The organism is Aurantibacter sp., assembly GCF_039941195.1.
GTDB lineage: Bacteria > Bacteroidota > Bacteroidia > Flavobacteriales > Flavobacteriaceae > Aurantibacter_A.
On record NZ_JBDVFA010000098.1, the window covers coordinates 57,672 to 173,014 of the forward strand.

General features: G+C 34.6%; 93 protein-coding genes and 1 tRNA gene (2 of these 94 cut by a window edge). 36 read left to right on the forward strand and 58 right to left on the reverse strand.

Annotated features, from left to right (window positions below; all coding sequences use genetic code 11):
* The 3 genes from ABJF52_RS16665 to ABJF52_RS16675 form a co-directional block, all read left to right on the forward strand.
* On the forward strand, window positions 1–522 hold the 3' portion of the coding sequence (locus ABJF52_RS16665) for a hypothetical protein (RefSeq protein WP_348152850.1). 225 nt of this gene lie to the left of the window's left edge; the window shows 522 of its 747 coding nt (coding positions 226–747); its start codon lies beyond the left edge, outside the window; its stop codon occupies window positions 520–522.
* A gap of 32 nt (window positions 523–554) precedes the next feature.
* Window positions 555–1,181, forward strand: coding sequence for a Pycsar system effector family protein (locus tag ABJF52_RS16670; RefSeq protein WP_348152852.1), 627 nt, complete (start codon window positions 555–557; stop codon window positions 1,179–1,181).
* Window positions 1,182–1,553: 372 nt separating this feature from the next.
* Complete coding sequence (locus tag ABJF52_RS16675; protein ID WP_348152855.1) at window positions 1,554–4,970, forward strand: ATP-binding protein; 3,417 nt, start codon at window positions 1,554–1,556, stop codon at window positions 4,968–4,970.
* Window positions 4,971–4,974: 4 nt separating this feature from the next.
* On the opposite strand, the gene ABJF52_RS16680 is transcribed toward ABJF52_RS16675, so the two are convergent.
* From ABJF52_RS16680 to ABJF52_RS16700, 5 genes are all read right to left on the reverse strand, one after another.
* Window positions 4,975–8,403 (reverse strand): 4Fe-4S binding protein, encoded by a 3,429-nt coding sequence (locus ABJF52_RS16680; RefSeq protein ID WP_348152858.1) that lies wholly within the window; start codon window positions 8,401–8,403, stop codon window positions 4,975–4,977.
* 83 nt (window positions 8,404–8,486) lie between these two features.
* A complete protein-coding gene (locus ABJF52_RS16685; RefSeq protein ID WP_348152860.1) occupies window positions 8,487–9,038 on the reverse strand; it encodes an OsmC family protein in 552 nt (183 codons plus the stop codon).
* A gap of 176 nt (window positions 9,039–9,214) precedes the next feature.
* The gene (locus ABJF52_RS16690; protein WP_348152863.1) at window positions 9,215–11,065 is read right to left on the reverse strand and encodes a sigma 54-interacting transcriptional regulator; all 1,851 of its coding nucleotides are present in this window, start codon (window positions 11,063–11,065) and stop codon (window positions 9,215–9,217) included.
* 354 nt (window positions 11,066–11,419) lie between these two features.
* A tRNA-Ala gene (locus ABJF52_RS16695) sits at window positions 11,420–11,496 on the reverse strand.
* Between the two features lie 69 nt (window positions 11,497–11,565).
* Window positions 11,566–12,363: a universal stress protein gene (locus tag ABJF52_RS16700; RefSeq protein WP_348152866.1), complete on the reverse strand. Its 798-nt coding sequence runs from the start codon at window positions 12,361–12,363 to the stop codon at window positions 11,566–11,568.
* Window positions 12,364–12,419: 56 nt separating this feature from the next.
* Here ABJF52_RS16700 and ABJF52_RS16705 point away from each other — a divergent pair, with 56 nt between their 5' ends.
* Genes ABJF52_RS16705 through ABJF52_RS16725 form a run of 5 tightly spaced genes read left to right on the forward strand, consistent with a single transcriptional unit; the run spans window position 12,420 to window position 16,768 of the window.
* Window positions 12,420–12,920 carry a GNAT family N-acetyltransferase gene (locus tag ABJF52_RS16705; protein ID WP_348152869.1) on the forward strand — a complete coding sequence of 167 codons (501 nt, stop codon included), beginning with the start codon at window positions 12,420–12,422 and terminating at the stop codon, window positions 12,918–12,920.
* Between the two features lie 7 nt (window positions 12,921–12,927).
* The gene (locus ABJF52_RS16710) at window positions 12,928–14,262 is read left to right on the forward strand and encodes an MATE family efflux transporter (protein WP_348152872.1); all 1,335 of its coding nucleotides are present in this window, start codon (window positions 12,928–12,930) and stop codon (window positions 14,260–14,262) included.
* Between the two features lie 21 nt (window positions 14,263–14,283).
* Complete coding sequence (locus tag ABJF52_RS16715; protein WP_348152875.1) at window positions 14,284–15,051, forward strand: enoyl-CoA hydratase/isomerase family protein; 768 nt, start codon at window positions 14,284–14,286, stop codon at window positions 15,049–15,051.
* Window positions 15,052–15,053: 2 nt separating this feature from the next.
* Window positions 15,054–15,545 (forward strand): DUF4199 domain-containing protein, encoded by a 492-nt coding sequence (locus ABJF52_RS16720; RefSeq protein ID WP_348152878.1) that lies wholly within the window; start codon window positions 15,054–15,056, stop codon window positions 15,543–15,545.
* 14 nt (window positions 15,546–15,559) lie between these two features.
* Window positions 15,560–16,768, forward strand: coding sequence for a histidinol-phosphatase (locus ABJF52_RS16725; protein ID WP_348152880.1), 1,209 nt, complete (start codon window positions 15,560–15,562; stop codon window positions 16,766–16,768).
* Between the two features lie 45 nt (window positions 16,769–16,813).
* Here the strand turns inward: ABJF52_RS16725 and ABJF52_RS16730 are convergent, their stop codons facing one another.
* The 6 genes from ABJF52_RS16730 to ABJF52_RS16755 are packed head-to-tail and all read right to left on the reverse strand — an operon-like array spanning window position 16,814 to window position 23,239.
* Window positions 16,814–18,274, reverse strand: a complete 1,461-nt coding sequence (locus ABJF52_RS16730) for a neutral/alkaline non-lysosomal ceramidase N-terminal domain-containing protein (protein ID WP_348152882.1) — start codon at window positions 18,272–18,274, stop codon at window positions 16,814–16,816.
* Window positions 18,271–19,389, reverse strand: coding sequence for a membrane dipeptidase (locus ABJF52_RS16735; RefSeq protein ID WP_348152885.1), 1,119 nt, complete (start codon window positions 19,387–19,389; stop codon window positions 18,271–18,273). The genes ABJF52_RS16730 and ABJF52_RS16735 overlap by 4 nt, the downstream gene beginning before the upstream one ends.
* The gene (locus ABJF52_RS16740; RefSeq protein ID WP_348152888.1) at window positions 19,386–20,372 is read right to left on the reverse strand and encodes a 3-hydroxyacyl-CoA dehydrogenase family protein; all 987 of its coding nucleotides are present in this window, start codon (window positions 20,370–20,372) and stop codon (window positions 19,386–19,388) included. Before ABJF52_RS16740 ends, ABJF52_RS16735 begins: the two co-directional genes overlap by 4 nt.
* A 44-nt stretch (window positions 20,373–20,416) precedes the next feature.
* Complete coding sequence (locus ABJF52_RS16745) at window positions 20,417–21,733, reverse strand: aspartate aminotransferase family protein (RefSeq protein ID WP_348152890.1); 1,317 nt, start codon at window positions 21,731–21,733, stop codon at window positions 20,417–20,419.
* A gap of 1 nt (window position 21,734) precedes the next feature.
* Window positions 21,735–22,847, reverse strand: coding sequence for a D-TA family PLP-dependent enzyme (locus ABJF52_RS16750; RefSeq protein ID WP_348152893.1), 1,113 nt, complete (start codon window positions 22,845–22,847; stop codon window positions 21,735–21,737).
* On the reverse strand, window positions 22,847–23,239 hold the full coding sequence (locus ABJF52_RS16755) for a Rid family hydrolase (protein WP_348152896.1): 393 nt from the start codon (window positions 23,237–23,239) through the stop codon (window positions 22,847–22,849). Before ABJF52_RS16755 ends, ABJF52_RS16750 begins: the two co-directional genes overlap by 1 nt.
* A 215-nt stretch (window positions 23,240–23,454) precedes the next feature.
* Between ABJF52_RS16755 and ABJF52_RS16760 the strand changes: the two genes are divergently transcribed.
* The gene (locus ABJF52_RS16760) at window positions 23,455–24,330 is read left to right on the forward strand and encodes an AraC family transcriptional regulator (RefSeq protein ID WP_348152899.1); all 876 of its coding nucleotides are present in this window, start codon (window positions 23,455–23,457) and stop codon (window positions 24,328–24,330) included.
* Between the two features lie 14 nt (window positions 24,331–24,344).
* Here the strand turns inward: ABJF52_RS16760 and ABJF52_RS16765 are convergent, their stop codons facing one another.
* On the reverse strand, window positions 24,345–26,519 hold the full coding sequence (locus tag ABJF52_RS16765; RefSeq protein ID WP_348152902.1) for an alpha/beta hydrolase family protein: 2,175 nt from the start codon (window positions 26,517–26,519) through the stop codon (window positions 24,345–24,347).
* Window positions 26,520–26,780: 261 nt separating this feature from the next.
* Between ABJF52_RS16765 and ABJF52_RS16770 the strand changes: the two genes are divergently transcribed.
* The 3 genes from ABJF52_RS16770 to ABJF52_RS16780 are packed head-to-tail and all read left to right on the forward strand — an operon-like array spanning window position 26,781 to window position 28,836.
* On the forward strand, window positions 26,781–27,521 hold the full coding sequence (locus tag ABJF52_RS16770) for an SDR family NAD(P)-dependent oxidoreductase (protein ID WP_348152905.1): 741 nt from the start codon (window positions 26,781–26,783) through the stop codon (window positions 27,519–27,521).
* Between the two features lie 36 nt (window positions 27,522–27,557).
* On the forward strand, window positions 27,558–28,358 hold the full coding sequence (locus ABJF52_RS16775) for an SDR family oxidoreductase (protein WP_348152907.1): 801 nt from the start codon (window positions 27,558–27,560) through the stop codon (window positions 28,356–28,358).
* 4 nt (window positions 28,359–28,362) lie between these two features.
* On the forward strand, window positions 28,363–28,836 hold the full coding sequence (locus tag ABJF52_RS16780) for a hypothetical protein (protein ID WP_348152910.1): 474 nt from the start codon (window positions 28,363–28,365) through the stop codon (window positions 28,834–28,836).
* Between the two features lie 30 nt (window positions 28,837–28,866).
* Here the strand turns inward: ABJF52_RS16780 and ABJF52_RS16785 are convergent, their stop codons facing one another.
* A complete protein-coding gene (locus ABJF52_RS16785) occupies window positions 28,867–30,249 on the reverse strand; it encodes a hypothetical protein (protein WP_348152912.1) in 1,383 nt (460 codons plus the stop codon).
* An 18-nt stretch (window positions 30,250–30,267) separates the two neighbouring features.
* Window positions 30,268–31,551, reverse strand: a complete 1,284-nt coding sequence (locus tag ABJF52_RS16790) for a sugar MFS transporter (protein ID WP_348152915.1) — start codon at window positions 31,549–31,551, stop codon at window positions 30,268–30,270.
* Window positions 31,552–31,917: 366 nt separating this feature from the next.
* Here ABJF52_RS16790 and ABJF52_RS16795 point away from each other — a divergent pair, with 366 nt between their 5' ends.
* Together ABJF52_RS16795 and ABJF52_RS16800 are read left to right on the forward strand one after the other, a co-directional pair.
* Complete coding sequence (locus tag ABJF52_RS16795; protein WP_348152917.1) at window positions 31,918–32,367, forward strand: 6-carboxytetrahydropterin synthase; 450 nt, start codon at window positions 31,918–31,920, stop codon at window positions 32,365–32,367.
* 32 nt (window positions 32,368–32,399) lie between these two features.
* On the forward strand, window positions 32,400–33,167 hold the full coding sequence (locus ABJF52_RS16800; RefSeq protein ID WP_348152920.1) for a UDP-2,3-diacylglucosamine diphosphatase: 768 nt from the start codon (window positions 32,400–32,402) through the stop codon (window positions 33,165–33,167).
* Window positions 33,168–33,320: 153 nt separating this feature from the next.
* Here the strand turns inward: ABJF52_RS16800 and recJ are convergent, their stop codons facing one another.
* From recJ to ABJF52_RS16830, 6 genes are all read right to left on the reverse strand, one after another.
* Window positions 33,321–35,009 (reverse strand): single-stranded-DNA-specific exonuclease RecJ, encoded by a 1,689-nt coding sequence (recJ, locus tag ABJF52_RS16805; RefSeq protein WP_348152922.1) that lies wholly within the window; start codon window positions 35,007–35,009, stop codon window positions 33,321–33,323.
* Between the two features lie 35 nt (window positions 35,010–35,044).
* Window positions 35,045–35,461, reverse strand: coding sequence for an OsmC family protein (locus ABJF52_RS16810; RefSeq protein WP_348152925.1), 417 nt, complete (start codon window positions 35,459–35,461; stop codon window positions 35,045–35,047).
* 95 nt (window positions 35,462–35,556) lie between these two features.
* On the reverse strand, window positions 35,557–36,126 hold the full coding sequence (locus ABJF52_RS16815) for a uracil-DNA glycosylase family protein (RefSeq protein ID WP_348152928.1): 570 nt from the start codon (window positions 36,124–36,126) through the stop codon (window positions 35,557–35,559).
* A gap of 10 nt (window positions 36,127–36,136) precedes the next feature.
* Window positions 36,137–36,478 (reverse strand): HopJ type III effector protein, encoded by a 342-nt coding sequence (locus ABJF52_RS16820; RefSeq protein WP_348152930.1) that lies wholly within the window; start codon window positions 36,476–36,478, stop codon window positions 36,137–36,139.
* Window positions 36,479–36,482: 4 nt separating this feature from the next.
* The gene (rsmI, locus tag ABJF52_RS16825) at window positions 36,483–37,154 is read right to left on the reverse strand and encodes a 16S rRNA (cytidine(1402)-2'-O)-methyltransferase (RefSeq protein ID WP_348152933.1); all 672 of its coding nucleotides are present in this window, start codon (window positions 37,152–37,154) and stop codon (window positions 36,483–36,485) included.
* Between the two features lie 68 nt (window positions 37,155–37,222).
* A complete protein-coding gene (locus tag ABJF52_RS16830) occupies window positions 37,223–37,909 on the reverse strand; it encodes a hypothetical protein (RefSeq protein ID WP_348152936.1) in 687 nt (228 codons plus the stop codon).
* Window positions 37,910–38,012: 103 nt separating this feature from the next.
* Between ABJF52_RS16830 and ABJF52_RS16835 the strand changes: the two genes are divergently transcribed.
* The 7 genes from ABJF52_RS16835 to arfB all read left to right on the forward strand — a co-directional run bounded on the left by ABJF52_RS16835 (window position 38,013) and on the right by arfB (window position 45,202).
* Window positions 38,013–38,660, forward strand: a complete 648-nt coding sequence (locus tag ABJF52_RS16835; protein ID WP_348152937.1) for a thymidine kinase — start codon at window positions 38,013–38,015, stop codon at window positions 38,658–38,660.
* Window positions 38,650–39,756: an alanine racemase gene (gene alr, locus ABJF52_RS16840; protein WP_348152940.1), complete on the forward strand. Its 1,107-nt coding sequence runs from the start codon at window positions 38,650–38,652 to the stop codon at window positions 39,754–39,756. The genes ABJF52_RS16835 and alr overlap by 11 nt, the downstream gene beginning before the upstream one ends.
* Before the next feature lie 86 nt (window positions 39,757–39,842).
* Window positions 39,843–40,244: a large conductance mechanosensitive channel protein MscL gene (gene mscL, locus ABJF52_RS16845; RefSeq protein ID WP_348152943.1), complete on the forward strand. Its 402-nt coding sequence runs from the start codon at window positions 39,843–39,845 to the stop codon at window positions 40,242–40,244.
* Between the two features lie 220 nt (window positions 40,245–40,464).
* The gene (locus tag ABJF52_RS16850) at window positions 40,465–41,454 is read left to right on the forward strand and encodes an aspartate-semialdehyde dehydrogenase (protein ID WP_348152946.1); all 990 of its coding nucleotides are present in this window, start codon (window positions 40,465–40,467) and stop codon (window positions 41,452–41,454) included.
* A 173-nt stretch (window positions 41,455–41,627) separates the two neighbouring features.
* Window positions 41,628–43,703, forward strand: a complete 2,076-nt coding sequence (locus ABJF52_RS16855; protein WP_348152949.1) for a prolyl oligopeptidase family serine peptidase — start codon at window positions 41,628–41,630, stop codon at window positions 43,701–43,703.
* 117 nt (window positions 43,704–43,820) lie between these two features.
* Window positions 43,821–44,795 (forward strand): ABC transporter ATP-binding protein, encoded by a 975-nt coding sequence (locus ABJF52_RS16860; protein WP_348152951.1) that lies wholly within the window; start codon window positions 43,821–43,823, stop codon window positions 44,793–44,795.
* Window positions 44,796–44,797: 2 nt separating this feature from the next.
* Window positions 44,798–45,202 (forward strand): alternative ribosome rescue aminoacyl-tRNA hydrolase ArfB, encoded by a 405-nt coding sequence (arfB, locus tag ABJF52_RS16865; RefSeq protein ID WP_348152953.1) that lies wholly within the window; start codon window positions 44,798–44,800, stop codon window positions 45,200–45,202.
* 55 nt (window positions 45,203–45,257) lie between these two features.
* On the opposite strand, the gene ABJF52_RS16870 is transcribed toward arfB, so the two are convergent.
* The 10 genes from ABJF52_RS16870 to eat all read right to left on the reverse strand — a co-directional run bounded on the left by ABJF52_RS16870 (window position 45,258) and on the right by eat (window position 60,894).
* Window positions 45,258–47,024 (reverse strand): RagB/SusD family nutrient uptake outer membrane protein, encoded by a 1,767-nt coding sequence (locus tag ABJF52_RS16870; RefSeq protein WP_348152955.1) that lies wholly within the window; start codon window positions 47,022–47,024, stop codon window positions 45,258–45,260.
* Between the two features lie 18 nt (window positions 47,025–47,042).
* Window positions 47,043–50,033, reverse strand: a complete 2,991-nt coding sequence (locus ABJF52_RS16875) for a TonB-dependent receptor (protein ID WP_348152957.1) — start codon at window positions 50,031–50,033, stop codon at window positions 47,043–47,045.
* Window positions 50,034–50,290: 257 nt separating this feature from the next.
* Complete coding sequence (locus tag ABJF52_RS16880; RefSeq protein WP_348152958.1) at window positions 50,291–52,051, reverse strand: alkaline phosphatase; 1,761 nt, start codon at window positions 52,049–52,051, stop codon at window positions 50,291–50,293.
* A gap of 175 nt (window positions 52,052–52,226) precedes the next feature.
* The gene (locus ABJF52_RS16885) at window positions 52,227–53,309 is read right to left on the reverse strand and encodes a phosphoglyceromutase (protein WP_348152960.1); all 1,083 of its coding nucleotides are present in this window, start codon (window positions 53,307–53,309) and stop codon (window positions 52,227–52,229) included.
* The gene (locus tag ABJF52_RS16890; protein WP_348152963.1) at window positions 53,306–54,895 is read right to left on the reverse strand and encodes a fibronectin type III domain-containing protein; all 1,590 of its coding nucleotides are present in this window, start codon (window positions 54,893–54,895) and stop codon (window positions 53,306–53,308) included. The genes ABJF52_RS16885 and ABJF52_RS16890 overlap by 4 nt, the downstream gene beginning before the upstream one ends.
* Window positions 54,896–54,926: 31 nt before the next feature.
* On the reverse strand, window positions 54,927–56,291 hold the full coding sequence (locus ABJF52_RS16895) for an aldehyde dehydrogenase family protein (RefSeq protein WP_348152966.1): 1,365 nt from the start codon (window positions 56,289–56,291) through the stop codon (window positions 54,927–54,929).
* Between the two features lie 14 nt (window positions 56,292–56,305).
* The gene (locus ABJF52_RS16900) at window positions 56,306–57,043 is read right to left on the reverse strand and encodes a gamma-glutamyl-gamma-aminobutyrate hydrolase family protein (protein ID WP_348152968.1); all 738 of its coding nucleotides are present in this window, start codon (window positions 57,041–57,043) and stop codon (window positions 56,306–56,308) included.
* A gap of 9 nt (window positions 57,044–57,052) precedes the next feature.
* On the reverse strand, window positions 57,053–58,195 hold the full coding sequence (locus tag ABJF52_RS16905) for an iron-containing alcohol dehydrogenase (protein WP_348152971.1): 1,143 nt from the start codon (window positions 58,193–58,195) through the stop codon (window positions 57,053–57,055).
* A gap of 11 nt (window positions 58,196–58,206) precedes the next feature.
* Entirely contained in the window at window positions 58,207–59,562 is a 1,356-nt protein-coding gene (locus ABJF52_RS16910) for a glutamine synthetase family protein (protein ID WP_348152974.1), read from the reverse strand.
* 9 nt (window positions 59,563–59,571) lie between these two features.
* The gene (gene eat / locus ABJF52_RS16915) at window positions 59,572–60,894 is read right to left on the reverse strand and encodes an ethanolamine permease (RefSeq protein WP_348152977.1); all 1,323 of its coding nucleotides are present in this window, start codon (window positions 60,892–60,894) and stop codon (window positions 59,572–59,574) included.
* Window positions 60,895–61,081: 187 nt separating this feature from the next.
* Here eat and ABJF52_RS16920 point away from each other — a divergent pair, with 187 nt between their 5' ends.
* Window positions 61,082–61,552, forward strand: coding sequence for an Lrp/AsnC family transcriptional regulator (locus ABJF52_RS16920; RefSeq protein WP_348152980.1), 471 nt, complete (start codon window positions 61,082–61,084; stop codon window positions 61,550–61,552).
* 1 nt (window position 61,553) lies between these two features.
* Here the strand turns inward: ABJF52_RS16920 and ABJF52_RS16925 are convergent, their stop codons facing one another.
* From ABJF52_RS16925 to pdxA, 9 genes are all read right to left on the reverse strand, one after another.
* Window positions 61,554–62,003: a 3-oxoacyl-ACP synthase gene (locus tag ABJF52_RS16925; protein ID WP_348152983.1), complete on the reverse strand. Its 450-nt coding sequence runs from the start codon at window positions 62,001–62,003 to the stop codon at window positions 61,554–61,556.
* A gap of 18 nt (window positions 62,004–62,021) precedes the next feature.
* The gene (locus ABJF52_RS16930) at window positions 62,022–62,651 is read right to left on the reverse strand and encodes a hypothetical protein (protein WP_348152986.1); all 630 of its coding nucleotides are present in this window, start codon (window positions 62,649–62,651) and stop codon (window positions 62,022–62,024) included.
* Window positions 62,652–62,891: 240 nt separating this feature from the next.
* Window positions 62,892–64,007: an FAD-dependent oxidoreductase gene (locus ABJF52_RS16935; protein ID WP_348152989.1), complete on the reverse strand. Its 1,116-nt coding sequence runs from the start codon at window positions 64,005–64,007 to the stop codon at window positions 62,892–62,894.
* A gap of 108 nt (window positions 64,008–64,115) precedes the next feature.
* Window positions 64,116–65,468 (reverse strand): acetyl-CoA carboxylase biotin carboxylase subunit, encoded by a 1,353-nt coding sequence (accC, locus tag ABJF52_RS16940; RefSeq protein WP_348152991.1) that lies wholly within the window; start codon window positions 65,466–65,468, stop codon window positions 64,116–64,118.
* A gap of 95 nt (window positions 65,469–65,563) precedes the next feature.
* Entirely contained in the window at window positions 65,564–66,049 is a 486-nt protein-coding gene (gene accB / locus ABJF52_RS16945; RefSeq protein WP_348152994.1) for an acetyl-CoA carboxylase biotin carboxyl carrier protein, read from the reverse strand.
* Window positions 66,050–66,070: 21 nt separating this feature from the next.
* Window positions 66,071–67,066 carry a beta-ketoacyl-ACP synthase III gene (locus ABJF52_RS16950; RefSeq protein ID WP_348152997.1) on the reverse strand — a complete coding sequence of 332 codons (996 nt, stop codon included), beginning with the start codon at window positions 67,064–67,066 and terminating at the stop codon, window positions 66,071–66,073.
* Window positions 67,067–67,271: 205 nt separating this feature from the next.
* Window positions 67,272–67,469: a 50S ribosomal protein L32 gene (rpmF, locus tag ABJF52_RS16955; RefSeq protein ID WP_153756337.1), complete on the reverse strand. Its 198-nt coding sequence runs from the start codon at window positions 67,467–67,469 to the stop codon at window positions 67,272–67,274.
* A gap of 6 nt (window positions 67,470–67,475) precedes the next feature.
* Window positions 67,476–68,006: a DUF177 domain-containing protein gene (locus tag ABJF52_RS16960; RefSeq protein WP_348153093.1), complete on the reverse strand. Its 531-nt coding sequence runs from the start codon at window positions 68,004–68,006 to the stop codon at window positions 67,476–67,478.
* 127 nt (window positions 68,007–68,133) lie between these two features.
* Entirely contained in the window at window positions 68,134–69,180 is a 1,047-nt protein-coding gene (gene pdxA / locus ABJF52_RS16965) for a 4-hydroxythreonine-4-phosphate dehydrogenase PdxA (protein WP_348153001.1), read from the reverse strand.
* Between the two features lie 47 nt (window positions 69,181–69,227).
* On the opposite strand from pdxA, the gene ABJF52_RS16970 reads away from it, so the two are divergent.
* Window positions 69,228–69,812 (forward strand): riboflavin synthase, encoded by a 585-nt coding sequence (locus ABJF52_RS16970; protein ID WP_348153004.1) that lies wholly within the window; start codon window positions 69,228–69,230, stop codon window positions 69,810–69,812.
* Window positions 69,813–69,843: 31 nt separating this feature from the next.
* Here ABJF52_RS16970 and ABJF52_RS16975 read toward each other — a convergent pair whose 3' ends face one another.
* Genes ABJF52_RS16975 through ABJF52_RS16985 form a run of 3 tightly spaced genes read right to left on the reverse strand, consistent with a single transcriptional unit; the run spans window position 69,844 to window position 73,363 of the window.
* Window positions 69,844–70,455, reverse strand: coding sequence for a hypothetical protein (locus tag ABJF52_RS16975; RefSeq protein WP_348153007.1), 612 nt, complete (start codon window positions 70,453–70,455; stop codon window positions 69,844–69,846).
* A gap of 2 nt (window positions 70,456–70,457) precedes the next feature.
* Window positions 70,458–71,543, reverse strand: coding sequence for a heparan-alpha-glucosaminide N-acetyltransferase domain-containing protein (locus tag ABJF52_RS16980; RefSeq protein WP_348153010.1), 1,086 nt, complete (start codon window positions 71,541–71,543; stop codon window positions 70,458–70,460).
* An 11-nt stretch (window positions 71,544–71,554) separates the two neighbouring features.
* A complete protein-coding gene (locus tag ABJF52_RS16985; protein WP_348153012.1) occupies window positions 71,555–73,363 on the reverse strand; it encodes a sodium:solute symporter family protein in 1,809 nt (602 codons plus the stop codon).
* A 76-nt stretch (window positions 73,364–73,439) separates the two neighbouring features.
* Here ABJF52_RS16985 and ABJF52_RS16990 point away from each other — a divergent pair, with 76 nt between their 5' ends.
* From ABJF52_RS16990 to ABJF52_RS17000, 3 genes are all read left to right on the forward strand, one after another.
* The gene (locus ABJF52_RS16990; protein WP_348153015.1) at window positions 73,440–74,195 is read left to right on the forward strand and encodes a sulfite exporter TauE/SafE family protein; all 756 of its coding nucleotides are present in this window, start codon (window positions 73,440–73,442) and stop codon (window positions 74,193–74,195) included.
* A gap of 57 nt (window positions 74,196–74,252) precedes the next feature.
* On the forward strand, window positions 74,253–75,635 hold the full coding sequence (locus ABJF52_RS16995) for an AGE family epimerase/isomerase (protein WP_348153017.1): 1,383 nt from the start codon (window positions 74,253–74,255) through the stop codon (window positions 75,633–75,635).
* A 157-nt stretch (window positions 75,636–75,792) separates the two neighbouring features.
* Complete coding sequence (locus ABJF52_RS17000; RefSeq protein ID WP_348153020.1) at window positions 75,793–78,369, forward strand: zinc-dependent metalloprotease; 2,577 nt, start codon at window positions 75,793–75,795, stop codon at window positions 78,367–78,369.
* A 24-nt stretch (window positions 78,370–78,393) separates the two neighbouring features.
* Here the strand turns inward: ABJF52_RS17000 and ABJF52_RS17005 are convergent, their stop codons facing one another.
* Together ABJF52_RS17005 and ABJF52_RS17010 are read right to left on the reverse strand one after the other, a co-directional pair.
* A complete protein-coding gene (locus ABJF52_RS17005) occupies window positions 78,394–79,620 on the reverse strand; it encodes a multiheme c-type cytochrome (RefSeq protein WP_348153022.1) in 1,227 nt (408 codons plus the stop codon).
* 95 nt (window positions 79,621–79,715) lie between these two features.
* Window positions 79,716–80,732 carry a kelch repeat-containing protein gene (locus ABJF52_RS17010; protein ID WP_348153025.1) on the reverse strand — a complete coding sequence of 339 codons (1,017 nt, stop codon included), beginning with the start codon at window positions 80,730–80,732 and terminating at the stop codon, window positions 79,716–79,718.
* Window positions 80,733–80,862: 130 nt separating this feature from the next.
* On the opposite strand from ABJF52_RS17010, the gene ABJF52_RS17015 reads away from it, so the two are divergent.
* On the forward strand, window positions 80,863–82,131 hold the full coding sequence (locus tag ABJF52_RS17015; RefSeq protein WP_348153027.1) for a PQQ-dependent sugar dehydrogenase: 1,269 nt from the start codon (window positions 80,863–80,865) through the stop codon (window positions 82,129–82,131).
* A 69-nt stretch (window positions 82,132–82,200) separates the two neighbouring features.
* Here the strand turns inward: ABJF52_RS17015 and ABJF52_RS17020 are convergent, their stop codons facing one another.
* Window positions 82,201–83,061: a glycerophosphodiester phosphodiesterase family protein gene (locus tag ABJF52_RS17020; RefSeq protein WP_348153030.1), complete on the reverse strand. Its 861-nt coding sequence runs from the start codon at window positions 83,059–83,061 to the stop codon at window positions 82,201–82,203.
* A gap of 41 nt (window positions 83,062–83,102) precedes the next feature.
* Window positions 83,103–85,304: a hypothetical protein gene (locus tag ABJF52_RS17025; protein WP_348153032.1), complete on the reverse strand. Its 2,202-nt coding sequence runs from the start codon at window positions 85,302–85,304 to the stop codon at window positions 83,103–83,105.
* A gap of 339 nt (window positions 85,305–85,643) precedes the next feature.
* Here ABJF52_RS17025 and ABJF52_RS17030 point away from each other — a divergent pair, with 339 nt between their 5' ends.
* Together ABJF52_RS17030 and ABJF52_RS17035 are read left to right on the forward strand one after the other, a co-directional pair.
* Window positions 85,644–87,614, forward strand: a complete 1,971-nt coding sequence (locus tag ABJF52_RS17030) for a hypothetical protein (RefSeq protein WP_348153035.1) — start codon at window positions 85,644–85,646, stop codon at window positions 87,612–87,614.
* A gap of 26 nt (window positions 87,615–87,640) precedes the next feature.
* Complete coding sequence (locus ABJF52_RS17035; RefSeq protein ID WP_348153037.1) at window positions 87,641–88,774, forward strand: TlpA disulfide reductase family protein; 1,134 nt, start codon at window positions 87,641–87,643, stop codon at window positions 88,772–88,774.
* A 109-nt stretch (window positions 88,775–88,883) separates the two neighbouring features.
* On the opposite strand, the gene ABJF52_RS17040 is transcribed toward ABJF52_RS17035, so the two are convergent.
* From ABJF52_RS17040 to ABJF52_RS17060, 5 genes are all read right to left on the reverse strand, one after another.
* The gene (locus ABJF52_RS17040; protein ID WP_348153040.1) at window positions 88,884–91,136 is read right to left on the reverse strand and encodes a two-component regulator propeller domain-containing protein; all 2,253 of its coding nucleotides are present in this window, start codon (window positions 91,134–91,136) and stop codon (window positions 88,884–88,886) included.
* Window positions 91,137–91,312: 176 nt separating this feature from the next.
* On the reverse strand, window positions 91,313–92,713 hold the full coding sequence (locus tag ABJF52_RS17045) for a metallophosphoesterase family protein (RefSeq protein WP_348153043.1): 1,401 nt from the start codon (window positions 92,711–92,713) through the stop codon (window positions 91,313–91,315).
* Between the two features lie 88 nt (window positions 92,714–92,801).
* Window positions 92,802–93,794, reverse strand: a complete 993-nt coding sequence (locus ABJF52_RS17050; RefSeq protein WP_348153046.1) for a Gfo/Idh/MocA family oxidoreductase — start codon at window positions 93,792–93,794, stop codon at window positions 92,802–92,804.
* 15 nt (window positions 93,795–93,809) lie between these two features.
* A complete protein-coding gene (locus ABJF52_RS17055; RefSeq protein ID WP_348153048.1) occupies window positions 93,810–95,294 on the reverse strand; it encodes a sodium/solute symporter in 1,485 nt (494 codons plus the stop codon).
* A gap of 6 nt (window positions 95,295–95,300) precedes the next feature.
* Window positions 95,301–96,218, reverse strand: coding sequence for a dihydrodipicolinate synthase family protein (locus ABJF52_RS17060; protein WP_348153051.1), 918 nt, complete (start codon window positions 96,216–96,218; stop codon window positions 95,301–95,303).
* Between the two features lie 139 nt (window positions 96,219–96,357).
* Here ABJF52_RS17060 and ABJF52_RS17065 point away from each other — a divergent pair, with 139 nt between their 5' ends.
* On the forward strand, window positions 96,358–97,206 hold the full coding sequence (locus ABJF52_RS17065; RefSeq protein WP_348153054.1) for an AraC family transcriptional regulator: 849 nt from the start codon (window positions 96,358–96,360) through the stop codon (window positions 97,204–97,206).
* Between the two features lie 35 nt (window positions 97,207–97,241).
* On the opposite strand, the gene ABJF52_RS17070 is transcribed toward ABJF52_RS17065, so the two are convergent.
* The 7 genes from ABJF52_RS17070 to ABJF52_RS17100 all read right to left on the reverse strand — a co-directional run bounded on the left by ABJF52_RS17070 (window position 97,242) and on the right by ABJF52_RS17100 (window position 108,991).
* Window positions 97,242–98,519: a hypothetical protein gene (locus ABJF52_RS17070; protein ID WP_348153057.1), complete on the reverse strand. Its 1,278-nt coding sequence runs from the start codon at window positions 98,517–98,519 to the stop codon at window positions 97,242–97,244.
* Between the two features lie 11 nt (window positions 98,520–98,530).
* Window positions 98,531–100,300, reverse strand: coding sequence for a TIM-barrel domain-containing protein (locus ABJF52_RS17075; protein WP_348153059.1), 1,770 nt, complete (start codon window positions 100,298–100,300; stop codon window positions 98,531–98,533).
* Window positions 100,301–100,305: 5 nt separating this feature from the next.
* Window positions 100,306–101,742, reverse strand: coding sequence for a PHP domain-containing protein (locus tag ABJF52_RS17080; protein ID WP_348153061.1), 1,437 nt, complete (start codon window positions 101,740–101,742; stop codon window positions 100,306–100,308).
* A 19-nt stretch (window positions 101,743–101,761) separates the two neighbouring features.
* Window positions 101,762–102,673, reverse strand: a complete 912-nt coding sequence (locus tag ABJF52_RS17085) for a dihydrodipicolinate synthase family protein (protein WP_348153064.1) — start codon at window positions 102,671–102,673, stop codon at window positions 101,762–101,764.
* 238 nt (window positions 102,674–102,911) lie between these two features.
* A complete protein-coding gene (locus ABJF52_RS17090) occupies window positions 102,912–104,570 on the reverse strand; it encodes a SusD/RagB family nutrient-binding outer membrane lipoprotein (protein WP_348153066.1) in 1,659 nt (552 codons plus the stop codon).
* 22 nt (window positions 104,571–104,592) lie between these two features.
* Window positions 104,593–107,991 (reverse strand): SusC/RagA family TonB-linked outer membrane protein, encoded by a 3,399-nt coding sequence (locus ABJF52_RS17095; protein WP_348153069.1) that lies wholly within the window; start codon window positions 107,989–107,991, stop codon window positions 104,593–104,595.
* A 52-nt stretch (window positions 107,992–108,043) separates the two neighbouring features.
* Window positions 108,044–108,991 (reverse strand): PKD domain-containing protein, encoded by a 948-nt coding sequence (locus ABJF52_RS17100; protein ID WP_348153071.1) that lies wholly within the window; start codon window positions 108,989–108,991, stop codon window positions 108,044–108,046.
* A gap of 232 nt (window positions 108,992–109,223) precedes the next feature.
* Here ABJF52_RS17100 and ABJF52_RS17105 point away from each other — a divergent pair, with 232 nt between their 5' ends.
* The 6 genes from ABJF52_RS17105 to ABJF52_RS17130 form a co-directional block, all read left to right on the forward strand.
* Window positions 109,224–110,525 carry a hypothetical protein gene (locus ABJF52_RS17105; RefSeq protein ID WP_348153074.1) on the forward strand — a complete coding sequence of 434 codons (1,302 nt, stop codon included), beginning with the start codon at window positions 109,224–109,226 and terminating at the stop codon, window positions 110,523–110,525.
* 6 nt (window positions 110,526–110,531) lie between these two features.
* Window positions 110,532–111,917, forward strand: a complete 1,386-nt coding sequence (locus ABJF52_RS17110) for a PhoPQ-activated protein PqaA family protein (protein ID WP_348153077.1) — start codon at window positions 110,532–110,534, stop codon at window positions 111,915–111,917.
* Window positions 111,904–112,818 carry an alpha/beta fold hydrolase gene (locus ABJF52_RS17115; RefSeq protein ID WP_348153078.1) on the forward strand — a complete coding sequence of 305 codons (915 nt, stop codon included), beginning with the start codon at window positions 111,904–111,906 and terminating at the stop codon, window positions 112,816–112,818. Before ABJF52_RS17110 ends, ABJF52_RS17115 begins: the two co-directional genes overlap by 14 nt.
* Before the next feature lie 9 nt (window positions 112,819–112,827).
* Window positions 112,828–113,847, forward strand: coding sequence for a polysaccharide deacetylase family protein (locus ABJF52_RS17120; protein ID WP_348153081.1), 1,020 nt, complete (start codon window positions 112,828–112,830; stop codon window positions 113,845–113,847).
* A 95-nt stretch (window positions 113,848–113,942) separates the two neighbouring features.
* Entirely contained in the window at window positions 113,943–114,803 is an 861-nt protein-coding gene (locus ABJF52_RS17125) for a bile acid:sodium symporter family protein (protein ID WP_348153083.1), read from the forward strand.
* Between the two features lie 49 nt (window positions 114,804–114,852).
* On the forward strand, window positions 114,853–115,343 hold the 5' portion of the coding sequence (locus ABJF52_RS17130) for a sialidase family protein (RefSeq protein WP_348153086.1). The gene runs 589 nt beyond the window's last position; only the first 491 of its 1,080 coding nucleotides appear in the window; it begins with the start codon at window positions 114,853–114,855; the stop codon falls past the right edge of the window.

Here is a 115,343-nt window from a genome sequence, read left to right on the forward strand (position 1 = left end):
ACTCATGATGAAATTATAAAGTGGATAACTGAGATTACCAAAAATTTATCCCCTAATAAATCTTATAAATACAATTTACATTATGAACTACCTTATGAAAAAATAACGGATGGTTTTATTTTTTCGAAACCTCAAGTAAACGAATTAAACAAAATGCTGAGCTATAGAACAATTGCGCAGCACGTATTGGAGGATGTTGTAGACAAAATGAAAATGAAAACCACCTTTCGCATTTGGCCTCATCATTTTGATACTGGGGGTTATGAAAGTTTTAATTCTGACAACAATATAAGTGTAGGCTGTGGCATGGCTATACCAGACAATATGATTAATGATTTTTATCTATATACCGCAGGCTACAAAGGGCATGATGGAATTGACATCTCTAAATTTGAACCTCTTACTATCGGCAATTGGATGAACGAAGGATTTAAGGGTGCTGTGCTAAACATGAAAGATGTAGACGAAACTAAAGCCAAGAACTTTTTTAATGAAAGTATTGAAAAATATAGTGTCTTATAATACGACATTTTGAAAACCTTTAATTCCATGTAATGAGTGATAAGAAAACGGAAAAACGAATTGATGAATACCTATTAGACAAATTGAATATTGATAAGGACAAATTAAAATCATTAAAGAAAAAGTTAGCGAAAATCGAACCGCGTTCTGAACGCGGTGCCGAAACTCTCTTCCGTTTGGTTTCGAAAAATCACTACACTCTAAATGTAATGATTGATAGAAAATCAAATATTTTAATATCCATTAACGCCTTAATTCTATCTATAATTCTTGGTGGTGTTTTAAGCCAATTAGACAAAGATCCACATTTAATTTTTCCTGCAGTAATGATGCTTTTTACTAATTTAATTTCAATAACATTTGCAGTATTAGCAACGAGACCGGAAATTAAGCACGGAAATAATAATAGTGACAATTTATTGTACTTTGGAAATTTTCAAGATATGGAGGAAAAGGAATACACTAACCAATTAACCGATTTAATTTACAAAGGTGATGATTTATATAAATCAATTGCAACTGACACTTTTTACCTTGGAAAATCTATTACTAGAAAACACAGGCTTTTACGAAAGTCTTTTGATGTTTTTCTCATAGGCATCATACTTTCTGTATTGGCTTTTATTGCATGTCACGTATTTTTTGGTGGAATGATCTAGTTTTTTGATTTCTTCAAATTCATAATTGAATTAACCCTAAATCCTCTTTTAGATTTAGATAAAGACATTCACAAATAGTCACAAAATTTTGATTTGGGAATAAAAGTATAAATCCTGACAAAAAATAGTTCAAGGTTTAGCATGGCTTAATTTATTAATGCTGAGTATTACCTTACAATTCCGTCTCAGAAACAGTTCATTTCAATACAATCTTTTATTTGACGTAAAGAATCAGTGTGAATGTTAGATAAAATAAAGCTTTCATTTAAAAGAAATTTCAAATAGCTAATTATATACAAATCCTGCTTTTTGCAGTTTCAAGTATAAATATTAAATTTAATGTAATAAGCTGATTAATAACCACCAAACGAGATGAAAAGGTTTTTATTTATACTTGCTTCGGCACTATATTTTTCTGCCTTTGCCCAAACCACCAAAATTGACAGCCTTCAGCAAGCTCTAAAAAATGTTGATTCTGATAGCCTAAAAATTCAAATTTTAGGAAACTTATCGTGGGAATATTTAAATAGTAGATCCAATCCTAAATTGGCTAAAAAGTATATTGATAGTTTATATTCTTATAGCATAAAGAATTATAATCAAAATAAAATTGCAACCTCTAATTATCAATATGGTGTTTTAGAACGGCAAAAAGGAAATTACGATTTGGCCTTATCATATTTAACCAAATATCTTAACTATCACGAAAGCCAAGGCAATAAAAGAGATATAGCTAATGGTTTATATCAAAACGCCCTTATTTATGACGATAAAGGTGAATATGACAAAAGCTCTGAAATATATTACAACATTTTAAAAATTTATGAAGAACTAAAAGACACATACAGTATCGCAACCATACAAAATGCTTTGGGTGACTTATTGAAGAAGAATAATAAGTTAGAAGAGGCGATGCTCAATTACTCCGAAGCACTTGAATCATTTAAAGATTTAAATGCCAAAGGCGATATTGCGAATGCTTATTTCAATATTGGAGGTGTTCATCAAAGAAAAAAAAACTATAACCAAGCTCTAAATTTTTATAATAAAGCACTTGCAGTAGACAAAGAAATCGGTAGCCTATGGGGAACGGCCTATGATTACGAATCGATTGGAGAAGTACATAATTTACAACTAAACTTTAACAAAGCTTTACAAGTACATTTAAAAGCCCTAAAAATTCGTGAAAAACTTCAACAAAAAAGGGAACTAGCTGAATGCCACACCCATGTTGGCAATGATTATTTAATGCTCAAGGACTACCGAAAAGCAAAATTTCATTTAGAAACGGCTATACAACTTTCAGAAAATATAGGAGCTAAGTCTGCAGCACAAAATGCTTATGAAAAAATGTCTCTAGTATATGCTGAACTCGGTGATTACAAAAACGCATTATTTCTAAAGGATAAGTACATTTCAGTAAAAGATAGTTTATTCGACGAGGCCAAATCCAAACAACTTCAAGAATTACAGGTTAAGTTCGATACTGAAAAGAAGCAAGCGGCCATTGCGACTCTACAAAAAGATGCAGAAATTAAAGATCTTCTTTTAGAAAGACAAAATACGATTAGGAACGTAATCATAGGTATTTCTATTCTAATTTTATTGTTCACATATATTCTTTTTAATCGATATAAAAGAAAACAAAGAGAGAGAAAAGAAACAGAAAAAAAGCAACGCTTAATCGATGATGAAAGACAAAAGACCCAAATCGAAAAACAACGTGTCGCTGAACTTGAAAAGATAGATAAGCTAAAAGATGAGTTTCTGGCAAATACCTCCCACGAACTTCGGACTCCCCTTAACGGTATCATCGGGCTTTCAGAATCGCTAAAAGACGGGGCAGCAGGAAAATTAACACCTAAGGCCTTTGAAAATCTTGACATGATTGCGAATAGCGGTAAACGCCTTTCCCATTTGGTCAATGACATTCTCGATTTTTCTAAACTAAAGAATAGCGATTTAGAATTGGACCTTAAACCAGTAGATGTTCATGCCGTCACTGATATTGTTTTGAAACTGTCTCGACCATTAATACAAGACAAGAATTTGAAGCTGATAAACGCTATTCCGAAGAACATTCCTCTGGCCGAGGCTGATGAAAACAGGCTACAACAGATTCTGCACAATCTCATCGGAAATGCAATTAAGTTTACTAAAAAGGGGCAAGTTGAAATCAACGCCATTGAAAAAGATGATCAACTTTCAATTTCTATATCAGACACTGGAATTGGCATTCCCGAAGAAAAATTTGAATCTATTTTTGAATCTTTTGAGCAGATTGATGGCGCTACTGCCCGAGAATATGGAGGAACAGGATTGGGACTTTCGGTGTCAAAACAACTGGTACAACTGCATGGAGGCACTATTGAGGTGCATTCCGTAGTGGGTAAGGGATCCACTTTTAATTTTACGCTTCCCCTCAGTAATAAAAAACGGGAAGATTTCTCCGCACAAAGTAAACCATCCTTCGAAAATATATCACAAGTCCAGCTTGATATAGAGGAACAGTACAATGAAAAAACTACAAAGCAAACTGTAACTCAAGTGGGCAAAATACTTATTGTTGATGACGAACATATAAATAGAAGAGTTCTTGAAAATCATTTGTCCGTAGCCGGTTACGCAATTTCAGAAGCAAAAAATGGACAAGAGGCATTGGAACTTTTAGACAATGGTGCTGCATTTGATTTAATTCTTTTAGATGTCATGATGCCTGGTTTATCAGGTTATGAGGTGTGTGAAAAAATTAGGGAAAATCAAATGGCCAGTGAACTTCCCATCGTGTTATTGACCGCCAAAAATAGGGTAAGCGATTTGGTTGCCGGATTTACCGTTGGTGCCAACGATTACTTGACCAAACCTTTTTCGAAAAATGAGTTGTTAAGTAGAATAAAGATGCATTTGAACCTTAATGGCATCCATAAAGCTACAAATAAATTCGTTCCGACCCAATTTATAAAGTCTATAGGAAGGGAAACTATTACAGATATAGTTTTAGGTGATCATGTTGAAAAAGAAGTTACGGTACTTTTCAGCGATATAAGAGGCTACACCCACTTAGCCGAGAGCATGACACCGAAACAAACCTTTAAATTCGTCAACTCATTTGTTGGTAAAATGGGACCATTGATTCAAAATAATAGAGGTTTCGTCAATCAATATTTAGGCGACGCGATCATGGCGCTTTTTCCGAATAAAGCGGAGCATGCCCTAAAATCGGCAATTGAAATGCAAAAAGCAGTTCAAGATTATAACAGCCAAAGAATTTCTGAAGGAAACGAGCCAATATCCATTGGTATCGGTCTTCACACAGGGCCTTTGGTGATGGGTATCATTGGCGATAGTAATAGAAATGACCCCGCGATAATTTCTGATACAGTAAATACCGCTTCTAGAATGGAAGGTGTGACCAAACATTTTGGCGCAAAAATCATCATTAGTGAAGATAGCCTGAGTACCGTGGCGAACAAGAAATCTTTTCGATTACGCTATTTGGGGAAAGTACAGGTAAAAGGAAGGCATAAAGTAATCGGTATTTATGAGTGTTTTGATGCCGATGAAATAAAATCAGTTGAACTCAAAACAAAAACACTAAAAGATTTTAAAAAAGGATTGGATTTCTTCTTTGCCAAAGAATTCCCGAGAGCTTCTGCAGCCTTCGACAAGGTGTTGAGTAAGAACCCCAACGATTCAGTAGCCAAATATTTTGTGACAAAATCTGCGGAATATACAATTTCAGGAACGCCAAAAGACTTAGAATTCGTGAACACCATGCACGAAAAATGAACCTTCAGACAAGAATGTTTGCCGGTAATGTCATCGCCAAATATTTCTGATATCGCTTGTTTACTTGTTTTTGCAGTTGGTTTATTTCGTCAAAATGTTGTGTTTCGGTCTTAAAGACTTTCTCAAAACGTCTTTCCAATTGTAAATATTCTTCGATTGCAATTGTAGGTTCAGGGCAATCTAGTTGTAACGTATTTTCTCCATTATTTGCTCTTCTTGGGTCGTTTCGGTACAACAACCACTGCCCGGAGGCCACCGCAGCTTTATGATACTGTTTCGGTTGCTTCATATCAATGCCATGGGCAGGACTATGACAATAGGCAATAATAAGGGATGGACCGTCATAACTTTCTGCCTCCAAAAAGGTTTTTAAGGTTTGTTCTTGATCTGCGCCCATAGCGACCGTAGCAACGTACACATCATCGTAACACATGGCCAGTAGGCCTAAATCTTTCTTTTGGCTTTGCTTTCCTTTTGCTGCAAATTTTGCAATTGCTCCCAAAGGAGTTGCTTTCGACATTTGAGCTCCGGTATTGGAATATACTTCATTGTCCAAAACCAAGATATTGACATTTTTTCCTGAAGCCAGAACGTGGTCCAATCCCCCATATCCAATATCGTAGGCCCAACCATCGCCTCCAACAATCCATACGCTCCGCTTCACCAAACTGTCAGCGACCATAATTAATCTTTGCGCATCAGGCGAAGCGATGGTGGCTAGGTGGACCTTTAATCTTTTTATTCTTTTTTGTTGTTCGGTAATTTGTGGTTCTGTTTGCTGCTCCGCATTCATTATTTCATAAACCAAATCAGAATCAATTTGATCATCCAGCTTTTTAATAAGGCCTTTCGCCTGTTGCTCCTGTTGGTCAAGTGACAATCGAAACCCCAAACCAAACTCGGCATTATCCTCAAAAAGGGAATTTGCCCAAGCTGGTCCCCTACCCTGTTTATTTCTAGACCACGGCGTCGTTGGTAGAGCACCCCCGAAAATCGAAGTGGCTCCCGTTGCATTTGCCACTAGCATTCTATCACCGAATAGTTGAGACATCAATTTTAGATAGGGAGCTTCGCCACAACCATCAACACTAACTGAATATTTAAACAAAGGCTTTTGCAATTGTTGCTGACTAACTTTGGCAACATCAATTTTAGATCTATCCATTTCAGGAATGGTTTCAAAATAATCCCAGTTATTTTTTTCAATTTGACACTGTGATGCCGCATCGACCATTTTCAAAGCCTTTACCGAACATGCATCGATACAGATGTTACAACTTTTACATTGATTAGGGTTTATTTGAAGGGTATAGTTCAACAAATCGATTTCCCATTCTGGCTCTATAGCTTTCGTTGCTTTTAGATTTGAAGGTACCTTGCTCAAATAAGAATCATCATAAACCTTGATACGAATGGCTCCTTGCGGACAAGCCATGCTACAAGCACCACATTGTGTACAGGCATCTAAATCCCATTTGGGTAAAGTGTCTGCTGTTCTATCCCTAGTGAATTTTGAGGTGTCGGTTACATAGGTACCATCGACGGGGAATGCACTTACAGGAAGCTCATTGCCCTTTCCAGCTAGCAATTTTCCTAAAAACGAATTGGTAAAATCATCATCAGATTTGCTACCGTTTGAAATATTACTTTCGAAAATTTCTACTTTGAAAATAGATTCCTTGAGAAGATCAAGGGTTTCATCAACACTAAAATCTTTGTTTAAAGCTAAGAAACAGCTTTGCAAACCATTGACCATAAACTCTTCCACTACATAGTTCATCGAAATAGAATTCAAGTTTACGGTATAAAGGAAAATCTTATTACTATAAATCCGCTGTTGAACCTTGGTCGAAAGTGATTGTCGAAAATCATTGTTATTCAATGTTGTATGAACTAATAGCGTTCCGTTAGGTTTGATACGGTCCAGTACGTTGTCCCTTTCAAGAAATTCTACGGAATCACAACCAATAAAATCTGCATTTTCAATCAAATGAGGTGCTTTTATGGGATGCGAACTTATTCTCAGATTGGAAATACTTCTGGAACCCGATTTTTTATAATCGATTTCCGTATAACCTTGCACGCATTGGTCTCCTACAGCCAGAAGATGTAAAGCGTTTTGAAAACTTGAAACAGAACTTTTGGATTTGGTTTCGTAAAAAAGGACCTGATAATTCTGATTTTGAATGTGAAGATCATCCGAATAGGATAAGCTGAGATTGGTGATATCATCGGTAATCCCTATTGAAAAATTATTCTTGGGATGCTCCTGTTCGAGGTTCTCGATGATGGCCTTGACCATATTTGGAGTAAATTCCTTTGAAGAAAGCCCATAGCGGCCACCAACGATTTTTGGAAATGTAGCGTAGGTATCCCTTACCGACATTAGCGATTGTACGATATCAAGATATAAAGGTTCACCAGTAGCCCCAGGCTCTTTTGTTCTGTCTAGAACAGCAATCGCTTTGCAAGATTGTGGCAACATTTTTAAAAGATGATCTGTACTAAAGGGTCTAAACAATCGTACTTTAATGAGTCCGATCTTTGCTCCTTCAAAATTTAAATGCTGAATAGTTTCTTCAATGGTCTCGGTACTTGATGCCATTGATATGATTACTTGCTCCGCTTCGGGATGGCCCACATAATCAAAAAGCCGGTATTGTCTTCCGGTTAAGTTGGCAAACTTATCCATCTGTTGCTGTACAATATGAGGACAAGCGTTGTAATAGAAATTAACGGCTTCCCGACTTTGAAAAAAAACATCGGCCCCTTGTGCCGTCCCTCGTATTACCGGGCTATTCGGATTCAAAGCCCTATTGCGATGGGCTTGAATTACACGGGTGTTCATCATAGAATTCATCACATAATCGGAAACCACTTCAATTTTAGATGTTTCATGTGATGTTCTGAATCCATCGAAAAAATGAACAAAGGGAATTCTAGATTCTAAAGAAGCTGCTTGGGAAATCAAAGCGAAATCCATTGCCTCTTGTACTGATGCCGCCCCTAAAAAGGCATAGCCCGTATTTCTGACCGCCATAATATCGCTATGGTCTCCGAAAATCGATAGGGCATGTGTTGCGACAGATCTTGTGGCCACATGAATGACATTGGGAGTCAATTCACCAGCTATTTTGTACATATTGGGCATCATCAATAAAAGCCCCTGAGACGCTGTAAATGTCGTTGCCAATGAACCCGTTTGTAAAGCACCATGTAGAGCTCCGGCAACACCGGCCTCGCTCTGCATTTCAAAAACCGTTGGCACGCCACCATAAATATTTTGTTTTTGTTCTGTACTCCAGTCCGCCACTAGTTCAGACATTTCCGAAGATGGTGTAATAGGATATATGGCGCAGAATTCGTTGGTTTTATAGGCTATCTGAGCTGTTGCCCTATTGGCATTTGTGACGATGAATTTTTTGGTGTCCATTTTGTGTTGATGAGAAAGTACTTGAATGAAAAAAATAAAAGACCGCCCCGATTCAATTTTGAAGGAGCGGCCTTTTATTGGTACTACTTTACAATTTCAATTGAAACTGGTGTAGGATTGGTAATCATATCGAATACCGGAGAGAATTTCGCCAAATTCTCCAATTGCTCGACAGAAGAATTGGATTTCACTTTGATTCTTACTTTAATACCGTCGAAACCTTTTCGTACCTCGGCATCCAATCCGAGAAAACCGTGCAAGTCAACTCCGCCTTTTAAAGAAGATTCGGCACCTTCTATTTCGATTCCGTTGGCCGCGGCATGATAGACCATAGCCCCTGTTAGGCAAGAGCCTAAAGCGTGAAGTACAACCTCTGGTGGCGTAGCGGCTTCATCCTTTCCTAATAAAACGTTAGGATGGTCACACTCCATTGTGAAAATCTCCTGTCGAGATGTGTCCTCGGCTCCAACTCCATAAAAGCTCTTGATACTTGAAACACAATGTCCCCCTTCGATCCAGTTGTTTTTTGATCTAAATTCGAATTTTGCCAATTCAGGATTTTCTTGAACTGCTCCAATAGTTTCTACTAATTGGTCTACGTTTACTCCGTTTTTAATGTTTGCTGTTGTAATCATTTTTAATAAGATTTAAATTATTAGCATTATTGCTGCTAGGTTTAATGCATTTGCCGTGCCAAAACATTTAAACAGCTGATTAACAATTACTTATAACAGTTAGTGTATGATAATAAACTAACGATATTCCGTTAATTAACGGAATATCGTTAGTTTATTTACGAGATTTCGTAAAATCAGATGGGACGCACTATATCAAGTGCTCTCATTTTTGATGAAAGCGTGGTAGGTCGTAGTTTCAATAAAGCTGCGGCTCCGTTTTTTCCCGATATTTTCCAATGGGTCTTTTTTAAAGCGCGAAGAATATTTTCTTTTTCCAATTTAGTCAGCTGGTCTGAAGTCAAGATATTTTCTGAAGTGCTTTGCGCATTCAATGGAATATTCTCTGTTGAAGAGGGTATAATGGCCTGCCAATCAATATTTCCATTTTGTGACACAATTATCGCACGTTCCACCAAATTTTGAAGTTCTCGCACATTACCCGGCCAATGATAGGACAATAGGAGGTTCTTGTCCGATTCCGACAGCTCAACTACGGTCTTGTTGAGTTTGGCAGCAAATTGTTGGATCATTTCTTGTGCGATAAGGCAGACATCTGTTCCCCTGTCCTTTAAAGCCGGTATCTCAATCGGAAATACGTTTAGGCGATAGTATAGATCCTCACGAAACTTTCCTTTCCCTGCATAATCCAAAAGATCTCTGTGGGTAGCCGCAATGATTCTAACATCAACCTTTATAGTTTCAGAACTGCCTACGGGGTCAAACTCTCCTTCTTGAATTACCCGAAGTAATTTAGGCTGTAAATCCAAAGGAAGTTCGGCAATCTCATCTAAAAAGATTGTGCCCTTTTCAGCCAAAAGAAAACGTCCTTTCCTACTAGCCGTTGCTCCGGTAAAGGCACCTTTCTCATGTCCGAAGAGTTCACTTTCTATTAAATTGGTCGGAATCGCACCACAATTAATCCGTATCAAAGGTTTATCATTTCTTGGACTTGCCTGATGAATGGCCCTGGCTACGAGTTCTTTTCCCGTTCCCGTTTCACCATTAATTAAAACGGTAGCGTCGGTATGGGCCACCTGTTCAATAAGATTTAGCACATTAATCATGCCTTTATCTTCTGCCAAAATCCCGTAATTACGGGTAAGTTCTTTAATTTCTTCTTGTAGGTATCGGGTTTGATTGGTTAAAAAATTTATCTGATCTTCGGCTAACAAACGTGCTTCAATATCTCTGAGAATGAGCGTATAGAAGGTTTCTTGGTCACTTCCGTACTTACTTATGGTTCCCTCATTAAGGGTTTCCTTATCATTACTGCCAATTACCTTGACACTATTGGGCAAGAACTTATTGAGTGTATTTGAATGATTGTTCAAACTCGATTTTACCAACGACTCGATTAAAGCGGCACTTACTTCATCAAAGAAAAATAAAACATTGCGTTGTATCACATCATCGTTTTGCAATAATCTATTTGCGGATGGATTCGTCAAAATAATTCTATACTTTGAATCAAACATAATAATGGCATCCATGGCACCATTGATAAGACCGCTCATTTTGGCATTCGCCAACTCGATTTGTTTTTTTGAAGCTGCCAAACTTCTTTGAATGTCATCAACCTCTCGGTGACGTTTGATCAGAACTGATAGAATTCCTTTCGCAAAAGCATTATCATTGGACATCAAATCGATAAAATGTGGGCGTTCAATTTTTAAGACCGAAGTTTCTTCTTCTGCTGTTACCGACGCGGATCTCGGCTGATTATCGATTAAGGCATATTCACCAAAACATTCCCCTTTGCCCAAAAACCCATAAACATGTCGATGTTCATGAATTTTCACTCTTCCCTCAAGAATTATGTACATGGCATTACCTGCCTCATCCTTTTCGAAGATGGAATCTCCTTTATAAAATGTTTCCGCATTTAAATCCTGGCAAAGATGCCTAAGGGATGCATCGGATACTTCCGAAAAAAAAGAAACCTGAGAAAGAAATTTTGTAATTTGTTTTAGCTCGATTTTGTCCATTGGTTGACTATTATTGCTTCCAATTGAATATATAAGATTTGAATTTAATTCAAATCGATTGGATTATCAAAAAGAAGCTTTATAAATAGTAAATAAGACCAACTTTAAAATGCTCACAAAATATATTAAACCAAAATTCTATTTTGTATAAGATTCACAAAACAGTTACCCTTATAAAGAAAATTCGTTTTTACAATTCTAGTCAATTTAATTTTAAAAGTTAAAGCAATGTATAATTGCATTAATAAATTGATAACATTTCATTTTTATCAATTTATTAATGCAAATTTTTATAAAGAAAATTTGAATAAAAAAAGCTTCAAAAGCTAAAAACTCTTGAAGCCCTATCATACTTGGTGGAGAATACCGGAGTCGAACCGGTGACCTCTTGCCTGCCAGGCAAGCGCTCTAGCCAGCTGAGCTAATCCCCCAAATTACAAGCACAAAGGAAATGTATTTTAATATGTAATCAAAATACATAATAGTGCACTTACTGTTTCTTAATCTTTCTTTACACGCAAAACCAATACCGGAATTGGAGCAAAGAACTCAGCTTTTAATATGGTACTTTTCTCCCATAATTTTTTAAAGAAACCTCTTTTTCTTCTAAATACAACCAACAATTCAGGTTTATGAGATTGAAAGTGCTCCAAAACTCCTAAATAAGTAGTAGGGTTTTCAGTCACCGTAAGTTTCGAACATAAATCCATTAAAGCAGTATTCACTTTTAAATCGTCTTCCGTATAACCCGGAGTTTTCACCATTAATAAATTAATAGTGGTATTGAATTTTTGCTGAATAGTAACCAACGGATCTAAAATGCGTTTTCTCTTTAATATTCCTGATTTAAAAGCTGTTAATGCCGTATTGTAAGGTTTAAATTCTGTTCCTTTAGGAACTATAAGTGCTGGTATATTTGTCTTTTTAATAATGCTTCCTGTAGTCTTTCCTAAGTAAACTTCTTCCTTTATATCATTACTTCTAGGAGCTAGGATAATTAAATCAATACCCAATTCGCGATCAATTTCTTTTAATCCATCGGTAATTTCCCCATTATAGGTTGCTATTTTTATTGAAACTCCATTAGCATCAACTTTATCAATAACTTCTTTCAAACGATCTTTACTACTTTGCGCTACTTTCTCACTAATATTGGCCAAGCTTCCAGCTTTTGCGGAGACAGTAAAAACATCCATAACAAAAATGTCTGCCGAAAATGCTCTAGCAAAATCTACCGCATATTGTAACGTGTGTCCTTTATTGGAACTAGTACCAATTGGTACAAGAATATTTTTCATGGGAAGTATAATATTGATTAATAATTTAAATTTACAATTAAATTGGTCATTAAAGAATGATTAGACATGCAAAGATATCGGATATTCCCGACATTCTTCACATTACAAAGGCTTGTGCCATTCATATGATAGAAAAAAGAATCTATCAATGGAATGTAGACTACCCATCGCGTAGGCATTTTGAAAACGATATTAATCGTAAAGAACTTTATATATTATTAGTTGAAAAGATAATAATTGGAACGATAGTTTTGTCTTCTTTAATGGATGAAGAATATAAAAATGTAAAATGGCGCTCCAAAAACGACAATAATTTATATATACACAGGCTTGCGATACATCCAGATTTTCAAGGCAAAGGTTATGCGCAAATGCTTATGTCATTTGCTGAAAAATATGCCAAAGAAGAAGATTATAGTTCTATTAGACTAGATACTTTTAGTCAAAACAAACGAAATCAAAAATTCTACGAATCTAGAGGATATCAAAGATTAGATGATATATTTTTTCCGAAACAAAGCAAAGATCCTTTTCATTGTTATGAACTTTTGATATAAGACTTATTTGGCACAAACAATAAATTTTAAGAGTATTAATAAATTGGCAATACCGGCTACAATAGCTGGTATAGCTGAGCCTCTGCTCTCCATTACCGACACAGCTATCGTAGGTAACATTCCTGTTGATGGACTAGAATCTCTTGCAGCTGCAGGCATCGTAGGGTCTTTTTTATCGATGCTAATATGGGTTTTAGGTCAAACGCGAAGTGCTATTTCTGCAATTATTTCTCAATATTTAGGAGCTGGTAAACTACATAAAGTTAAAACCCTACCTGCCCAGGCAATATACTTGAATATTGGGTTGAGCATCCTTATTTTACTATCAACCATTTTTATTATAGAAGAAATTTTCATGTTTTTAAATGCTTCGGGGAAAATACTCAAATATTGCGTTTCATATTACGCCATTCGTGTATGGGGATTTCCTTTAACGCTTTTTGTTTTTGCTGTAATGGGTATTTTTAGGGGGCTACAAAATACCTATTGGCCAATGTTAATCGCAATTGTTGGCGCCCTCTTAAATGTTGCTCTAGATTTAATTTTCGTTTATGGTATTGAAGGTTTATTAGAACCAATGTATCTCCAAGGCGCAGCATGGGCTAGTTTAATTTCGCAAGGAATTATGGCGATAATGGCATTTGTACTTTTAGTTACCAAAACGGATATTAGTCTAAAATTAAAACTACCACTACACCATGAGTTAGGAAGGTTAGTAATAATGAGTTTGAATTTATTTGTTCGCGCAATTGCATTAAATACTGCATTAATTTTAGCCGTCCGTGAAGCGACCGCCTTAGGCGATCGTTATATTGGTGCTCATACAATAGCCATAAATATTTGGCTATTTTCTGCCTTTTTTATTGATGGTTTTGGAGCTGCAGGTAATATTATGGGCGGTCGCCTACTTGGTGCTAAAAATTACAATGGACTATGGCTCTTAGCTAAAAAGATTATGGGATATGGCTTTTTAGTTAGTATAGTTTTAGTAATTATAGCCTTTGCTTTTTATAGACCTATTGGAGCTCTTTTTTCTAATGACACTATTGTTCTAAACACATTTTACAGCATTTTTTTCATCGTTATTATATCATTACCTCTGAATACATTGGCCTTTGTTTTTGACGGACTATTTAAAGGGTTAGGTGAAATGAAATATTTAAGAAATGTGTTATTATCAGCAACGTTCTTAGGTTTTGTTCCAATGCTTTATTTAGGAAAATCAATGAACTGGGGGCTAACCGGAATTTGGCTGTCTTTTGTTGTTTGGATGTCAATTCGCGGCATTTCATTAGTGGTTAAATTTAGAAGAAAATTTATGCCATTGCTACAAAACCACTAATTTTGAGAAAAACACAGCTACATGGCAACAAACCGACCGAATGGAAGTATTTATACCAAAATTGATAAAAACATAGCCACAATAGAATTTGGTCACCCTGCCAGTAATTCATTTGTTGCCGAAATGCTAGATCGTTTAACTGATGAATTTAATAAGTTAGCTTCCAACACTTCCATTTCAATAATCGTTTTAAAATCTGAAGGAGAACGTGCCTTTTGCGGTGGTGCATCTTTCGATGAATTATTGGCTGTTTCAACTATTGAAGAAGGGCACATATTTTTCTCTGGCTTTGCAAATGTTATTAACGCAATGCGAAGTTGTAATAAAGTAATTGTTGGTAGAGTTCATGGAAAAACGGTTGGAGGTGGCGTTGGTTTGGCAGCAGCTTGTGATTATGTATTTGCAACTGTAAATGCTCCGATTCGTTTATCTGAACTCACAATTGGTATAGCTCCATTAGTTATTGAGCCTGCCGTTGAACGAAAAATAGGAGTCGCTGCAATTTCAGAAATGTCATTGGCACCAACAGCATGGAAAAATGCGTATTGGGCTCAAGAAAAAGGACTGTATTCGAAGGTTTTTGAAACAACTAACGAATTAGATGATGAGATGTACTTTTTTACTCAAAAATTAGCCTCGTACAATACTGAAGCTTTGGCTGAATGGCGTAAAATTCTATGGAAAAATACGGACCACTGGAGCACTTTGCTTTCAGAGAGAGCATCAATTACTGGGCGACTTGCCATATCAGAATTTACTAAAACAGCCTTGTCAAAATTTAAAAAGTAGTAATGATCAACTATAAAATTGAAATTAAATGGGCTGTTAGATACTCTTTCATATTATTAATATGGATGTTCGTTGAAAAATCAATAGGACTACATGATGAGTTAATTGACAAGCATGCCATCTATACAAATTTGTTCGGCATAATAGCTATAATAGTTTATTTCTTCGCCATAAAAGATAAAAAAGAACACTTTTTTAAAAACAAAATGACATGGAAAGAAGGTTTTGTTTCAGGCATTGTATTAAGTGTTGTTATTGCCTTATTAAGTCCAATTAATCAATACATCATTAATACATACATAACTCCCGATTATTTTAAAAATGTTATTGCATATGTTGTTGAAAACAATCGGATGACCCCTGAAAATGCCGTTGGCTATTTTAACCTTAAAAGTTATATGTTACAAAGCGCATTCGGCGCATTAGCTATGGGAGTATTTACAGCAGCAATAGTTGGATATTTTTTAAGATCTAAAGACACTAAAACAAACTAAAAAACTTAAAGGTTATGAAGTCCGTACAAATTTTAATGCTCTTTTTATTCATCGTGGTATTTAGTTGTAAAGATCAAAATTCGAAAACTGAACAATCAAGTTCAAAAAAGTGGTATAAAGGCAATCTACATACCCATTCGTATTGGAGTGATGGTGATGAATTTCCTGAGGTAATCTTAGACTGGTATAAGGAAAGAGACTATAATTTTATGGCACTTTCTGATCACAATACAATTGCAAATGGAGAAAAATGGATTACTATTAAAAACGATTCCATGTACCAAACTGCCTTTAAAAACTATTTAAAAAAATATGGGGAAGAATGGGTAGACTATAAGATTGATTCGAATAGGACTAAAGTTAAATTAAAGACATACGATGAGTATCGAAACCTAACTGAAGAAACCGGCGAGTTTTTAGTGATTAAATCAGAAGAAATTACCGATAAATTTGAGGACAAACACATTCATATGAATGCGACAAACATCCAAAACCTAATTGATCCAATAGGAGGAACAAGTGTTCTGAATGTTTTACAAAATAATATTAATCAAGTTCTTGAACAAAGAGAAAAAACAGGAGTGCCAATTATGCCTCATGTTAATCATCCAAATTTTTTCTATAGTGTAAGTCTTAATGATATGATTCAGCTCAAAGGTGAACGTTTTTTTGAAGTTTACAATGGACATCCAATGGTGCACAATATGGGTGATTCAGTCAATGTATCAACTGAAGAAATGTGGGATTTAATCAATATATCTTATTTAGAAAGCAACAAACCTCTAATGTATGGTCTCGCTACTGACGATTCGCACAGTTATCATCAAAAAGGAACAAAATGGAGTAATGCTGGCCGAGGTTGGGTTATGGTACAAGCCGATACTTTATCTGCCAATGCGTTGATAAATTCCTTGGAAAATGGAGATTTTTATGCCACAACTGGTGTGAATTTAGATGCTATAGAAGTAAAAAATGGAACCTATTCTGTTAGTGTTTTGGACGAACCAGGAATATTCTATAAAATTACTTTCCTAGGTAGTAAGAAAGAAAATACAAATCCTGTAGAATTCAAAACCGTTGAAGGAACTTCAGCAAGCTTCAAATTAACTGATGATATCTTGTTTGTTCGGTGCAAAATAACTTCCACAAAACTTCAAGATAATCCGATTGAAGAATTATTATATGAAATGGCTTGGACACAACCGGTTACTGTAACTGAATAAATTAGTTTGTTATGTAATACATAGCTAATTTAAAACAATCTCGTATTATTTATCGAATAATGAATTCAGTTGTTTAACAGCAGATTCAGCCAATTTTTCTCCAGCACCAATGTCATATGTGGTCGTTCCAGGTGTTGTTTCATAGCCCGTAATCATAGGTTTAAATCCTTTTGGACCTTGAGTAAAAGAAATTTCAGTTGGAAAATAATTATAATCTCCATTAGTAAGACCGACTACTAAAGTATTTTTAAAGGGTGAATTTGCTTTTATATACACTCCAAATTCATTGAAAATTTCACCGGGCAGGCCTACAATTGCAACATCTCCTATCTGCACGACCATAACTTCCAACAAATCAACTTCATTTTGCACCTTGTGCATATCAGCCCACCACTTTGCATATAATTCCTCAGGTATTCCGTCTGGTTGTAAAGCTGGCATACCCTCTTTTTCTACTCTTTTTAATACTGTATTTGCCCATTGAAACTGTTCATCAGTTATAGTCATTTTTTTGATTGAAACTTCTTCTCTCGAAATTTCTACCACACCTGAACCTGATGCAGGTTCCGATTTATTCATAGCCTCTAATGCCGCTACGCCTAAAAGATATCCTATCCGTTGACACTCTTGAAAAGTGTCCAAAAAACCAACTTTATGGTCAACTTGAGTTACGTTTCCAGAAGGAGCGTTTAAAAATAGTACACCAAAATCTTCGCCCTTTACTTTCTGAACTGACTCGGTTAAATATCCAGGATAATCTGCAGTATACAACCAATTATTTCCTGTTAGTGTAGTGGGGTGACAACCAAAATTCACCATTGTTCCCGTTATTTTTCCGCTTTGTTGTACACTTACCGTAATCAATTCGGGATCTTTTCCACCTAAAGATTTCTCTATAAAGCCAGGTTCAAATTTTTCCCAAACCATATGTGTAGTCCCATCAGTAGCTTTTAATCTTCTATTATGTGAAACTCTATCTTCTTGAGCACGTCCAACCAATAGTTCAGCTGGTTCTAGATTCTTATTTGCCTCAACAATTGCACTCGCTGCTTTCTGCAAATAATCTTTTGCTTCAGGAGCTTCTATATGAGATTTTGGGCCGCTATGAGTATGGGTAGCATGAATAAAAATATCTTCAGCTTTTATATCAGAAACTGATTGAACATACTCTCGCATCATATCAATAGACGCCACAGGTATATTGCAAATATCAACAGATAAGATTGCTGTTTTTATTCCATTACTACCCTGTGCAACCATTGCCTTACCGTATAAAGAATCATGAATACCACGTGATGCATAGTCATCTCCACGATAATTACCAACTAAATCGAGACCAATTCTTGGTGTGTAATTCACTTCGGCATATCCTATTTTGAGTCCGGAACTCTCTTGATCATTCACAGTTTCATTTTTTTTACAAGACTGAAATATTAAGGCGAGCGCTAATATTAAAAATACTGTTCCGCAATAACTAATATAATTTTTACATAAGTTTATTTTCATGATAGTATGCGATTTAAAGTTCGTAACCAATTTCCAAAAAAGATATTATCTCTATCTTTTTTAGTGTATCCTCGTTTTCCTAGAATAGCATCGAATTTCTGTAAATCTGCTATTGTATTAATATCATATGGTGTTTGTTCAAGCCCAAAAAGCCCATCTAAATCACTACCAAATCCAATATGATTACTATTACCAGCCATCTGACAGATATGATCAAAATGGTCAACCAAAAGTTCCATATGTATGTTGCATTCTTTAGGGTTGTCTTTACCTAATTTGAAATCAGGATAAAGCATCCAAGTGTCCAACGCACCACCGAGCATACCATCCCTTTCTATAATACATTTTATCTGATCATCTGAGAATTGACGTTCTCCGGGAACGATACTTCTACAATTTTGATGACTTGCAATTACTGTACCTTGAAAAATATCCAAGGCTTCAAAAAAACCTTTATCAGTAAGATGGGTCAAATCTAACTGCATAGGCAACTGATTCATTTCTTTCAATAATTCCTTTCCAATAGCCGTAAGACCGCTACCATCAGAATGCGTTCCTGCTGCATATCTTCCAGGACCGAAATGAGAAATACCAATAGAACGAAGCCCCTGCTCATGAAAAGTATGTAAATAATCTAAATTAACTATTGAATCAGCCCCTTCTAGTGCTAGAATATAGCCTACAGGTTTTTTTTGAAGACCATCAGTACTTTCCGTCCACATTGTAAAATGAGATGCTAATCCTTCTTTGGTTGTTATTTGTACCATTTCTCCCAATGCTTCCATTTCGTGATACCATGCCAATTGACATTGCGCATGAGCGAATGCTTGTTGAGGCGAATGCCAACCAGGAAGAGCCATAGTATGTAACGGACTACCATTTTCAGAATACCGCGAAATCATTGTAGCTAAAACCAGTCCAAGATTTCCTTCACGCAGTTCAGGAAGAGAAACCGTTCCATTACCGCGATCTTGATAATCTTTCCATCCTAATTCACTTTCCTTATCCCTAATTTCTTGTACCGATTTAGTTAAATCACGGTTCATGGTCATGGCATTAGTAGCCAAATCTAAATGGGCATCTATAATAAAAGGCACGCTTGAAGAATCTTTCATTCTGTAATTTTTGTTGAGGATATATTAGCTATAGTCTCGTTATAACTTGAGGTTAATCGATGAATATCAAATGAGAATTTTTCAAATGTTTCTTCCCATTTTTTTGCTTCTTCTGGCGTATAATCATAAAATCCTTTACCATTAAAAACGCCATTTCCATCTGCTTTTGCAATGTCATCTATAAGCTTGGGTACAGTTTTTTGATTACTTAATTCTGGAAACAAATCCTTCATAACCGCATGGTAAGCTTGTAATCCCGTTAAATCCATATAACGAAAAAGACCACAAAAAGCCATCCAATGACCACCGTCATTTTTACATGCACGATCAACATCTTCAACGGTTGCATAACCGTTTTCTACTAAATGAAAAGCTTCACGATACATGGCATACATAATTCTATTAGTAATAAAACCCCGTATATCTTTCCGTACAAGAGTGGGTTCCTTACCCCATTCTTTTGCAATAGTATGTAGCTGTTCTCCAATTTCAATTGGACTTTTTTCACCACATACAATCTCTAAAAAAGGTGATGTATAAGAAGGTTCAGCCCAATGCATTCCAAAAAAACGTTCTGGAACTTTAAAATGATTTTGCAACATACTTATGGGCATTGCTGAAGTGTTTGAAGTAATGATAACCTCATCGGATACACAAGACTCTATTTTTTTAAATACATCTTGTTTTATTGCCAAGTTTTCAAAAACACATTCCATTACTAACCAACATTTTTTTAAAAGGCTATAATCCGATGTAAAAGTGATATTTGCTAATAGTTCATCAGGTTTTTCAACAGTAAGACCTTGAGCATAACACTCCTCCAAGGAATGTCGGATACGATTCGGTGCCGATTTGTCTATCTCAGAGACTATTGGCGAAACAGCAACAACTTTTTGTCCATTTAATAATAATGCTGCCGCAATACTGCTACCCATTAAACCAAGACCAACTATTCCGAGAGTTTCGTTATTTATCAGTTTCATAGGTTTATAAGTTTTTCCCAATTCTTCATATTATTATATATTCTTTACTTCAGTTCTAAGAGGGTTTCTTTTGCCATCGCTATTGCAAAATCTATATGTTCTTCTTCATGCACGGCACTTATATACCAAAGACCTCTTCCTATTATTCGAACACCCCTTTGTTGCATCCCTTGGATAAACATCTTCGATTTAGGTTGTTCATAAGCAATAATACCTCTAAAATCTTTTATGCTATCTACATTTGCGAAGCCAGAATGAAACATTGGCCCCAAACCTTGTACTAATAAATTTTGCCCAGTTTCTTTTGCTACTTTTCGCAATCCATTCATTAATCGATGGCCCAAAGCAAAAATTCGCTTATGAGTACCATCTTCTTCTAAAACTTCAATGGTTCCCAGAGCCGCTGCTATTAATGCACAAGCTGAATTCATTGTTCCTGCATGAATTACTTTACCTTCCGCTATTAATTGCATCCATTCTTTTTTTCCTACTATGGCAGAAATTGGATATCCACTTGCCAGAGCTTTTGCAAAAACGGAAAGATCAGGAGTTATATTAAAGTACTTTTGAGCTCCTCCTAACCCAGTTCGAAAACCAGTGATTACTTCATCAAAAATTAAAGCTGAATTATATTTTGTACAGATTTCTCTTAAGCCTTTTAAAAACCCTTCTTCGGGTAAAATGCAGCCGCTATTACACATTATTGGTTCTGTTATTATAGCCGCTATATCCTTATAATTTTCATTCATGATTTTTGCAACGAGTTCTAAATCGTTCCATGGTAGAACTATAAATTCTTGTTCAATATTATTAGCAATTCCACTGGTCCAAGGTAGCGAATTCGGATTTTCTCTAGTTCCCATTTTTTCTTCATCCAAGGTCAATCCCCATGAAACATTATCTAACCATCCGTGATAATGACCTTCAAAGCGAATAAACTTATTACGACCTGTTTTTGCCCTTGCAACGCGTAGTGCTGTCTGTATTGCCGTTGAACCATCCAAACAAAACCGCATCAAATCTGCAGAAGGAATATATTTATTTAGCTTCTCAGCTAACTCAATTTCTAATATATGCTGTCCAGCAAATAATTGCCCTTTTTCAGAATACTCTTGTACACGTTTCAAAACATGTGGATGTGAATGTCCAACAATCATAGGACCTTGACTTAATGTAAAATCGAGATATTTATTCCCATCAACGTCATACGTATAAACGCCTTCTGCATGGTCGTAAAACAAGGCATGAGGATGATTAAATTTTCGAAATTCAGATGAAACACCACCAGCCAAAACCTTCTTAGAACGCTCTAATAAAACAGCCGATTTGCTATGATCTAATTGCATTTTTATATCCTGCATGTTAAATAGTTATTTTTCGATTTCTTGCTAATACTTCCCAATTGTTTGAAACAATATTATCTTTTATTACTACAAGTTCTTCATATAAATTAACTGTCGGACAAATATGATATGGAATAGCTAAAAAAGGTTCACCTATTTGATATATAGAAGTATCAGGAACGCGCACTATTAAATGCTCCTCAAATTGATTAACGACAACTCCGTTTTCTAAGTTCAAAATTTCGACTCGAGGCAATGGCGGATCCGATGCAGTAGCTTTTGTACCCAAATCAAAGCACATTGTTGTTTTATTAATTATAGAGATAACCCGAGTTAAAATTGTTGCCGCTGGTGTGAAAGGCATCTCAGCGAAGGAAGAACCATAACCTGCATCCCAAAAAAAGAAAGTTCCCGGACTACACTCTACTTCCTCCTGTTTTGCATAAAAAGGAAAAGAAGGAGAACCTCCAATTACCATTGTTAATTTTCTATTTATTTGCTTTTCGGTATTTTTCCGTAATTCGCTAACATCGTTAAATATCGCATCGGTTTGACTCTTTCTAACTTCTATTTGAGAAGCATGAACGTGCCCATCATATATATGAAGACCTTTTATTTGTATTCCTTGAAATTTATCGATTTCCTTAATTAGTTCAAATGCTTCATTTGTTTTTATTCCTGTACGATCCATACCAACATTAACATCGATAAAAACAGTTAATGGTTCTTTTTCAAAGAAATTTGAAAGCATTTTTGCAGATACACTATTATCAACAAGGGCAGAAAAATTGGTTTCAGGAAATTTTTGTCTTAATGCTGAAAAACGATTAGCCTTGGTTTTAGAAAGTTGATAACTCAATAAAACATCTTTTGCACCTGCCAAACCTAAAAGTTCGGCTTCTGCAATAGTACTGCATTTAAATCGGTCGACTCCCTTAGATAAAGCCATTCGAACTACTTCAATACATTTAACAGTCTTTATATGCGGTCTAAGAAATGTATTTTTGGAGCTAGAAACCATATGTAAGGCATTATCAATATTCTTTTCTACAATCTCTGGAAAAACCAATAAAGCAGGTGAATCGATTGCCGAAACTTCTTTAATTTTATAAAGTTTTGAATTTGTAATCATTAACTATTTGGCAATTTAAATACGATATCAATTTCTACTTTAATATTCTCACCTAATACAGACTGAACTGTAGTGCGTGCTGGTTTTATACCCTTAAAATAGTTGGCATATACTGCATTAAATTTATCGAAATCTGCAATATCTTTTAAATGAACAGTACTTTTTAGAGCATCATCCATAGTACCACCAGCAGTTTCTACTATTTGTTTTATATTATCTAATGTTCTTTTTGTTTCTTCTTCTATACTCCCGAGCACAAATTTGCTAGAAGCAAAATCAACAGAGGCCTGTCCGCTTAAAAAAAGCATTCCATTATAGGCAACACCATCGGAGTACGCTCCAGTAACAAATTCTGGATCACGTTCTGGATGAGTAATTTTTATTTTTTCCATAAGTGTCTAAATCGTTTTTAATTAAAACTATAAAATTATTTATCCTAATAAATTCTGAAGTACAATGACTTCATTTTCAAATTTATTTTAAAACAATCAATTTTAGTGATACCAAAAACTGATATTCTAATACAAATAATTATATTTAGCCTGCTAATGATATGATATCAAACAATAATTAGGAGGAAGAGTATCAACTGTGTTATATTAATCCCATGGAAACTACTGAAATTCGATTATTTAAAGAATCTAATCAATCCTTTATCTATCATATTGAAGAAAAAGATTTTGGCATCTATCATCACCATCCAGAATATGAATTAGTTTATATAAAGAAAGGAAAAGGTGTTCGAATTGTTGGTGATAATATTAATGAATTTTCAAAAAACGACCTCGTATTTTTAGGTCCTTATTTACCACACGTTTGGCGTTGTGATGATTCGTATAATAATGCGGATGGCTCGTTTTCCGGTAAAGGTTATGTAATTCAGTTTTTAAAGGAGTTCTTAGGAAAACAATTTTTGCAATTAACGGAAAATCAAAAGCTATCAACCTTTTTTTCCAAAAGCTTTAGGGGCTGTAAATTTTATGGAGATACTAAGAAAAAACTTGTAGGCATAATTATTTCAATGCAAACAATGACTCCAACACAACGTCTTTATGCTTTATTGTCCATTTTAGAAATTTTAGGTACAACTGAGGAATACGAATTTATTTGTAGTCCTGCGTTTTACATAACCGATAAATCATTGAAAAATAATCCTTTGCATGAAGTTGTGGAATATATACTAAAGAATTTTAAAGAAGATATTAAATTAAAAGATGTTCTTGAAATTGCTAACATGTCGAACACCCAGTTCTTTTTAGCATTTAAAAAAACGTATAGAATGCCTTTTAAAAGTTATTTATTAAAGTTACGTATCGGTTATGCTTGCAGATTATTGGCCGACCCACTACGCAATGTTTCTCAAATTGCTTACGAATCTGGATTTGAAAACCTTTCTAATTTCAATAGACACTTCAAGTCGATTAACCAATGTACGCCTACAGCCTACAGAAAGAAGCTCGAGCGAAAAGTGTTAACAAATTAAAGCTACCTCAAACTCTAATTAATCCATTCTGCATATAACTCATCGTATTTGGCATTAGGCAATAGCGGTTTAATAACAAATTGTTCCTTAGCTATATTCATGTTATAAACCTTCTTTATAAATGTGATTTCTCTACTTAATTTTTTATTAAGAATTTGCCCCCCAGCACCATTGGTTTCGCCAATCATCAGTAGTTTTCTAGGTACCAAAGTTGCTCTTAAATCTGGCAAATCGTATGCTGTTAAAGCTCCAGGAACTAAGCTATTTACATATTTTGGAGCATACATACGCGTAGAAGCTATAGTTGCATAAGAACTATAAGGTTGAATAAGTGCTATTCGTTCAATAGAAAGATTGAACGCAGAAGCATGAAGTAGTGTTGGGCACAATGTTCCCTTAGCTACTCCATAAATTTTAGTAGTAGGGTCGTTGAACTCCAACAACTTTATAAGTCTATTTACATCACCAGCTTGAATACCAACAATACTCCTACCTATAAGGACAGAACCAAACCAAACGTTATAATTGATTCCTTCAAGTTCGGAATCCATTCTAAAATTAACTGGTCCTACCTCACCTACTCCAAGTAAGTCAGGAGCCAAAACTGTAAATCCATTCTTTACAAACCATTCTATTTCACGGCCCTCGTCCGCCTCGGCAGACTTTCCTGAAGGATTCAGATATACTAAAGATTTGCCATTGGACACATCTGGTTTAAATAAAAGATAAGGAATTACATAATCCCCTTCTCCTTTTACAAATTTCATATCAATCGTATATCCTACACGGTTTATACGCCCTGTAAGCACAGGTTTATCAATTTCGGTAGGCTCTACGTACCCAGAAAGTTTTTTTGCAACATTTAACACTGATGAAAGATGGTCCTTAAGGTTGTTTCTTTCTTGATTAAGTGTGTCTATTAATCTATCAACATTTTTCTTATTCAGGCTAAAAATCGTTTCTCCTGTAAAAGAAGTGGAGACCTGTCCTGTATCAGTAACCTGCATTTCTTCGGGACTTAAGAATTCTACCTCTAAATCTTCTGAGCTTCCTGGGTTATTCAAATATTTTTGAAAAAAAGCATACATAGCCTCCCTATTATTCTTAGTACTTTTATGTGCCGGAAAAACATCTACAGTAAAATTAAAACTGTCCGATTTTCCATAAGCATTATAAATATTGGATACCTCATCGGCAGTTTCTTGAAATCCCTGAACACTAAAAAAATCACCCGTTGTAGCTAAAATAAGTGCTGGTTTTGGAGCTCTTACAGCTAATAGATCTGCATGGTCTAATCCACGAGCAATACCACTAAAGAGGTTCTGCTCCCCATCTTGTGGGCCAATAGATTGAAATAATCTCGTGTAATTTGTGATATAATTTTCAGGTGCAACAGCTAAAATACGTTCGTCAAAAGCGGCTATTTGTGATGCTTGTGTACCACCACCGGAGCGACCCGTAATTCCAATTCTCTCAGAATCAACTTCCTTCCTACTTAGAAGGTAATCAACAGCTCTAATACCATCCCAAATCATATAACTTGCTTGTGAACTACCTGTTATAAAGGCTTGTGCTCCTGAATAAGAATGACTCTTTGTAGTAACATAAGATTTTGATTCTGGTTGATCAAAATATTCCTGACGTTCTCCCTGCCCAACCGGATCAAATGCAAACACTATGAATCCTTTTTTTACGAGGTTCAATATAATTTGTTGGTAAGCTGCATGATACCCATCTTTCGTATGTCCACTAGTGTAAATTATTGCTGGTGCTTTAGTTCCTTTTTTAATCCCTTTTGGAAGAAACAAAGAAGAAGAAACATAAAACTTTGGTTGCGATTCGAAAATAACATGCTCAACACTGTAGTCAGTTTTATCTACCTTTCTTATAATTTTAGCATTCAATGCTGTTTTTTTTGGAAAAGGACCCACAATATCTAGTAATGTCTTTTTTACAATGGTTTGTCTTGCTTTCCATTCAGATAATGTATTTAAACTAGCGATGTTTTCTTCCCGCTTTTCAAGCTGCTTATAAGCCTGTTCTGCAATATGAAAATATTGAGCATTTGGAGCATCTTTATAAGTGATCCAATTTTTTATCACTGAAATATTTTCTTGAGCATAAATTCCTCGAATCGACACCATTACTATAAATACAATTGAACTAAAATACAGCTTAAAATTTCTCATTGATATTATTAAATTTCATATCAAATTAAAATTATATTTCTTCAAAAACAAAGTTATATTCGAATCATACAAAAAGCTATCAATTACTTATAAAAAAAGGTTTTTGTCAATAAAATTATTAAGTTTAAAAGCTATTAAATTACATGAGAATTATAGAATAAATTATCTTTAACTTGTACGAAAATAAATGAGTTAATAAATTAAATTCGAGTTAATTATTAATCTTTAAAAATCTAATTAAACATTCAAAATGACGAAATATTGAAAAGATTTGAGAATCAAATTGCAGTAATTGTTGGGGGAGCACGGGGAATTGGTCGTGCTATTGCTGAACGTATTATAAGTGAAGGAGGAATTGTGTGTGTATTAGACGTATTACAAACAGAATTGGATGAATTAATTGAACAAAAAGCAGTACAACAAGCATTTGCTGTTGACATTACTAACGAAAGCTTATTGGCAGAAACTATTCAAAATATTATTGAATTGCACGGCAGATTGGATATATTAATAAATAGCGCAGGAATTGTAGGGCCAACTGCCACAAAAATCGAGAATTATAGTTCAATTGATTTTCAAAAAATCGTAAACATTAATCTAAATGGGGCTTTTAACGTAACTAAAGCAGTAATACCACAAATGGTCCAACAAAATTATGGAAGAATATTACATGTAGCCTCAATTGGTGGCAAAGAAGGTAATCCTGGTATGGTAGGTTATACCGCAAGTAAAGCCGGTTTAATGGGATTAGTAAAAGGCGTAGGAAAAGAATATGCGGAGACGGGAATAACCGTTAATGGTTTGGCTCCGGCTGTAATTGCAACTCCAATGAACAAGGATACCAATCCGGAAATGCTAAAATATATGACTTCTAAAATTCCGATGGGTCGATTGGGCACCGTAGAAGAAGTTGCTTCATTGGTGTGTTGGATAGTGTCTAAAGAAGCGACTTTTAACACAGGTTTCATATTTGATATCTCCGGTGGTCGCGCAACATTTTAAATAGTAGTATTTTTAATTTTAAGAATTATAGTAAACATGTTACAAATAGATTTTAGTAATAAACGATACTTAGTTACCGGTGGTGCAGGAACAGGAGTAGGGTCTGGAATTTGTGAAGCTATTGCTGCCAGCGGAGGGCAAATATTACTCAATGATATAAATTTTGAAAAAGCCAAAATCGCAGCTCAGAAATACGAAAATGCTTTTCCAGTACCAGGTGATGTTAGCAGCCAAAAGGAAGTCGAAGAAATGTTTGCTTTAATTCAAAAAGAATATGGTCCAATTCATGGGTTAATTAATAACGCAGGGGTTGGTCTTCGTAAAGAAGCGCACATTGCAGAAGAATCTGATTTTGACCATCTTTACAATATCGATGTTAAAGGTGTATGGATGATGGCAAAAGCGTTCGTCAATCAATTAAATCGAAATAAAATAAAAGGTCATATAGTTAATATATCTTCAGTTCATGCACATGAAACTTTAACTAAATATGCCATCTATGCTAGTGCCAAGTCAGCGGTTGAAGGTCTTACCAAAGGCATGTCGATAGAATTAGGCGAATTTGGAATACGCTGTAATGCAATAGCACCAGGTTATGTTGATTCACTACAGAATTGGGATGCAGCTGCATCTTGGACAGACGACCCTAAAGGTTTTTTCGAAGAACAACAAAATGATTATCAAAGCCTAAAACACGCTATAAATGCAAGAGATTGTGGAAATACAGCTGTATTCTTACTTTCAGAATTAGCCAACTCAATTACAGGGCAAACAATAATTGTTGATGCTGGTTTAACCAATTTATTGCATGCAAATAGTTTTATACAAGATAAATAATATTATGAAAAAAAATCCATTCGAAAACGACGCCGATAGAAATTACCTTTGGGAAATGCTTGTAAATAGAGATATAAAAGCTTTTGTTCTTCAAGACTGGAAAATGGTTGAAAATGATTTTTTAACTGAAGGGTTCATGGGTATTGATGCGGGGAAAAACTACAATGTAGATAAATGGGAACTTAAATATCCTAATCTAGAGGCCTACAAAAACGAATGGTTATCACAGGCCCAAGACTTTTCGAAAATGGAACTAACAGAAGACAAAGAAGAAGCTTTTCATAGGGTTACCGATATGCTCGATATCGAAATAAAAGAAGGTGTTGCCTTGCTTCATAAAAAATTCAGTGGCTCTTTTATTAAAAATGATGGTGAAGAAATACCCACAGATTGGCGTACGTTATATCGTTGCCAAAAAATAGAAGGTACTTGGAAAATTGTCGGATTTACTGGTTATATGCCACTAAATTTAAAATAGTTATTAATTAAAATAGAACTCATGCTTATGTTATAGTATGTTTTCAACTATTTTTAATAGAGCATTCTTTATTTTACTTTCTGCATTCACTTCTAAAAAACTACTTCTAGCTCTCCACGTTTCGTAACCCCCTTTATCTATTTCGTGAGCAGGAGGAACGTAACCATCATAGGTGTTTGCCAAACATATTGTAAAGTAATTTTTCCCTTGAAGCTGCTTTTTAAGCCACAAACCAGTTTCAGTAAATATTTCTCCACCTAAAGCACCGATTATTTGGTCTCCAATTTTCACAGCCTGTAAGGCTGCTACATGTTTATTAGGATATTCATTTAAAAGAATTTGCTCTCTTGCATAGACCATAGCTATCCCGTGTTCATCTATTTCAAGAGCATCAAATTTATTTTTTGCCAATATATTTTCTGCTAATTGTAATTGCTCCTGATTTGGCTTTCTAATAGATAGTTCTACTTCATTATATTCAATTTTCAATTCAGGAGAATCATCCCATACCAAAGAATCAATTTGTTCATAAATTACTGACGCAAGGTCTTTCCCCATCATTTCGGTCTTAGCAAATTCTACATTAGGAAATTTGTTGGGTTTCTGGAAGTCCCAAGTATTTACATCAGCCCCAGTACCATAACTCATAATAGGTACAAAGTCATCTCCTACTCCAAAATTCTTCTTTAAGTACTTTGCAAAAGTTCCATAAAAATCTGCTGTAATAGTGTCAACATCCCAATCTCCCGCATAATGCGAATTATAGTTCCCTAAAATTGAAATCCATTCATCATCAAGACTTTTAACCGCCAGAAAACCGACCTCAGGATCAACTGGAGCAGCAGAAGAGATAATTTGATTTTCAGCGCCAAAAGGATTCGTTTTAATTTTATCTAATTTTTGAGTAACCGGATTATTAGCTTCAAAACCATCCGTCATTAAATATCTTCTACATAATTGATATCCCGATAAACTAGCTTTACCTGAAGCGATTTTCGCAGGCTTCATTTTTTCCAAAGCATCTACAACTGATTTTACAATTAAATCTGGTAATAAATTCCTATAATTGATATCGACAGCTCCTCCTAATAATCCTGCCACGTTGCCAGCACCATGGGTATGGGTGCAGGCCAATGTTATATGTTCCATTTTTATTCCAGTTTTATCTGTTATCTTATTTTTCACAAGATTTAAAAGGTCTGATGGCATAATACATATATCCACCATAACAAGGGCATATAAGGTTTGTTCTTGTTTAAACACTAAAGATTTAGAAAACAAATGATCATGAATAAATCGGGCATAATGAGAGAAAAAATCCACACCGATTATTGTTCCTTTCACAGGTGTAATATCTGTCTGGGCTACTCCGGCATAAAATAAAGACTTTTTATGTACAACTGAATTTTTCATACTTCTACTTTTAAATAATCAACCAATCTTTGCAGTTTTCCAATAATCGGTTCGATAACCTTTTATTGAATAATAGAGGATAAAGAGATAACATGGTAGTAGTATTAAAACAGAGACTTGTGGATTTGAAGCATAGGTATCTAATAATTCTCCAAAAACAACAGTAACAATACCCCCACCTATTAGGGACATTATCATGAATGCTGAAGCTTTTTTAGTGTGTCCTCCAAGCCCTCGAAGTGCTAATCCCCAAATGGTTCCCCAAAGCATGGAAGCACTAAAACCCAATAAAAGCATACAATAAGCACTATATATCCCCGACGTCAAATAGGTGCCCACTGTTAAAACAAGTCCCCATATGGATGCAAATAAAAGAACCTTCTGTTGTGAAACATATTTTGGCACTAATATCGAAACTAATAAATAACCAAATAACATAATAAACAACGTATAAGTACTAAAATGTCGCGCTGAACTCATAGGGATATCTAACGCCTGACAATAAATAATTATACCGTCAATAGGAACTGTCTCACAAGCACCAGCAACGAAAAGTGCTATAACACCCAAAACCAAATATGGATATTCATAAACACTTTTTCGGTCTTCTAAAACTTTTCCATCTTCATCAGTTGCACTTCCCATTTCATCAACCTCAGGGAGTTTTGAAAAATATACTAATCCAGCTACTCCAAACAATACAATTGAAATAATAATGTATGGATTCACAATTTTTAAAGCATAAGAATCTAGTGCTTCAGCTTTTTGTAGTTCATTCAACCCTTCTAGACTTGAGGAAAGACTATCTGCATCGGCAAGAAATACGCTTCCTAAGACGAACAAGCAAAATATTCCAGCAACTTTGTTAGCAATTCCCATATAGCCAATTCGTTGTGCAGTTCCCTCAATTGGACCCATTATAGCGATATAAGGATTTGCCGCAGTTTGCACTAAAGCCAAGCCAGTTGCCGTAACAAAAAGTCCTGCTAAGAATAATGGATAAATTCTTGAATAAGCGGCAGGAATAAATAACAAAGTACCTAGAGCCATAACGCACATTCCCCATACCATTCCCTTTTTATAACCAGTATGTTTCAGCACATACGCAGATGGAAGTGCCATAACAAAATAAGCAAAGTAGGCACAGAAGGCAACCAAGGTAGCCTCAAAATTGCTTAACTCCATACATATTTTAAAATACGGAATAAGAATACCGTTAATCCAAGTAAGAAAGCCGAAAACAAAAAATAATAAGCCAATTATGGCTAGGGAATAACGATACGAATTTTTATTTTCAGCCATAGGTATAAATTAATAATATATTGTTTTAGTTACTTTTACACACTTTCCTCTCAAATATATCTGAAATAACTTTTTAATGATAATATCTAAAATCGAATTTTTGATACTAATCCTTAATTTGATTTTAAAAGTTATGAAACAGTGTTAGAAATAATAAGCGCATTCTTTTTTCGTTCTTAGGTTTTAATACGATGTTATGGATATTTTAAATTTTCTCAACGGCGACCTAATTTTTCCACTTTTGGCCCTATTTGTAGTGGTTATTTTTTTCGTAAACAAAGTACGTGCTCGAAATCGTTTCAAGCGTTAAGCTGCAAGTGATTTGCATGTCGAGAATTGCTACCTTTGCTTTTTTCAAGCATAAAGATGTCAAAAATTAGAATAACAAAAGAATTTACATTTGAAACAGGCCATGCCCTTTACGGATATGATGGTAAATGTAAAAACGTACATGGTCATAGCTACCAACTTTCAGTAACCGTAATAGGCGAACCAATTACAGATACTACAAATGTAAAATTAGGTATGGTAATAGATTTTGGCGATTTAAAAAAAATCGTTAAAGAAGAAATCGTTGACCCATTTGATCATGCTACTGTATTCAACAAAAACACACCACATGTTGAATTAGCTAAAGAACTAAGTGATAGAGGCCACAATGTAATATTAGCTAATTATCAACCAACTAGCGAAAACATGGTCATTGATTTTGCCAGTAAAATTAAAGCTAGACTTGCAAGTCCTATTCAGCTCTATGCCGTAAAATTACGCGAAACTGGTACCGCCTTTGCCGAATGGTATGCAGAAGACAATTAAAGGTCATGGGTTTTGCTATCTTTATAACCTAGATGAAAAAAATTTCAATTCCAACAGGCAAAAAAATCTATTTTGCTAGTGATAATCACTTAGGAGCTCCTACAATGGAGCAAAGTCGCCCACGTGAGATAAAATTTGTTGCTTGGCTTGATGAAATTAAACACGACGCAGCTGCCATTTTTCTTTTAGGGGACCTTTTTGATTTTTGGATGGAATATAAAACTGTTGTCCCCAAAGGCTTTACTCGTACCTTAGGCAAATTGGCGGAAATTTCCGATTCTGGAATTCCTATCTATTATTTTGTTGGCAATCATGATTTATGGATGAATGGATATTTTGAGGATGAACTTAATATCCCCGTTTTTCATAAACCACAACAATATCTATTTAATGACACCTCCTTTTTTATTGGTCATGGTGATGGACTAGGACCTGGCGACAAAGGTTATAAGCGCATGAAAAAGGTATTTACACATCCAATATCAAAATGTTTTTACAGATGGTTACATCCAGATTGGGGAGTTCGTTTAGCACAGTACTTATCTGTAAAGAATAAACTTATTTCTGGTGATGAAGATGTTCATTTTTTAGGAGAGGATAAAGAATGGCTCGTGAGTTATGCAAAACGTAAATTAGAAACGCAACATTACGACCATTTTGTATTCGGCCATCGTCACCTTCCTTTAGAGATTAATTTGAATGAAAAATCGAAATACACCAATCTTGGTGACTGGATTTCGTACTACACTTATGCAGTTTTTGATGGCACTACTCTTTATTTAAAAGAATATAAAGATTGATATAAAAATTTACCTAACCGACTTCAAAGTTTGTTTTCATTAATTGATAATTTATAGCTACCTAAAAATCAACATCGTAAAAAATGAAACTGACCAGATAGTTTGTCATCAAATTATATTTAAGTATTAATTTAAATTAAACAGCTTATTAAATTAGCGTAAATCACGCAATTTTAATTGCAAACTCACATTGCCTAGCCATTCATTTTCATCCAAAGAAAAAACTGCATCAAAGCTATTATTGTTTTTTACTATTCCCAGTTTATCGCCTAAATTAAAGCCAATTGCACCAATAGGCTGACTGCCATTTTGAGTAGCAGTAAGCTTTAAATGTTTTTCTTCTTGTCCAACACCTTTTGCGTAACCGGTATCCTTCAAATTTTCTGCCATAAAAGTAGGAGTCATATTTCCAGGACCAAAAGGTGCAAATTGTTTAAGTATTCGCATTAATTTGGGGGTAATCTGTTTTAATTCTATTTTAGCCGATACCGATATTTCAGGTGTTAATAAGTGAGCATCAATGGTTTTAGACACCACTTTTTCAAATTGATTTTTGAATTTCTCATATTCCGTCTCAAGCAGTGTTAATCCCGCCGCATACTTATGACCGCCGAACTGTTCAATACAGTCAGCGCAACCTTGTAACGCATTATAAACATCAAACCCTTTAACAGATCTAGCTGATGCTGCTAATTTATCTCCGCTTTTAGTAAATACCAGAGTTGGTCTATAATAAGTTTCGGTAAGTCTAGATGCTACAATACCTATAACCCCTTTATGCCAAGTCTCGTTATAAACAACAGTGGTAAAACGCTCTTTTTCTTTATTTACTTCAATTTGAGATAACGCTTCTTTAGTTATTTCTTGATCTAATTCCCTACGATCATGATTATATTTTTCTATTTCAGCAGCAAACTTAGTTGCCTGATCTAAATTTGTTTCACTTAAGAGATTAACTGCATGTTGTCCATGCTTCATTCGCCCAGCCGCATTAATTCGAGGTGCAATGATAAAGACTACATCAGTAATGGTAAGTGTTGTTTTTTTTGTTTGATTAATAATTGCTTGAAAACCTATTCTTGGATTAGAATTAATAACTTGAAGACCGTGGTATGCCAATACACGATTTTCACCGGTCATAGGCACAATATCCGCACCTATTGCCGTAGCAACTAAATCTAAATAAGGAATTAAATCATCAATTGTTTCCCCATATTTAGAGCCTAAAGCCTGTATTAATTTAAATCCAACTCCACAACCGCAAAGTTCATCATACGGATAGTTACAATCTGCCCTTTTCGGGTCTAAAATAGCAATTGCATTAGGTAGCTTATTTCCAGGTCTATGATGATCACATATAATAAAATCGACATTCTTCTCTTTGGCATAGGCTACCTTATCAATAGCTTTTACACCACAATCTAATGCAATTATTAGTGAAAAACCATTGTCATCAGCAAAGTCAATTCCCTTTAATGAAACACCGTATCCTTCTTCATACCGGTCTGGAATGTATGTAGCAACATTTGGGTAGAAACTCAATAAATAAGAAGACATTAGCGCAACTGCAGTAGTACCATCAACATCGTAATCACCAAAAACTAGAATATTCTCATTATTTGCAATTGCCTTTTCAATACGTTCCACAGCCACATTCATGTCTTTCATTAAAAAAGGATCATGTAAATCCGATAGTTGTGGTCTAAAAAAGTTCTTCGCTTCATCATAGGATGATATCCCCCTTTGCAAAAGTAATTGCGCTACTAAACCTTCAACATTTAGCACATTTGCCAAATTGTCTATTTGTTCTTGTTCTGGTTTAGGCTGTAAATTCCAACGCATAGATTAAGATAAAATCAAATTTCAAGAGTTTAATCTTATTTTTTATGAAAAACAGTTTTTACATCAAGCTTTGCAAATTTCCGAAACATCTCCATCACCCCGCAATATTTTTCCACAGATAGGTCAACTGCTCTTTGTAGCTTTTTTTCATTAAGGTTAGCTCCATAAAAATGGTACTCAACTGTTACTGCATCATAATGCTTAGGATCTTCATCAGTAAGGTTAGCAATAGTATCTATTTGAAAATCGTCTACCTCTAATTTCATTTTTTTTATTAAAGAGGCTACATCTAAGCCAGAACAACCAGCTAAGGCTGACAACATTAGTGATTTTGGCCGTAGTCCATCGCTTCCTTCTGCATTGTCAATTTTAAAAGTATTGCCCGACGTATTGGTACTTTCAAATGCCATTTCTCCAAGCCATTTGGTGGTAATATGATTTATTGCTCCCATAAATTTAGATTTCATTTTAATACACAAAAGTAATACAAACTATGTTGGATAGCAGCGATATTAGGTATAGCTTCAGATATAATTCTGAATATTAATTACATAAATGGTTTCACAATTTCTTGTAAATCGGACACCACCATTTCTTCAAACCATGGATTTTTCTTTAACCAAAAACGATTTCTTGGCGAAGGATGTGGTAATGGAAAGAACCTTGGTAGGTACTGGTTATAAGCCTTTACTGTTTCGGTTAGGTTTTTCTCCATCTGCTGTTTCAAATAATATTTTTGAGCAAAAGTTCCAATGAGAATAATTAAATCAAGATTTGGCATATTATTCCAAAGTGATTGATGCCATAATGGAGCACATTCTTTCCGAGGCGGCAAATCACCTCCTTTTCCCTTTCCAGGATAACAAAATCCCATAGGAATAAGGGCAATTTTTTTTTCATTATAAAAATCATCATCCGAAATGCCCATCCATTTTCGAAGTTGCCTACCACTTGGATCATCCCATGGTATACCTGTTTCATGGACTTTAGTCCCTGGAGCCTGTCCGATAATTGCTATTTTAGCCGATTCATGTCCTGCAACTATTGGTCTTGGTCCTAAAGGTAAATGTGCAGCACACACTTTGCATTTTCTTATTTCCGAAAGTAATTGCTCCATTTTATGAGCTTTATTTTTTCTTTAAAGCGAAACCCTCAAAACGGAGTCCTTCAAAACCGGTATTCATAAAATTCCGAATATTTTGATGATCTGCACCGTCAGGAGTATTTAGAACATCGCTATAATATTGACCAAAACAAGCTAGGGTCTCTGACTTAGATAGGCCCTCTAATTGTGCAAAAGCAAATAATTTACATGAGCCTGAATTTTGCCCACTATCATTATTTACCGCTCCATTTACAAATGCGGTAGGTGTAAAATTATAATTGTTCTCAATTACTTCTATAGTTTCAGAAAACTCAATATTCTTTGGTGACTCTTTTAATTTTTGTTTGAAAGATGCTAAGCTCATATTTTTATTTTTTTCCTGCCACGATAATAACAATTTCTCCTTTAGGTGGGTTACCCGTATAGTGTTTTAAAACCTCAGTAGTTGTCCCTCGAATTGTCTCTTCGTATAATTTAGTTAATTCACGAGAGACAGAGACTTTTCTATCATCACCTAAAAATTCAACAAAATTTCCAAGAGTCTTTAACAATTTATGAGGCGACTCATAAAAAATCATAGTTCGCGATTCTTCAGCGAGGAATTTCAATCGCGTTTGTCTGCCTTTCTTAACGGGTAAAAAACCTTCAAAGACAAATTTATCATTGGGTAAACCACTATTAACTAATGCCGGGACAAACGCAGTAGCTCCAGGCAAACAATCAACCGTTATTCCGTTTTCAACACAAGCACGGGTTAATAAAAATCCTGGGTCAGAAATAGCAGGAGTACCGGCGTCAGAAATGAGTGCTATTGTTTCACCAGCTTGTAATTTCTTTATTAAACGATCCACCATTTTATGCTCATTATGCATATGATGACTCTGCATTTGCGTGGGAATTTCGAAATGTTGCAGAAGTCTACCACTTGTACGTGTGTCCTCGGCCAAAATTAAATCAACTTCCTTTAAGACGCGTATCGCTCTTAAAGTCATATCTTCTAAATTACCAATAGGTGTTGGAACAATATATAATTTCCCCATAATTCAAAAATAAAAAACCGAAAGCTGACAAATCAACTTTCGGTTACTTTTAGTCCAAAAAAAGAGTGTTAGGCAAATTTATGTTCAATTAATGCCATTAATCGCTCTTCATATTCTTCTTTACCCAACCAATTATTATATTCCGGCTTAACCATGTTTTTCAGGAACGAAATGGAACGCTCTTCCGATTCAATGGTTGCTAATTGGGACATTACACGTTGGTAATCCTCAGTATTTCCATCAAATAAATGCTTTACAAAAGCAAGGCGGTCATTTAGCCCGACCTTAATGTCTTTTTGTAATCTATCGTTTAATGAAAGTGTTTTAGTATTTGTTTCTGCGCTTTTAGCTTCAGGTTCAAAGACTTCCTTATCATTTTTCATTAATTGCGGTTTACCAAGAAAATCTGCTAAAACTTCATCTACAGATTCTTCATTAGGCATCTCAGAAACCATATTTTTAATGGTATCCATGCCTTTATGATTGATGATATCATCTTCGTGCGGATTATTTTCAGGTACCGAAGTATTTTCTCTTAATACCGCATTAGCCATTTCTTCAAATTTAGCAGCAATCACATTTTTAGAAACATCGACTTGTATATCACTTAACTTCTCATCAATAAATTTTAGTACTGCCAATTTCTCGTATAGCTCCTTAGCTGCATCATACATCGTAGCTATATCATTCATATCTCTAGATGTGATAATTTCAGTGGATAATTTCCTGAGCTCTTCCTTCAGTTTATTCTTCATAGCTTTTATTTTATATCACTGCAAAAGGTGTACCTTTTTTACTAATTTTAAATTCAATTAAAACTACAACGGAAAACACCTTATTTTCGTCTAAAATTACAAAATGTTTCTCGAAAATACAGTTAACCATAAAGAACAGTTTGGATGGATTGAGGTCATCTGTGGTTCCATGTTCTCTGGCAAGACAGAAGAACTCATTCGAAGACTTAAAAGAGCGCAATTCGCAAAACAAAAAGTTGAGATTTTTAAACCCATGGTCGATACACGTTATCACGAAGAAATGGTTGTCTCTCACGATGCCAACGAAATTCGCTCTACACCAGTGCCAGCGGCCGCAAATATTAGAATTCTAGCAGATGGTTGTGATGTAGTTGCAATAGACGAAGCTCAATTTTTTGATGATGAAATTATTTCTGTTTGCAACGATTTAGCAAATAGAGGTGTACGCGTTATCGTTGCAGGTCTAGATATGGATTTTAAAGGAAACCCTTTTGGACCTATGCCAGCACTAATGGCTACTGCAGAATATGTAACCAAGGTACATGCGATTTGCACGCGAACGGGCAATTTAGCTAATTACAGCTACAGAAAAACAAATAATGATAATCTAGTGCTTTTAGGTGAAACAGGAGAATATGAGCCTTTAAGTAGAGGAGCTTACTATAAAGCTATTCTAAAAGAGAAAGTAAAAAAAATGCAGGTAGATACAGAAGAAGTTAATGCTAAAAAAGAGGCTTCGGATGACAAATAACTCTGAAACAGTGCTAGAAATTGATTTAACCGCACTTGAACATAATTTTAATTTTTTTAAATCTATTATTCAACCATCCACAAAATTTCTAGGGGTAGCGAAAGCCTATGCTTATGGTAGTGACGCAATACTTATCGCCAAAAAACTAGAATCATTAAAAGTAGATTACTTTGCGGTAGCCTATGTTAATGAAGGTGTTCAATTGCGAGAAGCAGGTATAGAAACACCTATTTTGGTTTTGCATCCGCAACCGTCGAATTTCGAAATTTTAATACAAAAAAATTTAGAACCCAATCTTTATTCACATAGAGTACTAGATTTATTTTTGAAAGTAGCCTCAGAAAATAATTTAAATAACTATCCTGTTCATTTAAAATTTAATACCGGTTTAAATCGACTTGGCTTTGAAAAAAAGGATATTGACAGGATTGCAAAAACATTAAACACTGGAGAAGAACTAAAAGTTGTTTCTATTTTTTCACACCTAGCGGCTTCTGAAGATTTAAATGAAAAAGAATTTACTTTAAAACAAATCGAATCATTCAACTTAATTGGTGAAGAATTTATAACTAAACTTGGGATACATCCATTTAAACACATATTAAATACTTCAGGAATTATTAATTACACCCATGCGCAATTAGATATGGTTAGAAGCGGAATTGGGCTTTATGGCTATGGAAATACGCCTGAAATTGATCAAAAGTTAAAACCTGTAGTAACCTTAAAAACGGCAATATCACAAATTCATTATATAGAACCTAATGAAAGTGTCGGTTATAATCGCAAACATATTTCTAATAAGAAACAGAAAATAGCCACCCTGCCTTTAGGACATGCAGATGGTATTGGTCGGCAATATGGTAATGGAAAAACCTATGTTTTAGTAAATGGCAAAAAGGCCTATATTATCGGAAATATATGTATGGATATGATTATGATTGATGTAAGTAAAATTGATTGCAAGGAAGGTGATCAAGTAGAGGTTTTTGGAAAATCATTATCAGCTGAAGATTTTTCATTCACTGCGAACACTATAACGTACGAATTGTTGACAGGAATTTCTCAACGAGTTAAGCGCAATGTTAAAGATTAGAAAAAAAAAATTTAACGTTTTGTTATGAATCTTATTTTTTACTACATTGCAAGACACTAATTATTAATAAAGTTAAACACTAAAAAATGTTAAAAGAATTTAAAAATTTCATTATGACCGGCAACGTTATCGACTTTGCCGTGGCTGTAATTATGGCAACTGCATTAGGTGCTGTAATCAACGGTTTTGTTAACAACATTGTTATGCCATTTGTTGGCCATTTTGCTGGCGGAGTAGATTTTGCCGACAAAAAAATAGTATTGGATGAAGCAGTTGTAAATGCTGCTGGGGAGGTTACATCTCCTGAGAACGCTATTATGTGGGGTTCATGGGTAAACACAATAATCAATTTGATTATAGTTGGATTTATCATGTTTATGATAGTTAAAGCATATAACAAAACTAAAACTCCACCTGAGCCAGAAGCACCAGCAGGTCCTACAGCTGAAGAACTTTTAGCTGAGATTAGAGATTCTTTAAAAAAGTAAAATACAATCTTGTTTTTAACAAGATGAATATTTTTATATCAAATTAACCAACCAAAACCGTCATTCATTTAATTATGATTGGCGGTTTTTTTATTCGCTCTATTCAACAATATTATGTTTGTTATATTTAAAACATTTTGTTATATAAATATATTTTTGAATCTTTGTTCTTGTCAGCCTAGTTCTGTTGAACTACATTTGCCTTTCAAATTAAATTAAAATGAAAATAGCAGTAGTTGGTGCCACCGGAATGGTAGGCGAAGTAATGTTAAAAGTTTTAGCTGAACGTAATTTTCCTATTTCGGAATTATTATTAGTAGCCTCTGAGCGCTCTGTAGGCAAAAAGCTAACTTACAAAGGTGAAGAATATACTATAATTGGTTTGGCTGATGCTGTTACGGCTAAACCAGATATCGCCATTTTTTCGGCGGGAGGAGATACGTCTTTGGAATGGGCTCCAAAATTTGCAGAGGCTGGTACAACAGTAATCGATAATTCATCGGCATGGCGAATGGATCCAACTAAAAAATTGGTTGTTCCAGAAATAAATGCTGATGAACTTACAGTTGATGATAAAATAATTGCTAATCCAAATTGTTCAACAATTCAGTTGGTGATGGCATTAGCTCCTTTGCATGATAAATATAAAATGAAACGTGTAGTAATCTCTACCTATCAATCCGTTTCGGGTACAGGTATTAAGGCCGTACGCCAACTAGAAAATGAAATTGCTGGGGTCGATGGTGAAATGGCTTACCCTTACCCTATTGGAAGAAATGCATTACCTCATTGTGATGTTTTTCTTGAGAACGGTTATACAAAGGAAGAAATGAAATTAGCACGTGAACCTCAAAAAATATTAGACGATCGTACTTTTTCAATAAGTGCAACTGCCGTACGTATTCCTACAGCAGGAGGGCATTCAGAATCGGTAAATGTTGAATTTTACAATGATTTTGAACTGAATGAAATACGAGGTATTTTAAATGAAACTTCAGGAGTTACTGTACAAGATAATCCAGATACTAACACATATCCAATGCCAATTTATGCACATGATAAAGATGAAGTTTTTGTCGGTAGATTAAGACGCGATGAAACGCAACAAAACACATTAAACATGTGGATTGTAGCAGACAATTTAAGAAAAGGGGCTGCGACTAATGCCGTACAAATTGCTGAGTACTTAGTTGCCAATGAACTAGTATAAATAATATTTATTTTTGTTAAAACCTTCAAAATGATTCCATTTTGAAGGTTTTTTTTATTGTATTTTAGAAAAGTAGTTAAAATTAGAGTACTATAAAAAAATCTATTTTACTAGTACCTTTTGCGCTACTCATTTATTCATTCACTACTTACTCTCAATTAAAATCAGAAAACGTGTTATACCCAACAACCAATAAAATTAACACCAAAGAAACTTATTTTGGAACAGAAATTAATGACTATTATCGATGGCTCGAAGATGATAGAAGTGCAGAAACTATGGCTTGGGTAAAAGAACAAAACAAAGTTACATTTGAGTACTTAGACCAAATCCCATTTCGTAATACAATACAAAAACGTCTCGAAAAATTATGGAATTATGAAAAACTAAGCGCTCCTTTTAAGGAGGGTGATTACACTTATTTCTACAAAAATGATGGACTTCAAAACCAATCTGTACTATATAGACAAAAAAATAACGATGAAGTTGAAGTGTTTTTAGATCCAAACGAATTTTCTAAAGATGGTACAACCTCATTGGCTGGCTTAAGTTTTACTAAAGATGGCTCATTAGTTACCTACCTTATTTCTGAAGGTGGAAGTGATTGGCGTAAAGCAATTGTTTTAAATACGGAATCAAAAGAAATTGTTGAAGACACATTGGTAGACATTAAATTTAGTGGTATTTCTTGGAAAGGAAACGAAGGGTTTTACTATTCCAGTTATGATAAACCTGAAGGCAGTGAGCTTTCTGCAAAAACCGATCAACATAAAGTATATTATCATAAATTAGGTACCTCTCAAAATAATGATGAACTAATCTTTGGAGGTTCAAGTGAGGAAAAACATCGATATGTAGGGGCATATCTTACTGAAGATGAACGATACTTGCTTATTTCAGCATCTGTGTCTACAACAGGAAATAAATTATTTATCAAAGATTTAAATGACCAAAAAAGTAGTTTAGAAACTATTATAAATACGACAGAAACGGATACCTATGTAATTGAAAATGTAGGTTCAAAACTATATTTAGTCACTAATAAAGACGCCCCCAATAAAAAAATAGTAACCGTTGACGCTTCGAATCCAAGCCCTAACAATTGGGTTGATTTTATTCCAGAAACTGAGCATGTTCTATCACCAAATACTGGAGGCGGTTATTTTTTTACGGAATATATGGTTGATGCAATTTCAAAAGTTTTTCAATTCGATTATCAAGGAAATTTAATTCGAGAAGTTAAATTACCTGGACTAGGAACTGCCGGAGGATTTGGAGGGAAAAAGATAGATAAAGAGTTCTATTTTTCGTTTACAAATTACAGCACACCGGCATCTTCTTATAAATACAATATTGAAAATGGCACGTATTCTCAATATTGGAAACCTGAAATAGATTTCAACTCCGATGATTATGAATCGAAACAAGTTTTTTACAAATCAAAGGATGGCACTAAAATACCAATGATAATAACTCATAAAAAAGGTATTGCGCTGAATGGACGAAATCCAACCATTTTATATGGATACGGAGGATTCAACATAAGCCTTACTCCGTCTTTTAGTATTACAAATATTATTTGGATGGAGCAAGGTGGTATCTACGCGGTGCCTAATTTGCGTGGTGGCGGTGAATATGGGCAAAAATGGCATAATGCAGGAATCAAAACTAAAAAGCAAAATGTATTTGATGATTTCATTGCTGCTGCTGAATTTTTAATTACAGAAAACTATACCTCATCCCTTTATTTAGCAATAAGAGGTGGAAGCAATGGCGGTCTTTTAGTTGGTGCAACAATGACCCAAAGACCAAATTTAATGCAAGTAGCATTACCAGCAGTCGGAGTTTTAGATATGTTACGATATCATATTTTTACAGCTGGAGCTGGATGGGCATATGATTATGGAACAGCTGATGACAGTGAAGAAATGTTTAATTATTTAAAAGGTTATTCCCCTTTGCATAATGTAAAATCAGGGACTGCTTACCCGGCTACATTAATAACCACTGGTGATCATGATGATCGCGTAGTACCTGCACATAGTTTTAAGTTCGCAGCAGAATTACAAGAAAAACAAACAGGAAAAAATCCTGCCTTAATCCGTATTGAAACGAATGCCGGACATGGAGCTGGCACCCCTATTAGTAAGACCATAGCGCAATATGCAGATATATTCGCCTTTACCCTATACAATATGAACTTTAAAGAACTACCCAATACAACCATTTTGAATACCACTAAAGAATAATTCAAATAAACAACCGTTCTTATAATGAATGGCTTTTTACTCCCCGTACCCTTATAATATTTGGCCAATACACATTTTTCTATTAAGATAAACTCCATTTAAAAACTGTACCTCAAAATGCTACAAGTAGATCATGTTTCTTTTTCTTATGATGAGCTTTCAGTACTGAATGATATTAACCTTAAAATTGCTAAAGGCGAACACGTTTCTATTATTGGACAGAGTGGTTGTGGTAAGAGCACACTTTTAAAAATTATTTATGGATTATTACATATAGATCAGGGTGAAGTTTATTGGGAAGATACTCCAGTATTAGGCCCTTTATATAATTTAGTGCCTGGAGAGCCCTATATGAAGTACTTATCGCAGGACTTCGATTTAATGCCATACACCACAGTAGCAGAAAATATTAGTGAATATCTTTCAGTATTTGAGCCTGAAGAAATGGCAAGAAAAACATCTGAATTACTTGAAATGATAGAGCTGACAGAATTTGCCAAAACAAAGGTAAAATTCTTAAGTGGTGGTCAACAACAACGAGTTGCTTTAGCAAAAGTTTTAGCACAAGAACCCTTAGTTTTATTACTAGACGAGCCTTTTAGTCATATCGATAATTTTCGAAAAAACAGTCTACGTAGAAACCTATTTGCATATCTAAAAAAGCAAGAAATTACAGTAATTACTGCCACTCATGATCATAATGATATGTTACCTTTTGCAGATCGTGTGGTAGTATTAAAAGATCAAAAAATAATAGCAAAAGACTCGCCTATAAATTTATATCAACACCCTAAAGACCTATATATTGCTTCATTGTTTGGTGAGGCCAATAAAATTCCAGTTAATATTGTAAAAACTTATGCTGATACTAAACGCCGGATAATTGTGTATGCTCATGAATTTAAAGTATCAGATAAATCTGGTTTAGAGGTAATAGTTACTAATTCGTATTTTAAAGGAGGTCATTATTTAATTGAAGGAGTTTATGAAGGTCAGAAATTGTATTTTAATCATCCTAAACCAATTGATATTGGCAAGGAAATTTTCTTAAATATTTCAATTGACACCATCAACCAACGGCTTGAAAAATAAATATGAACCACACACTAATTGTTCAAGAATTAAAATTTAAAGCAGTTCGAAGTAGTGGTGCTGGTGGTCAACATGTAAACAAAGTCTCTACAAAAGTTGAATTAACTTTTGATCTCATTAATTCTCTTACACTTTCAGATATAGAAAAGGATAGAATTTCAAACAAATTATCCTCAAAATTAACAAAAGAAGGTCTAATTCTACTTCAAGAAGATAAAACTCGAAGTCAGCATAAAAATAAGGAGTTAGTAATAAAGAAATTTCTCGAACTCATAGAGAACGTATTGAAAGTTCCTAAAAAAAGAAAAAAGAGTAGACCAACGAAGGCATCAATCGAAAAACGTTTAAAATCGAAACGAATTTCTTCACAGAAGAAAGCGAATAGAGGCAAGCTGGGATTGGAATAAAAAAACCGGCATCAATTAATGATGCCGGTTATGAATAAACTGAATAATTTTTCTACTAATAACCTTGATTCTGTGTTAAGAATCCATCGATACCAGACGCCCCGTCAACTGCACTTTGTGGAATTGGGAACAATCTATGGTTCACATCAGAATCCGTTTTTTCTGTCCAACTATCCTCGTACTTTCCAAAACGAATTTGATCGGTTCTTCTAAAACCCTCCCAATACAATTCAAAGCCTCTTTCTCTAAATAAGATATCTAAATCCACTGTTGAAAGTGCCCCTGGTGTTTGATCAGGTCTGGCCGTTCTTGATATTCTAACCATATTTACATCAGTTAAGGCACTAGCATTGTCACCTTTTCTTAGTTTGGCTTCTGCACGCATCAGATATATTTCAGCCAAGCGCATCATTACTAAATCAACGCTACTATAACCATTTCCATTAGGAGATGTGCGACTATACTGGTATTTTGAAAAGCGATACCCAGCATGGTGCAAAGACCCTACATTGGTAAAATCAACTTGAAAGGTGTGATCAACATATCCGGTATCTCTGTCAGGTCCGTTGCCTTTGGTTTGTTGTAGCGGGTAGATTCGTATTGATCCATCATCACATTTTTCAAGATCACCATCACCTCTACGTGGCCCCCATTGAATACCGCGTAGAATACCACGATCCATTTCAAATTCTTCTGCTACCACACAATAGTAACTGTTTTCTGTTTCCGTCGCCAACAAAGGTTCCCGATTTTCCAAGTCTGAAAGTTGTACTTCTGGAACCAGAGTATTTCTTTGATAGAAACGTGCATCAGCTTCTGCAGGGTCTACATCATCATAAGCATCTACCCAGCTTAGATAAAAGTCGGGTGATACAGCAGGGCCATCGGTACCATCTGCAGTATTGTCTGGATAAAATTCCGGTCTAGCAATCATTGCTCCTGCAATGGACCAATATGCCCACCGACTATGTTCTCTATTAAGAACCCCTCTTTGGTCTAAGGCAAAAATAAGTTCAGCATTTGTGTTGTTATCATCATTAAAAAGTTCAAAATATTCTGGAGATAGGTCATAACTGCCCGAATTTATTATTTGATCGGTATAAGCTATAACCTTATCCATATCCTCATCCATAAAATTGGGGGTACCATAAGGGTCTCTATATATTGCAGCATTAAGGTATAACCTTGCTAAAAAACCTTTTACGGCATCTTGGGTAATACGTCCAGGACCTTTGTCATTATTAATTAGATCAACGACAGATAACAATTCACTTTCAATATAAGCAATTGCCTCATCCGTTCTAAGTACTTCTGAAAGCGCATCTGACGATTCCTTCTTAAAGACCACACCCCAACTATCAAGCATCAACATGTTTAAATAAGCCCTAAGTGCCTTCATTTCATACAATGCCCCCGAAGCTTCCACATTACCTTCTTCAGAAAGCGGAGTCAGTACTTCAATAGCTGAAAGGGTTCTTGAAATATTAATAGCCACTTGGTTCCATCCAGAACTAATCAAATCATTACTGGGCGTAAAATTGTGTTGATGTGCAGCTATGTACTTGCCTCCATCAAACCAGTCTGTTCCTCCTCTATAAGGAAGTATGGCCTCATCCGAGGAAACCTCTTGAAGACCAAAGTAATTAGTATGCCTCCAAGTCCATGATAGATAACCGTAGGCAGGGGCAATGGCTCCGTTTATGGCATCTGCTTCTGCACCAAATTCAGTTTCATCAATTCGCTCTTCTATTAAATCGGTACAGCTTAGACCCAATAGCCCGAACAGTACCATATAAACTCCTATTTTAATTCTATTTTTCATCTTTTAAACAATTATAAGTTAGAATGATACATTTAGGCCAAACATGAATGTTCTGGCAGTGGGATACCTGTACCTATCAATTCCAAAGGTTTGTATTTGGTCTATTTGACTCCCCGTATTTACTTCAGGATCGTAACCTGAATAATCGGTAATGGTGAAAAGATTCTGTCCTGTAATGTTAAAACGTATATTGTTAACCCATTCATCAAGGCCAATTATAGACGGATCAAGTGAATAACCCAAACTTGCATTGTTAAGTCTTAGAAAACTACCATCTTCTAAATAACGTGTAGATACATCATTAGAGTTAGTAGTGCTTTCGTTAGGATATGCAACAGCAAAATCTGTAGTATTTAAGTTATTAACCAATTGTCCTTTGTTAAATTGAGACATAGCTGTATGGTTAAATATTTTGTTGCCTGATACTCCATTAAAATTCAAACCTAAATCCAATTTTTTATAATTGAAATTCATATAGAAAGCATAAAGCACATTTGGAAGCGCGCTACCTGGTACAATACGGTCATTATCTAAGGACACCCCGTCAGCTACAACATCACTAAATTGGTTCAAGCCATCTTCGCCTATTCCAATAAAATCTTTCATGTAAAAGGCACCAATAGCCTCATTGTTGATGTAACCATTAATAGTAGCACCTGTTTGTCCGGCACCTTGTGCAGCCCCCGAGGTAATTACTGAATATATAGACCCTTCTACTACGTTATCTATAAAAGAAACATTACCACCTAGATTATAGGTAAAATCTTCACCAATATTACCCCTGTAATCCAACGCAACTTCATAACCCTTATTCTTCACCTCCATATCTGGAAAATTGGTCCAGTACTTTTCTGTGGGGTTAATCGGATCCGGAGTTGTAGCAAATAAAATTACATCATTAGTGACTTTGTTGAAATAATCTAGTGTTCCTGTTAGACTGCCATTAAAAAAGGCAAAATCTAGTCCTACGTTGGCCTGTGTTACCACTTCCCACTTTAGGTCCGGATTAGCCGTTCGAACAGCAATGGTGCCATAAGGGTAATCATCTAAAGAAGATTCTGTACCGTCCAAAGGATAGGTGTCGTTATCACTTTTAGAATCATTATAACTGGCATAACTAGCTTTACTAGCAATCCCGTTCTGGTTTCCAGTTTGCCCCCAAGAGGCACGTAATTTAAGGTTGCTAATTAAGTCACTATCAGCCAAAAAATCTTCTTTGTAAATGTTCCATCCCAAAGCAACAGATGGAAAATAACCGTATTTATTATTGGAACCAAATCTAGAAGAACCATCAGCACGTAAGGTTCCTGTTACCAAATATTTGTCCGCATAAGAATAGTTTAACCTTCCAAAATAAGACTGTAGTTCATCTGTAGTGGCAGTAGATGCTATTGTTGTAGCCGTAACATCTGTACTGGATTGGTCTTGGTAACGAGGTTCTATTCCGTTATTTGCAAAACCGCCTTGAAAATCAATATCCTTTCTTTCAAATTTTGTTTCTTGGTACGAATGCCCAGCTAAAAGAGTAATGCTATGCTTATCGAAATCCAATTTATAATTTAGCGTATTTTCAATTAAGTAGTTACTATTCTCTGTAGAAATGGTATTTAAAGTGCCCATGAACAGCCCTTCACCTAAGGTATAGGGCATATTTTGAATATCTCGATTAGTCATTGAATAATCCACTCCCAGATTCACCTTATAGGTTAACCCTTTTACAATTTCTACGGAAGGAGTAATATTTGCTAAAATACGATTGCTACTAGCTTCGTCTAAGTAAATCTCATTTCGTTGTAACGGGTTTAGGATTAATCCACTAGCTCCCTCCAATACAGCAATATTACCATTGCTATCATACGCCGAAGAAGTAGGATTCAATTGGAGCATACTCACAATTGTTGATCCAATATCGGGTCTTTCATTTATAGTTTTTGAAGCAGTCAAATTAAAGTCAACATCCAACTTCCCATCAAAGGCTTTTTGGTTCAACTTAACACGACCAGAATATCTTTTCAGGTCACTATTATAGAAAATACCTTGTTGGTCTGATACACCTCCAGAAAGAAAATAAGAAAACTTTTCACTGACACCACCACTCATGGACAAATTAACATTCTTGGTAATTCCGGTACGGGTAAGCGTATCTTGCCAATCTGTGTTGCCACCTTGATCGTCTAAGGTTCCTCCTGCTGCAGGTACCTGTTGTCTAAACTCATCGGCGCTAAATACATCCATCTTTTTAGCGATGGAAGACATAGCTGTAGAGACAGACAGTTCCATTTCTGCCTTACCAGCCTTTCCTTTTTTAGTGGTAATCATAATTACCCCGTTTGCTGCTCGAGCACCATAAATGGCGGTAGCCGATGCATCCTTTAACACGTCCATCGATGCGATATCTTGAGGGTTAATAAAATTCAAAGGACTTGTCCCCATACCAATATCATTACTACTGATAACAAAACCGTCAATCACATAAAGTGGTGCCGTACCTGATCTAAGGCTCCCTACCCCTCTAATAATAACGTTCTGTGATGCTCCTGGCTCCCCACTCACATTGGTAATATTTACTCCAGAAACTTTTCCTTGTAGTAATTGCCCTGGGTTGGTAACTACCCCTTGATTAAAATCTTCGCTCTTTACCGATGCAATAGATCCTGTAACATCTGATTTTTTCTGAGTTCCATAACCTATAACCACCACATCTTCTAACTGTGTTGCATCTTCTTTAAGTTGTACAATTACTGAGTTTTGCCCATTAAGTGGTACATCCATTGTAGTATAACCTATATAAGAAAGTTCTAAAACGGCATTTAGCTCGGCAACATCTATTGTAAAATTTCCATCAAAATCTGTTGTCGTTCCATTGGAGGTTCCCTTTTCTATAACACTCGCACCAGGTAGTGGAGAACCAAATTCGTCGGTAACGTTACCGTTCACAGTTTGTTGAGCCCACGCATTTGAAGCGCAACAAAACAAACTAATAATCATTAATAATTTGAGTTTTTTCATTTAGTTTAGATTAGTTAATTAAGTTAAAATTTTGAGCACTACATCGTTTGAAATAGCACCTATGAATTTACAAGTTGTTTTTTATTAAAACAAAAGCATTTTTGAAGCCGCAAAAATAATAGGGAATAATGGCGCGTCTATTACCCAAATCTTACGATTGGATTAATAAATATTTACCAAATTTCTACAATGTTAACTAAATGTTATATTCAATACCTTGTATAAACTAGTATGATATTTTTAGTTCAGATTGGTTGTTAAGGTTGTATTTCTAACACCTGCAATATTTTTAAAAAGACCTCATTATTCTCGTAAACCCCTTGAAATTCAGTAGATTTGGGGCCATACGCAAAAATAGGCACCATTACACCTGTATGGTCATGAGTGCTAAAAGCAGATTCAATTTCATGATTTTTTATATTTCCCTGAGGAATTGTAAGTCCACCTGTTTCGTGGTCAGCAGTAATAATCACTAAAGTTTTTGGGTTTTGATCCGCAAATTTCAACGCTTCTGCAACGGCTTTATCAAATTGAATACTTTCATTAATAACTCCGCTAATATCATTTTCATGACCGTATGAATCAATTTTAGCACCTTCAACCATTAAAAAAAATGGCTTTCCCTTTTTGTTCAAATAGTGCATTGCATTCTTTGCCGCTATTGCAAGTTCTGCGTTATCTTTCATTAGATAACCCACCTTTTCTTTTTTACTATTTCCTAAACTTTTTAATGAAGTAAGCATCTCAAAAGACGTTACTTTATTATTTATATTTTCCTTCCACAATCCATTACTAATAAAAAGCGACAATTTACTTTTTACAAGATCAGCTGCAATCTCTTTAGACATATCACGATCTAGCTGATGTGCATAAAAAGAAGAAGGGGTAGCGCCAACTACTTCGTCAGTAGTAACAACCCCTGAAACAAATTTTTTACGAGAAAGAAATTCTGTTAAATTCTCGATAGGATTACCACTAGCATCAACTCCAATTGCTCTATTTGGCACTTTCTCACCCGTTGCCAAAGCCGTACCTGCAGCAGCAGAATCTGTAGTAAAATCATCTGAAGACTGTGTTTTTAAGAATCCAATACTCTTTAATTGTGTAAGCGATAATTGACCATTGTTAGCTAATGCAGTTGCAGATATTTGTGTAATTCCGTTACCATCACCAATTAATAAAATTACACTTTCAACTTCATCATCTTTTTGATCTGAAACAAAACTGGGTGAATACACCTCTGAAAATTGCGCATTTTGAACAACACTTTTATCCAAATTTTGAACATAAGAAACACAGTTAAAAGGCATATCAGTATTAATAAAATCAACTCCTAAATTTACCATAACCTTCCATGAGGTTTTAGAATCTGGCGTTGCCCAAAAGCGAAATGGTTTTCCAAGAGCATGAGCCTTAGCTACAGCGTTAGAAACTTTGGTAAAATCTTCGTCTGTCAACCTACCTTTACCGTTCCAAAAGGAGAATTTTTTAAAGCTTAAACTTACAAGTGCAATCTTATTTAATATGGATGCATCGCCAATTGCCTCTAAACTTTGATAATCAAAATAGATATAATCTGGATAATTTATATAATCTTCAACTTTTGGTCGATTACCTGAAATTACAATAGATAGATTTTTATTTTCTATCAAAGTAGGATACATTTTTAAAGCAGAAATAATGGCCTCTAAAGTTGCATAAGCCTCTGATTTAATATCCAAAAGCAATTGAAAAGGCTGATCACCAATATTTGTGGTTTTTAGGCCCTTTGCCAAAGGGTTTAAATAAAGCTCTTCAAGGCTTTTACTTTCACTAATTTCATTTTTTTCATGTGCAACAAGTAATTTATTAGCTGCCAAAAAAACATCAGCTTCAACAGACGTAGCTCCAGCAGAAACAGCCTTCCAAAAAGGAATGCTCTGAAAATAATCGTTATGTGAATGAACCCTAAAATCACTTGGTTGCTGTGCAAACAAAATAGTTGTAGTAAAAAATAAAAGGAATATAATTTTTTTCATGGTAGTAATTTATTCATTTTATAAAACAAAACCGGCGTTAGCCAAACACCGGTTTAATAAAATAACTCAAACTATTCTTAATCAAATAATATTTTACAAAATTCGCTCTAAATAGAGTTTCAATTGTTAAATAAAGGTGACCATTCTATTAAGATTAAATTAGGTACACAAACAATTATAATTTAATTGGTGCTGCTTCCATCAATTGCTTGTCAATTTTTAAATTCATTGCTTTAAGAATAGTGGGGGCAATCATATTAGTATATAATTGATTATTCCTTTTAATTTCTCCTTTGGGCGAAACTCCTTTACCAAAGAAGGCCATCCATACTTCACCTGAATTTTTTACCTCATCTCCGTGACTACGCCATGTATCTAGAGGTTGAGTACCTCTTCCGTGATCCGTAGTTATTATGAATAGGGTATTATCTTTATAAAATGGGTCTTGTTGTGTGAAATTCCAAATTTCATTAATCATATCATCGGTGGCATTTGCAGATTTCAGATATGCATCATACTCGCCATCATGGGCGAAATCATCAGTTTCACCGTATGCGATATATACCAATTCAGGATGATTTTTCTTCATAGTTTCTAGTGCATAATAATGCGTAAAACCATCGAACCGAACAGTACCCCACGGACTAGGAACTTTCGGCTGAAGTTCGTTTAAAAGTTTTTCGCGATCGGTGAGGTTATTTCCTTTCGCATTTTCAAAACCAGCATTAACCGGAACACCTGATCGTTCTTCATTTATTATATATGGAAAAACATCCCAGCTTCCAAAAGCGGCTACCTTGCCTTTATACCTTACATCAGAATTAGCAATTTCTAATACAGTTTTACTCGGATTATTAATTTTAGCATTACTATCAATTCTTTCATCATCAGCTTTGCCTGTTAAAATTTCATTATAGCCAGGGTATGAAAACCACATTTTATTGGTTAAATTCACTTTACTACCAAAATTTCTATTCCCATGAATTTGACCTAATGCTGTAACTTTTGACCAAAAAAAAGGAAGTAGCGTTTCTCTTCTTTCGGCAGCTGTTTCTTTCCAGAATTGCTTTTTTAAACCGGTTGTATCATGTACATACTGTTTATTTGCAACTAAAAGCGGATCGGCCCCGGTAAAGAGTTCTTGCCAACGCAATCCGTCCAAAGTGATTAATACTACTTTTGTGTTTTTTGATTGTTGCGCTTTTAGTGAAAAAGTAGTTACCATCAAAAAGACAGTAAACATTATTTTAGTTTTCATTTCTCTTTTGTTTTAAAAGTTTTAACCGCCGACCAATCGCTCCAATTCAAGTTTTGATCTCTGTAGCGAACGCGCCAATAATAAGTTGTATTTGGTTTTAAGCGTTGTATTTCTTCATCTGTAAGGTCATCATCTTTCTGCCGATTCTCTTTATAATACCAGTTTTCATACTGTTTCCATCTATCAAATGTGGGCTTTTCAAAAGATTCTGTAGTAGACACTTGCCAATTTGATGCTGCATGAAAAGCACCAGAATAATCACTTTTAAATTCACCTGCTTTAAAAATGACATTGGTAATTTCAATATCAGATTTCACTGGAGAAATCGCCAGAGGAACATTTGGTTTTCGTTCATTTCTAAAAATAGTTATGCTGTCTCTTAACTCGTTTTCTCGATGCTCAATTGTATTTCCCCTACTAATTCGTTTTATGGTAAACTTTGGGTTTTTTCGATCTCCATCAACAGATACCATTACAAATCCGTATTCATCTTGTGTTACGGTAAATTCATCATAATCTTTACCCTCAAATTCACCCCAATTATCAATTGCACCACCTGCTGACGCTACATTAATCCAAAGGTGTTTATGGTCTTTAGATTGACCTCTAGAATACCCATGTGTGTGTCCAAAAAAGTGAATACTTGGCTTACCGGTTTTAGTTGAAAATTGTTCTAATTCTTTCACAATTTTTCCGGTGAAATCTTCCTCACCAGGAATCCAAAGCTCTGATTTATATGGATGATGTAATTGCGCAAAAACAAAATCAATTTTATCATCTTTCTCAGTTTCTAAAAGCACCTTTTTCAACCATTCTAATTGTTCATATAAATCGCGATAACCATCATTAGAATCTAGACCGATAACACGTGTATTTCCATAGTCTTTATACCACCAATGTTCTGCATAAGCTGGGGTACCATTTTCAGGCAAATTGAAATATTTGAAGTAATACACAGAATTACGTTCATGATTACCTGGCACAGGATATACTGGCACTTCAGAAAATAATTTTTCAGCAGGATTAAAAAAATGGTCTTTCCATTGAAAAAATTTCGAACCTCGTTCCACCAAATCTCCAGGTATAAGAACCATTGCAAGATTATCTGGCAAGTTTCCTCCAAACTCTTTTTCAAGATAACCTATAACCCCTTCATTTACAACCTCGTTAAATTTATTAGGCTGATTATGATCGTATTGCATATCACTCATGGCTACCAACTTAAAATCTTCACCATCATCAGAAAAAGGTGTCGTTTTAAATTGAAAAATATCAGATTTCATTTTTCCTGTTCGCACACGGTAATAATATTCTGTAAAACGTTCTAAGCCTTCAATTTTTACAGTGTGTAATTGCACCGCATCAAAATTAACAGCTTCCGAAGTTCCTGACGCTTTTTTACCCAATTTCGGACTTGTTCCCCATTCTAATATACTTTCATCACCAATTGACGTTTGCCACATTACTACGGCTGAATTGGGTTCAACATCTTGTAGATACGGTTTAATCTCTAATTCTTGCGCCCTTGATTGAGCGCTTATAACTAAGAATAATAAGCATACAATTGCCTTTAATTTGGTATTCATGTTCTTGATTTAAATATTTTATGAATAATTTTTATGCCCTTAAATGATACGATTTAGGTTGCACAAAAGCCCGAATTCCTTGTGATGATAAAGTAGCTCCCAGACCTGAATTTTTTCTACCCGACCATGGCACATTTGGACTAACACGATCACAGCAATTCCAATACACAGTACCTGTATTCATTTGTTGAAGAACCTGCATAGCACGGTTTTCGTTGGCAGTGAAAATTGCTGACGTCAAACCATATTCTGTGTCTTGCATTAAGGCAATAGCTTCAGCATCAGTAGTTACTTTTTGTATACCGATAATTGGTCCAAAAGATTCATCTTTCATCACCTTCATAGCATGAGTACAGTCGACCAAAACAGTGGGTTGAAAAAAGTAACCCTCACCATCAATAGCTTTTCCTCCAGTTTTTAGAACAGCACCTTTTTCTAAGGCATCATTCACTTGATCTTTCAATACTGTAAGTTGTGGTTCTCGCGTTAATGGGCCAATAAAAGTATTGGTATCATTAGGATCACCTATAGTATACGATGCAACCTCTTCTACAAAGCATTCAACAAATTCATCATAAATTGATTCAGAAACATAAATACGTTCAACGGCACAACAACTTTGACCATTATTATAAAAAGCGCCTTCTGCGGCATTTATAGCAGCAACTTTTACATTGGGCACATCATCTGCAATAAAGAGCGGGTCTTTTCCGCCTAATTCCAACTGCAATGGAACTAATTTTGCTGCTACAGATTTTGCTATTTTTTGACCAGTTGCATGAGATCCCGTAAAAAAGTAACCATCAAATTCTGATTCTAAAATTTGTTGTCCTAATTTTCCATCACCAATAGCACATTTAAATACATTATTTGGTACACCAGCCTCATATAAATATTTTTCAAATTGCTTACCAGTAAGACTCGCAAATTCTGAAGGTTTATACAAAACAGCATTACCTGCAACCAAAGCATATAGAAAAACATTGTAACCTACATTGTATGGGAAATTCCAAGCTGAAATATTTGCAATAACACCTAATGGCTCATAAACTATTTTCTCATGCGTAGCACCACTAGCCACCAATACCTCATCGGCTAACCATTTTTCAGCATTATCAATTAAATGGTCTATTCTATTCTGAGCGCCGACAATTTCATTTAACGATTGCTGTAATGGTTTCCCTGTTTCACTGGTAAGTAAAGCAGCTAATTCATCTTTATTTTGTTGAATAAGACTTCCGAACTTTACAATACAATCCAAACGCTCACCAACAGACCGTTGAGACCATTCTTTCTGTCCGCTTTGAAGTATTTTCAATAATTCATTCACTTCTTGCGGATTGTTAGCTTCCAATTCGGCTATAATTTTATTTGTTGCCGGGTTCTTAATTTTCATTTCAAAATTTGAATTTATTTTACTTGTTTTAAAAAGGCCTTATATAAAATATTATGGTCAATGAGTTCTCCACTTAAGGTGTTCGAAAATTCCGGGTGCCATTGTACGCCCATCACCTTTCCGTTTTGTTCTTTGTTGTATCCAAAAGCCTCAATTAACCCATCATCACTATGTGCATAAACCGTTAGGTCTTCTCCTAAATCTTTTACTGCCTGATGATGCACTGTATTTACATGTGGATCTTTAATACCTTTGTATAAAGTATCAAAAAAGGTGTTTTCAACAATTTTTAAAGGATGCTTAATTGTATCATACAATTCAGCTGATCTATGTTTATTTACATGAGGTAATTGTGTATCTAGATCTTGATATAGTGTACCACCAAAATAGGCATTCATCAATTGAAATCCACGACAAATTCCTAAAACCGGCAATGAATTTTTAATTGCAAAATCAAGAATTTTCAATTCATATTGATCTCTATGCGCATCACCTTTCCATCTGCCAATTGGCTTTTCACCATAAGTTTCTGGTGCCAAATCACTACCGCCTTGTAATACAATACCGCTAACTTCAGATAAAATTGCTTCCAAATAAGAGTCATCCACATCAGGTATTAAAACTGGAAGAATACCTTTTTGTGTCACATACCGAGCCATGTCATTTTCAATGTAACTCAGCGATTTCATACCAAACACTGTCCGGTCTTTATCTGGGTACATAAAGCAAGAAGAAATACCAATTTTTATCATTTCTTATTGTTAAAGTGCTGTTTGATATAACTTTTTAAAATCTTCTAATGCCACCGGTTTGGGGTTATTTGGATGACAAAAATCTGCCAGCGCCAAAACCGACAATTCATCAATATGCTCTGCTTTAACACCTATTGCTGATAACTTTGTGGGAAGTCCTAATTTTTCATTCAACTCAAATAAGTGAGAAACCACCTTACTGCCCTCATTAGACCCAAGCCCTAAAGCAACTGCCATTTTATCAAATCGGTCTTCAAAACCTTCATAATTAAAGTCCATTCCATAGGGTAAATTAATAGCATTTGCCAAACCGTGATGGGTGTCAAATACACTAGATAATGGATGCGCCAAACTATGTACTACTCCCAAACCTTTTTGGAAAGCAACAGCACCCATTAGTGATGCTAATAGCATTTTTGAACGCGATTCTATATCCGGATTTTTCGTAGCGGTTTCTAAAGACTGTGCAATCAATGTAATTCCTTCAAGAGCAATTCCATCGCACATTGGGTGAAAACCTTTTGCAACATACGCTTCCATATTATGGGTTAAGGCATCCATACCTGTAGCAGCAGTAATAAAACCCGGAAGTTCCATTGTCAACATAGGATCTGCAAAGACAATTTTTGCCATCAACTTTGGACTAAACAAAATTCGTTTCTTTTTGCTTTCATCTTCCGAGATTATAGCACTTCTACCCACCTCACTTCCAGTACCTGAAGTTGTTGGCACGGTTATAAAATGAGGTACATCTTCAGTAACATATTTATCACCACCTATTAGATCATCATAATCAAAAAGATCACGTTTATGATTAACTCGTAGAACGATGGCTCTAGCAACGTCTAAAGCAACGCCACCACCAATACCTACAATACAATCGCACTTGGCATCATGATAAGCATCACCACCTTTAAGAACATCCGATTTAAGTGGATTTTTGTGCATTTCAGTGAATACTTCTACACTCAATCCAGCTTTTTCTATGTCCTTCTTTATTTTTTTAAAAAAGGACAATTCTGCTACAGTACCATCAGTTACAAAAAGTGGCTTTTTTAGGTTATGGCTTTTTAAGTAATCAGCTAGCTCATTAATAACACCACTTCCAAAGCGAATTGGAGTTGGAAAATTATAAGTATATGTAGTATTCAATTTTTATCTATTTAAATTATTTCGAAATATCTTTTGGTTTCCCAATCAGTCACAGCAGCAGCAAATTGCTTCCATTCCCATTCTCGGGTATATGTAAAATGATCTACAAACGCTTCACCAAAAATCTCTTTCGCAATTGTTGAGTTTTTCATTTTTATCGCTGCTTCTAATAAGTTTGAAGGCAGCTTTCCATTTTTAAAGTCTAGGTATCCATTACCATTTGTTGGTTCAACAGTTAATTCAAGCTTATGCTTAATTCCGTATAACCCACTAGCCAAACAAGCAGCCATTGCCAAATAAGAATTCGTATCAGAACCTACTACTCTATGTTCAATTCTTGTTGATTTTGCAGAACCTACTAAAGGTCTTAGCGCTGTGGTTCTATTATCATGACCCCACGTAATTGTAGTTGGTGCCCAAGCTCCTTCCACTAAGCGTTTATAACTATTTATTGTTGGGGCAAACATGGGTAATATTTCTGGAAGACAAAGTAATTGTCCTGCAAGAAAACTCCGCATTATAGTACTCATTCCATCTTTTGCCTTTTCATCAAAAAACAAATTGGTTTTCATATCTACATCCCAAAGGCTTTGATGAACATGACCACTACAACCGGGTAAATCACTACTAGGTTTGGCCATAAAACTTGGCACTATACCATGCTTGTGACCGATTTCTTTGGCTGCGGTTTTAAACAAAACTGCACGATCAGCAGCTTCAAGAATTCCACTATATTGAATAGCCGCCTCTGTAACTCCAGGGCCAGTTTCAGTATGAAGACCTTCTAATGGAACATTAAATTCACCTAACAAATCGAAAAGGTCCTGAAAAAATTCGGAGTTTTCTGATAATTTCAACATAGAATACCCAAACATTCCAGAAGTAAGTGGTTGTAGGTTACTAAAATTCTTTTCGTTTACAGAAGTCGACGTTTCTTTATAATTAAACCATTCAAATTCTTGAGAAAACATGGCAGCAAAACCCATTTGTTCACTTTCAGCAATTATCTTTTTTAGCAAACTTCTTGGGCACACCGAAAAATTTTCTTCTCCATTCGAAAAATCAGCTAAAAACAGCGGTGTATTCTTTTCCCAAGGAATTGTTCTAAAAGTATTTAAATCGATATACGCATTTACATCTCCATAACCCGTATGCCATCCGGTAACTTTAGCATTTTCATATGAAACGTCATCCATATCCCATCCAAAGACTACCGAACAAAATCCGAATCCGTCTTTTAATGCTGCAATAAACTTGTCTTTATGCATGTATTTACCGCGTAAAACGCCATCAATATCTACAATAGCCAACTTTATTTTATGATGACCGCTTTCTTGAATTCTTAAGATAATTTCATTTTTGTCCATGGGCTACCTTTATTTCATTTTATGATTGAGAAAAATTAAGAAATACAGATATGAAACCCCAATAATACCAATGAAAATTAATGCGATATTAAAATTATAATAGGTCATTGATACAAAAGCAATTATAGCAATTATCAGTGCAGTACTAGGAAACAGGGGAAACAGAGGCACTTTAAATGGACGTTCTAATTCAGGTTCTTTTTTTCGAAGTGCAAAAAATGAAAGCATTGATACGATGTAGAGTCCTAAAGCACCAAAACAAGCAATGGTAATAATCTCACCTGTTTTACCTGTAAACAAAGCCACAATGCCAATAAGCATATTCACAATTAATGAGTTTGCTGGCGTTCTATACTTTTTATGAATTGCCCCTAGCACTTTAGGAGCATAACCAACTCTACCGAATTCAAAAGTTGATCGGCCACCAGCAAGAATAATTCCATGAAAAGAAGCTACCAAACCTAATAGGCCAATACCTACTAAAAGTTTATACAAAATATGATCACTAGACACCACGTAAGAAATAGCTAAAGGAAGTGGTGAATCTGAGGCAATTGCACTACCTGCAGGATACACTACAGCCTCCCAACCTGCCACGCCAACTGCTGAAGCAAAAGTGAGCAAACATAAAATAACCAAGGTTAAAATGGCAGAACCAAAACCTATTAAAATACTTCGCTGTGGATTAATAGCTTCTTCTGCTACATTTGCTACGCCTTCTATCGCTAAGAAAAACCAGATAGCGAAAGGAATGGCGGCAAAAATACCAGCGTAACCATTTGGCAATGGATTAGATTGAACATTTGCCCATTCAAATTCAGGCAATGTAACCCCAGAAAATATTAAAAGCTCGATAATAGCTAATACGGTAATTACCAATTCAAAAGTAGCTGCCAGTTTTACCCCTAGAATATTAATTAAGGTAAAAATTACATACGCACCAATAGCAAAAATCATTAAATCTACAGAAGGATAAAGTAGGTTTAAATACGCGCCAATTGCTGCAGCTATGGCCGGCGGCGCAAAAACGAATTCTATATTTTGAGTAATACCCGCTAAAAATCCTAAATGCTTACCGAGCCCCCTATTTGCATATTCAAATGCTCCACCAGCTTTAGGAATGGCACAAGCCATTTCGGTATAGCTAAAGGTAAACGTAACGTACATTAGTATGATGAAAATGGTAGCAATCGCAAGTCCGTATGTACCTCCTTCGGCAAGACCTAAATTCCATCCGAAGTACATTCCCGATATTACATATCCAACACCTAACCCCCATAACATTAAAGGACTTAGTACTTTTTTCAATTTGGGTTGGTCGGTTTGGCTCATTTCGGTTGGTTTATCAATATCGCAAAATTCATGACAGTTGAATAATACCTGAAATTAAAATTTTTTAGAATATAAAACCTAGTTTTTCAATTATTTAGTTAATTATGTACATTTAATTACGATATACAGGAATATACTTCTAAAAACATCATCTCGAAGATTGTTATTTAGGCTAAAAATACTACTCATGAAACTGGACGAAAAAGACCTAAAAATTTTAGATTTATTACAAGAGGATGCTAATATTACTAACAAGCAAATAGCGCTAGCAACTAATTTAACTTTAACACCTGTTTATGAACGTATTAAAAAGCTTACATCTTTAGCGTTACTTAAGAAAAAGGTTTATTTATTGAATCGTAAAAAATTAGGGCTGAATGTAATGGTATTGGTTTCAGTCAAAATTGAAAAACACTCCGAAGAAGGAGCACTATCATTTATGAATGAAATAAAAAAAATTCCTGAAGTAATCGAATGTTTGCATGTTACCGGGGCTTTTGACTTTCAATTAAAGGTTATTACAAAAGATATTGATACATATCACGAATTTAATTTTAAAAAATTAGCTACAATTAAAAATATTAGTCAAATGGAAAGCTATTTTGTGATGAAAGAGGTTATAAATTCAACTCGATTGCCTTTGTCTATTATTAAATAAATTATACGACTTCAACGATTGTAATCTCATTTCCATTAAATTGAATACGCTCATCTTTTACCTTTCCTAATAAAAGCTGCGCTATAGGGGTTAAAATAGAAATGCAATACACAGATGTAGCATCGTCTTTATACTCGCCTGCGGAAATCGCCAAAAAATAATGTGCCGTTGAAGTCTTTACCCAACTACCTAATTGCACTGTTGTAGTAGATTTAGCAATATTAACTTTGGCTAGCGTTTGTTTCATTTTTTCAGCTTCGGCCAACTGCTGTCCCAGTTTTTCGCGTTCTAACTGCAACATTGCTCTACCAGTCTCATGCTTGTCACCTGCGCTACTCTTTGTCTCAGAAGTTAACGCATCTTGAATTGATGAAATGTTATTTTGAATTCGACTTAACCTTTGTTCTACAAAAGTTTGACAGAAATTATAGTATTTTTCTTTTTTAATCATTAAGAATTTAGAGAAATCTTAAAAGTGATACAAATCTGCCAATTGGTATATTAAGAAGTTAATCACCGCTGCTTCACCTTTTCCTTGCTGAAACATTTCTTGAACCACGGCTTGATTTTCATCTTTAAAGAATTCTAAATCATCTGTTCCGTAAGTACTGAATATATTCCAAGATTTTAAACCTTCAAGCATCTCACGATGCGCATGAAAACGTTGATTTATTTTTTCTAGCTTTTCTTTAAATTCTTTACTCTTCTTTTTTTCTTTATTTAATGCTACAGCATTTCGTAGCATGTATTCTTTTTCTAAACGTTCATCTGCTTTTTCAGCCTGTGCGATAATTCTAACATATGCCGTTCTAACCAATTCATCATACTCAACTTCGAAAGTTGCTTTACTAGTGCTTTTTTCTATTGCATAATCATCTATAATAATAGCATCATCGTTACTTGCATAAAATTCTTGATCCTGTGAATCATTCGAATCTTCACTAACCAGAGCATCTTTCCAAGCTTGAGATTTTAAAACTTTTTGCCATGCTTCAGCATAAACCCCATCTGAGGAGGATTTCGTTACAGAACAACTACTCAACGTTACTATTAATAACAACAAAGCACACTGCCCTACAGTCTTTTTTACTTTATTCATTTTCATATAATGTTACATCAAAGTGCGGTTCTAAAACACTTCTCAGATTTCTATAATTCTATCAGTCTATTTCTTGATTAACTAATTAATCAACAATAAATACACCAATGCACTTATAGTATTGCTCAAATAAAGATTTGGAAAAGAGGCTCCGAAGAGCATTTACTGTGGGGCGTACAATATAAGAAGAATAGGGGCTCATAAAAGAAAAAAATGGTTTTTTCGATGAAAACAACCACTTTATTCAAGCAATTCAGCCATTTCTTTTCCAATTAAACTTCCAATGGCAATACCCATTCCACCCATTTTTATTCCACAAAAAACATTCTCCGAAATTGATTTCACAATAGGCTTTTTGTTCTTTCCAACCCCCATAATACCACTCCATCGTTGTTCTATTTCAAAGTTTGTTTGAGGCAGAATAATCTCTTTTAGTAAACACTCTAATTTTTGCTGAACAATTTCTGTTTCTCCAAAAGTTGTGGTACGTTCAGTTACGAAATCTAAATTTCTACCGCCACCCAAAAGAATTCTATTGTCAATATTTCTGAAATAATAATATCCTTCATCCAAATGAAAAGTTCCTTTAATAGCTAAATTTTCGATGGGTTTAGTAATTAATACCTGAGCTCTTGCAGGCTCTATATCTTCTTTCACTAATTCAGCGGCAAATCCATTGGTAGCAATGAAAAGTTTTTTTGATATTAAATCAAATTTGCTGGTTTGTATAGAAACATTGCCATTAACATCACAGAAATCAAGGACAGAAATGGTATTTAATACTAGTACACCTTGTTGTTGAACCTTATGCAATAAGGACATCATCATTTTGCCAGTATCTATTTGAGATTCAAACAAATTCGTTATATACTGGTAATAAATTCCTTTGAAATTGTAGTTATTCAATTGAATTTCAAAGGCATCCTTTTTAAAGATAGGATGAAAAAGTTGATTAATACATGTTAAGTATTCGCAACAATGAGCAAATAAATCTTGTTGATTATTTAGAAATATTTCGTGTCCACCATTATTTTCAAACCCTATATCGTCATCTCCTAAATTATCTCGTAATAATTGAATTCCTTCCACACGTTTTTTTACTAACTGAAACACCTCTGTTTCAGAAGTTTTATCTATATCAGAAAGAATTTCAGAGATACTACCAAAACACGCAAAACCAGCATTTTTAGTACTTGCTCCTTGCGGCAAAAAACCTTTTTCCAAAACCAATATTTTGGCCTTTGGAAATTTTTTCTTGAGGAATAAAGCACAATTTAAGCCTACGATACCGCTACCGATTATAGTAAAATCAATATTTGATAACCAAGATTTATATTCCCAGTAGCTTAAATTCATAGTACTAAAATACGATTATAAGACCGTATTCTATGTTCTATATAAATTGAGGAAAATATTACTATTATAAAACGAAAAACTCCGATTAAATATAATCGGAGTTTTTGTTTACTCTTCAAGAGCTGGATCCATTTCAAAGCTATCCATAAAGGCCGTTGTGTATTTACCTGCCAAATAATCTGGATGATCCATTAATTGACGATGAAATGGAATTGTAGTTTTAATGCCTTCAATTACAAACTCATCTAAAGCTCTTTTCATTTTATTAATTGCCTCTTCTCTAGTTTGCGCTGTAGTAATAAGCTTTGCAATCATAGAATCGTAGTGAGGTGGAATAATATAGCCACTATAGACATGAGTATCCATACGTACACCATGGCCGCCAGGAATATGTAACGTCGTAATTCTACCAGGGGATGGTCTAAAGTTATTATAGGGGTCTTCAGCATTAATTCTACACTCAATTGAGTGTAGTTTAGGAATATAATTCTTTCCTGAAATTGGCACACCTCCAGCAACTAAAATTTGTTCTCTAATTAAATCATAATCAATTACTTGTTCCGTAATAGGGTGTTCCACTTGAATACGCGTATTCATTTCCATAAAATAGAAATTACGGTGCTTATCAACTAAAAACTCTACTGTACCAGCGCCTTCATATTTTATATATTCCGCAGCTTTAACCGCAGCTTTACCCATCGCATCACGTAATTTATCTGTCATGAATGGAGAAGGAGTTTCTTCTGTTAATTTTTGGTGTCTACGCTGTACAGAGCAATCCCTTTCTGATAAGTGACAAGCCTTTCCATATTGATCACCTACTACTTGTATCTCAATATGACGTGGTTCTTCAATCAATTTTTCCATGTACATACCACCATTACCAAAGGCAGCAGTAGCTTCCTGAACCGCACTGTCAAAAAGATCTTCCATTTCTTCTTCTTTCCAAACTGCACGCATACCCTTACCACCTCCACCAGCGGTAGCCTTTATCATAACGGGGTATCCCATTTTTTTTGCAATCTTTAATGCATCCTTGACATCCTTTAAAAGTCCGTCAGAACCTGGTACACATGGCACACCAGCAGCTTTCATGGTTTCTTTAGCTGATGCCTTATCTCCCATTCGATCAATATGCTCACCGGATGCACCTATAAATTTAATCTCATGCTCAGCACATATTTTTGAAAATTTAGAATTTTCTGATAAAAATCCATATCCAGGGTGAATGGCATCTGCATTAGTAATTTCAGCTGCAGCTATTATATTAGGAATCTTAAGGTATGATTCACTACTAGGTGCTGGACCTATACAAACAGCTTCATCTGCAAAACGAACATGCAAACTTTCTTCATCAGCTTTAGAATATACTGCTACGGTCTTAATTCCCATTTCTTTACAGGTTCTAATAACACGTAATGCAATCTCTCCTCTATTTGCTATTAAAATTTTTTTAAACATCTTCAAAAGTTTTAAATTTTAAGTAATAAGCCTTCAACAAAGCATTAATACCACTAAGAATAGTTGATATTTAATATTAAACACTTAAAATTTATTTAAGATGGGTCAACCAAAAATAAAGGTTGATCAAATTCAACTGGTGAAGAATCTTCAACCAAAATCTTCACTATTTTACCTGAAATTTCAGATTCAATATCATTGAACAACTTCATAGCTTCAATTACGCAAAGCACATCACCTTGCCCAATAGAATCACCTACTTCAACAAAAGTTGGTTTGTCAGGCGCAGGTTTTCTATAAAATGTTCCTATAATTGGTGATTTTATAGTCACATATTTAGAATCTTCAGCAGGGGCTTCAGCAACTGGTGCAGCACTCGATGGTGCTTCAACTGGTACCGGGGCACCAACAACATGTTGTGCGGCAGCCATTGGAATTTGCTGAACGACAGTTGTTTCACTTTTAGACATTCCTTCACCGGTTCTAATGGTAATTTTAATGTCGTCTGTTTCTAGCTTCACTTCACTTGCACCAGATTTGGCGACAAATTTAATTAGGCTTTGAATTTCTTTAATATCCATGAATTTGAGTTTTTTTAAAATTTAGTTGTAGGCCCATTTTAAAAATATAGACCCCCATGTGAACCCGCCACCAAAAGCAGCAAAAACTAGATTGTCTCCCTTTTTAAATTTCTTTTCAAAATCAGCCAACAATAATGGTAATGTTGCTGAAGTAGTATTTCCGTAGCGCTGTATATTCATTAATACTTTGCTTTCATCCAATCCCATTCGATTAGCCGTGGCATCAATAATACGCTTATTAGCCTGATGGGGTACCAACCAAGATACATCTTCATGACTCAAATTATTACGTACCATTATTTTTTCTGCAACATCAGCCATATTAGATACTGCAAATTTGAAAACTGTTTTTCCTTCCTGAAAGATAAAATGTTTTCTAGCCTTAACCGATTCTATAGTAGCTGGCATAATTGAACCACCGCCTTCCATACCAAGATAAGCCCTACCACTTCCATCCGCTCTTAAATACTCGTCTTGAAGTCCTAGACCCTCCGTATTAGGCTCAAAAAGTACCGCACCGGCTCCATCGCCAAATATGATACAGGTTGTTCGGTCTGTATAATCAATAATTGAAGACATTTTATCAGCTCCAATTAACAGTACTTTTTTGTATTTACCAGAAGCTATATATCCAGAAGCAGTTGACATTCCAAATAAAAAGCTAGAGCATGCCGCCAAAAGATCAAAAGCAAAAGCATTTGATGCGCCAATTTCAGATGCTACAAAAGCTGCTGTCGATGCCACCATACTATCAGGTGTAGCCGTGGCAACAACTACTAGGTCAATTTCATTTGGATCTAAATTCTTTTTATTCAATAAATCTTGCGCAGCTTTAATGGCTAAATATGAAGTACCTTCTCCTTCTTCAGGTTTTAGAATTCTTCTTTCCTTTATTCCCGTTCTACTAGTTATCCATTCATCATTAGTCTCAACAACGTCTTCCAACATTTTATTGGTCATAATAAATTTGGGAACATAAGATCCTACAGCGGTAATCGCTGCTGTGAGTTTGTTCATACTAAAAATACTTTTGTATCAAAAACGACTAGAAATTGGTGAAAAATACTCAATTTTTGGCATTTTTTAAGTAAAATCAAGAGTTTTTAAAAAATAAATGGAGAATACAATTGATTAAAATATAAAAAACAGGAACCCTACTCATTTATGGATGAATAGGGTTCCTGTTTTCTTATTTTATTTCGAAAAATAAAACATTTTAAGCTTAAGCCTCCGCTACTTCTGTTTTGTCAATTAAGACCTGGCCTTTATAGTATAGTTTACCTTCGTGCCAATGTGCTCTATGAAACAAATGCATCTCACCAGTTGTAGAATCTTTAGCAAGAGTTGGTGCTACAGCCTTATAATGTGTTCTTCTTTTATCCCTACGGGTTTTCGATATTTTTCTCTTAGGATGTGCCATTGTCGACTATTTGTCAGTTAATAAATTCTTTAATTTGTCCCATCTGGGATCATTTACCTCTTTATTGTCACTTGATTCTTTTGGTTGTAATTCTTCGAGTTTGTCTAGTACTTCAGACTTTAAAGTACCGTCAGCAACACCAGGATGTACCCTTTTTTGAGGCACAGCAAGAACTAACATTTCATAAACGTATTGAGCAATATTTACTTGATGCGAACCATGAGGTATAATTAATATCTCATCATCGTCATCGTTAAAAGCTTCACCAAATTTAACCACAAGATCCATTTGAGAATCTATTGGTTGGTCATATGGTTCACTAGTAATATCACAGTTAACATTTACTGAGCCTTGCCCATTAAATTCAAGCTCTAACATCGTAGCTGTTTTATTTAATTGCAATTGCAACTTAATATCAGCTGCATTAAACTCATCGTATCCAAAAGATTCAAAGAACTTGTTATCAATTTCAAATTCAAAATCGTGCTTCCCTTGTTTCAATCCCGAGAAAGGAACGTTAAACTCCTTTTGCTTCATCATGACCACACAAAATTTAAAATTCACCCTATTAAAAGACAACACGCTTCCATTCAGGCGGGTGCAAAGATACTATATTTTTACAAATTGCCAACCAATAGCCTCTAAATAAATAGAAAATACACCCTTAACGTCTTACCTTTTGTTTTTGTAATTGATTATTGGTCAGTTCTTGATACTCTTTTCTATTTTTATATATACTTATAGCGGTAAATACAGCTTCTTTAAAAGAACTAAAATCTGCCTGGCCTTTTCCAGCAATTTCATAGGCTGTACCATGATCTGGTGAAGTTCTAACTTTAGACAAACCTGCTGTAAAGTTCACTCCTTGACCAAAGGATAATGTTTTAAAAGGAATTAAACCTTGATCGTGATACGCAGCAAGAATAGCATCATATTTAGTGTAATTATCCGTGCCAAAAAAACTATCTGCAGCAAACGGACCGTAAACTAAATGACCAGCATCCGACATTTCTTTAATTACAGGCTTTAATACTTCATCGTCTTCCTTTCCTATTACCCCATTATCTCCATTATGTGGATTAATGCCTAACAGGGCTATTTTTGGTCTTCGAACACCAAAATCCATTTGTAAAGACTTTTCAATAGTTCTAACCTTGGTTCGTATTAAAATGGGGTTAATTGCTGCCGGAGCATCTTTAACTGCAACATGATCGGTTAAAAGACCAACTTTTAATCCATCCGTTACCATGAACATAAGACTATCCCCTTCCAATTCTTGTGCTAAATAATCGGTATGGCCTGGAAAATTAAAATCTTCAGTTTGTATGTTATTTTTATTAATTGGCGCCGTAATAAGGGCATCAATTTCATTATTCTTGAGTGCATCGACAGCAGCTTTTAATGATAATATGGCATACTTACCACCATTTTCAGTGGATTGTCCAAATTCAATTTTGGGCACATCTTTCCAAACATTTACCACATTTATCTTACCATCTATCGCCTTTGAAGCGTCCTGAACACCATTAAAATTTATTTTAATCCCAAGTTTATTCTTTTGAAAAGAAACAGTCTTATTTGATGCAAATAGTACGGGTGTACAAAAATCAAGCATTCGCGAATCTTCAAACGTTTTTAAAATAACTTCACATCCGATTCCATTGAGGTCACCTACGCTAATACCTAACTTTATGTTTTTGCCTTCGTGCATTATAATACCTAAATTTACCTCGCAAAACTACTTAATTTAAACGACACGTGTTTACTGGAATTATTGAAACTTTAGGAGAAGTACAAGAACTACAAAATGATAATGGCAATCTACATATTACCATTAAATCATCACTTGCTCAAGATTTAAAAATAGATCAAAGTGTTTCACATAATGGCATTTGTTTAACGGTAGTATCATTAGACGAAAGCAGTTATACTGTTACTGCTATTCAAGAAACATTAGAAAAAACGAATTTAAATCAGTTAAAAATAGGGCAGAAAGTAAATCTAGAAAGAGCTATGATTTTAGGTTCTCGTTTAGATGGTCATATTGTTCAGGGACATGTGGATCAAACGGGTACAATTACTAAGATTGAAGAGAAAGATGGCAGCTGGCAGTTTAGTATAAACTATGATTCTATTCTTAACAATATTACCATAGAAAAAGGTTCTATTACTATTGATGGCGTTAGTCTTACCGTGGTCGACTCAGGGATTAATACTTTTAGTGTTGCCATTATTCCATACACTTTTGAGCATACCTGTTTTAACAATTATGAAGTGGGTACAATTATTAATTTGGAATTTGATGTTATTGGTAAATATGTAGCTAAAATGATGCAAAAATAGAGGTGAAATAGATTTCGATATACTTTTCTATTTAATTATTTATTTTCCACGTATTGTAAAAACGAACTATTTCTAAAGGACTATTGAGTTGTTTATTTAAAATGCGCTGACTTAATTCTGGATAATCAGAGAAATACCTTGCCAACTTTTTTCTCTTTAACCCAAAAACACCCTGATTAACACGGATTAAAACATCCTCATTTTCCTTTTTAAAATAGGCATTACCATCTATATGCCCTGAATCAGCATCTTCAAACTCTAGCATGTAATAACTTAAGTTTCCTTTATGTATTACTTTAAAAAACTCATAATCACCACTATCTGACAGTTGTAATTGTTGATTAAAAAACTGCCCTGTTCTGGTTATTTTCATTATTTCGAAGGTGACATCTCCATTCTTATAAGCAAATAAATCTTTGGCAGCATACTTAGTTTTGCCCTTTTTACCTTTAAATTTTATCTTTTTGTAAAGCTTAGCAAACGCACCTAATTTTCGATCTCTAACAACACCATATAACGTATCATTAGTTTTTGTAACCACATAACCCTCTTGAAATCCATTTTGAGAAATATTTTCCTGAGGCCATCCAACTAAAATAAATATTAGAATGATAAATCTATAAGACCTAAAGGCTTTTTTCATAGTTATACTTTGAAGAATATCTTTCTTCGAAACAAAATATATGCCAAAAGTGTGTAAAATGCGACTACAGTTAGACCATACAACAATGAAGAGAGTTGCAAAGACAAGAAATCATGCACATACACCTGATTAAATATCCACCCATGTAAAGAGGTGTCTCCTACCTTTATTTGCCCCATAATTTTACTGATAAAGCTTGAAAGAAAATAAAGGGTAATAGCATTAGCACCAGCATATCTAAAAATACTTCCAAATTGAATTCCCTTAACATCACTCAAATAATAAATTAGCGCCAAAATCAAATTTGCCCATCCAGCAGTAACTAATACAAAACTGCTTGTCCATAGCGCCTTATTTATAGGAAAAACAATATCCCAAAGGTGCCCTATTATTAATAAAGACCCCCCAATTCCCATTAATAATGTAGCTTTCTTTTCTTGCTTAGATGTTAATAGAAGCCCCGTAAATATTCCCAATAAAGAACTACAGATAGAAGGTATGGTACTTAAAAAACCTTCTGGGTCATAATCTACTTTGTAATTATGCGATCCAAAAATTTGAACATCCAACCAATTTGCCAAATTATTAGGAGCTCTCTCAAGAGTAGATTCCACACCGTTTACAGGAATAAAAACCATCATTAACCAATATCCTATTAATAGTGTTACACAAATTCCAAGTAATGTTTTCCAATTAAAATTGATAAACAATATAGAAGCGAAAAAGAAAACCACCCCAATTCGTTGCAAAACACCTGGGAACCTAATGTTTTCAAAATCTTTTATAAAGGGAAAACTTATCAAAAATGCCCCTAGAAAAAGACCTAGGCCAATTAATTTTAAAGTACGTATTGTAATTTTCTTATAGGTACCAGCATTTATTACTCTGTTCTTATATGCAAAAGCTATAGAAGTTCCAACAATAAATAAAAAGAATGGAAAAACTAAATCTGTTGGAGTTATTCCATGCCATTTCGCATGTCTAAAAGGTGGGTAAACAGCAGCCCAAGTTCCAGGCGTATTAACTAAAATCATTAATACTATTGTCATCCCTCTAAAGATGTCAATCGATTGTATTCTATTGCTCAAACTGGCCATAATTAGAGAATATGCTCTTTCATTTTATTCCAAGTAATAATCAATAAAACTCCAGAGACAATAGCGGCAACTGAGAGTATTATGGCGTCAGTAGTTCGGCCATAAATCCAATAACCAGTTGCAAACATCATAGAATAAACCAATACAACACCTAATAACATAGCCGTTATACCTGATGGCACACTCCATTTTTCACCTTTATCAATTACCACATTATCCACTTTCGCCTCATCAACTACTTTTTGCCAACCAGGCCCGCCCGGTTGTATTTTTTTATAAAATGAACGAAGCACTTCATCCGATTCAGGTTTAGTTGCATATGTGGCAATTAACCAAACGGTAGTTGTAACTATCATAACAAAAGGAATCTCACCCCAATCTGGAAATATGCCAGTATCTGTTGCAAATAAAAATGCACCAAAAGATGTTGCTTTTAATAATATGGACAAAATACCTGAGGCGAACATCGCAGAAATTTCGGTCCATGCATTAATTCGCCACCAAAACCAACGTAGAATAAATATTAATCCCGTACCGGCTCCAAATAGCAACAACAATTCGAAAATTTGTTGAGCATTTTGCATGGCCAAAGCTAAAAATGCACTTAAAACCATTAAAACAACTGTAGAAATCCTACCTACCGCCACTAATTGTTTTTCTGTTGCATCAGGGTTTACTTGTTGTTTATAGAAATCAAAAACAATATAAGATGATCCCCAGTTCAATTGTGTAGAAATCGTACTCATATATGCAGCTACAAGCGAAGCTAAGACTAAACCTAGTAGTCCACTAGGTAATTTAGTTAACATTGCGGAATAGGCTAAATCATGTCCTAATTTATCTGCGGGTACATTTGGAAACGCTTCTGATATACTTGCTATATCTGGATAAACTACTAACGATGCCAAAGCAACTAATATCCACGGCCATGGGCGCAATGCATAATGCATAATATTAAAAAAGAATGTCGCACCAATAGCATGGTTCTCGTCTTTCGCCGCCAACATTCGTTGAGCTATGTAACCTCCTCCTCCTGGCTCACCACCTGGATACCAAGAACTCCACCATTGAACAGCCAATGGAATGATAAGCAATGTAATCACCATTTTTGTGTCACTAAAATCAGGCAAAATATCCATTTTAGAGGCAACTAAGTCATTTGCCATCATTGCATTTATTCCCCCAACTTCAGGAATATTTACTAAATAATATGCGGCGCCAATAGCTCCAGACATTGCAACAAAAAATAATAAAAAATCGGTATACACTACACCCTTAAAACCTCCTAAGGCACTAAAGACAACAGTAATCAGACCCGCACCTATAACTGTTTGCCAATCTTCAAGACCAAGCATTATACCTCCTATTTTAATAGCGGCTAATGTCACAGCTGACATGGTAATCACATTAAAAACAACGCCTAAATAAATTGCTCTAAATTTTCTTAAAAAACTAGCTGGCTTACCACCATAACGCAATTCATAAAACTCCAAATCCGTTTTCACATTAGATTTACGCCATAATTTAGCATATACAAATACGGTAAGCATTCCTGTTAATAAAAAACACCACCAACCCCAGTTTCCAGAAACACCCTTATCTCTAACAAAGTCTGTTACTAAATTAGGCGTATCGGTTGAAAATGTAGTCGCCACCATTGATAAACCCAACAACCACCATGGCATTGTTCTACCAGATAGAAAAAATTCATTTGAATCTTTACCAGATTTTTTAGAGACATAAATTCCGATTCCTAAGACAAGAGAAAAGAATATTATAATAAAACTGTAATCGAGTGTACTTAATTCCATAAAGTCGGGTTTTGGTATTCGCTAAAGATATTACTTTTTACCATATTTTTGAAGCTTGTTAACCAAACCACAACTATTGTATTCATTAATAACGAGTGAAGTTTCTACAACAGCTTGGATATTAGCCTTTACTGCCGCTATGGTAGTAGGAATATCTAAATCAGGAATCAAAGGAATTGCAATTATTACAGTCACTTTAATGGCTTTAGCCTTTGGTGCAAAGGAGTCAACAGGGATAATAGTGCCACTTTTAATAGTAGGTGATATTTTCGCCGTAATTTATTATAATAGACATACACAATGGAAATACATCATACGTTTTCTTCCTTGGATGATGCTTGGTGTTCTAATTGGTGTATTCATTGGTAAAGATTTAGACGAAACCACTTTTAAAATTGGCATGGCCATTATTATTTTGGGTAGTGTAATTATGATGTACTGGTGGGATTCAAAAAAATCTAAGAAAGTCCCTACACATTGGGCTTTCGCAGGTTTTATGGGAATTATGGCTGGCATAACAACTATGATAGGTAATCTTGCTGGTGCCTTTGCTAATATATTTTTCCTAGCAATGCGTTTACCTAAAAATGAATTTATAGGAACTGCAGCATGGCTGTTCTTTATTATAAATGTTTTTAAGCTTCCCTTTCATATATGGGCATGGGGCACCATAACCAAAGAAAGTTTTATTCTCGATTTAAAACTTATCCCGGCCATATTTGTAGGACTATTTGTAGGCATACAATTGGTTAAAATTATCAAAGAAAGTTTCTACAGAAAAATGATTCTTATTCTTACTGCAATAGGGGCTTTGCTAATATTCTTTAGATAATACACATCCAAAAAATATGATTAGTTTTAAGCTAATGCAACAAGAACATTAGCAATCATGAAAAACAATATCATTTACTCCATATCATTTTTTGCAATCATAATAGCATTAAATTCCTGTAATCAGAAAGAACATAGTAAAACGATAACAACAGATCCTATTCTATCTGAAGTAGAAATTGAATTAGAAAATCTAACTAATGTTTGGTATCCAAAATCTATTGATACAGTGAATGGTGGTTTTTGGTCCGATTTTAATTATAAATGGGATAAAGAAGGAGCTCAAAATAAAATGATAGTTAGTCAAGCACGCCATATTTGGACTACATCGGTTTTGGCTGAACATTATAAGGATAAAAAATATGAAAAGATTGCGAAACATGGATATCATTTCTTACGAGACAAAATGTGGGATTCTATTAATGGCGGTTTTCATACTTTAGTAGGTTTTGTAGGTGATGGACTAAAAGTGATTTCAAAAAATAAAAGCACTTACGGCAACGCTTTCGCCATATATGGTCTCGCCACTTACTACAAGGTTTCAGACGACACAGCTGCATTAGATTTAGCGAAAAAAACATTTTCGTGGATAGAAGAACATGCACATGATTCTATTTACAAAGGATATTTTGATGTTTTACAACAAGATGGTTCATGGATGCTGGACATTACTGAAGATAAAGGTTATGATAATTTTAAACGAAAAGACTGGAAAGATCAAAATTCATCAATTCATCTTTTGGAATGCCTATCAGCTCTTTATGAAGTGTGGCCCAATGATTTAGTACGAGAGCGATTAGAAGAACTGTTAATATTAATTCGTGATACTATAACAACCGAAAAAGGTTATTTAACCTTACACCTTCATCGCGATTGGTCTCCGGTCACCTTTAAAGATTCTTCCGCTATATATCAAAAACAAAATTTTGGCCTAGACCATGTCTCCTTTGGTCATGATGTTGAAACAGCGTTTCTAATGCTTGAAGCCTCTCATATTCTAGGTAGAAAAAAGGACACCCTAACCGAGTTGAAAGCGAAACAAATGGTGGATCATGGTATCGCGAAAGGTTGGGATAATAAAGAAGGAGGCTTTTATGACGGAGGCTTTTATTACACTCAAGACACCTGCACAGTGGTGAAAGAAGCTAAAGTTTGGTGGACTGAAGCTGAAGGACTTAATTCACTTTTACTGATGTCGAAGTTATACCCAAATAATCCAGAGTATTATAACTTGTTTCAAAAACAATGGCAGTATATCAAAAAAAATATGATTGACCACAAATACCACGGATGGTATGCCGAAGGAATGGATACTGATTCGCAAGCAGATAAAAAAGTAAAAGCGCAAATTTGGAAAGTTAATTACCACAATATTAGGTCCTTAATTAATGTTACCCAGATGCTAAAAGGAGAATTCATTCTTACTAAAGAACTACATTAGAAGAAGTTTTTATAAATGCTTAACATTTATGATTCTCTAAAACAAGAGCAATTCCCTTATATTTATGGAACCTTAGAACATCTGTAAAATTTTATACCCCGTATATAATCACAGGTTGTTTACAATACTAAACCCAAGTTTGAAGCGTTCGCTATTTATGAGATTTCTGTTAGGAATAGTTGTGGTTTTTTGTCTGGTAACTTCTTGCCAGTCAGTTAATTTATTTAAGAAAGAAGCTAAAAAAGAAACCAACAAAACAAAAGTAGTATCAAATGCCAAGGCATATGACCTACTTATATCAAATGATGCCGTTTCTACAAAGGGGCTTTTTGATGTTCATATAGTAAAACAGAAATACTATTTTGAAATTCCAGAAGATTTATTAAATCGTGAAATTTTAGTAGTTACTCGTTTTATTAAAACTCCATCTGGCGCGGCTAGTTATGGAGGGGAAAAAATAGGTGAAAATACTATTGTATTTGAAAAGGGACCTAATAACAATATCTTTTTGCGTATAGCTACTTTAGTTAGTTCTGCCAATGAAGACGATGCTATTTCGAAAGCAGTAAACAATTCTAACATTACTCCAATATTAGAATCATTTGATATTAAAGCGGATAATGAAAAGAAAAAATCTTTTGTAATTGATGTTACAAAATTCATCAACAGTGAAAATCCATTACTAGCTTTAAGCAGTTCCCAAAAAGATGTTTATAAATTATCTTCTTTAGAAAGTGATAAGTCTTATATAAAAGAGATTAGCACATTTCCAATGAATACAGAAATACGTGCTGTTAAAACGTATAAAGCAAAGTCTGTAATTAAAAAAAGGAAAAAAGAATTACCTGCTGCCATATTAGCCGGCGTTGTTACACTTGAAATAAACAACTCATTTATTCTACTACCAAAAGAACCTATGCGTAAACGTTATTATGATACTAGGGTTGGCTATTTTGCCAGTTCTTATTTAGAGTATGGTGATGACCAGCAGAAGGTTGATCGAAATACCTATATTCATCGATGGCGATTAGAACCTAAAGAGGAAGACATTGAAAAATGGAAAAATGGTGAATTAGTAGAACCAAAAAAACAAATCGTCTATTATATTGATCCAGCTACTCCAAAAAAATGGAGGCCTTACCTAATAAAAGGAATAAATGACTGGCAAGTAGCTTTTGAACAAGCTGGTTTTAAAAATGCAATTGTAGGTAAAGAATGGCCAGAGAACGACCCTAACATGAGTTTAGAAGATGCTCGATTTTCGGTTTTACGTTACTTCGCATCGCCTTCAAAAAATGCCTACGGCCCAAATATTGTTGACCCGAGAAGCGGTGAAATTTTAGAAAGTCATATAGGTTGGTATCACAATTTAATGAGTCTTTTACACAGTTGGTATATGATACAAGCCGGCGCAGTAGATGAGCGAGCTCAACACATGGAGTTTGACACAGAATTAATGGGTGATCTTATTCGTTTTGTTTGCGCACATGAAGTAGGGCACACATTGGGCTTAAGACATAACATGGGTGCCAGTTTTGCCACTCCTGTTGAAAATTTACGTGATGCTGAATGGTTAGAAAAAAATGGCCATACTAGTTCAATTATGGATTATGCTCGTTTTAATTATGTAGCTCAGCCCGAAGATAATATTCCTGTAAAAAATTTAATGCCAAGAATAGGCGATTATGACAAATGGGCCATACAGTGGGGATATTCTAAGCTTCCTGATGATCTAGACCTTTCAGACGAGAAAGAACTGATGAGCCAAATGGTCACCGACAGTATTGCTGCAAATAAAAGACTATGGTTTGGAGGTGAAGGCAGAGATTTTGATCCACGTTCACAAACCGAAGATTTGGGTGATGATGCAATGATTGCTAGTAATTACGGTATTTTAAATCTACAGCGAATTGCACCATGTGTTCGCGAATGGGTAAAAGATCGCAATAGTGATGATTATTCTAACCTAGATGAAATTTACAAAGCATTAGTGAACCAATACAGCGATTATATTTTTCATGTTACTAAAAACATTGGTGGTATTTATGTAACACCAAAGACGATGAGTGAAGAAGGTGAAATTTATCAATTGGTACCAAAACAAACTCAACAACAGGCCTTAGCATTTTTAAACAACCATATTTTTAAAGAACCTAAATGGTTGTTAAGAAATGATATTTTAAATGCTATACAGTCACCACAATCAAAAGAGTCGGTTACGCAAACTATGGAAAGTGTAATGATGAATTTGTTAGGCGGAAGTCGCTTAAGTAGAATGACATTTATTGCCGAACGATATGAGAATGAAAATCCATATCGCCCAGAAGAATATATTGATGATTTAACACAACTCGTTTGGGGCGAAATGAATGTTTTTTACCAAACCAATGCCTATAAAAGGAAGTTACAAAAAGCTTATGTTGCGAATATGATTAACCTATACAAACCCGAAGAGGCAGATGGTATGGTTGAAGGTATTCTAGCTAAATTATCTGAGGGGTATACCTCTAATACAGATGTTCGTTCATTAGCTTTAAATAATCTATTATCACTTCAAAATAATATTAAAAGAACGCTTCCTGTAATGACAGACCGTTTAACCATTGCACATTTACAATATTTAAAACGAGAAATTGAAGATGTTGTAGGTGATACTGACGATGCTAGACCTTTATTTATTCCTGTTATTAGAGACAATACGATTCAAAGTGACGCCGACGAAAACAACAAATAATTAGTTTATATAATTTATTTTGTTCTACTGTTTTTTCACATTAGGATATATATCAATTAAATGAGTTCGGATATAAAAAGATGTTTCTTCACTATCCTTTTCCGATAATTGAACGGTCATAGAGTTTGATGCGTTTAAAGGCATATGACAAGCAATACAATTATTATTCATTTTGCCAATTTCCGCGTCTGAAGCATTACAATCAAGCTTTTCATTAATATGACAAGCAATGCATTTTAAATTAAAAATTTCAGATTTTCCTCGTTCATTACTATGTGAATTATGACAAGTATTACAGTCCAAATGTTCACTTTTTTTAAAACATTCACTTTCTATCAATAAGCCATATTGATTACCATGTACATCCAAAATTTCATCTTTAGATAATGGGCGCGCATTTCGGGAATAATCGGATAATTTTTCACCAGTAACAAACGAGAACGAATCACCTTTAAGTATTAATTCTCGCTTACCTGAATGACATTGAGCACAAACATCTAATCGCTGTTGTCTTGAAAGTGATTGAATATCAATCATAAATTGAGCTTCTTTAACATCGGGATTTTCATTATGAAATGCTACATGTTTTGCAGCCGTATTATGACACCGTTCGCAATCAATTCCATAAATTATTTGATCTCTATTAAATAGATTCCCAGAAGTATTTTCATCAAGACCTTTGGCAAATGTAGTATGGCATTTTAAGCAAGCATCACGCAGAGGTCTAGGGTCATCGTAATAATTTGGATATCCTGGGCTAAGCACCCAACTATTTGAAGGCGTGTAATATGATGTCTGTAACTGAAAAAGTGCACTTTCTTTCCATGTTCCATATGATTGTCCTCGTACTCCAGAACCTATTACAACATCAAGTTTTTCGGGTGCAATCTCTGTAGATCTATTTTTTATCCTAGTGTTTTGATAAAACAAGTTATTCTTCGCTTCCATTGTAAACAACACTTGATCCAAATCTAAAACATTTGAATGTTCTAGAAAGCTACCCTTTATATTATTAGAGTTTGCAATTCCAGAAGTGTTAAAATGAGCAGTCTCAACATGCGTTGTATAAATATCTAAATGACATTGAACACAAGTGTCAGAACCTACAAAATGTTCACCGTTTGTATGCGTTGCAAGAATTATTGGAGAATAAAATTCCGACTTTTTATTCTTACAATAATAAATTACTGATGCTACCGTAATAGCAACAATTATAAAACCGAGTTTCTTGAAAAAATTTTTAAGCAACATTAATTAGTGCATCTGTCCATGTAGATTTAACAAGTTAATGCAAATTTTGAAATTTAAAAGAGTGACAAATTTTATTCGACCTAAAGACTAACAATCTAATAATCTTCTTTGTAAGTTTCCATAGTAAAAAGTTCTGGTTCACCACCTCTATTTCCGCAACCAGAAGCAATATACAAAGCACCATTATATTCTAATAAACCTGTCCCATGTCTACCTTCATTTAAAAAAGCTGAGTTTTCCCATTTCGATGTTTTTAAGTCTAAAGCTTCAACTTCGGAATGTGCTTTTTCTTGAGCACTAGATTCACCTCCAGCAATTAAAACTTTATCATTGTAAACTATTGCAGCTGTTCCTGCTCTTTCCGTTGGAATATTATTGGTTAATGTGGTCCAAGTATCCGATTTTATATCATAAACATCTACTTCTCCAATTGTCCCCGCAAAACCATCTTCTGGAAATTTGCCTGTATTTCTTCCTGCAGCTAAATATATCTTATCATCAACTTGTACTGCCTGAAAATGATCCCGAGCTCTAGGAGCATCAGATAGCATTTTCCATTCTCCTGATTTTGGATTGTAACTGTCCATCCAATTCTTATGGTCTCCTATATGACCATTCTTTATTCCACAGGATATATAAATCTTTCCATTATATAATACATTCCCCGTAGAGCCTCTTCTTCTATTCTCGGGAATAGTATCACCCTTAGTCCATGAATCGGATTCTGGGTCATAGCTATAAATAAATTCTGTTGGCTTTTCATTCGGATAACCACCAGTTAAAGCTGAAATAATATAAATTCTATCCTCAAAGACTACAGGTTGAAAATGATGCAGTTCCAAAGGCGGTTTTGAACCTTGAGACCAGAGCATAGTATCTGGATTAAAAATACTTACCGGTCGAATACCTCTTCCTCCAAGTAAATAAAACTTATCCTTCACTCTTACAAAAGCAGCTTCGTGGCGTTCAACGGGCTTAGATTCCATTTTTAGTGTAACCAGGTTCCATTCATTGTTTGGAGTTTCTACTTCACTTACCGCTTTATTTAACTTTTTGGTTTCGTTGCAAGCTATCATAGCAAAAAAGCATACAAATAAAATACAGTTTTTCATTGTTAAACAATTATAATGTTATGATTCTTAAACATTCGAAGTTAACAATAAAAATCGCTTAGTCTTTTATCTTAAAATGACTCTGAAAATAGTAACTTTATCAATCATTACAACCAACTAAGAATACATAATGAAAACAACCAAAATCATCAAAAAATTACCACATTACACATCAATTCTTTTCATTGCTGCCATTTTAATTCAATGTAAAAGCGAAACTAAAGAAGTGGCAAAAAAACCTATTAATGACACTTTTTTAAAAACTCCTGAAGGCTTTTCAGTTGAAGAAATTGGAAAGGAATTAGGAAATGTTCGCCATTTAACTGTTGCTAAAAATGGAGACATTTACGCCAATAGATCAGTGCTAAAAGACGGAAATAGCATTCTCCTTTTAAAGGACAATAATCAAGATGGTATTATCGATGAGCAAAAAACATTTTCTGAACTACCAGGAACCGGAATACTAGCTAAAGATGAATATTTATATACTTCATCTAATTCTGGAGTATACCGCTATAAATTTAACGCAAACAATGAAATTATTGATACCGATAATCCTGAAAAGATAATTGATGGATTAATAGATATGGGTCGTGATAATGCAAAACCTTTTGCAATTGACAATAACGACAACCTTTATATAACAATAGGTTCTTGGAACGATGCCTGTAGAGATCAGGAAGGCGAAAAAGGCATGATACCTTGTACGGTTTTAGATTCTGCCGGTGGTATTTGGAAATTTAGTGCAAGCAAACCAAACCAAACCTACGCTGATGGCTCTAGATATGCTACAGGTCTTAAAAATGCAGTTGGTATAGCCTGGAATTTTAAAACCAATACTTTATTCGCTACAGATCATGGTAGAGGTGGCTTAAGCAATTATTATCCCGATATATTTTCAGCAAAACAAAATGATGAATTACCAAGTGAAACACTTTACGAGCTCAAAGAAAATGATGATGCAGGCTGGCCTTCTACCTATTATGACCATCAAAAAAATAAAAGAGTACTAGCTCCAGAATATGGTGGTGATGGTGAAAAAACAAGTGAAGAAAAGTTTATAGAACCACTCGTTGGTTTTCCGGCACATTTAGGACCTAACGATGTACTATTTTACACAGGAGATATGTTTCCAGAAAAATATAAAAACGGGGTGTTTATTGCATTTCACAATCAATCTAAAGAAATAGAAAAAGGTTTTTTTGTAGCATTTGTACCATTTAAGAATGGAAAACCTTCTGGCGAATGGGAAATTTTCTTAGACAATTTTGCTGGTATCGATCCAACAAAACCAGACGACACGTTAAAACATAGGCCTTGTGGTTTAGCCCAAGGGCCAGATGGTGCTCTTTATGTTGCAGATGATTTTGGCGGTAGTATTTTTAAAATTACATATTAAAAATATCATTTTCAATTTCACATGATTTCTACTATTTTTTGAATTGAAAAATAGTAGAAATCATTTTTTTTAATGATGCAATTTTTTAGATCGTAACAATTGCAATAACAATTCGGGTTCATCAGTTTGAATCATATTTGCTCCGTATTTTAAAACTTCATCAAGTACTTTTTCTCCCTTTCCATAACGAATTTGTGCATCTAATTCGCCCAAAGTATTTATCCAAATTCTTGAGTTGTTCTTTTTCAACAACACACCAACTTCTTTAGAATTAAACTTAGAATCAATATGTACTACTGGTGGTGCAAATCTCGTAATAGCAGAATCCACCATTTTATATGAATATGCTCTTGGCATTAATTGTGCCGATTTATCAAGCTCCAATATTCGATCTAACTGTTCATAATCATTATCAAAATAAAAAGCTTCTTTAGTTGTTCCCGTTTTTCTTAAAGCGGCTAAAATTCCTTCAACATTGTCTGTTTTCATATCAATGTCAATCATAATTTTTCCCTTTGTAACTTTTAAAAACTCTTCAAATGTTGGCACGGTCTCTTCGCTGATTCTTCCGTAAGGTGCTTTAAGTTTAAACTTTCTAATTTCTGCAAAAGTCAACTCTTCAACCTTACCTTTTCCAGTAGTTGTTCTATCAATACTAGAATCGTGCATTAAAATTAAATATCCATCTTTTGTTGTTTTTACATCCGCTTCAATAATATCAACTCCTAATTTAATCGCTTGCTTTGTTGAGGCTATTGAATTCTCAAAATTGCCCATATAAGCACCTCTATGCGCAGCTACAAGAACTGTTTTAGCATTTGAATTATGAAATACCCTTAAAGTTTCATTAAGATTTGTAGCATTTTTGGTACTCGCACAGGATATAAAAAAGACTGCTATAAAAAGAACTAAATAGTTTAGTTTTCTCATTCTATTATTTTGTTAGCGATGGAGGGAAAAATTAAATAATATTATGGTTTTGGAGCGCTAATAGCTTCTGCATAGCGTCCAGCCCAATAGGGCAATAAATATATATACGGGGCGTATTCCTGTTTAGCACTACCCCCGTTATTTCTATAAGCACCATTATGTTTATGCAAAACTCGTTCATCTCCAGGCAATACTTCTGAATAGGTCTGACTTCTGAAGTTGGGCTCAATTTCAACTAAATCTTTACGGTGACTATTATCAATTTTCCAATCAATTAAATCCATTGGAAATTCTCTTAAATTCCAAGCTGAATCTTCACTATCAATAGTTTTTGCACCACTTAAGGCAAACAGATAATTCCATAATGGATTTTTCTCAGAGCGCTCCACCTCCCAATGACTTTTTACTGTTTCAAAATGCTTTGCACGTTGTTCTTCTGTAAACGAGTAATTGACAAAACTTGGAATAGTTAAAAAATACATTTCGTCATCGGAGTGATTCCAACGATCACTTAAATCTTCGCCTTCAACATATCCTATAGTTGTAGCAGGGCGATTCGCATTTTCATCATAACCATATCTTTTAATCAACTTTAGAGCTGCTTTCTTATACTTTTCATCCTTTGTAAAATGATATGTGGTTTGTAAAAATGAAAGAATAAGCGTTGAATTTAATCTGCGATCACCAACATTTGTAGGAAAGCTATTCACGTATTTTGGGTTCCATTTACCCCAAGCCGTTGGTTCTCCGTTCCAATCAACCAAATACCAATTATTATCCATTATATGATCCATCTGAATTTTTATTTGATGAATTGCGCGATCTTTCCATTCTTCATCTGGAGCCAATTCTGCAAAAAGCGCATGAACATAGAAATGTCCACAAGTTTCATCACTACTAGTTGTAGATTTCCAACGCCATTTTTTATCATCTGCCAATTGCCAAATTCTACCATTTTCAGCAACATGTTTTTTATACCATTCTTCGGAAAATCCGTTAGCATGTAAACCTACTTCATAACCATCACGTTCAAATGATCTTGCAGGAAATCCACTCATCGGCGGAAGTGCTGTTAATCTTTCCATTGCTTCAAAAGCTTCATATGCATTTTGCTTTGCATCTTCATCTTTCGTTACCGCATAACGGTATAATTCACCTGCCAAATACATAGAAGTCCATAAGCCATCATTATCAGTATCCTTATAATAACCGGAAGTTAAATCTCCTGGTATTTTCAAACTTAAATTAGCCGTAAAACCGTACCTAATGTGCCTTAAACGTTGAATTTTTTGAAAATAAGCCGCTTTGTCGGCAAGTGTCATCGACACAAATTTAATTTGTGACATTCCGCTTTTAGTAGCTATTAATACACTATTTTCTGGTCCTTCAGCTATATCAATTACTTCATCGTCTACTAACCATCGCTTTGAAGCGTAATAATCATACTTACCATCTTCACGCAATTTAAAAGCTCCTTTTGTTGAACCAAACCAAAGTGAATTATTTATATTTTTAATTGTAGTAATTTCTGTCCAAGGAAGTTTTTCATTGATATCCCCAGGGGTAGCAGCAGTACCTGATAATGTAATAATCCCATTTTCAGTACCAACCATAACGTCATTTTTAAACACAGCAAGTGCCGTAAGACTGGAACCTGTATATATTTTATTCCATTTAGGGTTGGTAATTGAAACAGCATAAACAGCTCCCTTGCCTAAAATTAAAAATCGATTTTGATTTTCATCGTATACTATGGAGGTAAGGTTCAATCCGGTTTGCTGAGTTTCCCAAATTGTTTTCCCTTCTTTATCAATTAATTTTATTGTCTTCGATGAAGCAACCAAACTTGTAAAATCTGAACCAATTGCAAAATGTGAAGGTGATTGCATACCGTGCTCAACCTCAAAGGTACCTCCCCATGCATTGCTTAATACTGAATTCTCCGTTAAATAAACAAACTGCTTTTTATAAGTATCAAAAGCAACAATATTCATATCTGTTAAGGGTCTGTATTGTAAATCGGAGGATAATTCTTTTTCAAAGGCGTTTAACACTCCTTCATTAGAAAGCACTTTTATAGCCAAATTACGATCACTTCTAACTTGTAAAACAGTTACATTTTTATTGGCCTCGTTTAGTTCAAACTTTTCAGCAAAATCTTGAAGAAATGGCACATCAAGATATTCCTGAGCATTTAAATTTACTGATACTATTAAACACGTAACTACAATTAGTTTTTTCATAATAAATTAGAATTATTTCAATGGATAAAATTACCCATATACCTCCATGCTTGTTTCATCATTATTGATTAAAATACATTAAATATTGACCTGAAATAAAATATAAAAAAACTCCTAAACACTTTAATATCAACAATTTCATTATATAATTGCATGGTTTTCAATTAAATTAATGTATTTTTTACAACAATTAAAGCTAAAACAGCATTATTGACCATAAGTCAAAAAAATGCTGTTCGGGTTAATTTTCCATATAAATAAATCAATTATTATGTGGTGAAATATTACTAACATTAGTACATTTATTCTAAACACATATAGAATATTATTATAAGTATTATGAATTGGAACAAGCCACTTTTTTTAATAACATTATTCCTAATTCTCGCTTATGATGTAAATGATAAACCTAACGAGTTATCTCGAACTTTATCTCCAAAATTTGAAAGATTAGCATACAATAACCCAGACCTAACGGTAGACTTAGGGGTTGGTTTATGGGCATCTCCACTACCTATTGATTATGATAATGATGGAGACTTAGACTTATTAGTTTCATGTAACGATGTTCCTTTTAATGGCATCTTCTTTTTTGAAAATAAGAGTGGCGAGGCATTCCCTGTTTTTGAACCTCCTGTTAAGGTCAGTAAACCAATTAAACATATTCAAGTTTCATATGTTGATGGTAAACCTCGTTTTTTAAAACCAGGCCAAGAGCTTTTAGATTTTAAATCGTCTTTTAATGATAAAGGAGTTTCGCTGTTTCCAGGTAATACCTTTTCAAAACTTCATAACAACATTCGTTTTAATCAATGGAAATATGTCGATTATGAAAATGATGGTGATTTAGATATTATTGTTGGTATTCAAGATGGCGAAGATTATGGCTGGGACAATGCTTTTGATGAAAATGGTATATGGACAAATGGTCCGCTACATGGTTATGTTTATCTTATTGAATATGATAATGGCGCATATAAATTGAAAGATAAAATATTAGCAAGTGGAGCACCTATTGATGTTTACGGAGCACCTTCTCCAAATTTTGACGACTATGATAATGATGGAGATCTCGATATTATTTGCGGGGAATTTTTAGACAAATTTACCTATTTTGAGAATATAGGTACTCGAGAAAAACCAGAATATGCTAAAGGAAAATATCTTGAAAATGAAGCTGGTGTACTAACCATGGATTTAGAAATGATATTGCCAGTTTCATTAGATTGGGATAAAGATGGCGATATAGATTTAGTAGTAGGTGATGAAGATGGTCGCGTAGCATTTATAGAAAATACGGGAATAACCAAGAACGGGATGCCGATTTTTAACAGCCCTAAATACTTTAAACAGAAAGCAGAACACGTTAAATTTGGAGCACTTGTTACTCCATTTAGCACGGACTGGGATGATGATGGAGATGAAGACCTTATCTGTGGCAATTCTGCAGGATATCTTTCTTTTATTGAAAATTTAGATGGCGCTGATACTCCAAAATGGGATGCTCCTAAATATTTAAAGAACGATGGTGAAGTTATAAGAATTCAAGCAGGTGAAAGTGGTTCTATTCAAGGGCCATGTGAAGCTAAATGGGGATATACAACATTATCCGTTGAAGATTGGAACAATGATGGCTTAAAAGATATTCTAGTAAATTCCGTCTGGGGAAAAGTAATTTGGTATGAAAACATTGGAACAAAAGGAAATCCAAAACTAGCCAAAGAACAACCCATTAAAGTAAAATGGGATAATGACACCCCTAAGCCCGAATGGTATTGGTGGGATCCTGAGCCTAATACTTTAGCAACACAGTGGAGAACAACACCAAATGCTATTGATTGGAACAAAGATGGTTTAATGGATTTAGTTATGTTAGACCAAGAAGGCTATCTAAGTTTTTATGAACGCTTTAAAGATGGTGAAGATTTAATATTAAGACCTGGACAACGTATTTTTAAAACTACGAATGGCACTTATGACCGTAAGAACCAATTTATCAATAAATCTAATGGCCCATTACGGCTTAGTGAGCAAAAATATGGCAGTAGTGGAAGAAGAAAATTAGCCTTTGGTGATTGGGATTTAGATGGTGATACTGATATTTTAATAAACGGCATAAATGCTGCACTTTTAGAAAACACCAAACAAAATAAAAACCGAGTAGAATATAAATTCAAAGGTAACTTATCGAACATAAAATTAGCAGGACACACGACGAGTCCAACTTTAGTTAATTGGGATAATGAAGGAAAGCCAGACTTACTTTTAGGAGCTGAAGATGGCTATTTTTACTACTATAAAAATGACTAGATTCATGCCTCGAAAAAAATTGAACAATGAAACAACTTTTAGCTATTCTTATTATTCTATTTCTGAACTCATGCATTACGAATGAAGAACGAGACTCATATTTGATAGAAGGCACCTTAAAAAACATACCAGATGGTACAATAATAGATTTATCGTTGCACATTGGAAGAAACGGCCAGAGAATAAATTCTGATACAATTATTGATGGACGGTTTAAATTTAATGACACTTTAAAAATACGACCTTCGAAAATGTCTCTAAAATTTAGGGATGGAAAGAATTATTACGGAAGTTGCGATTTATGGGTTGATTATGAAGTGATAAAAGTAGACGGTTACAGCAAATATCCAACTTCATGGGTTGTTACTGGTAAAAACAAGGAACAAGTAGCACTTAATAGCATTAAGAATAAAATAAGAAAAATTGAAACTAAAAAGGATAGTATTCGCTTGCTAATAAAGAACAGCCTAAAAGGTGCAGATGCGACAGAACTTTTATGGGATGCTTTTGACTCGGTTGAGACAATAGCAAACGCAATTGAATTAAAGGCAATTGAAGAAAACCCGAATAGCTTAAGTGCCATTGAAATACTTTATAGGAATGCTAAATTTGACTCCACTATAACTAAAAATCAAATTAAAAAAATCTACGACAAATTAGATACCAGCTATCAAAAAACCATATTTGCAGAAGGATTATTGTCAATAATACAAGAAAAAAATATTCCTGAAATTGGTGATTCCATGACAAACATTGTAGCTTTTGACCCAGATGGCAAAAAGTACGACTTAAATGGATTTAAGGGGAAGTATATTTTATTAGATTTTTGGGCTTCAGCTTGCGCCCCTTGTGTACAGGCACTACCAGAAACTAGAAATTTATATGCCAATAATAATGAGCAACTCACAATAATTGGTGTAAATATGGATGATAATCTAGATTTATGGAAAAAGAGTTCACAAAGACATAACATAACATGGGAGAATATTTCTGATGGCAAAGGGAGTATTGCAGGTGCATCGGCTGAGTATGGCATAAAAGTATTTCCGACCTACTTCTTAATTGACCCAAATGGCACCATAATTGACAAATGGATTGGTTACGAACCTAATGAATTAACTGAAAAAATGAGTCAGCATATTAAAGAATTAAAAATCTAATATTAACAGCTATAAAGAAATATTTCTATACTAAAGACCTCATGCACTCTAAAATGCCGACACTTAGATTCAACTTTGTAGAAAATATATAGGAAGTCTAAAAAAAAGTTTATTTATTGATAATTATCTCTTGGTAGCGCCCCATCCAATAGGGTAAAAGCCAGAATACAGGTTCCTTTTCTTGACTTGGGTTTCCAACAATAGCTTCATATATATTATTATCCCAACGTACCGTACGGTATTCGCTTGGTGGTCGTAGTGCTACCTGTAGTTCCTCTAAAATGGGTTCCCTGACCACATTTAAATCTTCACGCTTGCCATTATCAATATGCCAATCGATTAAATCTAACGGTGCATTCTTTAAAAAAGCAATGGAGGCATCTAGTTCATGACTGCCGCCGGAAAGATAATTATAGGCAAAATTCACAAGAGGACTTTTTGTTTGCCTATTCTTTTCAAACCACTTATTTAAATGGCTTACATATTCTTTTTTAAGCTTAGGGTCATGCTCATATTTGATCAATGGAGGATACACATACAAAGCCATATAGATATCAAAATACGTTTCCCAAGCTGGGTTTGTATCATGCAACATTTTTGCATTTTCAAGATAGCCTTCCTCACTTATTAAATTAGAATATTCTTTTTGATATTTTTCTTCCTTCGTAATTTGATATGTGAATTTTAAAAAAGAAAGTAATTCTAAGGAGTTCAATGCTCGTTCTGGTGCCCAGTCTGGATTTTGATTTAGCATTTTAGGTGACCATACGCCCCATTTTGTATGTTTACCATCTACTCCTACCAAGTTAAAATCATTTGTAATCAAATGATCCATGATTTTACTAAAGTGATTTGCTACACGTACTTTTTCTTCCTTATCTGCAACTAGGGTATAATAACAGTAGTATCCAAAAAGATGCCCGCAAAGTTCATCACTACTTGTATCTCCTTTCCATTTCCATTTTCCATCCTTAGAAAAGTGCCAACGTTGTTCTACCGGTTTTTGCCTTGGGTCGTTTATGATTTCATCAGCCAATTGCTTATTTGAATAGGTACGATTCATATCATGTGAATTTTCCCATGAAACTGGAATAATCGTACGAGCAAAAAATCCATCAATTTCGGTTACTTCTCGCAAAAAATGTAAAAAATCAAATGCCTTTTTAGCTCTTTCTTTTGCTTCTGGGTTTTTTGTAGCGGCGTATCGAAATGATTCCATAGCCAAATACATTGCCGTATATTCGCCATCATTATCATCATCTTCTGGAATTATAGTTGTGGTATCCCCAGGAATGGTCAATTTGGACCTACCTACAATCCAAGGTTCTCGAACATGGCGCTTAATTAATTTCTTATAGAAATAATCTGCTTTGGATTTAAGTGTCATTTGTTTTTTCTTAATGCTACTTACTCCATTAGCTGTTGCTATCCAAGCATTACCATTAATATCAAAAGCAATATCCCGTACTTCATTGTTCATTAACCAACGTCTACTTAACCGTACTGAATATTCTTTTTCCTTTGGTTTAAATCTTGTAATTCCATAATTCGTACCAACCCACATCGTTCCATCTGGTGCATTTGCAACTACATTAACATTCGCATTAGGCAAACCGTCTTTTGGTAACTTTTCACTCAGTTTTTCTGTAGCATTGCGAATAGTAATACCCCCCAATCCACCTACCCATAATTTTCCTTCATTGTCATAATCAATACCTTTAACATAAGCGCTCACCAAATCTTCGTTCTTCTGATAAACACTTACTTTTTTTTCATTGCAATGATATAATCCAACATCAGTCCCTATCCACAAACCACCATTGTTATCAGACAAAGCCACACGTATACTTTTAGCAATAGTATAATCCTTTTTATGCCAAACCCCTTTTTCATAAAACCAAATACCATAAGGGCCTAAGGCGTACACACCTTCTTTAGCGCACACAATTTTAGCAATTGGCGATTTAGGTCCGTCCATTTTTTCCAATTTTCCAGATTGATAGGAGTAGACTGCATTCCAGGTAGCCATCCAAACAGCACCTGAAGAATCTAATGCGATATCATATGCAGGTCCCGAATCTTTATCCGAAAACAATGGTTTCCAATCTTGCGAAGTGGCAATCTTTTTATAAACACCATTTTTAGTAGCAGCCCAAATAGTTTGATCAAAATCAGGTAATACAGCCCTAATATCATTTGCATCAGAATTGTCAGCATCAACTAAAAAACCTTCATGATATTCTTGTTCAAAAGGTACATCAGCATAAAACAATTTGTCTTCAATCTCGGCTTCAACAATATTATTTTCAACTTGCTTACATGATAAAACGACTAATAGTAATAGTAAAATTGAATTTCTCATGTTTATTTAATAATTATACTTCCAAAAAGCTACTGTTCTAACTTTAAGTAATCAGGATAAGAAAGGAAAACCCGACCTACTGTTAAGAACTGAGAATGGTTATTTTACTATTATAAAAGATTTATAGAAGACTTTGAATATATATACAAAGTCTTCTATTGTCTTAATTTAGCTTATCACTTAGGGTCTGCAAAATCCTTTTTAAGTCTCATTGGAGTATCAGGCACTTTATTAATTAAAGTCTTTTTACCATTCTTTTTCACAATTTCAAAAGCATCGTAGAGGGTTCCGATAGGAGTATAAGCCCCGTAACTTATAGTATCTTCTGACACTGTTATAATTTGAAAAAGCTGTGTATACTCACCTCTTCGCACCATCCATTCTTGGTCTTGCGATTCATACATTTTTGGCCCACTAACAGAAACTGCATAAACTGTTCCTGCATCTTCTACCACAGTTAAACCCTTGCCTTCATTTTCAGGAAATCCTCTAGCATAGGTATGATCATGCCCTTGCAATACCAAATCCACTTCATATTTGTCTATCAACGGTTTTATGGCTTCTCTTAACTCCCAATTATCTCTACCTTCTTTTGTGGAGTAGACAGGATAATGCGTAGTTATTGTTATCCATTTTTTCGTGTTTGATTGTAAAACTGAATCGAGCCATTTTACTTGAGCAGTTCGCGCATCCATACTTTCATCAAAACCTTCACTATCTATAGATATCAATTTCATATCTTGATAATCAATTGCGAAACAAGTTTCTTTCAATGCTTCACTAGGTCCGTTTTCTGGTAAAGTAAAGCTAGGCCTCCATAAAGAAGTTAGTACTCCGTCTCTATATTCATGATTACCAGGTGTCATTACACTTGGCACTGTCGCATGAATAAAACTACCAGCATGAAACCATTCTCCCCATTCCAAATTCGCATCTCTATCATTAATTAAATCGCCTGCATGTAACATAAAATCTACCTGAGGAAATTGGCGATATGAGTTTCTAATTACTCGTGACCATAACGATTTCACATTATTTTGAGCATCACCAAAATAGATAAAACTAAAAGGTTCTTTACCTCCTATACGAGCAGTTGTTATTTGAAACCACTCGCTCCAATAGCCATTATCTTTTTCACCATTCCCAACGCGATATATATATGTAGTATTTGGCTTCAAATTTTTAATTAATGCGGAGTGATATGTAGCCTTTACAAGGGGTTCATTTCTATTCTGATTTTCAAATTTCTGAGAGATAGCTGTTACCTTTTTAACATCACGTAATAAAAATTCAGGACCATCAGTTGCTAACGCTACTTCTACAATTCCTTTTTTTACCTGCTGATCCGTTCGCCAATTCACTGCAAAAGTATGCGCAGGATTTTCGGTAAGGTTTGATATTATACGGTCTGGTGTATTGGATGGAAATATTAATTTATGCGCAGGTATCGAATCATGCGTTGTATAATGTGAATGGCTATGTTCTACTCCATTTTGATGTTTATGTTGTGCTTGGATATTTATGCTTAACATAAACATCATTGAAAAAACTGTAAGACTATTTGTTATCCTCATCATCAAATTATTTACTATTCAAATCTATTTTAGATCTTATCGAAAACCAATATTCACATATCAAGCTATCGTTAAAAGTACTTTCCTATTATTAAATTTTTACTCGATTTCCCACGGCATTACTTTCATGTAATTTCTCAATTACAATCATATTATTTATTGCATCAATTAAATTGACGGGTGCTTCCCTATTTTGAATAATAGCATTTGAAAAAGCATCCGCTTGTAATGTATATTGATCACATATATCGAATTGAATTTCCTTTGTTATTTCATCTTTCGTCAACCAAATTTTAGATTTAGTATCAATAGGAGGGTTAAATGGAAGCTCAAATTTGATACTTCCCTTTGTTCCGAATATTTGGGCTTGTTGTGTATAGTCCAATTGCGTGGCACAGAAAAAAGAAGAACTACCATTTTCGAATTCAAGAATTCCATTTGCCAAAATATCTACTTCATATTCTGGATGATATTCAATGGAAGCCAAAACGCTTTTAGGTTCTGCATTAAATAATAATCTTGAAATTGAAATAGAATAACAACCAATATCCATTAAGCTCCCTCCTCCAAAAGATTTATTATTGGTAATACTTTGGGCATCATCATCAAAAAAAGAAAATGAGGATTGTATTGTTTTTAAAACACCTATTTCTCCACTATCAACTAATTGCTTTACTTTAATCCATTGCGGATGAAACTTATACATAAAAGCCTCAGCAATTTTTAAGTTTGGGTGTTTTTTAGCTTCATCTAATAAGCTTATGGCAGAAGCGCTACCTAATGCTATAGGTTTTTCAACAAGCACATGCTTACCGGCTAGCAAAGCTTTTTTAGCCCATTCTACATGCAAATGATTTGGTAATGGAATATAAACTGCTTCAATTTCTGAATCATTTAATAGTTCTTGGTAATCATCGTAAAACTTTGAGATTCCAAATTCAACTGCAGTTTCTTCCGCTTTTTTTTTATTCCTAGAAGCAATTGCTAAAACATTACAGTATTTACTATTTAGCATAGCTGGAATTACTTGTTCTCTAGCAATTGTAGCAGTACTTAATATACCCCATTGAATTTTACTATTCATCGAACGAAAACTTTTTTAGGTTCTATTTTTTTGTTTGTTTATAAAAACAAATACAAAAGCAAGAGATAATAACCCCGCAGTTGCTACAGCACCCACAATAATAGGATCCAATGTACACTCTAACCAAGCTAATTCAGGTGATAATTCTCTTAAGAAAGTACCCCAAATAATTATTAAAATGCTAAAAATAACCGACACAATACCCTGTGTTTTAGAGATTTTCACATTGAAAAGTGCCAATAAGAATAGCCCTAAAATTCCACCCCCAAAAATGCCTGAAATTTGCCACCAAATATCAAGAGCGCTTTCAGCATTTATTAATAATAAAGCGAATGCAATTCCTAGTACACCCCAAATTATCGTGATTAACCGTAAAAATCCAATGCTGCTTTTTTCGGAAGCATCTGGTTTAAAATATTTTTTAAAATAATCCAAATAGAGTACCGTAGCAGATGAGTTTAATGCAGAATCTACCGTGCTCATTGAAGCTGCAAGTATAGCTGCAATTATTAATCCTTTAAGACCCGTTGGAAGTTCGGTTGCAATAAAAAATGGAAATACCTCATCACCTTTAACTATTGCGGGGTCCAATACGTGCGCCGAACCAGAATAAAAAGCGAACATTGCAGTGCCGATATAAAGGAAGATTGCCGTTAGCGGTAAATATATAAGCATGGCAATCCACACCGATTTTTTAGCCTTCTTTTCGGTAGCTACCGCGCTATACTTTTGTGTATAATTTTGATCAGCCATTAGGTTTCTAATATTTTCAGTTACCCCATAAATAATCATCACCCAAATGGTTCTACTGCTTAATGAAAAGGAAGAGTCTCCCAAGCTAAATTTGTTTTCATCAAAAGCTTTTTGGATTAAAAATTCTGGATCGGCAAATACTTCTGTCGTTAGGATATAAGCGCTAAAAAGAAGTCCGCCAATCATAATTATCGACTGCATAACATCTGTCCAAATTACAGCTTCCATACCTCCCATTAAAGTATAGGCAATGGTCATTACACCTATTATTAATATTAAAGTACTAATATCAACGGAAACAAAAGAAGTAAGTAAGAGTGAAGAAAGATAAAGTATAACAGCAGTTCTACCAATCATAAAAAGCACAAACGATAGAGATGCATAAACCCTACCCCAATCGCCTATTTTATCTTCTAAATATTTATATACCGATATTATTTTATGTTTTCTGTAGTGTGGAATTACGTACTTGGTTACAAACCATGCAACAGGTAAAGCTGTTAGCGCAAAAATTAATGGATGCCAATTTTGATCAAATGCTTTACCAGGAACTGCGATATATGAAATACTACTGGTATAGGCGCTCATAACCGCTATTCCTGCTGCCCATGCAGGAATACCACGGCCAGCCACCATAAACTCCTCTGAAGTTTTGGTTTTCCTTAAAAAATAAATTCCCATTCCGATCATTAACAAACCGTAAATAATCAAAATGGCAATATCTAGTACTTCTAACTGATAGTTCATCTATTATTAAGATTCTGCCATAAATTCTTTTTCAAAATTTTCTATATGACATTTTACTTTTTCTCTTTCTGGTTGTTCAAACCTATGTAATGGCATAGCCATGTGATCTTCACAAATTCCTTTTATAGACAATGCACATTTAATACCTTTTGTCACTCGTGACGCGGTAGTGCCAACACTATAGATAGTTTCATCTATTTGTGTTACTTGTCTATGTAACGCAGCTATTTTAAAGTCGTCTTTAGCTACTGAAGCATTATACAGTTCTACAAACAATTTTGGAAATACATTTGCACCACCGGCAACTGCTCCATCACCACCGTGTTTAATAGTAGCAGGCAAATAACCCTCAGAACCAGCTATTACTAAAAATTCTGGTGAATCTTTAAAAGCGTCAATTAAATTATATAAATAATCAAGGTCACCAGAGCTGTCTTTTACACCTAAAGCACCCATTTCCTTACCTTTTTTTATTGTATTTAAAGAAAGGTTCATTTTCGTACAACTGGGCATATTATATAGCAAAAACGGCAATTCCAATTTCGGTATCAAGGTATTCAAATATTCGTCCATTTCAGCATCGGAAATTGGAAAATAATACGGAGGTGCAATCACCACAGCATCAGCACCTGAGGCTTTGGAATGTGCTGCTATTTCCACAGAGCCTTCAAAAGAGGTATCCGTAATCCCCACTAAAACAGGCACTCTTTTATTGATGTACTCGCAAGATTTTGTAATTAAATCCTTGCGAACTTCATTGCTTAAACTAGGACCTTCTCCGTTGGTTCCTAGAATAAAAATACCGTGAACTCCACCAGATATTAAATGTTCAATTAAATTCTTTAAACCTTTGTAGTCTAATTTGTAATCCTCCGTAAGAGGAGTAATCATTGGAGGGATAATTCCTCTCAAATTTAAAGTCATATCGCTTACTTAATTCAAGCAAAGTAAATTTAATTAGCTCCAATACGCCACTATTATTTTACATAAATCTTATGTTATTTTAACCTAAAATATCAAAAAAAATTACTATTATTGATAATAAGAGTTAAAATACTTAGATATGGAATTTGTTTGTGAAAAAATATTTGTGCCCAATAATCATTCTTTTATATCACGTAAACTACCCCTTTCATCTAACGCAAGAATTCACTCACATAAAAATTTTGAGTTAAATTATATTACCTCTGGTGTGGGAAGAAGGATTGTTGGTGATAATATATCAGGATTTGAAAAAGGAGACCTCGTACTTTTAGGTCCAAACTTACCTCACTGCTGGGAACTGCTTGATAGTGAAGGAAATGAGGAGCCAACTTGTATTGTAACTCACTTTTCTGAAAATATTATTGATTCTGATTTCTTTCAAATGCCAGAACTCGAGAAAGTAGTAGACCTTCTTAAGCTATCGAATAGAGGTATTCGATTTAAATTAGATGATGATTCTGAAATAAAACATATTCTAGAAAGCATGGCAAATAGTAATGGCCTTGAATATTATATTGGCTTGCTTAAAATTTTCAATAATTTGATAAAAGTAGAAGACAGAGATAGGTTGTCTAACCCTATCGATCGTTCATCTGTGTTCTCTAAGAATATCGACAAAGTAAATAAAGTGTACGAATATGTATTCCAAAATATTCAAGAAGGTATAAAACTAGAAGAAGCCTCAGCTGTGCTAAATATGGCTCCAAGTTCTTTTTGTCGCTTCTTTAAAAAGAAAACAGGACATACTTTCATGGAATATGTAAAAAATGTACGCGTAGGAATTGCGGCAAAATTATTGGCAGAAACTGACAAACAGATTACACAGATATGTTTTGAAAGTGGCTATAATAATTTAGCAAATTTCAATCACTATTTTAAAGCCAATATGGGGAAGACGCCTTCGGACTATCGTAAACATTTTAGATAATAAATGATTTATGCTATTTGGCTAAAATAGAATTGCTACCCAAACTCAAAACGGTTATGACTACCGTGCAATTCAGCATTATAACTTACTGCAATTATAGATAGTATTGCCAGAACCGTAAGTATCGCCAATAAATAAATAAGCCATTTTTTAGTAATTAATTGAACTGTTGTTTTTTGCACATCTTTTATTTCATGTTTTTTAGCTAAAAAATAGATTAGGATAATATTCAAAATGTACAGGTGATGATTTAATCCTAATTTGCCTGCAAAAAGACCAGTCACAACATAACTCATTAATGCATAACTACCTAAATAGGTAAAGAAGAATAAGGCTACATCATTTTTCTTATAATTATTATCATTCAATTTCCAAAATAGTACAAGAGCAACTATAAGCAAAACAATAGCGGCAAAAGCGGTACTTGAAAATGCAACTTGTTCTACGCTTTGGATCTCACCTAAACGTCTTAATATATGTTCATAGGCCAAAGATTCTCTATAAACGATAAGTGGAATAAAAACGAGTAGCACAAACAAAGCAACCCTATTTACCCAATTCTTTGGTTTCGCATCTTCATCAACCGGCCATTTTGATGAAAACACACCATATGCCATTCCAGTACCCCCAAAAAAACCAATGCTGTATTCCATGACATTCCACATATTAAATGGAATTTCAAATACATTACCAGTTACATGCAAAAAATTTCCAAAACCAAAACCAAAACCACCTCCAAGTGCCGAAAATATGGCTACCCTAATTGCAGAGTTTCGATTTGTTCGAGCCATATGTAAAAGCATAGCTAAACCAGCTCCAAAAATAAATGCCCAAGCTTCAGATCGTGGAGGAGTCATTTTAAAACCAATTTGCTCAATCAAAAAGAAATAAGTCAGTAACCCTCCAGCAACCATTTCCGATACCAAGGCACCCCATGAAACTTTATTGCTTTTTGTTGAATCAATCACTAGCCCCACTAATCCTCCACCGAGCACACCAAATAAAGCACCAATTACAAAAAGCATACTAAAGCCATAAAAGACATTAATAAAATTGTCAGCTCTACCATAGCCAACTACTACCCCATAACTTATCATACCTCCTGCTCCCCATCCAATGGCAGATACAAGTGCAAGTATTGGCATTTTAGCATACCAATCCTTTCTATTCGAAACTAAAACTAATGCCAATGCTCCAATAGCTCCAGCCCATGCAGCACCCTGCTCATGTCCAAACTGACCTCTTATAGCCCATGCAGTTGCCAAAGCCATACCGACGATTATTAAACTTATGCCTTGCTTTTTAATATTCATTTGTACTCGTTTTAGTATTTAATAGTATAATTTCCTTTGCTGTATTTGAGATTGGATACAACACTTATTTTATTAAGGATGTGATCATAATTCCATTGCTTCTGATTCAATTCTTGCTGGTCGAGAATTATTTTTTGAGGAACGGTTTCAGAATAAATTTTTAAAATATGACCCACCTTATTTCCCGAGATATTAATTTTTAATTCTTTACGATTTTTTTGATATGAAATTATCGTTTGCTCTCTCGTAAGCGTATCATAATATATAAATGAATTACTAGTATTGGGATAAATTAAAACAGTTAAAAAACCATCGGAAGCACGATTTCCAAATCCGGTATAATCGCGTTTTACGGCTAAAGGAATAATGGCTCCTTCTTTTACGAAAACCGGAAATTCATCTATTGGGAATTCTTTTGTAAAAGTACTTCCCCCATCCATTAATTCTTTATCATCAAAAAAATACCTCCATTGACCTTCAGGTAAGGAAACCACTCTATTTTTAGTGTCTTTGTAAATAGGGGCAATTAGAAAATCATCACCGAACATATAATGATATTTTCCTTTTTTCAAAGGAGATTGCAATCGCCTTCCTCCATCATGAGCAGTAACTACATAATGGTACATATAGGGAACCAATTCTGTATGTAACCAGGAGAACTTTCGAATAATTTCTAATTCTTCTTGACTTCTTTTCCATAATCTTCGTTCTCCATGTCCGCCATTCAAAAATAATCCACAAAACGTTGAAAATTGAGCCCAACGAATATACAATCGAGGCGGAATTGTTTTTCCAGAAAAACCAGCAACATCAGATCCAACAATATTATACCCAAGTTCAGCGCTTTCGAGAATATTCTCAATAGCAGATTCAAAACCTTGAATCCCGTCAAGGGCAATATCTACTTTGTCATTCTCCTCAGCTAACATTTCATCTGTAACCCATTTGTGTTCTTGATCACCTACCCAATTTACTGGCGAAGCATCAATTGGTGCAAAACCCTCGGGGTGATAACCTCTATCAATAGACCTAGATAAAGTTATAAATTCTGGGTTCTGTGTTAATCCATGTTCATATTCATCTCGGTAATAGTGATTCATATAAGTTCGTGCTGACATTAGTCCATCTGCAGTATTTTTATAGAAGAATGGAATTCCTAAAACATCGCTCCAAAAAAGAGTAGCAGTTCCATCAAGTTTCCAACCATCAATACCTAAATCAAAAATATTTTGTTGCATACTCCTCCACCAACGCATCGCCTCCGGATTACTATAATCTATAAACCCTCCTTTACCTTTCCACCATGTATTTGCACTTTTAGATTTTGCCAAATATCCCTTTTTCATAGCGTCTTGATACCAAACTGAATCATGTTTAATTCTGGTATCCTTGCTATAACTATCTACCATTGAGGTCATCCAAAGAACCACACGATAACCTTCATTTTCTAAATTTTTAAACCATTTATCAGGTTTTTTATATAGCAATGTGTCAACCTCAAAATCGTTATAACGAAGCGACCACGGACTGTCTAATACAATGGTTCGAACAGGAATATCATGAGCCTTATACCCTGCTAATAATTCATCTACAATTTCAGAATTATTGACATCATCTTCCCATAACCAACATTCTAATGCCCATGCCGGTGTTAAAGGTGGATTTCCATGTCTTTGTGAATTAAACGGCATTCCCCAAATAGGAAGAAACCAATAAAAATATGATACTATAAATAATACACCTATGGACCAGACTAAAACCTTTAAAACCTTCTTTTTCATAAGATTTACAAGGTGTTTTTTAGTCTGAAAAATCGAAAATATGCTACTATCCCAGAATAGAACAGAAGTATAAGTCCCATTGGCCCAAGCAGTAAACTATATTCTTTATACACTTTACTATACCCTATTACAGCTTCTCCTTTAAGAAAATAATTAATGGCTAAAACAATCATAAATATGGAACTTATACCTGCCAATATAAATAGTCCACTACATTTGATGTTCGAAACTTTTTTTATTCTAGTTATTAAATATTGAAATATTAACAACCAAGCAATCCAAGACACTACTTGCCATATATTTAAAGTTCTAAAATAATTTACTGCAGTTGCAAAAGGTCTAAAAGCCAAATTAGTTTTAGTATAAAAAGGGCGGTCTTTATATACTAAAATTTTAATGTTTTCTTGAGTCCCACTTTTTAAAATGGACAAAATTGTTTGTTCTTTTGTGCCAACATCTAAATTACTCCAATTCTCAATTTCAAATGCATTGTATAAAGAACAAGCCCTACCATAACCATGAAAATCCAGACCTCCAATCATGGTTAATTTATGTTCTTCACAAAAGTTTCTAATTGTTTCAAAAATTTCTCTATCGTAATATAGGTCAGTCGCTGTATTTTCAATTTCAAAGCCATCAACGCCTAGCCGTTGATACACCTCTATATCTTTTCCTTTCCCGTCAAACCAATGATTAATAATAACAGCTCCACCATATTTATGCACCGAGTCTATTACCGCTTTATCAGTCATCCCTTTGGTTTCAAATGTACCACTCAGTCCAAGTAAACTCATATGGTTACTACCTGAAAACTCTTCTCCAACCATTACCAAAGGAGCATCTAACTTTTTAATTTTTTTCTGATTCTTAACAAGCTCTAAAGTTTTCTTATGGTTTGCATGGTCTGTAATAAAAAAGGCATCAAATCCATTTCTTTTATGCCACTGCATCATTTTCTCTTGTGAAATTAGTCCATCGTGACTGTACTCGGTATGAGCATGTGTTGTCACTAAAACAGAATTTTTGGAGTTGTTTACAATTGTATTATTTGGCAGAGGGATAAAGAGGATTAAAACAAAAATTGCAAAGCAAATACCCAAAACAATAGGCACGTTTACAATTTTATAAATTATAAACTTTTTGCGATTAACGCTATTTCCAAAAAATTTAATCATGCAATAAACCAGGTATGCAATAAGTAGCCACATTAAGGCATAAGGCAATTCTTCTAATACGTATAATGATCTATTTAAGAATAATATCAGCCCTAAAAAAGGCTCAAAAAAAACACGCCAAAATGCTATTTTTACATCAAAATCGGCTTCAGGTAGTAATGTTAAAGCATTTTCAAAATGTATCGGAAAATGAAAAATAGTAGCCAATAAAACGATGGATAAAATCACGATTACAACGCCTAGCCTTTGCATTCTAATTTTATCCATCGTTATATATAATTTCGATTTACTTTATTAGACTCCCTTCTATTTTAAATAAATTCCTCTTTACAATGTTACTTTGTTCATGAGAAAGTTTCTGCAATGGTACAGCCATATAATCGTTACAAACACCCATTATTGCCAATGAACCTTTAATTGCTTTGATACTGCTAGTTGGCGTATTATTTATATGATATATATTTTCATCAATAGCATATACTTTTTTTCTAAGTTCATTTATAGCGAGTTCATCTTTATTTACACATGCTTGGTATAGTTCAACAAAGGTTTTTGGACTAAAATTTGCACCTCCTGCAACCGCTCCATGGGCTCCTTTAGCCATTGCCTCAGAAATAAAAAGTTCATTTCCTACAATAATTGAAAATTCAGGATCATCTTTAAACGCTTCAATAATTTCATATAAGGATTCCATATCTCCTGAACTATCCTTCACTCCAATAGCACCCAACTCTCTAGCTTTCTTAACAATATTTACCTTTAAGTGCAGTTTTGTACAACTTGGAATATTATACAAAAGAAAAGGCAAGGGTAATTGTGGCGTTAAAATTGATAAATATTCAATCATCTCCTCTTCCGAAATTGGAAAATAATATGGTGGTGCTACAACCAAAACATCTACTCCAGCCTCCTTTGAATAACTTGCAATATCCAAAGTACCCTCTAAAGAAGTATCGGTTATTCCAACTAATACTGGCACTCTACCATTAATAATTTCGCAAGCCTCAGAAATTAATTGTTTTCTTATTCTATAGCTTAAACTGGGTCCTTCCCCATTAGTTCCTAACAAAAATATACCATGAACACCACCTTCAATCAAATGTTCAATTATACTTTTTAAACCAATACTGTCTAGTTCTCTATTTTCCAATAGAGGCGTAATCATCGGAGGAATAATTCCTTTTAATGGCAATTTCATAATTAACTATTAGTGTTTAAACAAATTAAGTATACAACTAAAACTTATGCCACAACAATGTTGAAGTAATCCTATAGAATTTTACCCATTCTAGTAATAATTCAAATATTTAAATCTTAAAACACAGATAAAAACAATAAAAGGTTGCAAATAAAAAGGAGGTTTTACATATGTGAAACCTCCTTAAATTGAACTGGTTTTTATCAAGTTCGTTTGGTTATTATTTTAAGCTACAAATTTAATAGGGCTTATTGGTGCCTTGTAAAAGCCACATTTTAGACCAAGCACTGTTGTTAGTTGCATCATCACCTTTAAATGCTGTGGTTTCCAATCTTCCTATTGCGGCATCTGCATTAGTTGCGTTATTATCTATTTCGTCTATATGATAGTAAAAGCGTAAAGGTAGCGCAGGTCTTTTTGCAGCGGCTCCCGCTTGTAAATCAGGAATTCCTGTTCTTCTATAATCGAACCAGGCTTCTGCCGCAGACGACCAGTTTGCAATCCATTTTTGCTTTAGTATATCGTCTGGTTCGGTGTAAGCCGCAGGACCAGCAATGTAGTCGTTATATGCGTCACCAACTCCCCAAGCATTAAAGGATTGTTTTATTGCTTCATTATAATAGCCTGATACTGCACCATTCGCCCAACCTTTAGTTGCAGCTTCCGCTTTAATAAAATTGACTTCAGCTGCAGAAATTAAACGGGCTTGTAATAAATCACCACTAGCTTCTTTATAAATATCATTTAATTGAGAAACATGTAAATTAAGTGCTCCTTGATTTAGATTTTCACTTAAATTATAAGCAATACCGAATGTCATACCGGTGGGCAAGCCTACATACTCTTTATCATAATCAACAGGAAAGCCTACAATATCCTCATATGCATCAACTATATCTTGTGAAACATGTCGTTCTCCATCTTCTACATAATCAGTTCCATCAGGAGCCCCAGCATCCAAAACAAGAGGGATGTCAATTTGATTTGCCCATACGCCTAATCGAGGGTCATTCAATGCTTGCAATTCGTCAACTAAAGTTGCCCCCATTTTTATTCTAAAATAAGACCCCTGCGAATCTGAATCAAACTTTGTGTTTGTAGGCCAAGAATCGACACTTGTATTTCCAACATAAGCCATGTTCGCATCATCTGCTGCATCTATAATTAATGGATATAATTGTGGGTTTTGTAAAATCTTTTTTATCCCTTGCTCTGCCCAAGCTGGCTCCTTAACCGATAAGCGCATATAATATCGTAAAGCCAATGAATTGGCAAATTTTCTCCATTTAGCAACATCCCCTCCAAATAAAATATCCTGATCAGCTTGTATACTAAAATATGACCCTTGATCTTTAGATAGCAATGAATTCGCAGTTTCTAAATCCATCAAAATACCTTCATAAATTGACCTTTGATCATCAAATACTGCATCAAAAAATTCTGCTCCTTCATTACCTCTTAGAGCTTCAGAATAAGGTGCATCACCCCATAAATCTGTTATTAAACCAAATAGGAAAGACTTCATAACTAGTCCTGCACCTTGATGAAATTCTAGTTCATCAGCCTCTGCCTTTTCTATCATGTTTTTATTATTCGTCAATAAAGTATAGTAACCATTCCAACTATGAGAATCGTTACTCCAATCATAGGCATTATGTCCACTAGACCAACCATCCTTTTGTGTGTGTTGCATTACCCCAGCAATGTCTCCAAAGCCCAAGCTAACTACAGCTTTACCCGCACCATTAATTACGGTTGGCAGGAGTAGATTGGGATCCACATTTTCTGAACCAATTTGATTAGGGTTTTCGTTCAAATCTTCTAGTCCGTGACAAGAGACTAAAAGAATAAGACCTAAAACCAATAGGGCTATTTTATTGTTATTAGCATTGTTCATAGCGATGTCAGTTTAAATTTTATTAAAATGTGATTCCGATTTTAATTCCTATTGGAACTAACCATGGATCTACATTATATCTTTCTATACCTTGTTTAAATTGTGTACCTCTGTTCCCTGAACTTGTTTCGGCTTGAAAAGCACGTTCTGGATCTATTCCAAATTCAGAGTCTTTAGTCCATAACATTATATTTCTACTATAAAGAGAAACACTCAAATTATCTATGGCGGTTCTTTCTATAAATTTTGAAGGCAAATCATAAGACAATGACACCTCTCTAAGTTTCACATAATCTGCATCAAACATATGCGGTGTACCAAAGTCCCATGGGTTGGCAACTGAAAATGGAATAAAAGCGGTGCCTGCTTCTCCTAAATTTTCAGATTCTAATATAAAATTACCATTCTCATCATGCGTTCCTACAACCCCCGCGTTAAAAATACCATCATAAACAACACTTCCCCCTAAATCTTGAGCAAAACCTCCATTGCTTGGTGGACCACCAATAGACAAGAAGTTTTCACCATAAATTAGTAAATCTGCGTTATCCAAAACCCATTGTTTCAATTCTGGTCCGGGTTCAGAAATACCAGGGTTTATAAGATTATTTAATATTTGTTGTCCATATCCATCCTCAACCATGTATCTGCTGGTTTGCGACATGTACTGTCCACCTGAACGCCAATCAAATGTCAAGTTTAAAGAAAGGTTTTTGTATGATAAGGTTGTTTGTAAACCCATTACAAAATCAGGATTATAATTACCAACTTTTACACGTTCGTCTTGCGCGAGCCACTCAGCATCTTCACCTGAACCCAATAATGGATAATTGTAATATGGTGAATTTACATCAGTAACTCTTTTTATTAACGGCGAGTAAATATTGCCTACTAAACCATCTTCACCAGTTGCTGCATTTGCCACATAACCTCTTGAAACACTTTTGTTTTCACTCCAAAATTCTATATAATCGACACCATCAGATAATTCTAATATGGTCGATTCATTGGTCGTATAATTTAAATTTACATCCCAATTAAAATTCTCCGTACGAACTGGTGTAAAACCTAATGAAAGCTCTAGACCTTTACTTTCCAAAACACCTGCATTAATACTAACACTATTATAACCCGATGACCCAGGAATAGGAATATTAGGTACAATTTGATTTCTATTTTCTACAGTGTAATATGTACCTTCAAAACGAAGTCGGTTCGAGAACATATTTAAATCAATACCAATTTCTTGAGAAGTTGCTTCTTCTGGTTCTAGATTAGGTGTATTTAAACCACTTTGACCACTATATAAAACTGCATTTTCCCATTGACCATTGTTATTAAAATAAGAGCTTAATTGATATGGGCTAGTATCGTTACCTACTCTTGCCCAACCTGCTCTTACTTTTAGTAAATCTACTTTGGGAATACTCACTAATTCACTCACCAATAAGCTTAATGAAGCAGATGGATAGAAATAAGAACGGTTATCAACAGGTAAAGTACTCGACCAATCATTACGAGCAGTTACATCTAAGTATAACATATCCTTAAATCCGAAGTTAGCTAAACCATAAACACTATTAATTCCTCTCTCAGTTGTATAACTAGAATAATTCAAAGTAGCTGGAGCAATATTATCTACTGTAAAGAGGTTCGGTACAATTAGCCCTGCACCTGTAGCTGCAGAATTTATTAAACCATTATTCTTTTGGTACATTAAATTCCCGCCCGCGGATATCGTCATATCAAAATCACCTAAATCCTTATTATAACTAGCTAACAAATCAATATTAGTTTCCAATCCATCCGTTTTTGCTATACCATACGTACCGTTATTAGTTTCACGGTTATAGCCCGGCGCCATTTTAGTTTCTTGAGTTTGATTAAAACTATTTAGATTATAACTAGTTCTAATATTAAATGATGGAGAAACCTTCCAGTCCAAAGCAAAATTTCCATAGACTCTAAATCTCGAAAAACTATTGTTTACCTCATTAGCTAAAAACCATGGATTTGAGTAATCACTTGAAAAGTTATAAATATCGGTACCTGGTAATTTGTAATCTTTTACATCCAAAATATTAATATTTGCAGGAACGCTATAAGCAGCCTGCAATGGATTAGTTCCTCTATTGGACGCTGGTCTATTATCAGCATAACCATGTACCACATTTACATTAGTACTAGCTTCTAATTTATCACTGAACTTGGATGATGCTGAAAGTGAAAAACTATTACGTTTAAAATCAGAGTTTGGAATAATTCCAGTATTATCCAATGCAGTCACACCCATGCGATAATTAAGTGCTTCTGTGCTATTTGTAATTGTTATGCTATTTGTAGTGGTTATTCCTGTTTGAACAAATTCTTTAACATTATCAGGATATGACACCAGTTCTGTAGGAATTGGCACTCCATTTGCATCTAATGGAGAATTCCATTGTACAGCATAGTATCCTTTATCTAATTCTGGTCCACCATTACCTCCAGCAGGTATTACGTCCGGTAGAATATAACTGCCACCTTGTGATTCAGGCGAGAAAGAAAAATATCCATTTGCGAATTGAGATTGTGTATCTAAGTATCTGTAAGGAACATCAAAAACAGTATTTGAAGTGAAATTCACCTTCATTTTTTCCTTATCCTTTGCTTTTTTAGTAGTAATTAAAACTACGCCATTACCGGCACGAGAACCATACAAAGCAGCCGCACTTGGCCCTTTTAGAATACTGACATTTTCAATACTTTGTGGATCTAAATCGGATATTGCATTCCCATAATCCACTGGATTTCGATCACCAAAACCTCCAATATTATTTAAAGTATTCGCAATTGGAACACCATCAACAACAAATAAAGGTTGGTTATCCGAGCTTAATGAAATAGCTCCTCTAATTACCATACTCACTGATGATCCAGCTCCACCGGTATTATTTAAAGTAACCCCAGCTACTTTACCAGAAAGTGAATTCAAAACATTCTCCTGCGCCACTCTTGTTAATTCTTCAGCTGCCACATTTTCAACTGAATATCCTAATGATTTTTCTTCTCTTTTAATCCCAAGGGCTGTAACCACAACCTCATCTAATGCTTGGGCATCTTCATTCATTACTACATTAATAGTTGTTCTACCCGCCACTTCAATGTCTTGTGCTTCGAAACCTAAATAAGAAAATACTAGGGTACTATTTGCATCAGGAATATCTATTGTGTAATTACCATCAAAATCAGCAGAAGTACCACTTGTAGTTCCTTTAATTAATACTGTAACTCCCGGTAAGGGCATACCATCTGCCGCGGAAGAAACTGTCCCAGTAACGGTTTGCGCACTTATATAGGAACTAAATAAAAGAAATAGTACAAAAGATAAACATGCCGAATATCGAGCGACTTTATTTTGGAAGTGATTATGCGTATCCATATTTAATTTCGTGTATTTGTTATCATTTTTGATTGATTTGGTAGTTTAAAGGCTATTTGACAACTTCAAAAGTCAAAATAACAGCATTGGTATTTACACCGATAAAATCTTGTGATGCAGCTAAAAACAGAACTAACCTCATCGTATTATCCGTTAATTCTTGGATAATAACTTTCTGTTCAAAATCTTTAAGACCAATAAAGGCCTCGCCAGAAAAATCAAGCGTACTAACTCCATTATAGGTTAGCATTCCACCAGGGCCATAAACAGATGAAACGGTCATGTTTTCACTTTCTGCGTAAGTAAACGTGGCAGCTTCAGGAGTAAACACTCCAGTACAAAGTCCGAAATCAGCACCCCCATCATTTACTATTCCTGCTCCTCCTGTAGTAACAAATTGATAAAGCAAACCGCTAAATACTGCCCCATCAGCTTTTACATCTTGCTCATAATTACCATCGAAGAAAAAAGTAAATTCATCTTCATAAACTTCTCCCATTCCCAAGCCAGCACCAAAGATCCCAGCAGGAAGAGGTGCTGGTGCTCCATCAAATGCAGAAAGTTCTGCATCAGCGTTAGCAAAATAATCTCCCTCTGAATGAGCACTTGATAGTTTCCAGGTTTTACCTGATTCTGCTGTTGCTCCTCCTGTCAGCAATACATATGGAGTTATATCAATAGCAAGTTCAACTTCTTTTACTAAAGTTGCTCCTGTTTCGTCTGCAGCAGTTAAAACTGCCGTGTAGTAACCCCCTTCTGTGTATGTATGAATAGGATTTTTCTGATTACTAGTACTTCCATCACCAAAATCCCAACTCCAACTAGAAGCGTTATTTGTAATACCCTGAAAAGCCACCGCTTTACCATTAACACTATGAAAAATGTCTGCTGTAAAAGGTATGATTCCGGTATTGGTATCGTCGTCAGAACTACAGGAAGATAGTATGAAAAAGAAGCATACTAACAATCCTAAAAGTACTTTTGTATTTGATGTGTTCATAACAGGTTCTATTTTAAAGCGGTGTAAAACTGAAACTATTTTTAGACTTCGGTTTTAACTTTTAGTTATGTAATTATTAAATCTAAAATTTGACTTGAATCAAAAATATTGTGAAATTTCTCATAATATTTCAGCTATTTTGTTAATTATGCGTGAAATTTTAACCTTCACTATAAATAATTCCATTTAATTTTACCATATAAACAATATTCTAATACTTGTTTTAAGCAAAATGAAATCGAATTTTATCTCCAAAAAGAAGTTTTATTTGCCGTTTCTATTGAATAGCCTCTTTTTAATATTGAATATTCCGCTGCATTCCCAAGAACTTTTTGTTGGTTCCGCTAAAAGAATTTTAACACCCAATCCTTTAATTGCTGTTTCGGGAGGTGTAAGTGCTCCAAAACCAGTCAAGACTAAAAAAGGAGAACTCTCGGTTAGAGCTATGGTTTTTGAAAAAGGCAATGAAAAAATAGCAATAGTTAATATTGATAATTTAGGTTGGCCAGCAGCGCTAGGCAATAAATCTAGAAAGCTTGTCAAAGACATTCCTTTTAATAATATATTAATTGGAGCTACACATACACATAGCGCACCAGACGCCTATGCTTTTCCAGATGCAAATGGAAATCACGCAGCAGACTTAGAGTATCTTGAATGGTGTACCATACAAGTTGCTGATGCAATAAATGAAGCTTATACTAATAGAGAACCTGCTAAACTTAAAATTGCAGTTGCGAAAGCAGAAGGAAAAATTGCTTATAACTACTACGCCTCAGAATTGTACGATCCAAGATGCGGTGTAATTCAAGCTGTAGGAATTAAAGGTAAACACAAAAACAAAACAATCGTCACTCTAGTAAATTATGCGATACATCCTGAAGTAATTGGAAGCAGCAGGGGAATTTTAAGTCCTGATTTGGTTGGGCCTTTATATGATCGTATTGAAGAAAAAACCGGCAGTATGGCCATTTTTATGAATGGTGCCCAAGGAGGCATGGTTACAGCAGATAATAGACTTGATGATGGTAACGAAGCCAATGATTGGGAGGAATGTAAGCGAATAGGGTATTTATTAGCCGACGAGGCCATACGCATAATTGCTAGTGCGCCCATTCAAGAAAACCCAGATATTTTCTGTTCAAATAAAAAGGTTAGTTTTCCTGTAGATTCTGCAATGATGCGTTTTATTCTAGAAAACTCACCCTTAAGTATTGCAACTTCTGATGAAGGAACAATTACCACCACACTAAATTTATTAAATATAGGTTCAGCACAAATCTTAACCATTCCTGGCGAAGCACTACCGAATATTGGTTACTATTTAAAACGAAAAATGCCAACTAAAAGTCCGTTTCTATTTGGATTAACTAACGATGCACTTGGTTATATTTTAACCAAAGAAGACTTTAATAGTTTTGAAAAATACAACTACGTAAGTCGTACAAGTTTGGGAGAAATGACTGGTGAAATTTTAATTACAACACTTTTAGAAATGATTAAAAACAATCCAAAACCACATAAATTAAATTAATATAAAATGAAAATAGCACTTAAAATTGTTCTGGCCTTGGCTATAGTATTTTTGACATCTTGTCGAGATAATATTAAAAAAGAAATAGAAGAAACAACAGCTGAAGTTGAAGTTACTCCAGAAAATGCATTAGAAAGTTATTTAAAAACTGCTGATGATTCTTACCAATGGGAACTCAAAGACTCCTTTGAAATTGGTGATGTAACGGCACATAATTTGCTATTAACCTCACAAACTTGGAGAGAACATGTTTGGAAACATCAATTAACAATATTAGTCCCAAAAGAAATAAAATATGATGGAGCCTTATTATTTATTACAGGAGGACATTTAAAAGATGGATTGCCAAAATGGACACCTGAAGATGACCTTGATGAAACAGGACCTATGTCTTTAGTTGCAGAGAAAAACAAGGCTGTTGTTGCAATTATTCGACAAGTACCAATGCAACCACTTTACGAAGGAGACCTTGTAGAGGACCAACTAATTTCTTATACTTTACACAATTACAAACAAGATAAAGATTTGACTTGGCCTTTGCTTTTCCCAATGGTAAAAAGCGCTGTGCGTGGTATGGATGCCATACAAGAATTTTCCAATAAAAATTTAAATAAAGACATTACTCGTTTTACTGTTGCAGGAGCATCAAAAAGAGGATGGACAACTTGGCTTACAGGTGCGAGTGACTCAAGAGTAGAGGCGATTGGCCCAATGGTAATTGATGTTTTGAATATGCCTGTTAGTCTGGATTATCATCTTACAGCATGGAATGAGTACAGTGTTCAAATTAACGATTATATAAAACTTGAAATTCCACAAACGGTAAAAACCAAAGACGGTAATGCATTAACTCAAATGATAGATCCTTATTCATATAGAGATAAGCTTACTATGCCTAAACTTATTTTCATCGGCACCAATGACGAGTATTGGCCTGTAGATGCGGTTAAAAATTACATTGAAGATATCCCTGGCGAAAACTACATTCATTATACGCCAAATGCTGGTCATAATTTAGATGGTGGTGAAAGCGCAATAAATTCATTAAGTAGTTTTTGGGGTCATGCATTGGCTAAAAAACCATATGAACAACTTAACTATTCTATTAATTCTGACGCAGAGTCGGCTACCCTATCAGTAACCTCTAATTCAGAAGATTTCAAAAATGCTTATTTATGGTCGGCAGATTCTGAGGATCGCGATTTTAGAGATGAAGAATGGACATCGATTAAAATTACGCCAGCGGAAGGAACAGAAACAATGCAAAAAATATCTTTTCCAAAGAAAGGATACAAAGCATTTTATATCGATTTAGAATATACTGATGACAATGGCGGTTCGTACACAAAAAGTACAAGAATGTATCTAGCCGATGATGATGAAATACTCTAAGCTTTTTCGAAATGGGTTCTTAATAATTGCAGCAATTTTAATTGTTGCATATGCTCTTTTCAAATCTGTAAATAATACGAGTAAAACTGTACCAATTAGCACCTATTACAATTATGATAAAGCTGTTCCCTTAAAAGATTCAGTTCAAACTATTATTGATACTGCTAATTATAAGTTGTTGTCGGTAACCTATCAAAGCATTCATAACAAAAAGGTAACTGGACTTTTAAGTGTCCCTAAAATTGATAAAAGTAAAATTCCTGTAATACTACTAATTCATGGACTTGGTGACCATAAAGAAGTAGATTATGTTGCATATGGGAATGATTTCTTTTTAAAAAATGGCTACGCTGTTCTTAGAATTGATGTAAGTGAACATGGAGATCGAAAGGCAGAATTTTACGATTTCGATTTTACCGGAGATTATAAATATTGGTCACGTAATATAATAAGACAAACAGTTTTTGATTTACGTCGTGCAATTGATTTTTTAGAAACTAGAAAAGAATTAGATAAAGATAGAATTGGCTATTACGGAATTAGTTTAGGAGGAATTATTGGCACTATTTTTTGTGGTGTTGAGAATCGAATTAAAGTACCCGTTATTGCTTTAGCAGGAGGGCAATTAAATTTACTTTTTGAAGAAAAGGCGATTTCAAAAGAAGCTAAAGATTTTGTTGGAACAATTGAACCATTAAATTTTGTGAAACAAATTTCACCACGTCCATTATTAATGTTAAATGCAAAGAATGACGAAATAGTACCCCCAACAATGACCAAATTACTTTATCATGAAGCGGGTGAACCAAAAGATATAATTTGGTATGATGCAAAGCATAGAGATGCTCCAATAGATGTAATTTATAATGACGGATTAAATTGGTTTAAAAAACACCTTTAAATAATAATTATGAAAAAAACTGCTGTTAGTAGGGCTGCAATAATAATATGTTGCTCGTTAATTTTAGGAAGTTGTGGCGAAAAGAAAAAAGAAGGTATCGCCACTAAAACACAGGAGAACACCATAATCTCAGAAAACACCACTTGGGCAGAAAAACTTGGTTGGCCAGCTGGTAAAAAGGTTATTATGCTTCATGCCGATGATATTGGAATGTGCCCAGAAGCCAATGATGCTGCTGAAAAAATGTTAAATGAAGGTGCTATTCAATCGGCTGCTGTAATGATTCCTTGTCCAAATGCTGAAGAATTTATTGTCTGGGCTAAAAACAATCCAAAAATGGATGTTGGATTACACCTAACGCTAACGAGTGAATGGAAAACGTACCGCTGGGGTACTATAACCCCAGAAGAAGAAGTACCTGGTTTAATAGATGAGGAAAGAAAAATGTGGCACGAAGTACCTCAAGTTGTTCAACATGCATCAGCTGAAGAAGTAGAAAAAGAAATTCGCTCACAAATAGAGCAATCCATCGAATGGGGTTATAAACCTGATCACATAGACACACATATGGGTACTTTATTTGGCCATCCTAGTTATGTAAAAGTATATATGAAAGTTGCTGAGGAATATGGAATTCCTGCAAATATTATTGATATTTCAAACCCAAAAGTTCTAGCGGAATTTAGAAGCAAAGGATATCCCATGGACGAAAGTGTGGTTAAAATGTCGGAAGCCTATTCGATGCCTAAACTAGATTATTTTACGAGTGCGCCAAATGCAAAAACATATGAAGAAAAAGTGGCCAGTTTCAAAACGTTAATTGAAGGATTAGATTCCGGACTCACCGAAATTATTTTTCATCCTTCTGTACTTACTGAAAACTTGAAAAGTATTACTGGTTCTTGGCAACAACGCTCTTGGGAATCACAAATGTTTTCTGATCCAGATTTAATTAAATTTTTTGAAGAAGAAGGAATCATCTTTACAAATTGGAAAGAAATCATGGAACGATTTAATAAAATAAAATGATAAAATTTAATGCATAACAAATAAGATAGCATTAACAGGCTATTGTTTTATTGGGTTTCTTTGTAAGTAACCTCTAAATTTATAACTCTCAACTGATGGATTCTACTGTAGGAATCATTCTGGCCATATCGCTCATTATAATCATGTTTGGAATGGGGTTGTCTTTGACATTAACCGATTTTAAACAAGTTTTTAAATTTCCAAAAGCCATTATTATTGGGCTGTGTTGCCAAATAATTATTTTGCCTTTAATTGGTTATTCCATAGCAACTGCTTTACAATTATCACCAACAACAGCAATCGGTGTGATGTTATTATCTGCATGTCCTGGAGGTCCTACTTCCAATATGTTGACATTTTTAGCTAAAGGAGATTTAGCCTTATCCGTATCACTTACGGCAGTAGCTAGTATACTCACCATATTCACCATCCCGTTAATTGTACAGTTCGCAGTTGAGGAATTTTCCAGTGCAAGTCAAGCTATAAGTGTTGACGCCCCCACAATGTTAAAACAATTACTAGTAATTGTTTTAATACCAGTAAGTATTGGTATGTGGGTTAAACACAAATTCGGAACTTTCGCCTCCAGAATGGAAAAACCCGTTAAAATTATTTCAGCAATCATATTTATATTGGTAATTGTTGGCATTACATTGAGCCTAAGAGATGTTATAGTATCATATTTAAAAGAAGCCGGTCTACCAGCAATTTTATTAAATATTTGCACGATGACCATTGGCTTTTTACTAGCGGTACTATTCAAATTAAACAGAAAACAAGCCATTAGTATTTCTATAGAAACAGGAATACAAAATGGAACCTTAGCTATAACTTTGGCTACTATAGCTTTAAACAATGCTGAATTTTCTATAGTACCAGCTATTTATGGTCTATTGATGTACATTTCAGCGACTATTATTATTTTAACTAGAAAGTCTTTGGGCGTCACTAATTAAATTCTAGAAGACAAATTAAATCCTAATTTTCAACCTAATTCAATATCAAATGAGAGTAGCTTTTTTAATTGCCTTTACAGTATTATTTCTGTCGTGTAAAGAAAAGACAGTTGAATTACCTCCGTTAATTTCAACAGACCACCCTGCTGTTTTAACTCAAGAATTTATTTACGAAATTGCAGATGCTATAACCCCAGAATGTCATGCATCTACAGTTGAAGTGAGTAACGGAACGGTTGTAGCTTCATGGTTTGGAGGTACAGAAGAAAAAAATAAAGATGTTGGTATTTGGGTTTCTCGAAATACCAATGGTTCATGGTCTACACCAATAGAAGTAGTTAATGGCGTACAAGATGAAAACACCCGGCACCCTTGTTGGAATCCGGTATTATTTAAACCAAAAGGGGAGCCATTGTATTTATATTACAAAGTTGGTCCCAGTCCACAAGAATGGTGGGGTTTGTACATGACGTCTAATGATGACGGCAAAACTTGGTCAGAACCAATTAAACTTCCTGATGGAATTTTAGGTCCAATAAA

Coding starts and splice junctions, on each gene's coding strand:
- ABJF52_RS16670 (WP_348152852.1), top strand. CDS start 555: ATGAGTGATAAGAAAACGGAAAAACGAATTGATGAATACCTATTAGAC.
- ABJF52_RS16675 (WP_348152855.1), top strand. CDS start 1,554: ATGAAAAGGTTTTTATTTATACTTGCTTCGGCACTATATTTTTCTGCC.
- ABJF52_RS16680 (WP_348152858.1), bottom strand. CDS start 8,403: ATGGACACCAAAAAATTCATCGTCACAAATGCCAATAGGGCAACAGCT.
- ABJF52_RS16685 (WP_348152860.1), bottom strand. CDS start 9,038: ATGATTACAACAGCAAACATTAAAAACGGAGTAAACGTAGACCAATTA.
- ABJF52_RS16690 (WP_348152863.1), bottom strand. CDS start 11,065: ATGGACAAAATCGAGCTAAAACAAATTACAAAATTTCTTTCTCAGGTT.
- ABJF52_RS16700 (WP_348152866.1), bottom strand. CDS start 12,363: ATGAAAAATATTCTTGTACCAATTGGTACTAGTTCCAATAAAGGACAC.
- ABJF52_RS16705 (WP_348152869.1), top strand. CDS start 12,420: ATGATTAGACATGCAAAGATATCGGATATTCCCGACATTCTTCACATT.
- ABJF52_RS16715 (WP_348152875.1), top strand. CDS start 14,284: ATGGCAACAAACCGACCGAATGGAAGTATTTATACCAAAATTGATAAA.
- ABJF52_RS16720 (WP_348152878.1), top strand. CDS start 15,054: ATGATCAACTATAAAATTGAAATTAAATGGGCTGTTAGATACTCTTTC.
- ABJF52_RS16725 (WP_348152880.1), top strand. CDS start 15,560: ATGAAGTCCGTACAAATTTTAATGCTCTTTTTATTCATCGTGGTATTT.
- ABJF52_RS16730 (WP_348152882.1), bottom strand. CDS start 18,274: ATGAAAATAAACTTATGTAAAAATTATATTAGTTATTGCGGAACAGTA.
- ABJF52_RS16735 (WP_348152885.1), bottom strand. CDS start 19,389: ATGAAAGATTCTTCAAGCGTGCCTTTTATTATAGATGCCCATTTAGAT.
- ABJF52_RS16740 (WP_348152888.1), bottom strand. CDS start 20,372: ATGAAACTGATAAATAACGAAACTCTCGGAATAGTTGGTCTTGGTTTA.
- ABJF52_RS16745 (WP_348152890.1), bottom strand. CDS start 21,733: ATGCAGGATATAAAAATGCAATTAGATCATAGCAAATCGGCTGTTTTA.
- ABJF52_RS16750 (WP_348152893.1), bottom strand. CDS start 22,847: ATGATTACAAATTCAAAACTTTATAAAATTAAAGAAGTTTCGGCAATC.
- ABJF52_RS16755 (WP_348152896.1), bottom strand. CDS start 23,239: ATGGAAAAAATAAAAATTACTCATCCAGAACGTGATCCAGAATTTGTT.
- ABJF52_RS16760 (WP_348152899.1), top strand. CDS start 23,455: ATGGAAACTACTGAAATTCGATTATTTAAAGAATCTAATCAATCCTTT.
- ABJF52_RS16765 (WP_348152902.1), bottom strand. CDS start 26,519: ATGAGAAATTTTAAGCTGTATTTTAGTTCAATTGTATTTATAGTAATG.
- ABJF52_RS16775 (WP_348152907.1), top strand. CDS start 27,558: ATGTTACAAATAGATTTTAGTAATAAACGATACTTAGTTACCGGTGGT.
- ABJF52_RS16780 (WP_348152910.1), top strand. CDS start 28,363: ATGAAAAAAAATCCATTCGAAAACGACGCCGATAGAAATTACCTTTGG.
- ABJF52_RS16785 (WP_348152912.1), bottom strand. CDS start 30,249: ATGAAAAATTCAGTTGTACATAAAAAGTCTTTATTTTATGCCGGAGTA.
- ABJF52_RS16790 (WP_348152915.1), bottom strand. CDS start 31,551: ATGGCTGAAAATAAAAATTCGTATCGTTATTCCCTAGCCATAATTGGC.
- ABJF52_RS16795 (WP_348152917.1), top strand. CDS start 31,918: ATGTCAAAAATTAGAATAACAAAAGAATTTACATTTGAAACAGGCCAT.
- ABJF52_RS16800 (WP_348152920.1), top strand. CDS start 32,400: ATGAAAAAAATTTCAATTCCAACAGGCAAAAAAATCTATTTTGCTAGT.
- recJ (WP_348152922.1), bottom strand. CDS start 35,009: ATGCGTTGGAATTTACAGCCTAAACCAGAACAAGAACAAATAGACAAT.
- ABJF52_RS16810 (WP_348152925.1), bottom strand. CDS start 35,461: ATGGGAGCAATAAATCATATTACCACCAAATGGCTTGGAGAAATGGCA.
- ABJF52_RS16815 (WP_348152928.1), bottom strand. CDS start 36,126: ATGGAGCAATTACTTTCGGAAATAAGAAAATGCAAAGTGTGTGCTGCA.
- ABJF52_RS16820 (WP_348152930.1), bottom strand. CDS start 36,478: ATGAGCTTAGCATCTTTCAAACAAAAATTAAAAGAGTCACCAAAGAAT.
- rsmI (WP_348152933.1), bottom strand. CDS start 37,154: ATGGGGAAATTATATATTGTTCCAACACCTATTGGTAATTTAGAAGAT.
- ABJF52_RS16830 (WP_348152936.1), bottom strand. CDS start 37,909: ATGAAGAATAAACTGAAGGAAGAGCTCAGGAAATTATCCACTGAAATT.
- ABJF52_RS16835 (WP_348152937.1), top strand. CDS start 38,013: ATGTTTCTCGAAAATACAGTTAACCATAAAGAACAGTTTGGATGGATT.
- alr (WP_348152940.1), top strand. CDS start 38,650: ATGACAAATAACTCTGAAACAGTGCTAGAAATTGATTTAACCGCACTT.
- mscL (WP_348152943.1), top strand. CDS start 39,843: ATGTTAAAAGAATTTAAAAATTTCATTATGACCGGCAACGTTATCGAC.
- ABJF52_RS16850 (WP_348152946.1), top strand. CDS start 40,465: ATGAAAATAGCAGTAGTTGGTGCCACCGGAATGGTAGGCGAAGTAATG.
- ABJF52_RS16860 (WP_348152951.1), top strand. CDS start 43,821: ATGCTACAAGTAGATCATGTTTCTTTTTCTTATGATGAGCTTTCAGTA.
- arfB (WP_348152953.1), top strand. CDS start 44,798: ATGAACCACACACTAATTGTTCAAGAATTAAAATTTAAAGCAGTTCGA.
- ABJF52_RS16870 (WP_348152955.1), bottom strand. CDS start 47,024: ATGAAAAATAGAATTAAAATAGGAGTTTATATGGTACTGTTCGGGCTA.
- ABJF52_RS16875 (WP_348152957.1), bottom strand. CDS start 50,033: ATGAAAAAACTCAAATTATTAATGATTATTAGTTTGTTTTGTTGCGCT.
- ABJF52_RS16880 (WP_348152958.1), bottom strand. CDS start 52,051: ATGAAAAAAATTATATTCCTTTTATTTTTTACTACAACTATTTTGTTT.
- ABJF52_RS16885 (WP_348152960.1), bottom strand. CDS start 53,309: ATGAAAACTAAAATAATGTTTACTGTCTTTTTGATGGTAACTACTTTT.
- ABJF52_RS16890 (WP_348152963.1), bottom strand. CDS start 54,895: ATGAATACCAAATTAAAGGCAATTGTATGCTTATTATTCTTAGTTATA.
- ABJF52_RS16895 (WP_348152966.1), bottom strand. CDS start 56,291: ATGAAAATTAAGAACCCGGCAACAAATAAAATTATAGCCGAATTGGAA.
- ABJF52_RS16900 (WP_348152968.1), bottom strand. CDS start 57,043: ATGATAAAAATTGGTATTTCTTCTTGCTTTATGTACCCAGATAAAGAC.
- ABJF52_RS16910 (WP_348152974.1), bottom strand. CDS start 59,562: ATGGACAAAAATGAAATTATCTTAAGAATTCAAGAAAGCGGTCATCAT.
- eat (WP_348152977.1), bottom strand. CDS start 60,894: ATGAGCCAAACCGACCAACCCAAATTGAAAAAAGTACTAAGTCCTTTA.
- ABJF52_RS16920 (WP_348152980.1), top strand. CDS start 61,082: ATGAAACTGGACGAAAAAGACCTAAAAATTTTAGATTTATTACAAGAG.
- ABJF52_RS16925 (WP_348152983.1), bottom strand. CDS start 62,003: ATGATTAAAAAAGAAAAATACTATAATTTCTGTCAAACTTTTGTAGAA.
- ABJF52_RS16930 (WP_348152986.1), bottom strand. CDS start 62,651: ATGAATAAAGTAAAAAAGACTGTAGGGCAGTGTGCTTTGTTGTTATTA.
- ABJF52_RS16935 (WP_348152989.1), bottom strand. CDS start 64,007: ATGAATTTAAGCTACTGGGAATATAAATCTTGGTTATCAAATATTGAT.
- accC (WP_348152991.1), bottom strand. CDS start 65,468: ATGTTTAAAAAAATTTTAATAGCAAATAGAGGAGAGATTGCATTACGT.
- accB (WP_348152994.1), bottom strand. CDS start 66,049: ATGGATATTAAAGAAATTCAAAGCCTAATTAAATTTGTCGCCAAATCT.
- ABJF52_RS16950 (WP_348152997.1), bottom strand. CDS start 67,066: ATGAACAAACTCACAGCAGCGATTACCGCTGTAGGATCTTATGTTCCC.
- rpmF (WP_153756337.1), bottom strand. CDS start 67,469: ATGGCACATCCTAAGAGAAAAATATCGAAAACCCGTAGGGATAAAAGA.
- ABJF52_RS16960 (WP_348153093.1), bottom strand. CDS start 68,006: ATGAAGCAAAAGGAGTTTAACGTTCCTTTCTCGGGATTGAAACAAGGG.
- pdxA (WP_348153001.1), bottom strand. CDS start 69,180: ATGCACGAAGGCAAAAACATAAAGTTAGGTATTAGCGTAGGTGACCTC.
- ABJF52_RS16975 (WP_348153007.1), bottom strand. CDS start 70,455: ATGAAAAAAGCCTTTAGGTCTTATAGATTTATCATTCTAATATTTATT.
- ABJF52_RS16985 (WP_348153012.1), bottom strand. CDS start 73,363: ATGGAATTAAGTACACTCGATTACAGTTTTATTATAATATTCTTTTCT.
- ABJF52_RS16995 (WP_348153017.1), top strand. CDS start 74,253: ATGAAAAACAATATCATTTACTCCATATCATTTTTTGCAATCATAATA.
- ABJF52_RS17000 (WP_348153020.1), top strand. CDS start 75,793: ATGAGATTTCTGTTAGGAATAGTTGTGGTTTTTTGTCTGGTAACTTCT.
- ABJF52_RS17005 (WP_348153022.1), bottom strand. CDS start 79,620: ATGTTGCTTAAAAATTTTTTCAAGAAACTCGGTTTTATAATTGTTGCT.
- ABJF52_RS17010 (WP_348153025.1), bottom strand. CDS start 80,732: ATGAAAAACTGTATTTTATTTGTATGCTTTTTTGCTATGATAGCTTGC.
- ABJF52_RS17015 (WP_348153027.1), top strand. CDS start 80,863: ATGAAAACAACCAAAATCATCAAAAAATTACCACATTACACATCAATT.
- ABJF52_RS17020 (WP_348153030.1), bottom strand. CDS start 83,061: ATGAGAAAACTAAACTATTTAGTTCTTTTTATAGCAGTCTTTTTTATA.
- ABJF52_RS17025 (WP_348153032.1), bottom strand. CDS start 85,304: ATGAAAAAACTAATTGTAGTTACGTGTTTAATAGTATCAGTAAATTTA.
- ABJF52_RS17030 (WP_348153035.1), top strand. CDS start 85,644: ATGAATTGGAACAAGCCACTTTTTTTAATAACATTATTCCTAATTCTC.
- ABJF52_RS17035 (WP_348153037.1), top strand. CDS start 87,641: ATGAAACAACTTTTAGCTATTCTTATTATTCTATTTCTGAACTCATGC.
- ABJF52_RS17040 (WP_348153040.1), bottom strand. CDS start 91,136: ATGAGAAATTCAATTTTACTATTACTATTAGTCGTTTTATCATGTAAG.
- ABJF52_RS17045 (WP_348153043.1), bottom strand. CDS start 92,713: ATGATGAGGATAACAAATAGTCTTACAGTTTTTTCAATGATGTTTATG.
- ABJF52_RS17050 (WP_348153046.1), bottom strand. CDS start 93,794: ATGAATAGTAAAATTCAATGGGGTATATTAAGTACTGCTACAATTGCT.
- ABJF52_RS17055 (WP_348153048.1), bottom strand. CDS start 95,294: ATGAACTATCAGTTAGAAGTACTAGATATTGCCATTTTGATTATTTAC.
- ABJF52_RS17060 (WP_348153051.1), bottom strand. CDS start 96,218: ATGACTTTAAATTTGAGAGGAATTATCCCTCCAATGATTACTCCTCTT.
- ABJF52_RS17065 (WP_348153054.1), top strand. CDS start 96,358: ATGGAATTTGTTTGTGAAAAAATATTTGTGCCCAATAATCATTCTTTT.
- ABJF52_RS17070 (WP_348153057.1), bottom strand. CDS start 98,519: ATGAATATTAAAAAGCAAGGCATAAGTTTAATAATCGTCGGTATGGCT.
- ABJF52_RS17075 (WP_348153059.1), bottom strand. CDS start 100,300: ATGAAAAAGAAGGTTTTAAAGGTTTTAGTCTGGTCCATAGGTGTATTA.
- ABJF52_RS17080 (WP_348153061.1), bottom strand. CDS start 101,742: ATGGATAAAATTAGAATGCAAAGGCTAGGCGTTGTAATCGTGATTTTA.
- ABJF52_RS17085 (WP_348153064.1), bottom strand. CDS start 102,673: ATGAAATTGCCATTAAAAGGAATTATTCCTCCGATGATTACGCCTCTA.
- ABJF52_RS17090 (WP_348153066.1), bottom strand. CDS start 104,570: ATGAACAATGCTAATAACAATAAAATAGCCCTATTGGTTTTAGGTCTT.
- ABJF52_RS17095 (WP_348153069.1), bottom strand. CDS start 107,991: ATGGATACGCATAATCACTTCCAAAATAAAGTCGCTCGATATTCGGCA.
- ABJF52_RS17100 (WP_348153071.1), bottom strand. CDS start 108,991: ATGAACACATCAAATACAAAAGTACTTTTAGGATTGTTAGTATGCTTC.
- ABJF52_RS17105 (WP_348153074.1), top strand. CDS start 109,224: ATGAAATCGAATTTTATCTCCAAAAAGAAGTTTTATTTGCCGTTTCTA.
- ABJF52_RS17110 (WP_348153077.1), top strand. CDS start 110,532: ATGAAAATAGCACTTAAAATTGTTCTGGCCTTGGCTATAGTATTTTTG.
- ABJF52_RS17115 (WP_348153078.1), top strand. CDS start 111,904: ATGAAATACTCTAAGCTTTTTCGAAATGGGTTCTTAATAATTGCAGCA.
- ABJF52_RS17120 (WP_348153081.1), top strand. CDS start 112,828: ATGAAAAAAACTGCTGTTAGTAGGGCTGCAATAATAATATGTTGCTCG.
- ABJF52_RS17125 (WP_348153083.1), top strand. CDS start 113,943: ATGGATTCTACTGTAGGAATCATTCTGGCCATATCGCTCATTATAATC.